General features: G+C 61.8%; 83 protein-coding genes, 3 tRNA genes, 1 pseudogene and 1 riboswitch. Of the genes and pseudogenes, 52 read left to right on the top strand and 35 right to left on the bottom strand.

The window, feature by feature from the left end:
* Positions 1-289: LPXTG cell wall anchor domain-containing protein (locus HMPREF2757_RS04210; RefSeq protein WP_141750173.1), on the top strand; the 289-nt coding region annotated here is incomplete at its 5' end.
* Positions 290-390: 101 nt separating this feature from the next.
* Here HMPREF2757_RS04210 and HMPREF2757_RS04215 read toward each other — a convergent pair.
* A complete protein-coding gene (locus HMPREF2757_RS04215) occupies positions 391-1,122 on the bottom strand; it encodes a hypothetical protein (RefSeq protein ID WP_141750174.1) in 732 nt (243 codons plus the stop codon).
* Between the two features lie 205 nt (positions 1,123-1,327).
* Here HMPREF2757_RS04215 and infA point away from each other — a divergent pair, with 205 nt between their 5' ends.
* From infA to HMPREF2757_RS04255, 8 genes are all read left to right on the top strand, one after another.
* Entirely contained in the window at positions 1,328-1,549 is a 222-nt protein-coding gene (gene infA / locus HMPREF2757_RS04220) for a translation initiation factor IF-1 (RefSeq protein ID WP_019174660.1), read from the top strand.
* A gap of 75 nt (positions 1,550-1,624) precedes the next feature.
* Positions 1,625-1,738: a 50S ribosomal protein L36 gene (gene rpmJ, locus HMPREF2757_RS04225; RefSeq protein WP_019174661.1), complete on the top strand. Its 114-nt coding sequence runs from the start codon at positions 1,625-1,627 to the stop codon at positions 1,736-1,738.
* Positions 1,739-1,935: 197 nt separating this feature from the next.
* A complete protein-coding gene (gene rpsM / locus HMPREF2757_RS04230) occupies positions 1,936-2,304 on the top strand; it encodes a 30S ribosomal protein S13 (RefSeq protein ID WP_070573657.1) in 369 nt (122 codons plus the stop codon).
* A gap of 21 nt (positions 2,305-2,325) precedes the next feature.
* Positions 2,326-2,727, top strand: coding sequence for a 30S ribosomal protein S11 (rpsK, locus tag HMPREF2757_RS04235; protein WP_070424735.1), 402 nt, complete (start codon positions 2,326-2,328; stop codon positions 2,725-2,727).
* A gap of 77 nt (positions 2,728-2,804) precedes the next feature.
* A complete protein-coding gene (locus tag HMPREF2757_RS04240; protein ID WP_070573659.1) occupies positions 2,805-3,797 on the top strand; it encodes a DNA-directed RNA polymerase subunit alpha in 993 nt (330 codons plus the stop codon).
* A 21-nt stretch (positions 3,798-3,818) separates the two neighbouring features.
* Complete coding sequence (rplQ, locus tag HMPREF2757_RS04245) at positions 3,819-4,355, top strand: 50S ribosomal protein L17 (protein WP_070573661.1); 537 nt, start codon at positions 3,819-3,821, stop codon at positions 4,353-4,355.
* 311 nt (positions 4,356-4,666) lie between these two features.
* On the top strand, positions 4,667-5,944 hold the full coding sequence (gene glyA, locus HMPREF2757_RS04250; protein WP_070573663.1) for a serine hydroxymethyltransferase: 1,278 nt from the start codon (positions 4,667-4,669) through the stop codon (positions 5,942-5,944).
* The gene (locus HMPREF2757_RS04255) at positions 5,941-6,828 is read left to right on the top strand and encodes a bifunctional methylenetetrahydrofolate dehydrogenase/methenyltetrahydrofolate cyclohydrolase (RefSeq protein WP_141750175.1); all 888 of its coding nucleotides are present in this window, start codon (positions 5,941-5,943) and stop codon (positions 6,826-6,828) included. Before glyA ends, HMPREF2757_RS04255 begins: the two co-directional genes overlap by 4 nt.
* A gap of 101 nt (positions 6,829-6,929) precedes the next feature.
* Here HMPREF2757_RS04255 and HMPREF2757_RS04260 read toward each other — a convergent pair whose 3' ends face one another.
* Positions 6,930-7,412, bottom strand: a complete 483-nt coding sequence (locus tag HMPREF2757_RS04260) for a GNAT family N-acetyltransferase (RefSeq protein WP_070573668.1) — start codon at positions 7,410-7,412, stop codon at positions 6,930-6,932.
* Between the two features lie 217 nt (positions 7,413-7,629).
* On the opposite strand from HMPREF2757_RS04260, the gene HMPREF2757_RS04265 reads away from it, so the two are divergent.
* Entirely contained in the window at positions 7,630-8,442 is an 813-nt protein-coding gene (locus tag HMPREF2757_RS04265; protein ID WP_141750176.1) for an exodeoxyribonuclease III, read from the top strand.
* Between the two features lie 166 nt (positions 8,443-8,608).
* Here the strand turns inward: HMPREF2757_RS04265 and HMPREF2757_RS04270 are convergent, their stop codons facing one another.
* A complete protein-coding gene (locus HMPREF2757_RS04270) occupies positions 8,609-8,827 on the bottom strand; it encodes a CstA-like transporter-associated (seleno)protein (RefSeq protein ID WP_070573672.1) in 219 nt (72 codons plus the stop codon).
* 1 nt (position 8,828) lies between these two features.
* Positions 8,829-11,081, bottom strand: a complete 2,253-nt coding sequence (locus tag HMPREF2757_RS04275) for a carbon starvation CstA family protein (protein WP_070573674.1) — start codon at positions 11,079-11,081, stop codon at positions 8,829-8,831.
* 282 nt (positions 11,082-11,363) lie between these two features.
* Between HMPREF2757_RS04275 and trpS the strand changes: the two genes are divergently transcribed.
* Positions 11,364-12,371: a tryptophan--tRNA ligase gene (gene trpS / locus HMPREF2757_RS04280; RefSeq protein ID WP_070573676.1), complete on the top strand. Its 1,008-nt coding sequence runs from the start codon at positions 11,364-11,366 to the stop codon at positions 12,369-12,371.
* Entirely contained in the window at positions 12,371-13,531 is a 1,161-nt protein-coding gene (locus HMPREF2757_RS04285; RefSeq protein WP_176745883.1) for an App1 family protein, read from the top strand. Before trpS ends, HMPREF2757_RS04285 begins: the two co-directional genes overlap by 1 nt.
* Before the next feature lie 368 nt (positions 13,532-13,899).
* Here HMPREF2757_RS04285 and HMPREF2757_RS04290 read toward each other — a convergent pair whose 3' ends face one another.
* Genes HMPREF2757_RS04290 through sdhC form a run of 4 tightly spaced genes read right to left on the bottom strand, consistent with a single transcriptional unit; the run spans position 13,900 to position 17,310 of the window.
* Complete coding sequence (locus HMPREF2757_RS04290; RefSeq protein WP_070573678.1) at positions 13,900-14,691, bottom strand: succinate dehydrogenase iron-sulfur subunit; 792 nt, start codon at positions 14,689-14,691, stop codon at positions 13,900-13,902.
* Positions 14,691-16,451: a succinate dehydrogenase flavoprotein subunit gene (gene sdhA / locus HMPREF2757_RS04295; RefSeq protein WP_070573680.1), complete on the bottom strand. Its 1,761-nt coding sequence runs from the start codon at positions 16,449-16,451 to the stop codon at positions 14,691-14,693. Before sdhA ends, HMPREF2757_RS04290 begins: the two co-directional genes overlap by 1 nt.
* Before the next feature lie 26 nt (positions 16,452-16,477).
* On the bottom strand, positions 16,478-16,927 hold the full coding sequence (locus HMPREF2757_RS04300; protein WP_070573682.1) for a succinate dehydrogenase hydrophobic membrane anchor subunit: 450 nt from the start codon (positions 16,925-16,927) through the stop codon (positions 16,478-16,480).
* Between the two features lie 5 nt (positions 16,928-16,932).
* Positions 16,933-17,310 (bottom strand): succinate dehydrogenase, cytochrome b556 subunit, encoded by a 378-nt coding sequence (gene sdhC, locus HMPREF2757_RS04305; protein ID WP_082784656.1) that lies wholly within the window; start codon positions 17,308-17,310, stop codon positions 16,933-16,935.
* Between the two features lie 424 nt (positions 17,311-17,734).
* Here sdhC and HMPREF2757_RS04310 point away from each other — a divergent pair, with 424 nt between their 5' ends.
* The 4 genes from HMPREF2757_RS04310 (at position 17,735) to HMPREF2757_RS04325 (ending at position 21,777) form a co-directional block, all read left to right on the top strand.
* Complete coding sequence (locus HMPREF2757_RS04310; RefSeq protein WP_070573684.1) at positions 17,735-18,844, top strand: mannose-1-phosphate guanylyltransferase; 1,110 nt, start codon at positions 17,735-17,737, stop codon at positions 18,842-18,844.
* 78 nt (positions 18,845-18,922) lie between these two features.
* A complete protein-coding gene (locus tag HMPREF2757_RS04315; protein WP_070573685.1) occupies positions 18,923-20,095 on the top strand; it encodes an amidohydrolase in 1,173 nt (390 codons plus the stop codon).
* A gap of 33 nt (positions 20,096-20,128) precedes the next feature.
* The gene (locus HMPREF2757_RS04320; RefSeq protein WP_070573687.1) at positions 20,129-21,235 is read left to right on the top strand and encodes an adenosine deaminase; all 1,107 of its coding nucleotides are present in this window, start codon (positions 20,129-20,131) and stop codon (positions 21,233-21,235) included.
* A complete protein-coding gene (locus HMPREF2757_RS04325) occupies positions 21,232-21,777 on the top strand; it encodes a hypothetical protein (protein WP_083304093.1) in 546 nt (181 codons plus the stop codon). The genes HMPREF2757_RS04320 and HMPREF2757_RS04325 overlap by 4 nt, the downstream gene beginning before the upstream one ends.
* 99 nt (positions 21,778-21,876) lie before the next feature.
* Here the strand turns inward: HMPREF2757_RS04325 and HMPREF2757_RS04330 are convergent, their stop codons facing one another.
* Positions 21,877-22,587, bottom strand: coding sequence for a hypothetical protein (locus HMPREF2757_RS04330; protein ID WP_070573689.1), 711 nt, complete (start codon positions 22,585-22,587; stop codon positions 21,877-21,879).
* 68 nt (positions 22,588-22,655) lie between these two features.
* Entirely contained in the window at positions 22,656-23,165 is a 510-nt protein-coding gene (locus HMPREF2757_RS04335; protein ID WP_070573691.1) for a MarR family winged helix-turn-helix transcriptional regulator, read from the bottom strand.
* 227 nt (positions 23,166-23,392) lie between these two features.
* Between HMPREF2757_RS04335 and sucC the strand changes: the two genes are divergently transcribed.
* A complete protein-coding gene (gene sucC / locus HMPREF2757_RS04340) occupies positions 23,393-24,562 on the top strand; it encodes an ADP-forming succinate--CoA ligase subunit beta (RefSeq protein WP_070573693.1) in 1,170 nt (389 codons plus the stop codon).
* A gap of 22 nt (positions 24,563-24,584) precedes the next feature.
* Positions 24,585-25,487 carry a succinate--CoA ligase subunit alpha gene (gene sucD, locus HMPREF2757_RS04345; protein WP_070573695.1) on the top strand — a complete coding sequence of 301 codons (903 nt, stop codon included), beginning with the start codon at positions 24,585-24,587 and terminating at the stop codon, positions 25,485-25,487.
* Positions 25,488-25,913: 426 nt separating this feature from the next.
* On the opposite strand, the gene HMPREF2757_RS04350 is transcribed toward sucD, so the two are convergent.
* On the bottom strand, positions 25,914-26,324 hold the full coding sequence (locus HMPREF2757_RS04350) for a universal stress protein (RefSeq protein WP_070573696.1): 411 nt from the start codon (positions 26,322-26,324) through the stop codon (positions 25,914-25,916).
* A gap of 124 nt (positions 26,325-26,448) precedes the next feature.
* On the opposite strand from HMPREF2757_RS04350, the gene HMPREF2757_RS04355 reads away from it, so the two are divergent.
* Complete coding sequence (locus HMPREF2757_RS04355; RefSeq protein WP_070573698.1) at positions 26,449-27,729, top strand: class I SAM-dependent methyltransferase; 1,281 nt, start codon at positions 26,449-26,451, stop codon at positions 27,727-27,729.
* Positions 27,730-27,835: 106 nt separating this feature from the next.
* Here the strand turns inward: HMPREF2757_RS04355 and HMPREF2757_RS04360 are convergent, their stop codons facing one another.
* The 10 genes from HMPREF2757_RS04360 to HMPREF2757_RS04405 all read right to left on the bottom strand — a co-directional run bounded on the left by HMPREF2757_RS04360 (position 27,836) and on the right by HMPREF2757_RS04405 (position 38,178).
* On the bottom strand, positions 27,836-30,307 hold the full coding sequence (locus HMPREF2757_RS04360) for an FtsX-like permease family protein (RefSeq protein ID WP_070573700.1): 2,472 nt from the start codon (positions 30,305-30,307) through the stop codon (positions 27,836-27,838).
* Positions 30,304-31,047, bottom strand: a complete 744-nt coding sequence (locus HMPREF2757_RS04365; protein ID WP_070573702.1) for an ABC transporter ATP-binding protein — start codon at positions 31,045-31,047, stop codon at positions 30,304-30,306. Before HMPREF2757_RS04365 ends, HMPREF2757_RS04360 begins: the two co-directional genes overlap by 4 nt.
* A gap of 85 nt (positions 31,048-31,132) precedes the next feature.
* Positions 31,133-31,798: a response regulator gene (locus HMPREF2757_RS04370; RefSeq protein ID WP_070573703.1), complete on the bottom strand. Its 666-nt coding sequence runs from the start codon at positions 31,796-31,798 to the stop codon at positions 31,133-31,135.
* A complete protein-coding gene (locus HMPREF2757_RS04375; protein WP_070573705.1) occupies positions 31,795-33,009 on the bottom strand; it encodes a sensor histidine kinase in 1,215 nt (404 codons plus the stop codon). Before HMPREF2757_RS04375 ends, HMPREF2757_RS04370 begins: the two co-directional genes overlap by 4 nt.
* 94 nt (positions 33,010-33,103) lie before the next feature.
* The gene (locus tag HMPREF2757_RS04380; RefSeq protein ID WP_070573706.1) at positions 33,104-33,898 is read right to left on the bottom strand and encodes a MerR family transcriptional regulator; all 795 of its coding nucleotides are present in this window, start codon (positions 33,896-33,898) and stop codon (positions 33,104-33,106) included.
* A gap of 53 nt (positions 33,899-33,951) precedes the next feature.
* The gene (locus HMPREF2757_RS04385) at positions 33,952-34,557 is read right to left on the bottom strand and encodes a response regulator transcription factor (protein ID WP_070573708.1); all 606 of its coding nucleotides are present in this window, start codon (positions 34,555-34,557) and stop codon (positions 33,952-33,954) included.
* Positions 34,554-35,684, bottom strand: coding sequence for a sensor histidine kinase (locus HMPREF2757_RS04390; protein ID WP_070573710.1), 1,131 nt, complete (start codon positions 35,682-35,684; stop codon positions 34,554-34,556). The genes HMPREF2757_RS04385 and HMPREF2757_RS04390 overlap by 4 nt, the downstream gene beginning before the upstream one ends.
* On the bottom strand, positions 35,684-36,445 hold the full coding sequence (locus HMPREF2757_RS04395) for an ABC transporter permease (protein ID WP_070573712.1): 762 nt from the start codon (positions 36,443-36,445) through the stop codon (positions 35,684-35,686). The genes HMPREF2757_RS04390 and HMPREF2757_RS04395 overlap by 1 nt, the downstream gene beginning before the upstream one ends.
* A 3-nt stretch (positions 36,446-36,448) precedes the next feature.
* Positions 36,449-37,381, bottom strand: a complete 933-nt coding sequence (locus HMPREF2757_RS04400; RefSeq protein WP_070573714.1) for an ABC transporter ATP-binding protein — start codon at positions 37,379-37,381, stop codon at positions 36,449-36,451.
* Between the two features lie 170 nt (positions 37,382-37,551).
* Entirely contained in the window at positions 37,552-38,178 is a 627-nt protein-coding gene (locus HMPREF2757_RS04405) for a DUF6891 domain-containing protein (RefSeq protein WP_070573715.1), read from the bottom strand.
* A gap of 318 nt (positions 38,179-38,496) precedes the next feature.
* Between HMPREF2757_RS04405 and HMPREF2757_RS04410 the strand changes: the two genes are divergently transcribed.
* Positions 38,497-38,967, top strand: coding sequence for a GNAT family N-acetyltransferase (locus tag HMPREF2757_RS04410; RefSeq protein ID WP_070573717.1), 471 nt, complete (start codon positions 38,497-38,499; stop codon positions 38,965-38,967).
* Positions 38,968-39,217: 250 nt separating this feature from the next.
* Here HMPREF2757_RS04410 and HMPREF2757_RS04415 read toward each other — a convergent pair whose 3' ends face one another.
* The 3 genes from HMPREF2757_RS04415 to HMPREF2757_RS04420 form a co-directional block, all read right to left on the bottom strand.
* Entirely contained in the window at positions 39,218-40,663 is a 1,446-nt protein-coding gene (locus HMPREF2757_RS04415) for an ATP-binding protein (protein WP_070573718.1), read from the bottom strand.
* Between the two features lie 105 nt (positions 40,664-40,768).
* A complete protein-coding gene (locus tag HMPREF2757_RS11875; RefSeq protein WP_176745884.1) occupies positions 40,769-40,927 on the bottom strand; it encodes a hypothetical protein in 159 nt (52 codons plus the stop codon).
* A 16-nt stretch (positions 40,928-40,943) separates the two neighbouring features.
* The gene (locus tag HMPREF2757_RS04420; RefSeq protein ID WP_070573720.1) at positions 40,944-41,903 is read right to left on the bottom strand and encodes a hypothetical protein; all 960 of its coding nucleotides are present in this window, start codon (positions 41,901-41,903) and stop codon (positions 40,944-40,946) included.
* A gap of 89 nt (positions 41,904-41,992) precedes the next feature.
* Here HMPREF2757_RS04420 and HMPREF2757_RS04425 point away from each other — a divergent pair, with 89 nt between their 5' ends.
* Entirely contained in the window at positions 41,993-42,547 is a 555-nt protein-coding gene (locus HMPREF2757_RS04425; RefSeq protein WP_070573722.1) for a TetR/AcrR family transcriptional regulator, read from the top strand.
* A 154-nt stretch (positions 42,548-42,701) separates the two neighbouring features.
* On the opposite strand, the gene HMPREF2757_RS04430 is transcribed toward HMPREF2757_RS04425, so the two are convergent.
* Positions 42,702-42,786, bottom strand: a tRNA-Leu gene (locus tag HMPREF2757_RS04430).
* A gap of 122 nt (positions 42,787-42,908) precedes the next feature.
* Positions 42,909-43,376 carry a thioredoxin-dependent thiol peroxidase gene (gene bcp, locus HMPREF2757_RS04435; RefSeq protein WP_070573724.1) on the bottom strand — a complete coding sequence of 156 codons (468 nt, stop codon included), beginning with the start codon at positions 43,374-43,376 and terminating at the stop codon, positions 42,909-42,911.
* 113 nt (positions 43,377-43,489) lie between these two features.
* Here bcp and HMPREF2757_RS04440 point away from each other — a divergent pair, with 113 nt between their 5' ends.
* The 5 genes from HMPREF2757_RS04440 (at position 43,490) to HMPREF2757_RS04460 (ending at position 45,477) form a co-directional block, all read left to right on the top strand.
* Positions 43,490-43,783 (top strand): DUF3618 domain-containing protein, encoded by a 294-nt coding sequence (locus HMPREF2757_RS04440; protein WP_070573725.1) that lies wholly within the window; start codon positions 43,490-43,492, stop codon positions 43,781-43,783.
* 18 nt (positions 43,784-43,801) lie between these two features.
* The gene (locus HMPREF2757_RS04445; RefSeq protein ID WP_070573727.1) at positions 43,802-44,155 is read left to right on the top strand and encodes a GroES family chaperonin; all 354 of its coding nucleotides are present in this window, start codon (positions 43,802-43,804) and stop codon (positions 44,153-44,155) included.
* A 197-nt stretch (positions 44,156-44,352) separates the two neighbouring features.
* Positions 44,353-44,425, top strand: a tRNA-Lys gene (locus tag HMPREF2757_RS04450).
* A gap of 402 nt (positions 44,426-44,827) precedes the next feature.
* Positions 44,828-45,217, top strand: coding sequence for a nucleotidyltransferase family protein (locus tag HMPREF2757_RS04455; protein WP_176745885.1), 390 nt, complete (start codon positions 44,828-44,830; stop codon positions 45,215-45,217).
* Positions 45,214-45,477 carry a hypothetical protein gene (locus tag HMPREF2757_RS04460; RefSeq protein WP_070573730.1) on the top strand — a complete coding sequence of 88 codons (264 nt, stop codon included), beginning with the start codon at positions 45,214-45,216 and terminating at the stop codon, positions 45,475-45,477. The genes HMPREF2757_RS04455 and HMPREF2757_RS04460 overlap by 4 nt, the downstream gene beginning before the upstream one ends.
* A gap of 214 nt (positions 45,478-45,691) precedes the next feature.
* Here the strand turns inward: HMPREF2757_RS04460 and HMPREF2757_RS04465 are convergent, their stop codons facing one another.
* A complete protein-coding gene (locus tag HMPREF2757_RS04465) occupies positions 45,692-46,213 on the bottom strand; it encodes a hypothetical protein (RefSeq protein WP_226829226.1) in 522 nt (173 codons plus the stop codon).
* Between the two features lie 43 nt (positions 46,214-46,256).
* Positions 46,257-46,369: riboswitch (SAM riboswitch) on the bottom strand.
* A gap of 253 nt (positions 46,370-46,622) precedes the next feature.
* Here HMPREF2757_RS04465 and HMPREF2757_RS04470 point away from each other — a divergent pair.
* Complete coding sequence (locus HMPREF2757_RS04470; RefSeq protein WP_070573734.1) at positions 46,623-47,477, top strand: LppM family (lipo)protein; 855 nt, start codon at positions 46,623-46,625, stop codon at positions 47,475-47,477.
* Positions 47,478-47,690: 213 nt separating this feature from the next.
* Here HMPREF2757_RS04470 and HMPREF2757_RS04475 read toward each other — a convergent pair.
* Positions 47,691-47,766 (bottom strand) — tRNA-His (locus HMPREF2757_RS04475).
* Positions 47,767-48,027: 261 nt separating this feature from the next.
* Here HMPREF2757_RS04475 and HMPREF2757_RS04480 point away from each other — a divergent pair.
* Both HMPREF2757_RS04480 and HMPREF2757_RS04485 read left to right on the top strand, forming a co-directional pair.
* Positions 48,028-49,746 carry a hypothetical protein gene (locus HMPREF2757_RS04480; protein WP_070573735.1) on the top strand — a complete coding sequence of 573 codons (1,719 nt, stop codon included), beginning with the start codon at positions 48,028-48,030 and terminating at the stop codon, positions 49,744-49,746.
* A gap of 771 nt (positions 49,747-50,517) precedes the next feature.
* A complete protein-coding gene (locus tag HMPREF2757_RS04485) occupies positions 50,518-50,775 on the top strand; it encodes a hypothetical protein (protein WP_070573736.1) in 258 nt (85 codons plus the stop codon).
* 54 nt (positions 50,776-50,829) lie between these two features.
* Here HMPREF2757_RS04485 and HMPREF2757_RS04490 read toward each other — a convergent pair whose 3' ends face one another.
* The 3 genes from HMPREF2757_RS04490 to orn are packed head-to-tail and all read right to left on the bottom strand — an operon-like array spanning position 50,830 to position 53,741.
* On the bottom strand, positions 50,830-51,348 hold the full coding sequence (locus HMPREF2757_RS04490; protein ID WP_070573738.1) for a methylated-DNA--[protein]-cysteine S-methyltransferase: 519 nt from the start codon (positions 51,346-51,348) through the stop codon (positions 50,830-50,832).
* A 3-nt stretch (positions 51,349-51,351) separates the two neighbouring features.
* Positions 51,352-53,067, bottom strand: a complete 1,716-nt coding sequence (locus tag HMPREF2757_RS04495; protein WP_070573740.1) for a glycosyltransferase family protein — start codon at positions 53,065-53,067, stop codon at positions 51,352-51,354.
* 2 nt (positions 53,068-53,069) lie between these two features.
* Positions 53,070-53,741: an oligoribonuclease gene (orn, locus tag HMPREF2757_RS04500; RefSeq protein ID WP_256278262.1), complete on the bottom strand. Its 672-nt coding sequence runs from the start codon at positions 53,739-53,741 to the stop codon at positions 53,070-53,072.
* Positions 53,742-53,843: 102 nt separating this feature from the next.
* Here orn and HMPREF2757_RS04505 point away from each other — a divergent pair, with 102 nt between their 5' ends.
* From HMPREF2757_RS04505 to HMPREF2757_RS04520, 4 genes are read left to right on the top strand one after another with little or no spacing between them, the layout of a single operon-like run.
* Positions 53,844-55,505: a DUF8094 domain-containing protein gene (locus tag HMPREF2757_RS04505; protein ID WP_083304095.1), complete on the top strand. Its 1,662-nt coding sequence runs from the start codon at positions 53,844-53,846 to the stop codon at positions 55,503-55,505.
* A 10-nt stretch (positions 55,506-55,515) separates the two neighbouring features.
* The gene (locus HMPREF2757_RS04510) at positions 55,516-56,508 is read left to right on the top strand and encodes a tetratricopeptide repeat protein (protein ID WP_083304096.1); all 993 of its coding nucleotides are present in this window, start codon (positions 55,516-55,518) and stop codon (positions 56,506-56,508) included.
* Positions 56,508-57,161 carry a hypothetical protein gene (locus HMPREF2757_RS04515; protein ID WP_070573743.1) on the top strand — a complete coding sequence of 218 codons (654 nt, stop codon included), beginning with the start codon at positions 56,508-56,510 and terminating at the stop codon, positions 57,159-57,161. The genes HMPREF2757_RS04510 and HMPREF2757_RS04515 overlap by 1 nt, the downstream gene beginning before the upstream one ends.
* Positions 57,158-58,165 (top strand): DUF8094 domain-containing protein, encoded by a 1,008-nt coding sequence (locus HMPREF2757_RS04520; RefSeq protein WP_070573745.1) that lies wholly within the window; start codon positions 57,158-57,160, stop codon positions 58,163-58,165. The genes HMPREF2757_RS04515 and HMPREF2757_RS04520 overlap by 4 nt, the downstream gene beginning before the upstream one ends.
* A 94-nt stretch (positions 58,166-58,259) precedes the next feature.
* On the opposite strand, the gene HMPREF2757_RS04525 is transcribed toward HMPREF2757_RS04520, so the two are convergent.
* Together HMPREF2757_RS04525 and HMPREF2757_RS04530 are read right to left on the bottom strand one after the other, a co-directional pair.
* A complete protein-coding gene (locus tag HMPREF2757_RS04525; RefSeq protein ID WP_070573787.1) occupies positions 58,260-58,658 on the bottom strand; it encodes a hypothetical protein in 399 nt (132 codons plus the stop codon).
* A 32-nt stretch (positions 58,659-58,690) separates the two neighbouring features.
* The gene (locus tag HMPREF2757_RS04530) at positions 58,691-59,038 is read right to left on the bottom strand and encodes a hypothetical protein (RefSeq protein ID WP_070573747.1); all 348 of its coding nucleotides are present in this window, start codon (positions 59,036-59,038) and stop codon (positions 58,691-58,693) included.
* 38 nt (positions 59,039-59,076) lie between these two features.
* Between HMPREF2757_RS04530 and HMPREF2757_RS04535 the strand changes: the two genes are divergently transcribed.
* The 9 genes from HMPREF2757_RS04535 to HMPREF2757_RS04575 all read left to right on the top strand — a co-directional run bounded on the left by HMPREF2757_RS04535 (position 59,077) and on the right by HMPREF2757_RS04575 (position 71,367).
* A complete protein-coding gene (locus HMPREF2757_RS04535) occupies positions 59,077-60,306 on the top strand; it encodes a cysteine desulfurase family protein (RefSeq protein WP_070573749.1) in 1,230 nt (409 codons plus the stop codon).
* Between the two features lie 68 nt (positions 60,307-60,374).
* On the top strand, positions 60,375-61,529 hold the full coding sequence (gene mnmA / locus HMPREF2757_RS04540) for a tRNA 2-thiouridine(34) synthase MnmA (protein WP_070573750.1): 1,155 nt from the start codon (positions 60,375-60,377) through the stop codon (positions 61,527-61,529).
* 1 nt (position 61,530) lies between these two features.
* Complete coding sequence (locus HMPREF2757_RS04545) at positions 61,531-63,648, top strand: S9 family peptidase (protein WP_070573752.1); 2,118 nt, start codon at positions 61,531-61,533, stop codon at positions 63,646-63,648.
* Positions 63,645-64,802, top strand: a complete 1,158-nt coding sequence (locus HMPREF2757_RS04550; protein ID WP_070573754.1) for a hypothetical protein — start codon at positions 63,645-63,647, stop codon at positions 64,800-64,802. The genes HMPREF2757_RS04545 and HMPREF2757_RS04550 overlap by 4 nt, the downstream gene beginning before the upstream one ends.
* Entirely contained in the window at positions 64,799-66,985 is a 2,187-nt protein-coding gene (ligA, locus tag HMPREF2757_RS04555) for an NAD-dependent DNA ligase LigA (protein WP_070573756.1), read from the top strand. Before HMPREF2757_RS04550 ends, ligA begins: the two co-directional genes overlap by 4 nt.
* A 52-nt stretch (positions 66,986-67,037) precedes the next feature.
* The gene (gene gatC, locus HMPREF2757_RS04560; RefSeq protein WP_070573758.1) at positions 67,038-67,343 is read left to right on the top strand and encodes an Asp-tRNA(Asn)/Glu-tRNA(Gln) amidotransferase subunit GatC; all 306 of its coding nucleotides are present in this window, start codon (positions 67,038-67,040) and stop codon (positions 67,341-67,343) included.
* Between the two features lies 1 nt (position 67,344).
* A complete protein-coding gene (gene gatA, locus HMPREF2757_RS04565; protein ID WP_070573760.1) occupies positions 67,345-68,865 on the top strand; it encodes an Asp-tRNA(Asn)/Glu-tRNA(Gln) amidotransferase subunit GatA in 1,521 nt (506 codons plus the stop codon).
* Between the two features lie 11 nt (positions 68,866-68,876).
* Positions 68,877-70,352 (top strand): Asp-tRNA(Asn)/Glu-tRNA(Gln) amidotransferase subunit GatB, encoded by a 1,476-nt coding sequence (gene gatB / locus HMPREF2757_RS04570; RefSeq protein ID WP_070573762.1) that lies wholly within the window; start codon positions 68,877-68,879, stop codon positions 70,350-70,352.
* 1 nt (position 70,353) lies between these two features.
* On the top strand, positions 70,354-71,367 hold the full coding sequence (locus HMPREF2757_RS04575; RefSeq protein ID WP_070573765.1) for a hypothetical protein: 1,014 nt from the start codon (positions 70,354-70,356) through the stop codon (positions 71,365-71,367).
* Between the two features lie 82 nt (positions 71,368-71,449).
* Here the strand turns inward: HMPREF2757_RS04575 and def are convergent, their stop codons facing one another.
* On the bottom strand, positions 71,450-72,049 hold the full coding sequence (def, locus tag HMPREF2757_RS04580; protein WP_070573766.1) for a peptide deformylase: 600 nt from the start codon (positions 72,047-72,049) through the stop codon (positions 71,450-71,452).
* 322 nt (positions 72,050-72,371) lie between these two features.
* Between def and cysK the strand changes: the two genes are divergently transcribed.
* The 9 genes and pseudogenes from cysK (at position 72,372) to HMPREF2757_RS04620 (ending at position 82,301) form a co-directional block, all read left to right on the top strand.
* Entirely contained in the window at positions 72,372-73,298 is a 927-nt protein-coding gene (gene cysK, locus HMPREF2757_RS04585) for a cysteine synthase A (protein WP_070573768.1), read from the top strand.
* The gene (gene epsC / locus HMPREF2757_RS04590) at positions 73,298-73,957 is read left to right on the top strand and encodes a serine O-acetyltransferase EpsC (RefSeq protein ID WP_070573770.1); all 660 of its coding nucleotides are present in this window, start codon (positions 73,298-73,300) and stop codon (positions 73,955-73,957) included. Before cysK ends, epsC begins: the two co-directional genes overlap by 1 nt.
* A 494-nt stretch (positions 73,958-74,451) precedes the next feature.
* Complete coding sequence (locus tag HMPREF2757_RS04595; protein WP_070573771.1) at positions 74,452-75,615, top strand: LLM class flavin-dependent oxidoreductase; 1,164 nt, start codon at positions 74,452-74,454, stop codon at positions 75,613-75,615.
* 2 nt (positions 75,616-75,617) lie between these two features.
* Complete coding sequence (locus HMPREF2757_RS04600; protein ID WP_070573773.1) at positions 75,618-76,343, top strand: NAD(P)H-dependent oxidoreductase; 726 nt, start codon at positions 75,618-75,620, stop codon at positions 76,341-76,343.
* A 145-nt stretch (positions 76,344-76,488) separates the two neighbouring features.
* Entirely contained in the window at positions 76,489-77,421 is a 933-nt protein-coding gene (locus HMPREF2757_RS04605) for a 2-hydroxyacid dehydrogenase (RefSeq protein WP_070573775.1), read from the top strand.
* 78 nt (positions 77,422-77,499) lie between these two features.
* Positions 77,500-79,200, top strand: a complete 1,701-nt coding sequence (gene ilvD, locus HMPREF2757_RS04610; protein ID WP_070573778.1) for a dihydroxy-acid dehydratase — start codon at positions 77,500-77,502, stop codon at positions 79,198-79,200.
* A 156-nt stretch (positions 79,201-79,356) separates the two neighbouring features.
* A pseudogene (locus tag HMPREF2757_RS04615) lies at positions 79,357-80,556 on the top strand (IS110 family transposase).
* A gap of 192 nt (positions 80,557-80,748) precedes the next feature.
* On the top strand, positions 80,749-81,009 hold the full coding sequence (locus HMPREF2757_RS11380) for an MFS transporter (RefSeq protein WP_141750177.1): 261 nt from the start codon (positions 80,749-80,751) through the stop codon (positions 81,007-81,009).
* Positions 80,976-82,301: an MFS transporter gene (locus tag HMPREF2757_RS04620; RefSeq protein WP_176745886.1), complete on the top strand. Its 1,326-nt coding sequence runs from the start codon at positions 80,976-80,978 to the stop codon at positions 82,299-82,301. Before HMPREF2757_RS11380 ends, HMPREF2757_RS04620 begins: the two co-directional genes overlap by 34 nt.
* A 76-nt stretch (positions 82,302-82,377) precedes the next feature.
* On the opposite strand, the gene HMPREF2757_RS11995 is transcribed toward HMPREF2757_RS04620, so the two are convergent.
* The gene (locus HMPREF2757_RS11995; protein WP_162131026.1) at positions 82,378-82,656 is read right to left on the bottom strand and encodes a hypothetical protein; all 279 of its coding nucleotides are present in this window, start codon (positions 82,654-82,656) and stop codon (positions 82,378-82,380) included.
* Here HMPREF2757_RS11995 and HMPREF2757_RS12195 point away from each other — a divergent pair.
* Positions 82,618-82,947 carry a 4'-phosphopantetheinyl transferase family protein gene (locus HMPREF2757_RS12195; RefSeq protein ID WP_370919381.1) on the top strand — a complete coding sequence of 110 codons (330 nt, stop codon included), beginning with the start codon at positions 82,618-82,620 and terminating at the stop codon, positions 82,945-82,947. The genes HMPREF2757_RS11995 and HMPREF2757_RS12195 overlap by 39 nt on opposite strands.
* The last annotated feature ends 122 nt before the right edge of the window (positions 82,948-83,069 follow it).

Raw genomic sequence — 83,069 nt, forward strand, 5'->3', positions numbered from 1 at the left:
GACTGTGAAGAGTGCTGGGCTGAAGATCGTGGCTGAGGGTGCTGCGGACAAGAACCCACCGGCAGCCGGTGGTACAGCTGAACAAACCGCATCTGGTGGTGATTCCACTGGTGCCAGCGCGGACAGTGGCAGCGCGGATGGTTCGGCTTCTTCCGAAGAAGCCAAAGGCAGTGATAGTCCGCTGCCGCGTACGGGAGCGAACATCGCGGGGATTCTTGTGATTGCTGCTGCTCTGCTTGCAACCGGTTCGGCGGCGGCAGTCTACAGCCGTCGCAAAGCTCGAAGCTGAACGACAGTGACTTATCCAAACTGAATTGAGCACAAAGCGCTCGTGGGTCCTGCTGTCAGGGATCTGCGAGCGCTTTGCGCTTCTGATCTACCTGGTGAAGCTCACTGAGGCTCCGCCCGTTGTCCAGTATTCGCACCTTTCCTGGACGGTGCTGGTTTTGGGCCGATGAAGAGCGTCATGGTCGCTTCGGTCAGCTGGTCTGCGCTCAGGTGCAGCGCGTCAACGTCGATGTCGGTGCGACCGGTGAGCACGGGATTGCGCATGAGCAGACCGCCGCTGCAGTCGCTGCCAGGCTTGCTCTGCGTGTGTCCAACGACGGCGTATACGTGATTGGGCGTGATCCGCACTTGCCTGCCGTTGTGCTCATCGGCCAGGGTGAAGCTGCGGCGCCGAGGCAGAGTCGCCGCGACAACGGGCCTTCCGCTGTCAAGAGCGTGTGCAGCGGCGCGAAGCGCTGCGCGGGCTAAGCCGGGCAGCGCAGGGATGGCCGCACCGGGTGAGCCGAAGAGAAACTGAAAGCCCTTGAACGGCAGATGACCTTCGAGCCGCGAGCCGAGTACAGTCTGCGCCGCGGCTTCTATGAGGGTCGCGCTGTTGACCGTGCCATCACGAGACCCGCTGCGGTCATGTGCGTGCGCGGGAATGTTTGTGGTGACGGGAGCTGACCCGACATCAACGACCGCGAGAGTGCCGGTGCTGTGCAGGATCAGGCGGTCGCAGAATCCGGAAACTGTGACCTCGCCGGCGATGAGCGGTGCCATGAGCCAGCACGTGCCCAGGGGACCCTGCCGAACATCTGCGCACTGCGTCACACTGGCTGGAAAGTCAAGCATATTCGCTGTAGGATAGACAACTGGCTTGTGGGCTGTCGGCATTTCGTCTCCCATAACGCGCTTACTGCAGTTCAGAATAACGCCGGACCCAGTCCGGAGTCTGTTCGGCATTGAGCGCGAGAAACCGAAACGTCGCGTCTACGGGCCGTACGGATAAGACACTCAATCCGCGGGATTCCGCGGGGAGCAGGGGTAAACGAACGATATGGCCAAAAAAGAAGGGGTCATTGAGATCGAAGGTACGGTCGTCGAGGCTCTGCCCAACGCGATGTTTCGCGTTGAGCTGACCAACGGCCACCTTGTGCTTGCGCACATCTCCGGAAAGATGCGTCAGCACTACATCCGCATCCTTCCCGAAGACCGTGTTGTAGTGGAGCTGTCTCCCTACGACCTTTCTCGTGGACGGATTGTCTACCGCTACAAGTAAGGATCTTTTGACACTCACCGCAACCACCCCTTGGGCTGGACCCGAGGGGCTTTGTGGTGACAAGAAGGAATAGCGATGAAAGTTAAGCCAAGCGTCAAAAAGATCTGCGACAGCTGCAAGGTCATCCGCCGCAACTCGGTGGTCATGGTGATCTGCTCGAACCCGCGTCACAAGCAGCGCCAGGGCTGATCAGCTAACGCAGATCGATGGGTTCGCTTCCCCTATGGGCAGGCGAGTCCACACCCAAGCAGGCATCGCCCCCTCGCAGCAGGACACCCTGCACAGCGAGGACGACACCCCCGGTTCGAGGGCCGGGGACCGGGTCTGCAGAAGACAACCGGACATGCCTGAGCAAGCACCTTCGAATATCTACATGGAGAAAACACATGGCACGTTTAGCCGGAGTTGACCTCCCGCGCGAAAAGCGCGTGGAAGTCGCCCTGACATACATTTTTGGTGTGGGCCGCACTCGTGCGAGCCAGACCCTCACGGAAACCGGCATCAACCCGGACATCCGCGTCAAAGACCTCACCGATGACCAGCTCGTGCAGCTGCGCGACTACATCGAAGGCACCTTCAAGGTTGAAGGCGATCTGCGCCGCGAGGTTGCAGCCGACATCCGCCGCAAGGTTGAGATCGGAAGCTACCAGGGTGTCCGTCACCGCCGCGGCCTGCCCGTCCGCGGTCAGCGCACCAAGACCAACGCGCGTACGCGCAAGGGTCCCAAGCGCACCGTTGCAGGCAAGAAGAAGTAAGCGTTCGAGTAGGAGATACAGATGCCACCCAAGTCACGAGCTGCTGCTCGCAAGCCCCGTCGCCGCGATAGGAAGAACCTGGTCAACGGCCAGGCTCACATCAAGTCGACGTTCAACAACACCATCGTTTCCATCACGGACCCCACCGGCGCCGTGATCTCCTGGGCTTCTTCTGGTGAAGTCGGATTCAAGGGTTCGCGCAAGTCGACCCCGTACGCAGCTCAGATGGCTGCTGAGTCTGCAGCCCGCCGCGCACAGGAACACGGCCTGAAGAAGGTCGACGTCTTCGTCAAGGGCCCCGGCTCCGGTCGCGAAACCGCTATCCGCTCGCTGCAGGCCACCGGTCTGGAGCTGGGCACCATTCAGGACGTCACCCCGCACCCGCACAACGGCTGCCGTCCGCCCAAACGCCGCCGCGGCTGAGTCTGCACAGCGTAACGAGTCCAGAACTCTTTAAGCGCGAACGTCATATAGCGGATGTTCGCTGAAAGGAAGCCCACGTGCTCATTGCACAGCGTCCCACGCTCACAGAAGAGGTTGTCTCCGATCTGCGCTCCCGGTTCGTCATCGAACCCCTGGAGCCCGGCTTCGGCTACACCCTCGGCAACTCGCTGCGTCGTACCCTTCTGTCCTCCATTCCCGGTGCCGCCGTCACCAGCATCCGCATTGACGGTGTGCTGCACGAGTTCACCACGGTTCCCGGAGTCAAGGAAGACGTCACCGAGTTCATCCTCAACCTGAAGTCGCTTGTCGTCTCCTCGGAATTCGACGAACCCGTCGTCGCATACCTGCGCAAGCAGGGTCCGGGCGATGTCACTGCCGCTGACATCAGCGCACCGGCCGGTGTTGAGATCCACAACCCGGACCTCTTCATCGCCACGCTCAACGACGAAGGCTCGCTGGACATGGAGCTGACGATCGAACGCGGTCGCGGCTACGTTTCGGCAGCTCAGAACAAAAACGCAGATGCTGAAATCGGCCGTATCCCGGTCGACTCCATCTACTCGCCCGTTCTGCGTGTGACCTACAAGGTCGAAGCAACCCGTGTCGAACAGCGCACGGACTTCGACCGCCTGGTGGTCGACGTTGAAACCAAGCCTTCGATTTCGCCGCGCGACGCACTGGCCTCGGCCGGTACGACGCTCGTCGAGCTCTTCGGCCTGGCCCGTGAACTCAACGTGGAATCAGAAGGCATCGAGATCGGTCCTTCGCCGGTTGATGCAGCTATGGCTGCCGACCTCGCGCTGGCCATTGAGAGCCTCGACCTCACGGTTCGCTCCTACAACTGCCTGAAGCGCGAAGGCATCCACACCGTCGGCGAGCTCGTCAGCCGCAGCGAAGCCGACCTGATGGATATCCGCAACTTCGGTTCGAAGTCGATCGAAGAAGTCAAGCAGAAGCTCGACGAGCTCGGCCTGAGCCTCAAGGACAGCGCCGCCTCCCTTTCCGAGCCCGCTGACGATGCTTCGTTCGTCGAGGACGAACAGTTCTAAGAATTTCCAAGGAGAAAACCCATGCCTACGCCTACCAAGGGCAACCGCCTCGGCGGTTCCCCGGCGCACGAGCGGGCAATGCTGAACAACCTTGCAGCCCAGCTCTTCGAAAACAAGTCGGTGAAGACCACCGAAACCAAGGCAAAGCGCCTGCGCCCGCACGCTGAGCGCCTCATCACCTTCGCCAAGAAGGGTGACCTCGCTTCGCGTCGCCGCGTTCTGCGTTCCATCAGCGACAAGGGCATCGTGCACGAGCTGTTCACCTCGATTGCACCTGCCGTTGCCGAACGCCCCGGCGGCTACACCCGCATCACCAAGATCGGTCCCCGCCCCGGCGACAACGCCCCCATGGCAGTCATCGAACTGGTGCTTGAGGCGTACTCGCCCAAGCAGGCCGTTGTGAAGGAAGCAGAAGGCGCAGCTGCCGCATCGGCTGACGACAAGGCCGACGCTCCGGCTGAAGAAGTCGAAGCTGCCCCGGATGTCGAATCCGGTCCGCAGGAAGACGAAGCCCAGGAAGCCGCAGCTGACGCAGCCGCTGAAAAGGACGAAGCCTGATCTGAGCTTTGCTGAAGCCTGAACGAAGGGCGCCGCAGAACCTGGTTCTGCGGCGCCCTTCGCGTTTCTGCATACTTCCGCGCGTTTGCCTTGGCACGTACGCAGTCCCGGCACGCCCGTTAGCCGGAATCCATCCTTTAGCCGCACAGGCACTCCCTTTAGCAGCTGAAGCACGCCTCAGTTGTGTGCTTAAGCGCAGATTCCGGCTAACGGGTGCCTGCGCGTGGGAAGGCGTTGTGTGACACATGAGACAATGAGGCCGTTGTGCCCGCTCAGACCGCACAACTGCCGTCTGAAGGAAAGGAACGTGGATGTCGAACACGCCTCTGTCGCAGAGCATTGCGGAAATCGATCCCGAGATCGCCAAGGTGCTCGACCAGGAGCTCGGCCGCCAGCAGGACTACCTCGAAATGATTGCGTCGGAGAACTTCGTTCCCCGCGCTGTGCTGCAGGCTCAGGGTTCAGTGCTGACAAACAAGTACGCCGAAGGCTACCCCGGCCGCCGCTACTACGGCGGCTGTGAATATGTTGACGTTGCAGAGGAACTTGCCATTGAACGAGCAAAGTCGCTCTTCGGTGCCAAGTACGCAAACGTTCAGCCGCACTCGGGCGCTTCTGCCAATGCCGCCGTTATGCACGCACTGGCGCGTGCCGGTGACGGTCTGCTGGGCCTTGATCTGGCCCACGGCGGACACCTGACACACGGCATGAAGATCAACTTCTCGGGCCGCCTGTACAGCGTGTCGTCCTATGAGGTTGATCCTGAAACCAATCGCGTCGACATGGATCAGGTGCGCCAGCGCGCCCAGGAGCACAAGCCGAAGGTGATCGTCGCCGGATGGTCGGCCTACCCCCGTCAACTGGACTTCAAGGCCTTCCGCGAAATCGCCGACGAAGTCGGCGCGTACCTGTGGGTCGACATGGCGCACTTCGCCGGGCTTGTTGCCGCTGGCCTGCATCCCAACCCGGTTGAGTACGCCGATGTTGTGTCCTCAACGGTCCACAAGACCCTCGGCGGACCCCGTTCGGGATTCATCCTGACGAACTCGGAAGAGCTGAACAAGAAGATCAATTCGGCTGTGTTCCCCGGCCAGCAGGGCGGCCCGCTCATGCACGTGATCGCTGGCAAGGCGGTCGCCTTCAAGATCGCTGCCGCTGATGAATTCAAAGACCGCCAGAAGCGCACCGTCGAAGGTGCACAGATCCTTGCCGAACGCCTGCTCCGCGACGACGTTGCCGAAGCCGGTGTCTCCGTCCTCTCCGGCGGCACCGACGTTCACCTGGTGCTCGTAGACCTGCGCAACAGCGAAATCGACGGCAAACAGGGTGAAGACCTGCTCCACCAGGTGGGCATCACCGTCAACCGCAACGCCGTACCGTTTGACCCGCGTCCGCCCATGGTCACCTCCGGTCTGCGCATCGGCACCCCTGCACTTGCCACCCGGGGTCTAGACGCAGCCGCCTTCACAGAGGTTGCTGACATCATCGCCGAAACCCTCAAGCCCGGTGCTGACCTTGCAGCGCTGCGTGAGCGCGTTGCCAAGGTCGCCAAGGACTTCCCGCTCTACGAAGGACTGGAACAATACTGATGCCACAGAAGCTTGACGGCAAAGCGACAGCCGCCGCCATCAAACAGGAACTCGCCGTTCGGGCACAGGCCCTGAAAGACCGCGGAATCACCCCGGGACTGGGCACGCTGCTCGTGGGTGAAGACCCCGGATCGCAGTGGTACGTCGCCGGGAAGCACCGGGACTGCGCTGAGGTGGGCATCGCGTCGATCCGCGAAGACCTCCCGGCAAGTGCCACCCAGCAGGAAATCGAAGACGCCGTCAACAGGCTCAACAACAACCCCGAATGCACGGGCTTCATTGTTCAGCTGCCGCTGCCGGATGGCATCGACACCAACCGAGTGCTCGAACTTGTCGACCCCGACAAGGACGCTGACGGCCTGCACCCCACCAACCTGGGGCGCCTGGTTCTGCGGGTGCGCGAAGACGTCACCTCACCGCTGCCGTGCACTCCGCGCGGCATCGTCGAGCTTCTGGAACGCCACGGGGTGAACCTCGACGGCAAACACGTGGTTGTGCTTGGTCGCGGTGTGACGGTCGGACGCCCCATTGGGCTTCTGCTGACGCGCCGCGATGTCAACGCCACCGTCACACTCACCCACACCGGCACGAAGAACCTCCCGCAGCTGCTGGAGCAGGCTGATGTCATCGTTGCGGCCGCCGGAGTGAAGGACATTGTTGCCGGTGACTGCGTGAAAGACGGAGCTGTTCTGGTGGACGTCGGGGTGTCCCGCGAAGAAGACCCGGAAACCGGAAAGTCGAAGGTAGTCGGGGATATCTCGCCGCAAGCCCGGGCTAAGTCCTCGTGGTACTCACCGAACCCCGGGGGAGTGGGCCCCATGACCCGCGCCATGCTGCTGGCCAATGTCATCGACATGGCCGAACGGGCCGCGGATCGCAGCTGACCGCGACATCCTGAACCACAAAGTACGAGGCGCCGGTACAGAATTCTGTACCGGCGCCTCGTACTTTATGCGGGGAGCTCAGGTGAGCGCACCCTGGTGGATCAGTGTGCTGCCAGGCGGTAGGTGAAGAGAACGCGAGCGTTCTCCGGGCCACCGTAGTCATCGACGAGTTCGCTTTCGAAGCCGAGCGAGGAGTGGAACGAAATCGCGCCGGTGTTTTCCGGCAGGGCTGTCGCCTGAACGATGTCGGCGCCGCGCTCACGTGCGTGCTTGATGAACGCTTCGTAGAGCATCCGCCCGATGCCGTTGTTGCGGTAGTTGTCGTGGACGGCGACTAAGTGAATGAGCGCCGGACCGTCGACCGGGATGGCACCCAGCAGGTAGCCGACGAACTTGTTCTTATAGCGGGCAACCAGACCCGAAGCTGCAAACTGGCGGAACCAGTGCGGGGCGTGGTCGCGGGTGAGGTTGGTGTCACCCCAGAAATCATCAAGCGAATCTACGAGGAATTCCCGCAGCTCAAGAGCATCGACTTCGTCCAGGGGGCTGATTTCGAGCCGTTCAACGTCAAATTCATCTGACATGGTTCCTCCTCAAACACGTGCGCCTTGTGCTTTCAGTGTACTCACCCCGCACCGTGCCGGGGCGCGAATTTGTCATAGATCTTCTTGGCCGGCTGAAGACGGTCGGCGAACGGCGCGGGGGCGGTTGGCGAACGGCGCGGGGACGGTTGGCGAACGGTGCGGGGACGGGCGAACGGTGCGGGCCAGAATCAGACTGCCGATGTGGGACGATGGGGCAATGCTGAGAATCGTCAATGTGAACGTCAACGGAATCCGCGCGGCCATGCGCAAGAACATGCAGGAGTGGGCCGACTGTCGCGGCTGCGACATCCTCACGCTGCAGGAGGTTCGCGCGCAGAACGACATCGCCTACGAAGTCATGGCCCCACTGGGGGAGCACGCCTACTCTGCCGATGCGGAAGCCAAGGGCCGCGCCGGTGTTGCTGTTGTGAGCGACGTACCGGCTGTTGAAACCAGGATCGGCAACGGTGACGGCTATTTCGACCTGGCGGGCCGCTGGCTGGAAGCTGACTATGAACTAGAGGACGGCAGCCTGCTGACGGTCGTGTCGGCCTATGTGCACTCTGGTGAGGTGGGCACACCTAAACAGGACGACAAATACCGTTTCATGGACCAGATGAAGATCCGCATGGACCAGCTGAAGCAGCACGCTGACTACGCCGTCATCACCGGCGATCTCAATGTGGGCCACACGGAACTCGACATCAAGAACTGGAAGGGCAACGTCAAAAAGGCCGGATTCCTGCCGGAAGAGCGGGCCTACTTCGATGAATTCTTCGGCAGCCTGGGCTGGGTGGACGTGCACCGGCAGCTGTCTGGTGAAATGGACGGCCCCTACACGTGGTGGTCCATGCGCGGCAAAGCATTCGACAATGACACCGGCTGGCGGATTGACTACCAGATGGCCACCCCGGAGCTTGCGAAGAAGGCAGTTAAAGCCCAGGTGGACAAAGCGCCGGCTTATGACCAGCGCTGGTCTGACCACGCCCCGCTCGTCATCGACTACGACCTTCCCGCACTGAAGGCGTGATCTGAGGAGGGCTCGACTTCTTGGACCAGGTGGGGAGACGAACCCCGTCGGTGCGCACAGAGCCGGATGAGCACAGAAAAGCGCCGGTGATGCGAACAATCGCATCACCGGCGCTTTTCGTGTGACTGGCGGCCTGGGGTTCAGGCAGCCAGTCAGCCGGCGTCTGTCAGCAGCAGCGGCTTGTGGGGTTGCGATCCTGTTCGTCGGTCAGGTACCGCCAGAACTCACGTTCGCCCTTCGATCCTTCCAGTGTGCCGTGACGGCGCAGGTAGGACTTCTGGTAGTTGATGAACGCGTTCGCCCCGCTGATTTCGCGCATGTACCAGTAGGCCGCGGTGAACGGTTTCGCGGTCATGCGCAGAATGTCAGAAGCCGTTGTGCTCATATCACTTTCCATCCGCAGCAGCGGCGGGATCCTTGCCGACCCCGTGCTTTTCATCCCAGGCCTTCCAGTCTGCCATGACTTCGCGTTCTGCCTTGGTCGGGATGAAGCCGGCCGGGGCGAACATCTTGGACTCCACGAAGGGGTCTTCTGCCGTGGTGAAGTTCTTCGTCGACAGTGCCTGGAAGGAACGGTAGACGGCCATGATGACCACGAGGATGACGATTGCGGCGAACACAATCGACAGGGTTCCCTGAACGAAGGTGTTGCGGATGACAGCCCGCATTGCCTCTTCGCCCTGTGTGGGGCCCAGCGAGGTTTCGCCGTTGGCCAAGGCGTTTTTGTAGGCCATGTGCTGTGCCCAGTAACCCACGGTGGGGTTGGGGGAGAAGATCTTCAGCGCGGACGCCCACATCGTCACCAGGAGGTCCCAGGCCAGCGGAACAACGGGGATCCACACCCACTTGCCGTGGCCGGACTTCACGACGATTGCTGCGATGACCGTCAGTGCGATGGCGGCCAGCAGCTGGTTCGAAATGCCGAACAGCGGGTACAGGGTGTTGATGCCGCCCAGGGGGTCGGTCACACCCATCAGCAGGATGGAGCCCCAGCCGGCGACCATGACGATGGTGGTCAGCCAGCCGCCCAGGGTCCACGACGGGTCCTTGAAGCGCTTGTAGAAGTTGCCCAGCAGGTCCGACAGCATGAAGCGCGCAACGCGCGTTCCCGCATCGATCGTGGTCAGGATGAACAGAGCTTCGAACATGACCGCGAAGTGGTACCAGAACGGCATGAGCGCCTTGCCGCCGAACACGTCGGACAGAATGTGCGTCATACCCATGGCCAGGGTCGGCGCACCACCGGTGCGGGACACAATCGAAGCTTCGCCGATTTCGCGGGCGGCTTCTGCCAGTTCCGCTTCTGACGTCTGAACACCGGACATGCCGAGGTGGTTGTTGATGAAGTCAGCTGCACCGGCTGGCGTGCCGCCGGTCAGCGGTTCGGCGGCGTTCATCGCGAAGTAGAGGCCCTTGTCCAGTGACACGGCTGCCACCAGCGCCATGATGGCGACGAAGGATTCGATGAGCATCGAACCGTAGCCGATCATGCGGATCTGGCTTTCCTTTTCCACCAGCTTCGGCGTGGTGCCTGACGAGATGAGCGCGTGGAAGCCGGACAGGGCGCCACAGGCAATTGTGATGAACAGGAACGGGAACAGGGAGCCCGCGAAAGCCGGGCCCTTGTCGTTGAAGGCGAATTCGGTGAACGCCGGCATCTGGACGTCCGGGTTGACCAGCAGGATGCCCACGGCGAACAGTGCGATGGTGCCGACCTTCATGAAGGTCGACAGGTAGTCACGCGGTGCAAGCAGCAGCCACACCGGAAGAATTGCGGCGATGAAGCCGTAGATGATCAGACCCCAGGCGAGTTCAACCTTGCTGAGGGTGAACACGGCCGACCAGGTTTCAGACGAGTGGACCCAACCGCCGGCAACGAGCGACAGGATGAGCAGTACCAGCCCGATGATCGAAACCTCCATGACAGCGCCGGGGCGGATGAACCGCATATAGACGCCCATGAGGATGGCGATCGGAATGGTGCACGCAATCGAGAACACACCCCAGGGGGATTCAGCCAGAGCATTGATGATGACGATGCCGAGAACGGCAATGAGGATCGTCATAATCAAGATGATGCCGATGGAGGCGATGATGCCGCCGACCGCACCGAGTTCATCCCGTGCCATCTGGCCGAGCGAACGTCCGCCGCGGCGAGTGGAGAAGTACAGGGTCATGTAGTCCTGTACGGCGCCTGCGAGCACAACACCGAGGATGATCCACAGGGTGCCCGGCAGGTAGCCCATCTGGGCGGCCAGAACGGGTCCGACGAGTGGGCCCGCACCTGAAATTGCAGCGAAGTGGTGACCGAACAGCACGCGACGGTCCGTGGGCTGGAAGTCCACCCCGTTGTCCTTGATTTCAGCTGGAGTGGCACGGCGATGGTCCGGGCGGCAGATCTTCCACTCGATGAACTTCGCGTAGAACCGGAAGCCTATGAGGTAGGTTCCGACCGCTGCGGCGACAAACCAGCTGGCGCTGAGCTCTTCGCCGCGGACAATGGCGATCATGACCCAGCCGATTGCGCCGATGAGCGCTATCGCAGACCAGAGAATAATGCGGCCGGGAGTCCACTTGGGCTTCTCGACGACCGCGACGGGCGGCATGGCCTCGTCGGTTTTCACATATTCAACCGACATGCGCACTCCTTCGATGTTGTGGGTGCTTCTTCACACCACGCAGATGAGCAAATGCTTAAAGAGACTTGAACAGTTTCTGTATCGAACGGATCAAGGGTACGCCCGCAGTGTGCCCTCTGTCACGTAGATCTGAAGATTCTTACTATGTGGGACGCATGTTTGGTAATGATCGCGGCCGGTCGCTCTGCTCACCGGGCGCTCTGATGTGCTGAGCGCGCAGCTGTTGTCCGGTGCTTCACATGCCGCTCCCGAGGCACAAGCCCCAGGTGGCAGAATGCTGTTATGACTTCTTCTGCTCCCTCCCAACCCCAGCGCTCCCTCACCGGGATTCAGGCGACCTCAGATTCGCTCCACCTCGGGAACTACATTGGGGCACTCGCCCCGGTTGTGGCGCTCCAGGAGGAATACGACTCCTTCCTGTTCATAGCCAACCAGCACGCCATCACGGTGGAGCAGAACCCGGATGAGCTGCGCGAACGCACCCTGCGCACCGCCGCACAGTTCATTGCCGCTGGTGTCGACCCGGATCGCACAACTCTGTACGTGCAGTCGCAGATTCCCGCGAACTCGCAGCTGGGCTGGGTGCTCGAATGTCAGACCGGGCTTGGCGAAGCGCAGCGCATGACCCAGTTCAAGGACAAGTCGCAGAAAAACGAACACGTGTCGGTGGGGCTGCTGACGTACCCGTCGCTCATGGCCGCGGACATTCTGCTGTACCAGGCGGATGTCGTGCCGGTCGGTGAAGACCAGCGTCAGCACCTCGAACTGACCCGTAACCTCGCCCAGCGCTTCAACACCCGCTACGGACAGACATTCACAGTGCCCGAAGCTGCGATCATGAAGCAGTCGGCCAAAATCTACGATCTGCAGGACCCGGGTGCGAAGATGTCGAAGTCGGCGAAATCGCCCGCCGGACTTGTGAACCTGCTGGACGAACCGAAGGCGCTGGCCAAGAAGTTCAAATCCGCTGTCACCGACGCCGGAACGGAAATCGCCTACGACCCCGAAAACAAGCCCGGTGTGTCGAACCTGCTGACCATCTACTCTGTACTGTCCGACAAACCGGTCGAGAAGATCGTTGCCGACTACGAAGGCAAAATGTACGGCCACCTCAAAGTGGATCTGGCTGAGCTCGCCGTCGAAGTCTTCACACCCGTGCGCAACCGCACCAATGAACTGCTGGACGACCGTGCCCAACTCATGGAGATTCTTGAGCAGGGACGCCAGAAGGCGGCAGCCGAAGCAGAAAAGACGCTGCGGGCTGTCTACGACCGAATCGGGTTCCTCTGATGCCGCTGCCTGGACCGGAAGCCGGGGGTGTCCGAGGCAGCGCTCGCGGTGTTGGTGGCCGAGGTGTTGGCGGTCATGGCGCTGGCGGGCGCGGGGGTGTTTGGGGACCGTCGCGCTCCAATGCGCGCTCCGGCCCCGTCAATCTGACTCCCGAAGCGCTGCACACCGCGGCGCGCATGGAAGACCGCTACCACGAATGGCGGCGTTCTCGCGCAGAAAAGCGCGGGTGGAAGCCGTCGGTCGTCGCCTATGACTCCTATGGGTCCGAGACTTTCATCCGGGTGCTGGCCCGCATTGTGCTCAGCCCAGAAGACGCTGAATCGCCGAAGAAGGACCGGAACGTGCGCGGCTGGCGCAACTTCGCCGCGGTGCCCTTGTCCAACGAGATCGCGTGGGTGCGCGTTGGGGGACAGGAGCACATGGTCACCGCTGATCGCGGCGGAATCATCGACGCGGTGATTCCCGGCAAGTACAGCCGCGGCAAAGCAAAACTGGAAATGTGGACCAGCGGGTCGGGACTGGATACAGCTACCGCGCACATCATCGATGACGAACAGCGCTTTGGAATCATTTCGGACATTGACGACACCGTGGTGGTCACAGCGCTGCCTCGACCGTTCTTGGCCGCGTGGAATTCCTTTGTTCTCAACGAGCACGCGCGCTCGCCGGTATCCGGTATGGCTGTGCTGTATGACCGGCTGTCGTACCTGCGACCGAACTCTCCGATCCTGTACCTGTCCACCGGTGCCTGGAACACACAGCCTGCGCTGACCAGGTTCCTGCACCGAAACATGTACCCGTCGGGGCCTCTGCTGCTGACCGATTGGGGGCCGACGCCCACGCGAGTCTTCCGCTCGGGCCAAGACCACAAGCGCACGGCTCTGGAGCGCTTGGCTCGGGAGTTTCCCCACATCAAGTGGCTGTTGGTCGGTGATGACGGACAGCACGACGAAGAGATCTACGGCGAGTTCGTAGAGAATCACCCTGAGAACGTCGCGGCTGTTGCGATTCGCCAGCTGACAGCGGGTGAAGCCGTGTGGGCCGGTGGCCGTTCACGGGGGACGGGCCGCGGGAAGAACATTCCCTGGTTCTACGGGGCAAACGGCGCCGAACTGGCTGAACAGCTCGAAGCCAACGGCTTCTCCGCCCTGCCGAACTAGCAGACCTGACCCTGTCCAGGTGCCGTCCGGTGCGGCTGGCGCTGGCCCTCCACCTCGCCCCACCTCCGCACTCCCGTTAGCAACAAAAACTCCCGTTAGCAGTGGTGGTTTTCGGGAGTTTTTGTGGCTGACGGGAGTTTTCTTGTCGCTGAAGCGCAGATTCCGGATCGGGGGTGTTTGCCACCGGGCAGCTGAGCCCGGCGGCTTGGGACGGCACCACCGGTCGGCGAAACAACACAAAGCGAGGGGCGAGCCCTTTCGGACTCGCCCCTCCTCTTTGCCTAAGTCGACGCTTTAACGCAGGGCCTCGTGGGCCTCATTCGAACGCGCGAAACGCCAACCCGAAGCCTCACGCAGCACTCAAGTGATCAGAATGCGCGGGTGAGCAGTGCCTGCTTGACTTCGGCGATTGCCTTGGTCACCTCGATGCCGCGGGGGCATGCTTCGGTGCAGTTGAAGGTGGTGCGGCAGCGCCACACGCCTTCCTTGTCGTTGAGCACTTCGAGGCGCATTTCGGAGCCTTCGTCACGCGAATCGAAGATGAAGCGGTGCGCGTTGACGATTGCCGCCGGGCCGAAGTACTGGCCGTCGGTCCAGAACACCGGGCACGACGTGGTGCACGAAGCACACAGGATGCACTTGGTGGTGTCGTCGAAGCGCGCACGGTCTTCCTGCGACTGCAGGCGTTCGTGCGTCGGTTCGTGGCCCGAGGTCACGAGGAACGGCATGATCTCGCGGTACGACTGGAAGAACGGCTCCATGTCGACGATCAGGTCCTTTTCAAGGGGCAGGCCCTTGATGGCCTCGACCGTGATCGGCTTTTTGGTGTCGAGGTCCTTCAGCAGCGTCTTGCAGGCCAGGCGGTTGCGCCCGTTGATGCGCATGGCGTCCGAACCGCAGACACCGTGTGCACAGGAGCGGCGGAAGGACAGCGAGCCGTCCTGTTCCCACTTGATCTTGTGCAGGGCGTCAAGCACACGGTCGGTGCCGTGCATCGTGACCTGGTAGTCCTCCCAGTGCGGTTCCGAGTCCGTTTCCGGGATGAAGCGGGCGATGCGGAACGTGCACTCGAAAGTGGGGACTTCGCCGCCTTCTCCGGACACGCTCGACGGGAGGTCGATCTTCGATGCCGGTTCCGGGGTTTCGTTGTTCTCTGCCATCAGTACTTACGCTCCATGGGCTCGTAGCGGGTGACGATGACCGGTTTGGTTTCCAGACGCATGCCGGTGATTCCCTCGGCGGTGCTGTTGGGGTCCAGGTAGGTCATCGTGTGGTGCATGAAGTTTGCGTCGTCGCGGTCGGGGAAGTCCTCGCGGAAGTGTCCGCCGCGCGATTCTTTGCGGTGCAGTGCGGCAACGGCAACGGCTTCGGCCAGCTGCAGGAGGAAGCCCAGTTCAATGGCTTCGAGCAGGTCGAGGTTGTAGCGCTTGCCGCGGTCGTGAATGCCGATGTTCTTGTAGCGCTCACGCAGCTTTTCAATGACGTCGATGGCTTCGCGCAGGGTTTCGTCGGTGCGGAACACCTGGACGTTGGCGTCCATGATCTCCTGCAGTTCAGCGCGGATGTCTCCGACGAGCTCGGTGCCCTTGGAGTTGCGCATGGTCTCAACCATGTCAATCACCATGTCGGCTGCATCGTCAGCGACTTCCTGCTGCTGCGCGGTCTTGGCGAATTCGGCGGCGTTGATGCCGGCGCGCTTGCCGAAAACGTTGATGTCCAGCAGCGAGTTGGTGCCCAGACGGTTGGAGCCGTGCACCGACACACACGCGCACTCACCGGCGGCGTAGAGGCCGGGAACGATCGTGTCGTTGTCGGCGAGCACTTCGCCTGCGACGGTGGTCGGGATGCCGCCCATGCCGTAGTGGGCCGTCGGGAAGACGGGGACCGGTTCGGTGTAGGGCTCAACACCCAGGTAGGTGCGGGCGAATTCGGTGATGTCCGGCAGCTTGGCGTCGATGTGCGCGGGTTCGAGGTGGGTGAGGTCCAGCAGGACGTAGTCCTTGTTGGGGCCTGCGCCGCGGCCTTCGCGCACTTCGTTGGCCATGGAGCGGGCCACGATGTCACGAGGAGCGAGGTCCTTGATTGTGGGTGCGTAGCGCTCCATGAAGCGCTCACCGTCGGCGTTGCGGAGGATGCCGCCTTCACCGCGGGCTGCCTCGGACAGGAGGATGCCGAGTCCGGCAAGGCCCGTGGGGTGGAACTGGAAGAACTCCATGTCTTCCAGCGGGATTCCCCGCTTGTAGGTGACAGCCAGGCCGTCACCGGTGAGCGTGTGGGCGTTCGAGGTGGTCTTGAACATCTTGCCGAAACCGCCGGTTGCGAACACAACGGCCTTGGAGCGGAAGACGTGGATTTCGCCGGTTGCCAGTTCATAGGACACGACACCGGCGACGACCTTCTTGCCGTCGACTTCATTGATGATGACGTCGAGGACGTAGAACTCGTTGTAGAACTCAACGCCATGCTTGACGCAGTTCTGGTAGAGGGTCTGAAGGATCATGTGGCCGGTGCGGTCTGCTGCGTAGCATGCGCGGCGGACCGGTGCCTTGCCGTGATCGCGGGTGTGGCCGCCGAAGCGGCGCTGGTCGATTTTGCCTTCCGGCGTGCGGTTGAAAGGAAGGCCCATCTTTTCGAGGTCGAGCACGGCGTCGATGGCTTCTTTTGCCATGACTTCGGCTGCGTCCTGGTCGACGAGGTAGTCCCCGCCCTTAATGGTGTCGAAGGTGTGCCATTCCCAGTTGTCCTCTTCGACGTTGGCCAGTGCGGCGCACATGCCGCCCTGTGCCGCGCCGGTGTGCGAGCGGGTGGGGTAGATCTTCGTGAGCACTGCGGTGCGTGCGCGCTGGCCGGATTCGATGGCCGCGCGCATGCCGGCGCCGCCAGCTCCGACGATCACAACGTCATAGTCATGTACCTGCATAAGGTCTCTATTCTCCTAAGCGGCGGTCAGGCCTGGCAGAAGCTCGGCAGCAGCGACGGGTCTGCGCCGGTCGGGCAGGGGCTGAAGGTGAAGATCACCAGGGTGCCGAGCACAATGATGATTGCGGATGCCACGTAGAGGATGATCTGCAGCGTGACATTGGTGCGCGGCTTTTCGGCGTAGTCGTTGATGATGGTGCGCATGCCGTTGGTGCCGTGGATCATGGCCAGCCACAGCATGGCCAGATCCCAGATCTGCCAGAACGGGTTGGCCCACTTGCCGCCGACGAAGCCGAAGTCGAGGCCCTGAACGCCTTCGCCCATCCACAGGTTCACAATCAGGTGACCGAAGATGAGGATGACGAGGAAGACGCCTGAGATGCGCATGAACAGCCATGCGAACAGCTCGAAGTTCGACTTGGTGGTCTTGTGGCGCTGGTATTCGGCGCGGGGCTTGGGGATAACGGGTGTTGTCATTGTGCTCAGCCTCCGAACGTGTGCATCAGCTGGCGGGGGATGAACGCAATCATCACGATCAGCCAGAGGACCATGACTGCCCAGAACAGTTTGCGCTGGTTCTTGGGCCCGCCCTTCCAGAAGTCAACGAGGACTACGCGCAGGCCGTTGAAAGCGTGGTAGGCGATTCCTGCTACCAGTCCGATTTCGGCAAACGCCATCAGCGGCGTCTTATACGTTCCGATAACTGCGTTGTAGGCCTCGGGCGAGACGCGAACGAGAGCAGTGTCGAGCACGTGCACCAGCAGGAAGAAGAAGATGCCGACTCCGGTGACGCGGTGAGCGACCCAGGACCACATTCCTTCGTGTCCGCGGTACAGAGTGCCCGTTGACGCTTTGGCCACGGGTCATCCTCCATTTTGCGATTACGTGTATAGCGTTTTGAATCTACGCGCGTTTCACAGTATTTTCCAATCTTCCGAAGTTCGGGTGATCGGTTTTCTGTGCTCTGCGAGCAGCTTCTTGTCAGCTGGCCGTTCGGTCGGTCGGCTGAGGACCGCTCTATTGTCTCATGTCGGTTTGCGTCTGCTTCCGGCGGCTCTCGGCAAATTAGGGTACGTTCTCGTGTTCTATCGGGCCTTCCCGGTGCGGTGCCCAGCACGAGGTGGAGCCGCAGTTCCGTGCCGACCTCCGCCTCGTGCGCGGGTGCGGGTGGGAGGCGGTGCCGAAACGGCGCCACTACCAGGGCGGGGTGCTGAGTGGGCCTGCAGAGCACGCCCGAGCGTGTCGGTGCGGCCGGAGCTGGGGCGGCTGGGGGATAATCGGGCGATGCTTTCTCGTTTCCACGCTGTGATCCCGGCCGGCGGTTCCGGCACTCGCCTGTGGCCGCTGTCGCGGCAGGACAGGCCGAAGTTCCTGCTCGACGTTTTGGGCTCTGGCCGTTCGCTGCTGGAAGAGACGTGGGCGCGGATTGAGGACCTCACGGCCGTTGAGAACAGGTGGGTGGTCACGGGTCAGGCCCACGCGAAGGCGGTGCGGGAACAGCTGCCCGCGCTCGATGCGCAGAATGTGATTGCCGAACCGTCGCCGAAAGACTCCGCTGCCGCTATCGGCTTGGCTGCCATGCTCATTCACAGGCGGGACCCGGAGGCGGTCATCGGTTCGTTCTCTGCTGACCACTCAATCACCAATCCGTGCGAGTTCCGCCGGGTTGTCGCGGAAGCTCACAGCGCTGCGGCAGGCGGGGACATTGTGACGATCGGAATCACCCCGACCTTCCCGTCAACCGCCTACGGCTATATCAAGGCTGGCAAGCGCCTGGGGCTGTCAGAAGCGCCCACGGCCATGCGCGCCGAGAAGTTCGTGGAAAAGCCCGCGGCCAACACCGCCCGCAGGTACACGTATTCGGGCAAGTACCGCTGGAACGCGGGGATGTTCATTGCCCGCGCGGACGCTCTGCTGGCCCAGTTCGAAGCCTTTTCGCCGGACCTGTATGCGGGGCTGTCGGCTGTTGCCGACGCGTGGGCAACTTCGGAGCACGATGCTGTGCTTGCCGAAGTGTGGCCGAGCTTGGAGCCCATTGCGATCGACTACGCGGTGGCCGAACCCGCTGCCGAACAGGGGCGGGTTGTTGTGGTTCCCGGCGACTTCGGCTGGGATGACGTGGGTGATTTTGCTTCCGTTGCCCAGCTGCGCCAGCCGATTCCCGGCGAACCGTCCAGTGTTTTCGCCGCCGGTGACGATGTGCGCCTTGTCGATGTTGACTCTTCCGGTCTGGTGTATTCGACCACCCAGCGGGCGATTGCGCTCGTGGGAGTGGAGAACATCGTGGTCGTAGACACTGACGATGCGCTGCTGGTCACCCGGCGTGCGTCGGCGCAGAGAGTGAAAGAAGCCGTGAAGCGGGCTCGCGAACTGGGCTTTGAGGACATTCTGTGACGCCAGAAGTCGCAGCGGAGCCAAGCTGTCCGGGCTGGGGCGTACAATCGCCCGAATGCTGATTTGAACGGAGGCACAGTGATCCAGGCGGAAGTTGCGGCGTTTGCCGACGAGCTGCGGGACTTTCGGCGTGATATCCACGCCCACCCCGAACTGTCGTACCAGGAGTTCCGCACTACCGAGAAGATCGCTGAGCGACTGCGGGCCGCGGGTCTTAGGCCACGGCTTCTGGAGGAGACGGGACTCACGGTCGATGTGGGATCCGGCCCGCTCAAGTGCGGTCTGCGCGCTGACATCGACGCCCTGCCGCTGGATGACCTGACGAACACTCCCTTCGCCTCGACCGTTCCCGGTGTCGCCCACGCCTGCGGGCACGACGTTCACCTGACCTCGCTGCTGGGTGCGGCCCTCGTCCTCAACGAGATCGACCGCCGTCAGGGCCTGGGCGGAACGATCCGCTGCATTTTCCAGCCGGCCGAAGAAGTCACCCCCGGCGGTGCGCTCAAAGTCATCAACCAGGGCGTTTTGGAAGATGTGCCCGTCTGCTATGCGCTGCACTGCGACCCGGCTGTCGACGTCGGCAAGGTCGGTTCGCGCATCGGCGCGATCACCGCCGCCGGCGATACCGTCATCATCCGTCTGCGCGGGCACGGCGGCCACACGTCCCGTCCCCACCTGACGGAAGACCTCGTCTACGCACTGGGCAAGCTGGCCGTCGACCTGCCGGCGACCCTTCACCGACTGATTGACCCTCGCCACGCGATTTCTCTGGTGTGGGGTGGTATCGAAGCCGGGCACGCACCGAATGTGGTGCCAGGCGAAGGGCAGCTGATGGGAACCCTGCGCTGTCTGGACGTCGACGGTTGGAACCAGGTGGCCGAAGTCCTGCCGGAACTCGTTGACCGCATTGCCGGACCATACGGGGTCGAGGTTGAGCTCGAACACCGCCGCGGCGTCCCGCCGGTGGTCAACACCGAAGACGAGGTCTCGTCAGCAGAAGCCGCCATCCGCCGCGAACTGGGCCCCACCTCGGTCCAGCTGACTCCGCAGTCCATGGGCGGAGAGGACTTCGCGTGGTACCTCACCCACGTCCCCGGAGCGCTCATTCGCCTGGGTACGCGCACGCCGGGTGGACGAACCTATGACATTCACCAGGGCGACCTGCTCATCGACGAGGATGCACTGCCGGTTGCCGTCCGCGTTTTCACAGCGCTTGCACTGGAGCGCCTGGGCTTCCACGGCGAGCCCTGACATGCGGTTTGCGGCAGTCGTTAGACTGTCCGCGTGGAAGAGAACCTGTTCCCGGTACCGGCCGGAGTGCACCCGGATGACCCGATTCTGCAGCTGCCCAAAGTCAGTCTGCACGACCACTTGGACGGCGGTCTGAGGCCAGCGACGATCATCGAACTCGCCGCCGGGGCCGATGTCGAACTGCCCGCCGACAATCCTGAAAAGCTGGGGGAGTGGTTCCGCACCCAGGCGGATTCGGGAAGCCTGCCGGAATACCTCAAAACCTTTGGTGTGACCGTGGGAGTCCTGCAGTCTGCCGAAGCCCTCACACGTGCGGCCCGTGAATGGACGCTCGACCAGGTGGCCGATGGCGTGTTCTACGCCGAATGTCGGTGGGCACCCGAACAGCACGTTGCCGGTGACCTCACCATGGACGATGCCGTGCACGCGGTCGAAAAGGGCATGGAAGAGGGCGTGGCGCTGGCAGCGCAGGAGGGCCGCACCATCATCACCGCCCAGATCCTCACCGCCATGCGGCAGAACGACAATTCGCTGGCGGTGGCTGAGCTTGCGCTGCGCAACCGCGACAGCGGGGTTGTCGGCTTCGACCTCGCGGGGCCGGAAGACGGCTTCCCGGCATCAGCGCACAAAGCGGCTCTCGACCTGCTGCGGGGCGAACTGTTTCCCACCACCCTGCATGCCGGAGAAGACGGCGGCCTGCAGAGCATGATGGATGCTGTCGCAGTCTGCGGTGCGGTGCGAATCGGCCACGGGGTCGACATTGTGCAGGACATGCAGATCACAGACGGCGCCGGCGAAATCGGCAGGCTTGCCGCGTGGGTGCTCGACAGGCAGATCCCGCTTGAAGTGTGCCCTTCGTCAAACATTCAGACCGGTGCGGCTCGGTCAATCGAATCCCACCCCATTACGGGTTTGAAGGACTTGGGCTTCAACGTCACCGTCAATCCGGACAACAGGCTCATGTCCCAGACGTCGGTGACGCGCGAAATGCGGCTGCTTGTCGAACACGCGGGCTGGGACATCATCGACCTCGAAATCGCGACCACCGCGGCTCTGCGTGCCGCGTTCATTCCATTGGACGTGCGTGATCGCCTGCTGGAGGAAATCGTGGTGCCCGGCTTTGAGCGGATCGACCTGTGAATCGTTCCAGTGGCTCATCGGCCCGCCCCGGTGACTGGCGTCGTGAAGAACGCCAGCGGCGCAAACGCGGTGAACCTTCGGCGATTCATTCGACACCGCGACCGGAAGTCGATCTTCCGCCGCGTCCGGCGAGCCTGAAAGCGGCGGTGGCTGCCATGGCTCTGCAGGGCGGCGCACTTCTCGTGGCTGCGGCCATCTACGTGTACGCCGGTCTCACCGGAGCCGGCAGCAGCCTGGGTTCGCTTGTTGGGCTGGCGCTCATGTTCCTGCTCATGGCGGCATCTATGTTCGGAGTGTCCCGCGGTCTGTGGAAATACCGCCGCTGGGCTCGCCCGGCTGCTGTCGCGTGGAACGTTCTGCTGCTATTCTTCGCCTGGTCTGTTCGGCCCGGTGTCATCAGCGCAGGCGGGGACTACATGTTCTGGGGGCCGCTGGTGTGCGGCCTGGTGACGCTGGTGCTGGTTTTTCTCCCGCCGACCCTGCGGGCCTATGACGAAGGCCTGCGCAGACAGGATGAAGCCGCACAGCGCGCCGCTGAATGAGCTGTGCGGCTGAGAGCTGGTGGCCCGCGGCGGTTGAGCGTTGGTGGCCCGCGGCTCAGCCTGCGTAGGCTGCCAGCGCAGACCAACAGCGGCGAAGCGTCAGCCGGCTTCGACGTAGTCGCCGCAGGCGGTGGCGAGAGAATCGCCTTCGAAGTCCCCTCCGCTGTCGCGCAGGTTGCGGCTGGCATCTTGGATTGCCCACCAGACTTCCGGTGAGGACAGCCATTCTTTGCGCAGACCTTCCCTCGCTCCGGAGTCCTGCGCCAGTTTGTCGGCCGCGCCGCCGATGGTGTCCTGTGCGTTTTCGGCGGTGCAGCGTTCTTCGCTCGTGGGGCCGTCGGGGATGAGGTCGTCCTTGGCCTCCGAGGACTTCGCGGTCAGGGCGTAATCACCATCGCTTTTCTCTTCGACGGTGAATGTTCCGGTGATCAGCGCAAATGTGCCATTGGCGTCAACGGTCGACTTCGGCGCTGTGACCTTGACGCTGCCCTGTGTGCTGGGGCTCAGAGTTACGGAATCGCCGTCGCCGGGTTCGTCTTCGGTCTGCATCCAGGCCCACAGGTAGATAGGGTCTCCGGAGTCAGCTGATCCCGCAAGGCTCTGCCACAGGGGGTCTTCTTTTTTCGGCCCCCCGGGGCTGACATCGACGAACTGACTGTCACCAGCGTTGTCATCTGCAGTCGCCGACGCGGTTGACTCCGCGGCAGCTGGGCTGTTCGAGGTGCCCTCGGCAGGGCGTTCACTGTCGACGACGGAGCATCCGACAAGGCTGAATGCGGCAACGGAACCAAGTGCGAGCAGGCGCTTCACGATGGCCTCCCAGGAAGACGGCGGTTTCTTTAGATTCTATGCGGGGTACACGAGTGCAGGCTGCCGGTTCAGTCTTCGCAGTCGCGCATGATCTGCAGGTCAAAGGACGCCGACATGGTGCGCAGAAGATCAGCCAGGCGGCGGGTCTGAGTGCCGGACATGCTGCTCATGAGTTCGTGTTCGCGCTCCAAGAAGTCCAACATGGCCCCGTCGACCCTGGCCAGCCCGTCCTCGGTCAGCTGCACTCTGACACCTCGGCGGTCCCCGGGATCGGGGCTGCGCGTGACAAGACCGGCTGACACCAGCCGGTCAATCCGGTTGGTCATAGTGCCGGAGGTGACCATCATCTGCTCTGTCAGCTTTGACGGCGACAGCTGGTAGGGACTGCCGGCGCGGCGCAGGGAGGACAGAACGTCGAACGACCACACGTCGAGACCGTGAGAGGCGAAGATGTCTTTGCGCGCCCGGTCAAGCAGCTTGGCCAGACGGCTGACACGGGACACAACCTCCATGGGGGCCACATCGAGGTCAGGCCGTTCACGCTGCCATTCGCTGACAATCCGGTCGACTTCGTCCATGCCCCCATAGTAGTTCGATCTCGAGATTCTCAACAACGAGCTAAATGGTGTGGGTCCGCTTCTGGCCCCTGCTTCCCTGGGAAAACCCAAAGTTTCGGACGTTGTTCACATCCTGGATGTCCAGAAGCGCATCGGTGTTTTAAGGTGGAGAGCGTTGACAAGCTGCAAGATTGTCTGAAACCCGTGCCGGGTCATGAGGCTCGGCAGAATCAACAGAAGGACTACACGTGGATCTTTTCGAGTATCAGGCCCGTGACCTCTTCGAGGAGTACGGAGTTCCCGTGCTGCGCGCTGAAGTTGCGCAGACTCCAGAAGAAGCTCGAGCCGCAGCCGAAAAACTCGGCGGCGGAACGGTCGTCGTCAAATCACAGGTCAAAGTCGGCGGCCGCGGCAAGGCCGGCGGTGTGAAGCTCGCCAAAAACCCTGACGAAGCCGCTGCCCGCGCCGAAGAAATCCTCGGACTCGACATCAAGGGCCACATCACCAAGCGCGTCATGATCGCCGAAGGCGCAGACATCGCAGAGGAGTACTACTTCTCCATTCTGCTCGACCGCGCCAACCGCACCTACCTTGCAATGTGCAGCAAGGAAGGCGGTATGGACATCGAGCAGCTGGCCGAAGAACGCCCCGAAGCGCTCGCCAAAGTCGAAGTCAGCCCGCTGAAGGGCATTGACGACGCCACTGCGCAGAAGATCGTCGACGAAGCAGGGTTCGACCCCGAAACCGGTGCGAAGATCGTGCCCGTCCTGAAGAGCCTGTGGAAGGTCTACAAGGACGAAGACGCCAGCCTCGTCGAGGTCAACCCGCTGGTCAAGACCGGTGACGGCAAGATCGTCGCCCTCGACGGCAAGATGACGCTCGACGGCAACGCCGAGTTCCGCAACAACAACCTCGCCAAGCTCGAAGACGAAGACGCTGAGGACCCCCTGGAACGCAAGGCCAAGGGCATGGGACTCAACTACGTCAAGCTCGACGGCGAAGTGGGCATCATCGGAAACGGTGCGGGCCTGGTCATGTCGACACTGGACGTTGTCGCCTACGCGGGCGAAAACCACGGCAATGTGAAGCCGGCGAACTTCCTGGACATCGGCGGCGGCGCCTCGGCAGAAGTCATGGCCAACGGCCTTGACGTCATCCTCGGAGACGACCAGGTCAAATCGGTGTTCGTCAATGTCTTCGGCGGCATCACGGCCTGTGACGCAGTGGCAAACGGCATTGTGAAGGCACTCGAGATCCTCGGCGATTCCGCATCCAAGCCGCTGGTGGTCCGCCTGGACGGCAACAACGTCGAAGAGGGCCGCCGGATCCTCGAACAGGCCAACAACCCGCTGGTCACTGTCGTCGACACGATGGACGGCGGCGCTGACAAGGCCGCCGAACTCGCCCACAACGCCTGATCCGCCCGAAAGGACTTTCTCCATGTCGATTTTCCTGAACAAGGACTCCAAGATCATCGTCCAGGGCATCACCGGCGGCGAAGGCACCAAGCACACCGCCCGGATGCTCGCCGCAGGTTCGAACGTGGTCGGCGGTGTCAACGCCCGCAAGGCCGGACAGACCGTCAGCCACAAGGACGCTGACGGCAACGACGTCGAACTGCCCGTCTGGGGCTCCGTGGGCGAAGCCATGGAAGCCTCCGGCGCTGATGTTTCGGTTGCCTTCGTCCCGCCGGCATTCTCCAAGGATGCCGCAATCGAGGCCATTGACGCAGGCATCGGCCTGCTGGTGATCATCACCGAAGGCATTCCCGCACAGGACGCAGCCGAAATCTGGGCCTACGCAACCGAAAAGGGCAACAAGACCCGCATCATCGGCCCCAACTGTCCCGGCATCATCTCGCCCGAACAGGCGCTTGCCGGCATCATTCCGGCAAACATCACCGGCGCAGGCCCCATCGGCCTGGTGTCGAAGTCGGGCACACTGACGTACCAGATGATGTACGAACTGCGTGACTTCGGCTTCACCACCTGCATCGGCATCGGCGGTGACCCGATCATCGGCACCACCCACATCGATGCTCTCGAGGCTTTCGAAAACGACCCCGACACCAAGGCGATCGTCATGATCGGCGAAATCGGCGGGGACGCAGAAGAACGCGCTGCTGAGTACATTAAGGAGCACGTCACCAAGCCGGTTGTCGGCTACATCGCGGGCTTCACCGCGCCAGAAGGCAAGACCATGGGCCACGCCGGCGCCATTGTCTCCGGTTCTTCCGGTACGGCTGCCGCCAAGGCAGAGGCTCTCGAAGCTGCTGGTGTGAAGGTCGGCAAGACCCCGACCCAGACCGCCGAATACATGCAGGAGATCATGAAGTCGCTCTGATGCGGTAGTGACCTGATGGCTGTGGCCGAGTGGTTGACCACTCGGCCACAGTCGTTTTTGTTGGGTTGCGTTGGTGTGGGTGCGTTCTTTACCTGGGGCACACCGGTTAGCAACAGAAACTCCCGTTAGCAGTGGTTGCTAAGGCGAAGATTCCGGCGAAGCGGTGTTTGTGTGCGGCTAAAGCGCAGATTCCGGCTAACGGGTGTTTTTGTGGGGCGAGGTGCTGCGGTGTTGGCCCAAAAATGCTTCGGCAGGCTGAGCAGTGGCGACTGAGTGCTTAACCCATAGCCTGGCAGTCCTGATTCTGCTAATTAGGTGGAATATCGAGGTGATCCGTGCGTTTTTGCCTCTATATTCCACCTAGACAGCAGAGCTGCCTGTTTAGGTCAGGCCGGTCGAGGCGCCGGTCCGGGAGGGGCCTACCGCTCAGAGTTCGTACTCTTCGGCTTCGCGGACCGAGAGCACCGGAACTTTGGCGTTGAGGATGATCTTCTGCGAAACCGAGCCCATGAACAGTTTGCCCACGGGGGAGCGGCGCCGAAGTCCGATGACGAGCATCGTCACATCGCTGCGCGCTTCGGTCAGTGCAAGCAGCTCTTCGGCAGGGTCATTGCCGCGCAGGTACTGCTTGACTTTGCCCGCAACGCCTTCGGCTTTCATATATTCGCGGGCTCGGTTCAGCTGGTCTTCTGTTGCGACTGCGCGTTCGTCTACTGCTTCGCCGACTCCGGCGTTGACAACGTAGAGTTTGTCGCCGGTCTTTTTGGCGAGCTCAACTGCTGCGGTCAGAGCTGCCTGGCCTTTGGTGCTGGGGGTGTAGCCAACAAGAATCGTCATGTCCCCAACTGTATCTGTGCCTAAGCAGAATTAGGGTGGGCAATCGGGCAGGTGCAGCGCATGCGATGCCGCGCAGCCCGCAGGTGCTCGGCCTGCCAGAGCAGATCTGATTAGAGTGAGAACTGTGACAACGGATGTTGAAAGCCCCGCGTGGGCGTCCCACGTGCAGCGTATGCGCGAGCACTTTCCTGCTTGGCCGGATGGTTTTCCGCTTTCAGCTTTTGTCTCGCAGTACCTGCTGGGCCGAATCGAGGGCCAGCTGAACATTTCGGGCCGCCCGGAAGCTCCACCTCGGCATCCGGTGCCGCTTGAAGATGATGCCTCCTTTGCGGTGCTTGATGATGCTGACGGTTCGGTGACTGCTGCGGTTCTGTCGCTGACTAGCGGAGCTGTCACGGTGTACGCGGATTTTCTTCCCCACGCGCAGCGTCTGCGCGCAATGTTCGGGGATTCGCGGGTGAGCGTTCGGCCGCTGCCCGGTTTTCCGCCGCATATCTCGGCCGGTCTCGATGTTCGCGGCGGCAGGCCGGCCAAGGCGCTTCTGGTATCTCCGAAGGCTCAGGCTGCGGTGGCGGACTATGCTGCTGCCCTGCGACCGGTGGTTGATGAGTTCATGGTGGTCGGCCGCGATAAGCACCTGTTCCGCGGCATTAACACGGAACTTGCGCGCACATTCGAGCGGGTAGATGTAACGCCGGGCCGGTATAAGTCGCGAATGATCATCGGCTCGACTCCAGACGCTGGGATGGGGCTCAGCTGTGCCCAGATCGAGCCGAACCGACGCATACTGCATGCGGGCATTCCGCGCGTTCCCGATTTCGAGGTGTCGGCTTACGGGGCGTGTTTCGGCGGGGCCGAGATCGACGGCGGTTCTGGTCTGCTGCTGCGCTCGCTTGCTGAGCGTCACGCTGTCCCTGCTGCTGAGAGTGCTGCCGAAACCGCTGACGAGGCACCTGCGGACCGCCCGCGGATCCTCGACTTGGGGTGCGGCAACGGGTGGCTGCTGACGGCTGCTGCTCATGTTCTGGGTCCGCGGAAGGCCGTGGGCGTCGATGCGTCCGCGGCGGCCCTTGCGTCTGCCCGGCTGACCGCCGAAGCGGGTATGCCCGACGGGGTTGAGTGGAGTATCGAGTATTCGGACGCGGGGGAGGGGCTGCCGCAGCAGGCTTTCGATGTTGTGGTTCTCAATCCGCCGTTCCATTCGGGGCACGAAATCGAAAACGAGACTGCCAGACAAATGATGCGCAGCGCGCTCGCGGTGGTGCGCCCGGGTGGGCGTGCGGTGGTCGTGTTCAATTCAGCGCTGCGGTACAGACCTGTGCTCGAAAGGCTGTTCGGCAAGGACAAAGTTGAGCAGTGGGCCAGGGACTGGCGCTTTACGGTGCTTGCTGCAGTGAAAAGCTGAGCCTGCTGAAACTACAAGCACAGGGCTTAGCACCGCGGCTGAAAAGCCCGGTTCCCAGCTGGTCAGCAGCTGGGAACCGGGCTTCACTTGTGGGATCGCTGAGGCTTTATCGTTGAGCAACCCCCTGTGCTGGCTGGGTGCGCGATGCTGCCAGGGCTGGCAGGAGTGATGCGATAAGCGCAGCAAGCACGGTCACAACCGCTACCAGGCCGAACATCAGCCATGGGATATCCGCTACGACGGTGATGCTATCAGAGGTCAGAAGCGACTTCACTGAGGCCCAGCCGAACAGAATCCCGAGCGCGGTGCCGACGACGATGGACACGATTGCCATGAGCGTTGCTTCGGCGGCAACCATTCCCGCGGCAGCCCATCGCGGCAGGCCCAGAGTGCGCAGAAGAGCAGTTTCCCGTTTGCGTTCGATTGTTGCCAGCGACAGTGTATTGCCCACGCCCACAATCGAAATGATGACCGATGCGCCCAGCAGGCCCAGCACAATGCCCATCATGATGGTGAGCGTCTCTGCAAACTCAGCCCGCTTGACTGCGCCTTCGCCATCGGCGGCGACATCGGCCTTTTCGAGGTCGCTGCGCAGCGTCGAGACCTGCGACACGCTGACGTCGTCGGCCAAGCGCACCCACGTCTGGCCCTCGGATTCCTTCAAGCCCAGGGCGGCGACGTCGTCTGCGTTTGCCAGAGTGGTGCCGGAGGGAACAGCGTTGTGGACTTTCAGCGTCAGCTGCACCTTTTTCTTTCCAGCATGAAGGGTGATTTCCTTGCCCTTGTATTCCTCAACATCGGTGTCAACGCCGATGTACAGCACGCCGGGTGGTGGAAGAAGATCAGTGCTGCGCGGCACACTGTATTTCTTGTTTTCGACACCGATCACCAGGGTCTCTTTGCTGTCCGGGTTGTGGCCCAGCGGCACAGAGGTCTTCGCCCGGGTGCCGGGCAGCGTGTTGACGTCTTTGACGATCTTTGAGTTCTCCAGGGTCTTGACAGTCTTGTCGGAACTCGAATACGCCACAAAGTCGATGGGGGCGAATTCGCTGAGTTCCGCGTCGATGGTCGTGCGCGTGGTCTGTGCTCCCATGAAGATGGTCGCCACCAAGGTTACGCCGATCAGCAGAGCCGCGGTTGTCGAAGCCGTCCGGCGCGGTGCCAGTTTGACGTTGCGGGCAACGAGGCCCAGCGTGGGTGAGCGGAAGACCTTTTCGCCGATGCGGCCTGTCAGCTCAACCAGTGGGGGAACAAAGACACGGCTGAGAACCAGCACACCGCAGAAGGCTGCGAAAGCACCCGGAAGGGTGAACATCATATCTGAGGACGCGGCCCCGACAGCAATGCCCAATAGCCCGAGTGCGGTCAGCAGCGCGCCGATCACCAAACGGACCCACGGGAAGCGCGTTGCCGGTGCTGGAATGTCTGCGGGGGCAAGCGCATCGATGGGGGATACACGCGTGGCTTTGAGGGCGGGTATGAACGATGCTGCCACAGTGACGCAGACTCCCACGGCAACCCCGGTCACGACAGCAAGAATCGGCAGCGGCGCAGTCTGGAAGGTCGACTGCATGAATGCTCTCAGTGCAATTGACAACAGGAGTGAAGCTCCCCAGCCTACGAGCACACCGATGATCGAGCTGATCAGGCCCAGGAGCGCACCTTCGGCAAGAGTGGCGTTGCGCAGCTGTGAGCGTGTGGCTCCCACCGCACGCAGCAGAGCGAGCGACCGGATGCGCGAAGCGACAAGCACCTGGAAGGTGTTGGAGATGACGAGAACTGCAACAAAGAAAGCTACCACGATGAACGCTGTGATGAACGCCACGATGGTCTTCGAATTTCCCGTGAGGTTCTCGATGCCTTCTTGCACCAGCTGATCTTCGGTGGAAACCGTGTAGTCTCCGCCGACTTTCGCGCCGAAGTCGTTCGTTTTCACATCGGCAGAGCCGGCCAGGGTCTTCGCAACGGCGGATTGGACTGTGGATACGTCTGCAGACTTGTCTGTCTGAATGCGAAGGTGGTCGAACTCCGGGGCCAGCTTGGCAGCACTGGCATTGGTCACCTGGAGCGCTGATTCCGGCATATGGCCGATCCCGGTGATGGTGAACGTGACCTTTGATTTCTCTGGGTCTGGAACGAAGGGGAATGTCAGTTCGACCTGGTCACCGATTTTTTTGTTTTCCTCTTTGGCGACTTCTGTGTCAAAGAGGATTTCGTTCGGTTTGGACGGAGCCCTTCCCGAGTCCACTTTGATTTCGCTGTTCTTGGGCCATACATTGACCAGGGCGACACCTCCGGAGGCGAAAGTGGCGAAAGACCGTTCGATCCGCTGTGTTTCTTTGACTCCTGCGGTGTTCTCAATTGCCTTCTGCTTTTTCTTTTCTAAAGGCCCTTCGTTGCTATGCTTCACCACCAGGTCCGCGCCCGCATACTGTGCGGCGAGCTGAGCTCGCATGGTGCTTTGGAAGGACGCCAGAACACCCATGACGGCGACAACGAACGCCACCGAAACGATGATGGTGATAGCGGCGGCGATCAGGCGCGAACCGCCGGAGCGAAGATTCGCCTTGACAATCATTTGGTGACCTCCAGAAGAGCCTGGGAGATCGCCTCGACCGTCGGAGAGTAGAGCTCGCCCACAATGTATCCGTCAGCCAGCATCACAACGCGGTCAGCGTAGGCGGCTGCCGCTGGGTCGTGGGTGACCATGACGACGGTTTGGCCCAGTTCGGAAACGCAGCTGCGCAGAGTCTGCAGAACCTCAGTTCCGGAGCGTGTGTCGAGAGCGCCGGTGGGTTCGTCGGCAAAGATGACATCCGGCTGATTCACCAGAGCGCGAGCAACCGCAACGCGCTGCTGCTGGCCGCCGGAAAGTTCGTGCGGGCGATGGGTCAGACGGTCGCTGAGACCGAGGTTGTCTACGATCGCGTGCTTGAACTGCGGATCGACCTTGGTGCGGGCGAGCTTCGACGGGAGCATGATGTTTTCGTCGGCTGTCATCGCGGGAATCAGGTTGAACGCCTGAAAGACGAACCCCATGTGGTTGCGTCTGATCTTGGTCAGTGCGGCGTCGCTGATGTCCGTGATCGTCCGTCCGGCCAGTGTCACAAAGCCGCTGTCCGGGCTGTCCAGGCCGGCCAGAATGTGCATGAGCGTGGATTTTCCTGAACCCGAAGGACCCATGATCGCGGTGAACTGGCCGTCCGCGATGTCAATGTTGAAGTTGTTGAACACGGTCAGGCGGGCTTCGCCGGTGCCGAAGGATTTGCAGATTCCGCGGGCGCTGATCGCGGTGCTGTATTCAGTGGAAGTTGTCATGTTCCCACTATCGCGGATTCACCTGCTGAGAACATCCGCCCGGAGGATGCTTCTGACCGCAGGTTCTCATCCTTGGGGATGAGGCTCACACAATCCCGGTCTCGTACGCCAGGATGACCGCGTGAATGCGATCGCGCACCTGAAGCTTTGCGAGGATGTTGCGCACGTGCGTTTTCACCGTGGGAGCGGCCATGAACAGCTCGTCTGCAATTTCGGCATTGGTTTTGCCGTGGGCGATCAGCTCGAAGACTTCGCGTTCGCGCGACGTGAGCCGATCCAGTCTGCGCGTCTGTTCAACCGGCGGTGCAGGCTCTGCAATGACGGTCTCCAAAAGCCGACGGGTGGTTGAAGGCGCAATGACAGCGCCGCCGCTGTGTGCCTGGCGGATGGAATCCAGCAGCACCTCGGGGCGAGCATCTTTGAGGAGGAACCCGCTGGCACCCGAACGCAGTGCTGACAGTGCGTATTCATCTGTGTCGAACGTAGTGAGCACGATGATAGTGGGCAGTCGGGGAAGTCGCCCGGCATCGCCCATGGCGAGGATCTCAGCGGTGGCGGATAGGCCGTCGAGAACGGGCATGCGAATGTCCATGAGGACAACATCGACCGGGTGCGCCATGACCACGTCGATCGCTTCGCGGCCGTTTTCTGCCTGCGCAACGACCTGCATATCGTCTTGGGAGTCGATCACCATGGCAAAACCAGCCCGCACAAGAGCTTGGTCGTCAACGAGAAGTACGCGAATAGTCATGAAATATCCTCTGGAATAGTCAGCTGAACAAAGAACCCAGTGTCTGTCGGCTCCGCGGTGAGTGTGCCGTTGTGCACCCGCGCACGCTCCCGCATGCCCTGAATCCCTGATCCTGAACCGGGCACCGCCGATTCTTCGCCGTGTCCGGTGGAGACAATCTGGGCGACAAGCGCTTTGTCGCCAGCCTGCACGGTGACGTCTGCGTGGGAATCCTGGCCGCCGTGTTTCAGGGTGTTGGTGAGAGCTTCCTGTACCACTCGGTACACCGCAAGCTCAGCCGCTGGAGACAGTTTGGGCAGGTCAGGCAAAACATTCAGTGTGACGTCCAGCCCGGCTGAGCGCACGTTGTCAGCGAGGGTGCCGAGGTCGTTGATGGCCGGCATGGGAGCAGTCCTTCTGCCGGACTCGCTTGCGCGCAGGACACCAAGGATGCCGCGCAGATTCCCCAGGGCTTCCCGCCCGGTGTCTGCGATGGTTTCCAATGCAGACACCGCGGCTTCGGGTGAGCGTGCGGCAGCATAGCGGCCGCCGTCTGCCTGGGTGATGATCACCGACATGGAGTGGGCGATGATGTCGTGCATTTCACGGGCAATGCGCATGCGCTCGGCATCAGAGGCAAGCCGGATCTCGTTTTCGCGTTCCCTTTCAAGAAGCGCATTGCGTTCGGCGATCCACCGTATGTCATCGCTTCTGCTGCGACGATACGTTCCTGTCATCCACGCAAAGGCGACTGTCATGAAAGGAAACACGGAGAAGACGGCAACAAACAGCAGGAGCTCGCCCGGCGAGATGTGTTTCGGGTAAATGTCCTGCCGATAGAATTCCGCCGCTACACGCAGCGTCAGCAGCAGGGAGGCAACAGCCCCCAGTGCTAAGAAGATCTTGCCCCACCGCTTGGGCGCATAGGCGGTGACAGAGTGCACGGTAAGCGGAACTGCGATGAGCGAAGGGTGAGGGACCTCTATCCCCACAAGGTATAGAAGCCCTGTTGCTGCCACAGTCCAGCCGGTGAACAGAGGAAAAGTCCGCCGAAAAACAAGTGAGGCGCACATAAGAACAAGCGGCACAGATCTAAGAGTGCTGAGCGGGTCGGGGGCGGCTGGATCGACCAGCGCCAAAAGCGTCAGCGGAGCAGCGAAGACAAGGGAGTCATAAACCCACTTGCGGGCCGAAATGAACCGCAGTGCTCTCAGATGCCATGGACTTTCCATAACCACAAGTCTAAGAAGCCCGGAACGGGCTTTCATCGTCCTGCGGTATGAGTTATTCAGCTGCGGGCTGAGGAGATTGTTTGCCTGATGGAGACTACTCCCACTGTGGGCTGTCGAGGTTCACACCGTGTGTTTTTGCAGCGGCTTCAATCGCATCGGCAAGCCAGCGTGCAAGGCCAGGCTGTCGGTCCTCGTAGTGCTTGGCGAAATCTTCATCAGCGATGTAGCTGCGCGAGATCAGGTAGTGCTTGGCTGGGGTGACGGGAAAGAATTCGCTGAGCACTTTGCGGTGCTGTGCTGCGAGGTCGGCTGCCTCCGCGCTGCAGACCGACACGTTTCTGCGAACCGCTTCGGCCAGCTTCGCTTCGACCGCGTCGAACCTGCTTTTGTTTGTGGCCCAATCGTCGTGGCTCCAGGCTGCTGTGCGCTGTTGGCTGATGCTCCAGTCGTCGGTGTCGCCGTATGTCTCTTCGGCCTGAGCGTGGTGTTCGGCAAAGCGCGCTTCTCCGAGGATTTCGCCTATTTCGTTCAAGCTTGGCTTCATTGAGCTTTCCTCCTTTGCTATCAGTCTGTCGATTGCCCTGAGCATTTCTTCGGTCCGCTGCATTTGGGACGTCAGTATTTCGCGCTGTCTGCGCAGGTGGGCAATGTGGTCTGTGTCTGAGTTCAAGACGTCCTTGACTGCTGTAAGCCTCATGCCGGTGGCTCTGTAGATCATGATCTGCTGGATCGTCTCAAGATCAGCACGCGTGTAGATTCTGTAGTTCGACCGGCTGCGCGCCGAAGGGCTGACAAGGCCGAGCTCTTCCCAATGGTGCAGAGTGCGCACCGTTATCCCGAACTGACGGGCAACCTCCCCGACTGAGAAGTGTTCTTCTTCGCTGTTCATGCACACAATTCTGCTGTCTGACGCCGCGTGAGGGTCAAACAGATCTGCGCGAACTAAATCCAGCCGTGAGCCTTTGCCAGATGGGCAGCCTCGAAGCGGTTGTCCGCGCCGGTCTTCGACATGATGCTGGAGATGTGGTTGCGCACCGTGCCCGGTGTTAGGTGCAGCGCTTTGGCGATGGCGGGGGAGCTCTTGCCCTGAAACAGGTGCCGGCACACTTCCGCTTCCCGTTGGCTGAGGGGATTGTCGGGTGCCAGCAAGCTGTCCCGGGCAAGTGTTGGGTCGATCACGCGCAGCCCGGCGTGGACCCTGCGAATTGCTTCGGCTAGCTGTTCGGGCGGTGTGTCCTTTACGAGGAACCCGTCCACACCTGCCTCCATCGCGTCCTTGACGTAGCCGGCTTTGCCGAAGGTCGTCACAATCAGGCAGCGGCACGGGTGTTCGGCCAGTTCTTTGGCCACGTTGAGGCCGTTGAGTCCAGGCATTTCGATGTCCAACAGTGCCACGTCGATGGGCTGTTCCTGCACCAGGCGCAGGGCTTCGGTCCCGGTGGCGCAATCGGCAGCGACCTCGATGTCCGGCTCTGAGTTCAGCAGTGCGATCAGAGCTCCGCGCACCAGCGACTGATCCTCAGCGACGAGCACTCGAATCGTGTTCACTGAACGGCCTCCTCGGCGGCGGTGTCATCGTCAATCAGCACGCTGTCGCCGGTCATTGTGATCAGAACTGTGCTCAAGCCCTTCTCGCGGCGCATGATGAGCTGCCCGCCGGCGGCCTCAACCCGATCGCGCAGACCAGCCAGTCCACCCACCTCGTGTTCTGCAGAATCACCATTGAACCCGCAGCCGTCGTCGGTGACCTGCAGCTTGTCCGCGGTTACGCGCACCCAGCAGTTGTCCGCCCCGGAGTGCCGGATTACATTCGTCGTCAGCTCACGCAGACCCCAGGAGAACACGGTGTCGTGATTGCCCTGCGCGGTGAGAGGTTCGGGAAGATGAGCGGTGATCCCCCTAGTCTCCAACGCTCGGCGTGCCCCCTGCAGCTCTCCGGCGAAAGTGGGCGTGCGCATGCGGGTGACTGTCGAACGGACCTCTGCCAGGGCCAGGCGGGACAGATCGCTGATCTCCTTGAGCTCCTGCTTGGCCTGCTCCGGGTGGTTCTCTGCAGCACGGCGTGCAACTTCGGACTTCAGGTTGATCACCGTGAGCGAATGGCCCAGGAGGTCGTGAACATCTGCGGCGATGTCTTCTCGCTGCTGCGCGAGTTCCAGTTCGTGCAGCAGCTGGTGGCGGGATTCGTCGTACTGGCTGAAAACGCCCACCCCAACCAGCAGCAGGGGAATGAAAAACAGGACGAAGGCTGCCCAGCCGAGGTCTTCGGGAGTGCTGAGCCATACCGCGACGGCTCCGGCAGCCCCCGTAGCCAACACGATGGGCAGGGCTTTCTTCAAGGTCACCGTGAAGCCCAGCATCGCGGCCAGATAGGGGGCGAAGACCACCGCACCCGTGTTGATCACCGGCACGCTGGCCAGCGCAATCGCCAGCAGAACGGCCCACCTGAGCAGCACCCGCGGAAAAAGCGCCCAGCGGTGCGGGCAGGTGTTCAATGAACCGAACGCCCAGAAGTAGAACAGGCCGAAGGCGAACACGCACACAGTTATCCACGCTTTGGCTCCGGCGCCCAACACGTCGCCGGTGTAGACCTGCACCAGCATCGGCCCCAGGAGCACCAGCCATATCGAGGCGAAGACCGCGTTGCGCAGCTGGAAGCTGTCGAAGAGGCGCATCAGCTTCGGTTCTTGTCGCGCTTGCCCATGAACAGGCAGAAGCCCACGAAGATCGCCGTCCATACCGCGATGCTAACCCAGGCGTGCCACATCGGCTCGTACACCAATTCGGTGCCGGCTATGTGTCCGCCTTCGGCCAACGGCCAACGCACCAGCGTCATAGCGCCGAACATCGGGGTGAGGCGCCCCACATCCAGCAGTGTTCCGCTCAGCGGCATAAATACATTGCCCGCAAAGGCTAGGATCACGATCGACGCGGTGGCCACGGATACTGTGTTCTCCTTGGGGACCAACAGCGCCCAGGCCAGACCGTAGAAGCCGAAGGGGATCGAGCACAGTACGCATACCAGCAAGCTCAAAGCCCACTGGTCCGGCTGCATCTTGGCTCTGGTGAGGGCTCCGACGATGAACACAGCCACGATCGGCAGCACGGCGCGCACGGCAATGCTGACGCTGTTCGCAAAAGCCAGCTGCCACGGGTGCAGGGGAGTCAGCGCCAATTGGCGGCCCCAACCGCTTCGGCTGTTGGTGACGTGGGATCCAGCTGCGCCGACTGCGCCAACGACACCGGCGTAGAAGGCCATGCCCAGCATGACGAACGCCGCGTAGTTGCCGCCGTTGACTTCGTATTCACCGTAATCCTGGAGTGAACCGAAGAGCAGGTAGAAGAAGATCGGCAGTCCGACGCTGAAGAACAGGGTGGGCATGTCCCGGCGCAGGCGAAGGAGCTCGTGACCGGCGAATTTCAGGGTGGTGCTCATTGCTCAGGCCTCCTGGTTGCTCTGTGTCAGCGTGAGGAAGGTGTCTTCCAGGCTGTGGCTGGTGATGGTCAGGTTGCGGGCGTCCGTTTCGGTCAGCAGGTACCGGGCGAGTGCGTCGGAGTCCTCGGTGGTGATGTGCAGGCGACTGCCGGTGGCTTCGGTGCTTTTCACCTCGGGCAGTTCTGTCAGATTCGGGAATTCGTTCGGGAACTCGGAGCTGACCACGCAGCTTGCGTTCATGTTGCGCAGTTCCTCGGTGGTTCCGTCTGCGACGACCTCGCCCCTGTTCATCAGGACGATGCGCCGGGCGAACTGATCTGCTTCCTCCAAGTAATGGGTGGCGAAAATGATCGTGCGCCCCTGCTGGGCCTGGTGCTCCATGGACTTCCAGAAGCGGCGGCGTGCACCGGCGTCCATTCCGGCGGTTGGTTCGTCGAGGATGAGGATGTCCGGATTGCCCAGTATTGCCAGGGCAAAGCGGATGCGCTGCTGTTCGCCGCCGGAGCATTTGCCCACGCGGCGCTTGTAGACGGTGTCCAGGTCGGCTTGAGCGATGACGTCCTTGAGCGGCAAGCGCTTTGGGAAGGTCGCGGCGATCATTTCCACCGTGTCCTTGACCGTGAGTTCATTGAGCAGGCCACCGGTCTGCATGAGCGCGCTGATGTTTTGGCCGTACACGGCCTGCTTGGGGGCCTGGCCCATAACGCTGACGCTGCCGGAGCTTGGTGTGGTCAGCCCCAGGATCAGGTCGATCAGCGTGGTCTTGCCCGCCCCGTTGGTGCCGAGAAGAGCGATGATTTCTCCCGGATGCACGGTGAGGCTGGTGTCTTTCACCGCGTGCACGGGATTGGTGGAGCGTGCGTTGAAGGTTTTGCCTATTCCGGTGAGCTCTATGGCCGGAGCTGGTTGTGCCGTAGGTATGTGCGCCGTATTCATGCCCTTCAGGCTAGAAAGGCAGCGTGCAAGGCGGGCATATCTTCTGTCACCACATGCCCATGACATTTGTCATGGGCATGTGGGGTGAGTTGGTTGATCTGTTCAGCAGCCCGCGCTCGGTGGTCCGCACCCTTGTGGAGATGTCGGAACCGGACGGGAGAACCTCCCGTTTACGGGAAGTCTGGTGCGAGTTTTACTTCGTAGAGCAGGTTGCTGCATTTGATGCGGGCGGATGCGTCTCCGTCCCATTCGGGGTTGAGGCCACGTTCAGTGAGCTCGTTGTATACCCACCGCCCAGTTTTCTCGTGTTCTTCCTTGCTTGCGATCATGGATGAGAAACCCACGTAGAGCACACCGGTGCTGATCAGGCGGTCCACGTCTTGTATGGTGCAGCAAGCGTAGTCATTGGAGTCGTAGGCGCGGGCTTTCCGTTGTGCATAGTAGGCGGCTTCGCTCTGGTCGAAGCCCTCATCGAAGGACCACGCGATACCGGCCTCCTCGAGAAACCAGCCAACGTCATAGATCGATTTTGCATGCGCAGAGGTTTTTGGGACCAGGCGCCGGTATTCGTCGCTGACCAGCTTGATGTAGTCCTCGATCCTCTCCGGGCGAGGGTTGAGCCTGGATTTCTGTTCCTGCCACGGCTCAAGGTCGATGAGCTCGTTATAGCGTCCGAGGATCTGCTCGTAGGTTTGGCCGTGGCATAGCTTCATCGAGATATCGCTCTCGATCGTCTCTTGAATAGACATCGAATCCGATGGGGGATAGGCAGAATCAAACATTGCGTGGCGAGTCATGATGCCACCCTACAGAGGTGTGCTTCTATTGGGATAGAGGGCGGGGGCAGGTTCCGACCATAGGTGTCTGGCGGTTATTCGCATGGCTGTGAATGAAGATCGCAGAACCGCGCTCCACTTTTTGGCCGAGTTGTGGTCCACGACGGTTGCGGACTGCTTGTGGTGCCCGAAGAGGCGGGGTGGTGCGTCATCGCGCCTGTGGATTCGTTGAGGGGCACAACCTGCCTGCCTTATGCCATGATTGCGAAAACGTAACTGGTCACGGTGGACGCCGGCGTCTGCCCAGTGGCCTAGAAGGCTTGACAGCTGGGGATCGGTATGGAGTTTCTTGTCAAAGAAATAAAGGACAAAGAACAGAAGGCTGAAATTGCCAGGGAAGTGCTGAACGACCTTCCTGAGTGGTTCGGTATGCCTGAAAGCACTGAGGAATACATAACTGATTCGCAGGATAAGCCGCTCTTGGCGTCCTTCCATCAGGACGAAGTGGCTGGGTTCCTGGTTCTCAATGCAACCAGTCCGGACTGCGCAGACATATTTGTGATGGGAGTTAAGAAGAAGTTCCATCGCAGTGGTGTGGCCACACAGCTGAACGACGAGTACGAAAAGCTGGCGAAAGGTTTGGGCTACTCATACTCGCAGGTCAAGACTGTTCAGTCGGGCCACTATGACGAGTATGACGTGACGAACAAGTTCTATAAATCGGTGGGCTATAAAGAACTCGAAGTGTTCCCCACTCTGTGGGATGAATGGAACCCCTGTCAGGTGTTCATCAAATATTTAGGCGACTGACAGCACAGGTATCGGAAGTCTGAGGCCCTGCGCCGTTCTTGGTTGCTTGGAGCTTCTGCCGGCCGTCGGGCAGTACGTGTTCCCTCATCAGGCTTTCCACCCAAGGCGCAGGTCTGAAGCCTGCCTTGAAGCGTCCCCAGCAGCTTCCCACTTAACTTCCCGCTCAACATAACACTGTGGGAAGCCGAGTGGGAAGTTAAGTGGGAAGCTTGTGGTGGTCCGGTAGGCCAGGGCTTCTTCCGCAGAGCGGCTATGTCTTGATGCGGTAGCGCTGCCGAGGGCTTCTCAGTGGTTCAGTGCGCTCGGCGACGCCTTCGGCGATGAGTTCGTTTACTGCTTTTTGCACTGCTGTACGGCTTAGTCGTGTTTCTTGCACAAGTTCTGATGTGGAAGCAGAGGCCTGGCCTTTCAGCGCGGTGAGTACTTGGTCAAAGGCGCTTGCGTAACGTTCTTTTTCTGCCACCCTTCGCCGGTGAAAGACAATGGTGAAGCTGTCCAGCCGGTTGATGTATTCAGGTGGTGGCATGAGGGCGTCGGCGAGCGAGCGTTGGATGACAGCGATGCCTGTGCCCCTGTTTTCAGCGACGACGCCTGCTCCGCCTCCATCATCGTGAAACTTCACGTCCTCAAGAAACGAAGAGAGGCGTTGGTTTCGGGTTGAGCTCACGCCTGGCTTCCCGAGGTTCCGTACGGTGACACCTCCATACAGTCCTCCCGGGCTCGTGATTTCAAGACGATCAGCGAACATGTTGATCTGCACCTGGCTGCCTTGCGCGTGCGGTGAGTAATCGCGGTGCATGAGGGCATTCACAAGCGCTTCGCGTACTGCGATAGGGGGATAGTCCGGCAGGTCTGAGCGGTACTTTTCGCCGATAAGCGCGGCAGTGCGCATGTTGTTCTTGACGGTTTCGATTCCTTCGTCAACGAGCTCCGGGATGGTTCCGGTGAGGGTTTTACTGTCTAGGAGTCGAACCCCTTCGGTAACGGAACCCTTGGTTGTCCCCGGGAAGTTGGCAAATGTCACTGTGAGGCGCGGATAGAATTCCTGCGGATACTCACCCATGACAAGCAGCGACGCTAGGGTCGGGTGTCCGTCCTTAAGGATGCGCAGACGTTTCATCGCGGTTTCGGTGCCGTCGTTAAAGGTTTTGGGGCGGCGTTCGTGCTGAACGGTCATGTAGGCATTCACGGTGTCTGAGTGCAGATCTTCAAGCCGTGCTTCTGTCACTGACTGTTCGTCCCATTTGGGTTGGGTCCGCTCCTCGATGAGGCGGTCGACTTCGTATTGCGTAAGTCGGACGTCACCGTCGCCAACTCGAATATAGCTGCCGCCATATTTCCCCTGGTCAGTCACGTAGCAGGGTTTGTCTTCGGACGTCATTTCATTGACTTCCGCTACAACAACTAAGGAGTCCTCAAAGGGGACTATGTTGATGAGTGGCCGTACTGGGGGTGTGGTTTGGGCACATCGAGTTTCCAGTGCGTCCTGAGCTTTCGCTGCATCGAAGCCCTCCAGGGGCAAGAAGCCGTTTGACTCATCGAGCCCCAAGATGATGAGGCCGCCGTTGGCATTCGCGAACGCGCTGAGAGTTTCGCGAATCGACTTGCCTGCATTGCTCTTGACTTCGGTGGGCTGGTTGTCCGTTCCTACCAGCCGCAGTGCGTGGACGATTGACTCTAAGCGTTCGGTGTCCATCGAGTGCTCGCTAACTTCCCACTTAACTTCCCACTCAGCATAACACCGTGGGAAGTTAAGTGGGAAGATTGCGGGAAGTTGGGTAGGAAGTGCGGCAGTACGAGGTCAGCCGAGGTATTTGTTCAAGATGGTGTTGCCTTTGACGTCATCAGCCGACGTCGCCGAGGCGCTCGACCGGCCCGTTTCCTCGATTGCGACCACGTCGGTCATCACGGTCAACCGCAGCGACATCAACCGATACCTCGTATCGACCTTCGTGGCCACGGCGGGGGGAGTCTGCTTAGGCCTTCTGGCGGCGTGCGCCAATTGCAGTCAGGGCAAGCCCTGCGACAATCCACGCCATGAGCACCCACGGGGACATTCCCAGGCCGCTGCCGTCGAAATACGCGGCTGAGCGGAGGAATGTGCCTGCAGCCCCCACAGGCATGAGCTGTCCGAAAGTGCCCCAGCCGGCCGGCAACCACTGCGGCCCGGCAGCGAAACCGGACAGCGGGTTCGACACGAACAGCATGAGTACAGCACCGATTCCCAGTCCCGCAAAGCCCAGGACAGAGAACAGGCCGAGCACAGTGCTGGATATCGCGAGGATGCCGAGCGTCAGGCCCGACCACAGCAGCCAGAAGCTGCCGTCGACCGCGTGGAACCACGGCTGCAGAATCGCGGCGGCAACAAGCCCGCCGAGGACAGCCACGCCGACTGCACCCAAGGTGCGCTTACCGGCCGACTTCAGCTGAGTGGCCAACAGAACTGCCGAAGCCATACCGCCGAAGATGAGCGGAAGCAGTGCTGAAGACAGTCCCACGCCCTGCGGGTCCTCCGATGTCATGGGCGCAACATCGTTAACGGTGACCTCTTGGCCTTCTGCCTTCAGCTGGGTAGCCATGCCATTCAGTGCTGCGGCATAGGGAGCTCCAGCACCGCTGGCAATCGTGATGGTCGTGCCGGTTGGGCTGGCGGCGACTGCGCCGACGGTCTCACGGTTCTTCACTCTGTCTTCGGCATCTTCTGGGCTCGAAGCGTCGACAACTGTGAACGCGCCGGACTTCTCGATCTTCTGCGTCATGGCGGCCTTGACGGGTTCTGGCGCAGACACGGCTAGGGGAATGTCGTGGGCGCCCGAATTGATGGCCGGGGTGAGGAGCGCCAACAGCATGAGTGCGATGACGGTGCTCACCAGTCCGGTGATGGCGGTGGGGCCGAGCTTACGACGGCCCTCCTTGTTCTGTGCGGTGTCTGGCATGACTTCTCCTAACTAAGCGGAGCGGAGCGATCCGTATATAATCGGATCATACTGCTCCGGTTATAATGATTGCAAACTTAGGAGGTCAGATGAGGTCAGATGCTCAGCAGAATCGCGAAGTGATTCTGGGTGTTGCGCGCACACTTTTCGCAGAACAGGGTGCAAACGTGTCCTTGCGCCTCATCGCGGCCCAGGCGGGCGTTGGGATCGCAACCCTGTACCGGCACTTTCCTGCGCGAGGTGACCTCCTCCTCGCCCTTGGTCTGGAGATGAGCGCCGAAGCGCTCGCCGCGATGGACCGTGCGCTGGAGCGTTGGGATGCTGACCCGGAAGCGGCCTGGCGCGGCTTCATTACCGACGTGGCTCGCACCCAGGTGAGCGCCCAGCTGGTGTCCGTAGCCGAAGCTGATCAGGAGTTCGCCGAATCGGAGCGGGTAGCGGCGGTTCGCGCTGAACGACTGGCGCAATTTGACCCGATTCTCGTGCGGGCCCGAGAAGCGGGCTTGATCGGCGATATCGATGCAATGCGTCTTGTTGCTGGAATCGCTACGGCTACCCGCCCCCTTCCGTCGTTCGTTGAGGAGCAGATCCCGGATCTGCACGAGTGGCTGGTTGAAGCCTTCATTCGCGGAATCCGACCGTAGGGTCTGGGCCGGTGGAGGTGCCGATCTGGCTCGGGCAGTGCGCACGAGGTGAGCCGTGCGAACTGAGCGGCACTAGGAGGCGGGCGGCGTCTAGTCAACCAACTAAACCCCAACAAAAAGTCCCGGGACATCGAGTGAACGATGTCCCGGGACTTGGTGCGCGAGAGGGGACTTGAACCCCTACGTCCGAAGACACTGGAACCTAAATCCAGCGCGTCTGCCAATTCCGCCACTCGCGCGGGCGAGCCCAGCATACAAGACCGCGATCCAGCATCGACGGGCTCGAGGTGTGTTCGCCGTGACGAGCTGGCGTCTTAGGCGAGCCACTGAGGTGGGGAAGCGGCTCGGGTGTTGCCGCCGGTCAGTCGATGCCGAGCTCGCGGCGCAGACGTTCCACGTGTCCCTTGGCGCGCACGTTGTACTGCGCGACTTTCACGGTGCCTTCTTCATCCAGCACGATCGTGGAGCGGATAACACCCTGGACGATCTTGCCGTAGTTCTTCTTTTCGCCGAACGCACCCCATTCGGTCATGACCTGCTTGTCCGGGTCGGACAGCAGCTGGAAGTTCAGGCCTTCCTTTTCCACGAACTGGGCGAGTTTTTCCGGTTTGTCCGGCGAAACCCCAAGCACTGTGTAGCCGGCTGATTTCAGTGATGACAGGCTGTCGCGGAAGTCACACGCCTGCGTGGTGCAGCCGGGAGTCATCGCTCGCGGGTAGAAGTAGACGATGACGGGCGTGCCGCGCAGATCCGAGAGGGTTACGTCCTTACCCGTGTGGTCGGTCAGGGTGAAATCCGGTGCGGTGTCGCCGATCTCCAGTCGGGTCATGGCCTTCCCTTCGTTACGGGGCGTAAGTTCTGCGTCTCATTCTGCCACCTGCCGCTCAGTGTCAGTCGGTCACGGTAAGCTCGGGTGGGTAAGCAGACTTCCGAAGAAAAGGAATGCGCGTGAGCAACGTCTACACCTCGGACATCACTGTCGACAACGCTTCGAAGGCACAGCTCGAAGAATCCATCCGGCTGCGCGAACAGCGCTTGGCCGCCAATATCGACACCCTGGTGGGCGAAGTCCACCCCAAAGCCATTGCGGCTCGTGCCAGCAACCGAGTCAAGGGCGCTGCCGTCAACTCGGATGGTTCGGTCCGCGCTGACACCGCGGCACTTGTCGGCGGGTTGGTGTTGAGTGCTGCGTCGATCATTGCTCTGGGCATCGTCCGCAGCCAGCGCAAGTACTGATCGGCAAGCACAAACTGTATGTCTGATACGTCGCAAGCTCGGCCGGCGGCAGAAACCGCTGGCGAGCTTCCCATCCGCATGCTCCACGACCGCCTGCTGGTGGAACCTGACAAAGAGGCGGGGGAGCGCAAATCCTCCGCCGGTATTGTCATTCCCGCCACAGCGGCGATGGGCAAGCGGTTGGCGTGGGGAACGGTTGTGGCTACGGGCCCGAATGTGCGGCAAGTCAGCCTGCACGACACAATTCTGTTCGATCCAGAAGATCGTGCTGAGGTCGAACTCGACGGTTTGCTGTACACACTTCTGCGCGAACGCGATATTCACGCGATCTCGCAGACCGTGGGTGAGGACAGCACCGGCCTGTACCTGTGACCGCGGGCTTGGCTGGCCAACTGCCCAAGTTGCCAGCCGGTCAAGCGGTAGCTTGGGGCAGCTGCCTGCTTGCCTCCCACGCACAGCGCACGATGCGCCCGTCGGCCAAGTTCTGTGCGGTTAGTCACAAAGCCCGTATGCGGGCGAATCTCAATTTCCCACCGCCAGAAGATGTGTGTATAGTTAACTCTCGTTGCGCACCTCTAGCTCAATTGGTAGAGCAACTGACTCTTAATCAGTGGGTTCCGGGTTCGAGTCCCGGGGGGTGTACGAAAACACGGCCCTGACCAGTAGAAATGCAGGTCAGGGCCTTTTGATGCTCGGTTGCCGGGTCGCTTGTCCCGCGTTTACCTAATCTTTTGAATCACTGGTCGCGTCTTCCCGAGAGCTCTCGGGTGCGCAGACATGGCGGGCGTCTCGTGGAGCTTTTGCACGTAAAACGCTCCTGTTACGGCAGTGCTTGAAAGCTCGAGCAGAGCGAAGGCTGTCGAATAAGCTGGCAACGTGGCATCGCATGAAAGACCGTCTAAGACCAGCGTCCGGAAAGCAGGGTCGAAGATCCGGAAGTTCCGCAGCGGTGAGGCTAGTCAAGCGGAATTTGAGGAAGCTCTCGAAACTGTGCGAGTCTTTCGCTCTCAGTTTGCCGGCCCGCTTCTGAGGGTCACCAACAGTGTGAGTGGCATTGCATCGGGATCTGGAATTGATGCCCAGGTGACGCAGCGGCTTAAGCGGGAGCAGACGATCGTAGAAAAGCTAGGCGATCGTGAGAAGGGGCTGGACCTGTCCCGCATGCAGGACATCGGAGGATGCAGAATCCTGGTCAGCGACATCGCGGAGGTGCGGACTGTAGAAGCCGCGATCCTCGACGCCTGGGGAGTCCAGGTCGCGGACACCGGTGACCACCCTGTTCAGATTCTGGCGCGAAACTTGGCCGAAATATACCGCCTCGAAGAAGAGCAGAAGCACGTTCCGCTAGACTTGATCACCATCGCAAACGACCAGATCGCTGAAGTGAACAAGCTGCTCACCGCGAGCATTGAAAAGCAGGAGGGCGCGTCATGAACAACATCAATCATTTCCTGCTTGTGTTTGACCATGCCCAGGACAAGCTCATCATGCAGGAGTCGTTCGGAACCGATGCGGAGCGGGCAATGGAGGAATACGCAAAGCTCGAGACGGAATACCGCAACTCGGTGTCTACTGACATTGTTTTGGTCGGGTCAGATTCCCTTGAAACAGTGAAGGCAACGCACAGCACCTACTTCACCGGTTTTGCAGCAGCAAGCGGAGCAGATGGCCTGCTCGAGACGCTGAGACGGTAATGAGTGGCAGCTGAGCCGAAACTGTTCGGTAGGGGAAGAGCGCCCGATGTCAGAATTCGAGGACGTCAATAGGTGCTTCGAGCCAATGTATCGCGTCTTCTATTCGTTGCTGCCGAAGCGAGTGGACGTGAGTCTGTTGTGGACGAGGCTGGGCTGGCCCTAGAAGCTGACGATGCGGAGCGTCCCGTCTTTCCTGACGGGACGCTCCATTTGCTCAGTCGGAAACGACCCGCGTTTGCCCTCCATTCCTGAACCTCACCGTGCCCAAGGGCGGCAGGTTCCACCCATGAAGGATGTGGCTGAGTGCTCGACTGGGCGACTGCGCATTCTGCAGACGCTGAAGCCAGGGCCGCCAGGCATCAGCGTTGAGCCGAAAATCCGGGTAAGGATAGCCGAACCACTGTTTAAAAAGATGGCCGTGTACGGCTTCCTGCAATTCGCCCTGTTTTCGCGCGCCTGACAGCAGCTCAGCAAGTAGGAAGTACTGGAGCGGGCTGAAACCGGCATTGTGCAGTTCGGCGGCTGTGTCCTTCCAAGATTGAGGGACGCGCGTACCGCCCTTGACGACGCTGCCTGCAATGAAATTCATGATGGTCGCCCCTGGGAATGCAGGGCAGTGGTCGAGCATATAGCGAGACCACAGGGGGCGATCAGCTTCAGGGACTTCGCCCCAACCATCCGCAGGGTCGACGTCGTGAGGATTTCCTGTACCGCTGTTGCCATGGTGAGTAGACATGGGAATGTTCCTTACCGGATCCCGGTGCGTCTGCGCGCAGAGATCCATCGACTTGCATGAACGTTTGCTCATGCCGGTTCTTCCCCTGGGGCACCCCACTCGATGGAGAGGGTTGCCGTGCAGCCAGCCAGGTACTGAAAGCTGCAGCTCTTGAACCAGCGAACAACATACTGGAGCTGCAGAAATTTCGGCCGGAATCGGTAACAAATCGTCACAGACATTTTCGTGGTCGGCGGACTGTCCTTCTGAGCGCACCGTTCTGTGGTCAGTACAGCTAGACTTCCTCTGAACGTTCAAACCAGGAAACAGGTGAAAGGCGCGGCCCGCATTGCATAACAGTCGACATTCACAAGGTGCCCCAACAGCAACCATCGACAACAGGCTCGGGCGAGCCCTGACGGTAGGCGCGATGCTGATGGTCACACTGGTGCTGGCCGGATGTGCGGGCCTCAACGCCGTTGTCAAAATGGATCTCACCATTGACAAAGACCTGCGCGTCAGCGGTGGCCTCGTCGCAACTGTCGAACGACAGAAAGTCAACGAAAAGGTGTCCGAGCTCGGCGGTCTTGCCCAAGAAAGTGACATCGAGAAGCAGCTTGACCAGTCTGTCGAAGACGTAAAAGACACCATCCCAGAAGGGGCCCAGGCTGAAAAGATCTCGACTGACAGTGAACTCGGGTACAGGGTCACGTTCGACAAAGTCGCAGCAGAGGACTTCACCAGCACCACCGGGAGTGGACCCGGACGCATCGTCCTGAAAAAAGACGGCGACAACATCGTCATGGAACTGCCGAACATCGCAAAAGACACGGATTCTCCGGCTTTCAACACAGGAGGCGAGGCCCCGTCGACGTCAGAGATCTTCAAAGAAGCCGAGGTTAAGCTGACCTTCCCGGGTAAGGTCGTCGAGGCTGAAGGCGGCCAGATCTCCGGCAAGACAGTCACCTACGACCTGCGCTCATACGACAAGGACGTCATCAGCGTGACTGCGAAAGCCTCGGGCTTCCCATGGTTGATCGTCTTCATCGTGATCGGACTTTTTGTCTTCCTGGCGATCGTTGCGGCAGTCGTCATCGTCGTTGTGGTCGTGGCGAAGAAGAAGCAGAAGAACCAGCCTCCCGCGCCTTTCGGACAGGGCGGCCCCAACTACCCTGTCCAGCAGCCGGGGGCAGCTCCGTACAACAATCCCGGCCCGCAGGCGCCGCAGGCACCGCCGGAGCGGCCGGGTGGTCCGCCGATGCCGCCTCGTCCTCCTCAGAGCTGACGAAGACAGCACCCCACAAGAACTGACATAGGGCTCCGGCAGAGCTTCACCAAACTCTGCCGGAGCCCTATGTGAAAGCACACGAGGTGAGGCTGGCCATCGCGGCCACCACTGCGGCTGCCCCGCAGCGCGGGAACCATGACCCGGCACACCACCAGCCCCAAAACACAAAAATCCCGGAACATCGAATGAATGATGTTCCGGGATTTGGCCTGGGGTGGCTAACGGGACTTGAACCCGCGACCCCCGCGACCACAACGCGGTGCTCTACCAGCTGAGCTATAGCCACCATCACTGCCTCACAGACAGCATTGACCATGCTAAGCCACACATTGCCCCAAGGCCAAATCCGCTCAGCTGGCACACAGCTGACACCGAGGTGAGAACAAGAAGGCAGACCCAAAATCGGTCTCAGGTTAACGAGCCATAACGTTTTGTGGGCCGGGTGGGAACTCCAATATGGGCCGCGTAAAATCACTCAGGTGAAAACAGCGGGACACCCGCTGACAGGTGGAAAACAGACCCCCATCCCCAGTAGAAAGCCCCGAGGATGAAGCACGCCGACGTCAGCTTTGCTGAGGACAGAACTGTCCTTCTGACGATCGACGGCGCCTCGGAACAGTGCCATGACCTGGGCGCAGCGCTCGCCAAAGTCCGCGACATGGCGGCATCCGATGAGCACCCTATTTTCGTGCAGATCGCCGACGGCGAATCTTCCCACTCCGTAGTCATCGGGACAGACGGTTCGGTTGCAACGAGCGAACTGCCCATTATCCAGCCGCATAACGCGGTCACAAACAGCACAGACCGTCCTGCCGAAGAAACAGCAGAGGCGGACGCCTCTGGGTCCGAGGAAGCGCCAGACAGCCAGGCAGGCACCTCGGCTGGTGCAGAGTCCACTGCCGCAGCCGAGACTGGCCCAGAAGCCGATCCTGCGAACGGACCCGCGCAGGTGGACGACCAGGCAGAAGAAGACAACGGCGACGAAGGACAAAACACCACAGCGCAGCCCGTGGGGAAAGGCCCAGCCAAGCCGGGCAGCGGATCACTTCTCACCCGACTTCTCTCAGACGATCCAGCACGCAGCCCCTCCGACCGCGGTGAGCGCAGAAAACGCAAGCCGTCGATGATCGTGCCGTCAATCATTCTGGCTGTCATGCTCATTGTGGTCATCGTCCTGTGGGTCATACCCGCATTCGTCGGAGCGCCGAATGGAGGCCTGCAGGAATCGACGGCCGATTCTTCCGGCGCGACTGAGCAGCCCAAGCTGAGCCTGAAGAAGTCAGAGAGCATCGTCCCGGGCTTCAAAAACGAACCCGCGTGGGAACTTCCCGTCGATCCCGCCGCGTCAGTCAGTGCCTCCGAAAGGGGGATCGTTGCAGTCAAAGACCGCAGTGTTGACGTATTCGATCCCACGACCGGAAAAAAGCGCACCAGCATCACCATGGACGGCAGCGTTCAAATCGCAGCCGACACCAGAATCAACAACAAGCCCGCTCTGCTGCTGCGCTCAGGCGACAAAGCGGAAGTCCTCTACGACGGTGAAACCACCACACAGAAGTACACGCTTCCCGCCGACGCCGAAATCTCCCTGGCTGGGACAACCCCCATGGTCGTCGCGGGCGATAAGCTCTACCACTTCCACGACGACAAGGTTCACGCCGTTGTGGGTGTCGAAACCGGCTTCACACCCATGGGGCTCGACGGGCGAAAAGTAATCACAGCAGACTTCTCCGGCGAGGTTGCGGTCTCTGACACCGAAACGGGGCTGGCCGAAAAGTTTGCACTCGAAAAGCCCGGCCAGGACCTCGTGATCCTCAAATGGGTGACAGCCGGGCACGGGAAGATCGTCACCGTGTGGGGTGAAAGCGATACAGGCCTCGATTCCGCCGAGCCCGTGCAGATTGTGGTCAGCGACACCGAGCAGGGAAAAATCGTGTCAACGGTTGAAACTCAGGCTGATGCAATCGCCGATGCCAAGTGGGAACGCGGGCAGGGGTTCAGCCTGGCTGTTTTCGGCCCCTACCTGTTCGACATGAAGAGCGGTCTGCTGGTGCGCGACGCTTCGGAAGATGATGTGCGCTTCGGTGAACCTCGCGGGTCGTACACACCGGCCGTAGTTGACGGATCCCCTTCGATCATCGCCGGCGATGCGGCCTACGAAACCAAGAACAACCTCATGGCAGTTGACGCTGACGGCGACTATGCGATTGTCCGCAGCGAATCCGATATAATCAGAGGCTACGCGAAAGCACACAAAGGACGATAACGGGCGTTTTATCCGTAAAATCACCGAAGAGTCCGCACCGCTGAGCACACACCGGAAGGCAGCATGAGGCACGCATTCAGGCGCCAAGCCACCGCCGCAGCGCTGTGCTGTTTTGCCGTGTTCGGTTTGATCCTCACGCTTTCCACCCCGGCGGCAGCACAGCCTGACAACGGGTCACACGTTGGCCCGCCGCCATCGACACCGAAGTCCAAAGATTCAGAGCCATACGTACCCACTCAGCCCGACGGCAAAGGCAACCCGGCTTCGCCGTCGAATCCGCCTACCGGAGGCTCTGGTGAAAAACCGTCGCAAGAGCCCGCTGAGAACACTGAAGGGTCAGCGGGCAATCCGGCCGATCCGCCAACGGACAATCGGACAACACAGTCATCGCCGAAGCCGTCGGACAGGCCAACTGACAAACCGAATCCAAAACCGTCCCGGAAACCTGCTGACAGGCCAACCGGCACGCTGACGCCCAAACCCTCACAGCGGCCACCCGGTGGACTGCCGCCGAAATCATCCACGCAGAAGCCGACGGACAAGTCTGAAGCTGACAGACGGGAAGGCTCGAAGAACTCTCCATACGACACCCGCCGACAGCCGCGTACCAGTCCGCACAGAGACACTCCCCGGCCACCGGACGGCCGCTTCAGCAGCCAGAGCTCAGGAGGGAAGCCGCCTCAGCCGGACACCGGCAACGGCGGAGCCAACTGGGTTCCGCAGAGTCCCAGTGGCGGTGCTGGATCTGCTGCCGAGCAGAATCAAGGAGCGGTGACCGACCCGGTCCCCACCCCCGAACAGGCCGAATTGGAGAAGCAGGGCAAGCAAAGCTTTGCGTTGAAGGGCAGCCAGGCCGGTGCCTCTGACAATCCCGAGGCCCGCAGCGCCAGCCTGCTGTGGGGCGGGCTCACAATCGTGCTGGGCTTGGCGGTCATCGTGTCAGCGTGGCTGTTCCTGCGCCGCTCACCGAAGCCCGCTAAAGACACAGCGGGCTCAACAGAAGACAACCCGGCCGGCTCAGCAGAGTAAGGGCGGTGAAGCACCGCCCTTCACAGCGCCGCCGGTAAGAAAAGTCGGGACTGGTTAGAACAGGGGCCGGTCAGGCGTGTGGCCCTCGAGCTCCAAGAGCATTCGCTTGCGCTCGATACCGCCGGCGTAGCCGACCATGTTGCCGTCGGCGCCCATCACTCTGTGGCACGGCACAATGATGCTGATGGGATTGTGTCCCACAGCCCCGCCGACTGCCTGCGCCATACCGGGCTTGCCCAGCTGCTTTGCAATCTGGCCATATGTGGTCAGCTCGCCGTAGGGAATCGCCAGCAGCAGGTTCCAGATGCGCTTCTGACCCGCCGTGCCATGCAGGGCAAACGGAACGTCGAATGTCTGCCGGTGTCCGGCAAAGTATTCACTCAGCTGTGCAAGTGCTGGCCCCATGACCGGATCGTCTTCTGCCGAGGCGGAGCTGAGCTTCTGCCCGAAGAACTCCTGTTCGGGACTGTGCTTGATGGGCACGTGGTGCACGCCGACCAGCTGCCCGCCGTGTGCAATGAAGACAGTGGGTCCGGTCGGCAGGGTCACATAGGCGTGACGGGCTGAATCCACAGATCAGAGCCGATCGTTTTCGATGTCCATGCGCTGCAGGCCGATCTGCCGTGCTGAGGGCTCGACGTTCGACTTCACGACCGTCTTCTGCGTGACTTCGAAGTTTTCGCGGTACTTGCCGAACAGCAGGCGGCCCTGTGAAACGAGCGCGGTCGAGGAATTGAAGATCATGAGCGTAAAGGGGAACAGCAGCCATTGGGCGAGCATCGACACTGAGCGCAGCCGTGAGTAGCGCACGGGCCGCGGCGGCAGCAGATTCACGAACACCAGCAGCGATGTGAGCAGCATGATCATGGCAACCTGCTGGATGCCGCCGACCAAGAACGGCATATTGCTGGTGAATTCGGGCGCGCTTTCTCCTGTAGCGCGCAGCACGAGGAAGGGCACCCAACCGCCTACGGCAATGATGAGGGAAACGCTGGCGAGCGTGACGTGGCTTTCCAACAGCAGGATGAAGCGACACAGCGTGCCGAAGAACCTGGGCTTCGAATTGGCCCAGCCCTTGATGGCGTATGGGACATCCGAAGCGCCGTAGGACCACCGCGCGAGCTGTTTGAACTGCGCTTTGATCGACTGGCCCAGGTTTCCTGCCAAAACGGCGTCCTGGTAGATGGGCACGTGGACGGGGATCACACGGTAGTCGCCGCGGAAGTGAAAGTACGACCGCCAGTACTGGTGGCCGTCTTCGACGATTGTACGCGTGGACCAGAAATCCATTTCGATAAGCGCATCCAGCGGTTGTGAGTGGGACGCGAAGTTGCGAAGCGAAAAGGGTCGGACCGTCTGTGTGAGGTTGAAGAAGCAGTTGGCCGAGGCAATCACGCGGGTCACCGCGGGGGCGTCCCAGATATTCGACAGGTACAGCGCGATGGGCTGGTAGGAAGCGCGCTGGCGGTCTTCAGCCCGGATGTACTCGTACGCGACGTAGTCGAAATAGCTTTCATACGGTTTGTTGTCGCAGTCGAGCGTGGTGACCATGACTTCGGCAGGGTCGAAGCCTCTTTCTTCTGCCCACACGGCCGCACGTCGGCCCGCGAAGGTGATGTTGCCGCCCTTGCCGGTGATTTCGCCGGGGATGTCACGCGGGTGTTCAACAAGCTCATAGGTGCCGAACTTCGCGCCGTACTTTTCTTTCAGCCGCTGGGCTGTCAGCTGCATGTCCGGGCCGCCGCGTTCTTCGTAGGCGAAGAAGATGTGCAGGTGGTCCGATGGGGTTGTTGTGTACAGCAGCCCGCGGATGGTGGGTTCGATGACTTCGTACGGTTCGTTGTACGCCGCGATGATGACAGCGTGCTGGACCCGGGCAGGGTGAGGGTAGTTCTGGGGGTTTTTCCTCACTTGGCGCAGAAGCTGCCGATGCTGGTCTGCGCGAAACGATCCCGGTGGGGTCGGCGGCACCCGCTTGCCGTCCATGACCAGCGCAAGGTCAAGAAGACGCGCATTCCAGTCGACTCGAGCGGCGAGGCGAAAGCGGCGCAGTCCGCGCACAAGATCGACTGCACCGCGCACACCCCGAATGAACATGTAGGCGACGATTACAAGCACCCACAGCGCACCCCACGTGGGGTGGATGAGCGAAAGAACGACGACGGCCGCGAGATTCCCGTAGCTGAAGACAGCCGGGATCATTTCGAAGAAGCGATATCTGGGGTCGCGTTTGCCCAGCGGGACTTCATTGCCTTCGTCAGCGGCAGCGAGGGGAGCGGTGGCAGTAGTCATAGTCAGCTGTCTGTCGAGGCGCCGGGGGACTGGGGAAGGTCACTTTCGGCAGAGTCGGTGGAAGGTTCTGCTGAAAAGTACTCAGCGGTGATGGCGGAGGCAATCTGCGCCGACGCGGTCGAATCAGGGGCCTCCGAGGTGAATACAGCGCGACGGTAGTACGCCAGTTCGGCTATGGAATCGAGAATATCGCCCAAGGCCCGGTGGTTGCCTGTTTTGGCCGGTGCGGAGTAGTACGACGATGGGAACCAGCGCTTGGCGAGTTCTTTGATCGAACTGACGTCGATGATGCGGTAGTGCAGATAGTCGACGAGTTCGGGCATCTGCTGCTGGAGGAACATTTTGTCAGTGCCGACGGAATTGCCGCCCAGCGGAGCTTTGCCGGAAACGGGAACGTGTGAGCGGATGTAGTCGAGCACCTGTTTCTGCGCGTGCGCGGCAGTGGTTCCCCGATCGAGTTCGTTGATCAGCCCGGATTCGCGGTGCATGTTGGTCACGAAATCGTTCATGTTGTTCCGCGCGGATTCGGACGGCTTGATGACGATGTCGAGGCCGTCATCAAGCGGTTTGAGGTCGAAGTCAGTGACAATCGCCGCGACTTCGATCAGTTCGTCCGTGCCGACCTCAAGGCCGGTCATCTCACAGTCAATCCATACAATTCTGTCTACAGCCACGAGCCCAATACTAGCGTTGTGGTCTGACACAGCCCGTGCACGTGCCAGCACCGCTGGGAGTCCGCCCAGAACTCGATATTTCGGGGTACGTAGAATGGGCAGTTGAACCACAAGCTGATCGAAGGGGAGCGCGTGCGCTCAATAGCTGCAGTCGTGATGATCGTCCTGGGCGCTGTTCTCGGCGTCGTCGGAGTTCTTCAGAAGACCGTGTGGGCACCGCCGGACAATATTACCGCGTCCACACAGACAGATGAAGGCTCTGCTGCGGCCGTCATCGAGCCCGGAGTCCTCAACCTGTACCCCGGCGAAGCCCACGTCACCGTCAAGGGGGCAGGCGACATCACCGTCGCCCACGCATCGAAGCCCAATGTCGAGGCATGGCTCGGCGAAGCTTCGTATCTCGACATCACCGGGCTGAAATCGCAGGACGAGCTGCGCACAGAAAAAGTCGAGGGCAAAGAAGACAGCGTGCCCAACCCGGCGGGAGCAGATCTGTGGGAAAACTCGACAACCGAACCCGAACAGGTGACATTCAAATGGAGCGAACCATCCGACGACTCCGCGTTCTTGATCGGCAGCAGTGAAAAGTCGAACCTGCAGATCTCCGTGGAGTGGAAGAACGACGCCACCAACCCGTGGTCGACGCCGCTGATCGTGGTGGGACTCATTCTGATCATTCTGGGCATCCTGCTGTTCATCTCCGGCACACGGGCGAAGAAACGCGAAAAAGACCGTGAGGAAGCCCGCCTTGAACGTCGGCGCAGACTGGCGCAGATGGGCTCCGCCTTCGTGATTGTTCCCGGCCTGGCACTCGCCGGCTGCGGGGCACCTGAACTTCCCGAACCCCAGCCGCTGCAAACGCCCACCGCACCGGCAGCCTCCGTCACTGACGAACAGCTTGAACGGGTCCTGAAGGAAATCCACACCACCGTTAAGGAAGCCGACGACAAGCTCGACGCGAAGAAGCTCGGCGATCGTGCCGACGGCACCTTCCACCAGCAGCGCGAAGGTGCCTACAAGATCAAGAAAAAAGACAAAAAGGCCAAGCTGCCCGCCGCCCCGGCATTTGACGATGTCAAGGTGAACTTCACTTCGGCAACGGACACGTGGCCGCGGGTCACATCCGCTGTCGTCAGCGGAAACGACCAGACCCAGCTGGTCATGCTCAGTCAGCAGGATCCCCGCAGCCCCTACCGCCTGTGGTCGCTCACCGTGCTCCTGCCCGGTGCCGAGTTCCCCGAAGTCGAAGACGCCCGCGTCGGCTCCGGCCTTCTGCCTGCCGACCAGGACGGACTGGTCATGACGCCGAAGGACGCCGTCAAAAACTACGCCGAAAAGCTCCAGAAGCCCGACAGCGCCAAGCGCAAGGGCGACTTCCAAGACGACGCTTTCGCCAAACAGGAACGCGAATCCTTCAAGAAGGTCAAAAAGGAAATCGAAAAGGGCAACGGCTCAGCCAAAGTCGAATACAGCCCCGGCCAGCAGGTCGCAGCCCAGTCGGCCAAGGACGGATCGGCTATCGTGATCGGTTCGGCATCGCACACACTGTCTCTGTCACCCGAATCGCGCGGAGGCCAAACGGGTGAACTCACAGTCCCCAACCCCCAGGCTAAAGTCGTCGGCGAAACCAAAACCAAGCGGACGCTGAAGACCGAATACCTGCAGGTCTACGCTTTTGTGGTGCCCAAGAAAGGCGAAGGCAAGGTGCGGCTGATCGGCGTGTCAACCGCAATGGTCAACGCCGAACTGGCCGGCAACAACTGACGAGGAGAACATGACTATTCCCCAGCAGCCTGATCACACCGGAGGCGGCCCGCAGGCGTCGGCTCAGCACGAGCAAGGCCAGCAGCCCGCCCAACAGGAGGGCCTGGACCTGTCGGCAGTCCGCGGTCACGGCACCTCGGCGGGTTCGACACCCAGCAGCGCGGAACAGTCCAGCGAAACTCCCGGCCCCAACCAGGTCGAAGTGCCCGCTCTTGCCTTCGAGGTCAACGAGCAGACATTCGAATCGGCGGCACGGCTGTCGATGGAACTGCCGGTGGTTCTTGTGCTGTACTCCGGGCAACAGCCGGACAGCCAGCAGATTCTGCCGGTCCTCCAGAAGATTGTCGAAGACCAGGCCGGCCGCGCAGTGCTGGGACTGGTGGATGTTGCCACCAGCCCGGCCATCCAACAGGCATTTCAGGTGCAGGCCCTGCCGACGGTGGTCGCCGTCATCAAAGGCCAGCCCGTCCCGCTGTTCCAGGGCGTGCAGCCTGAAGCGCAGATCCGCCAGCTGTTCGACCAGATCGCCCAGGCCGCCGCGCAGGCGGGCCTGCACAAGACCGCCTGGGTCAAAGGCACCCAGGCGCAGGAAGGCCCCCGCCACCCCGAAGCCCTCGAGGCATTGGAAGCGGGCGACCTCGACCGCGCCGAACAGGTGTACAAGGACGCACTTGCAGAATCGCCGGCAGATGCCGAGGCAAAAGCCGGAATCGCCCGCGTCGGCCTTCTGCGCCGCACCCGCGACATAGACCTCGCCGCTGTGCGCCAGGCCGCAGCTGACAACCCCACATCGGTCGATGCGGCAATCGACTGCGCCGACCTCGATGTTGCCGGCGGTCACGTTGAAGACGCGTTCACACGCCTGATCACGCTGATCGGAACCACCGTCGGCGACGACCGCGAAAAGCTTCGCCTGCACCTTCTCGACCTGTTCGACGCAGTCGGCGCTGAAGACGCGCGCGTAGTCAAAGCCCGCGGACGTCTGATGCGCGCGCTGTTCTGATGCTGCGGCTTCTTGGCTCCGGACTGCTGGGGCTGGTGGGAATACTGGGCTTGGTGCTGGTGATTTCGGCCCTGTCCGTCGTCGGCTTCGACGGGCAGGCGCGCACCGAGACGATGACCCCTGACGAACGCAGTCAGGCTGTCATGCTCGACCAACAGCTCATTCCTGTCACCAACGCGGTTGCAGAAGTCACCGTCGAATCCGACACTCCCGTGTTCGTCGGCACCGCCAACGGGGTGGACGTGCGCAGCTACCTTTCGGGGACAGCGCATGACGAAGCCACCGAAATCGAACTTCCCGGCGAAATCAGCCACAGGTTTGTGGCCGGGGACGAGCAGCTTGCCTCCGACCCCGAAAGCCGCGATTGGTGGATTACACAGGAAACGGGAACCTCGCAGACGGTCCGGCTGGGCCTTGACAGCGACCCGCAGGTGGTCGTGATCGCAGCGCAAGAAGGATCTTTGGCCAACACCAAAATCACCATCACGGTCGACGCCCCCGGAGTTGTGCCGATGGCGCTTATCGGTCTGGCTTTGACGGTGATGATCTTTGCGCTTGCTGTCTGGCTGTTCCTCTCGTGGCGACAGGATCAGCCGAAAGTCGCCGTCGGCGGTTCGCGAAGCAGAGCACGGACAGCGGAGGAATCCCGATGAAGCGCGCACTCAGCACAATGACCGCAGCTCTGGCGGGACTGGGGCTGCTGAGCGGGTGTTCGGGCGCCCCGCCGATCGCCAGGCCCGCTGTTCCGCAGTCGAGTGAGTATACAAAAGAGCCGCTGCGCGCAGGCGATGGTTCAGCGTTCATCACCGACTACACGAAGAAGCTGCAGAAGTCGCTGGCCGATGACGGCAAGGGACTGGACCAGATTCAGGCCGGTCCGATGCTCGACCGGACAAAAGCCGAAGTGCTCGTGGCAAAAGCCGAAAAGAAGAAGCTGGGCACGGTCGGCTTCGACAAGGTGCTCGCCGGAGGTCCGGCGCAGTCGGACTATCCGCTGTGGTTCTTTGCCTTCGCCAGCAGCGACGATGCCGATGCGGGCACTCAGGCGCTTTTGGTGATGCGTGCCAGCGCCAACGACGACTGGAGTGTGCAGCAGGGGCTGTTCATAGACGGCAAGCGCGTGCCGAAGCTGGCCCTGGAAGACGGTCAGGTGGCACCGGCGGATAAGCAGTACGCCGTGGATTTCGGCGAATCAGTTACTGCGGTCAAGGACTTCCTCAGCGGAGCTAAGGGTGATGGCGGCGGAGCGCTGAAGGACTATGACCTCAGCGGTGATGGCTTCAAGAGCTACCGCGCCTACGTCGACGAGTATGCAAAAGACTCCAAGTCGTTCAAGCGCGTCGAATCGCAGTGCCAGCCGTACACGGAAATCGACTTCGAGAACTACGCCGCTGAGACCGAAAGCGGCGGGGCGACCTCAATGGCCGAAATGCGCTGCACCATCACGATCGAGGTGCCGAAGGACTTCAACTTCTCGCTTCCCAAACAGGTCTCGGCGATCACCACCGGGAAGAAGAGCGGCAATCGAGTAGAGATCGAAGCCTCGATTCCGTTCATGATTGAAACCGGTGACGGCAAGACAAAACTCACCAGCTCTGACTGGTTCCCGCTGTCGGGCGAGCAGACCTCGACAAAGGGCAAGGACTCCGACGACTGAGTTCTGCACGGGCTGGGCGAGCTGCTGCTTGCTCAGTGCGAGCCGCTGCTGGCCGGGACGGGGACGGGACTGCGCTGGTCGAGGTGCCCGCGGCTCAGGCGCTGTACTGTTGGGCGATGCGGTCGACCCGGACCAGCCACAGCAGGCCGAGTATCGGCAACACCAGCGGCACAAAGCCGTAGCCGATTCCGAAGCCGGACCACACGGTGGCTTCGGGGAAGAGCTCAGGGCGAACCAGGCTGAAGATGCCGACGGCGATGACACCGACCAGCTCGATGAGCACCGATACCACGGCAATACGGTGCGCTGAGCGGTTGGCAATTGCCAAGCAGACAGTCGCAACAATGTAGACAACAGCCGAAAACGCCGACAGTCCGTAGGCCAGAGGCGCCCGGTCGAAATGCGAAACAAGCTGGTAGCCCGCCCTGGCCGATGCTGACAGCGCAAAGATTCCGTACACCGCGGTCAGGGCTCGCCCCGGCCCGGAGTGCATTGCAGAGTAAGCCTTGGTGTTCACAGCGGTGTTCACAGCCAGATCTGGTCCATTCGAAGAATCATGACGATAACGGTGGCGCCGGCAGCCGCCAGCACCCACGGCCCCCACTTGCTGGGCTCAATGTAACCCCACACCGCGGCAATCGGCACGAGGATGATTGCGGTGAGCACGTACCCGAAGAACAGCAGCGGGTCGGCGTTCGTCTGCCCGAAAAGCACAATGCCGGTGATCAGCTGAACTATCAGCAGCGCAAGCACCGCACCTGCCCACACGATCATTGAGATCGGCGCCGGACGGTTTCGCAGAGCCTGGACGGTGCCCCATATGGCAAGCACCGCAGCTGCCGCATACTGGGCGTAGGTGAGGAACGCAATCACGCCTAAGAGTGTAGCGCCGGGGTCGTTAGACTCGGTGTGTGCGTTCCTATTTCGACTATGCAGCGACATCCCCCATACGGCCGACCGCGCTTGCGGCGTATACGGACGAGCTGCAGAGAATCGGCAACCCGTCGGCCCTGCATTCGCTGGGCCAGCAGTCGCGCCTGCGTTTGGAAGATTCGCGCGAAGCACTGGCTGAGGCAGTCGGCGCTTCAACCCCGGCCGAGGTGGTGCTCACCTCCGGCGGCACAGAAGCCGACAACCTGGCTATCAAGGGCCTGTTCTGGCACCGCAACGGCGTGCCCGCGGAAGGGACGGGCACACCGGAAAGCATCTCTCAGCTGTCCCATCCGGTGATCATCACCACCCCGATTGAGCACAACGCCGTGTTGGACACCGCCGGTTGGTTGGAAACGCAGGGCGCGCAGGTGCTTCTGGTCGATGTTGACGCAGATGGCCGCATCCGCCTCGAACACCTCGAAGAGCTTCTGGACGAACACGGTGAGCGCACCGCACTCGTGTCGATCATGTTCGCCAATAATGAGATTGGAACGGTTCAGCCGGTCCAACAGGCAGCGGCGCTCGCAAAGGCCGCGGGAGTTCCCATCCACACTGACGCGGTGCAGGCATTCGGCCAGCTGCCCCTGAACTTTGCCGATCTGGGCGTGGATGCGATGACGGTCACGGCCCACAAGATCGGCGGCCCGGTTGGCATCGGCGCGCTCATTCTGGCCCGCGATGTCAAAGCCGTTCCCGTGCTGCACGGCGGCGGCCAGGAGCGCTCACTGCGTTCGGGCACTCTCGATGTTGCCGGAGCGGCCGCTTTTGCCGCCGCCGCCCAGGAGGCAGCAGGCGGCATAGAGCACGAGGCGCCGCGCCTGTCCGGTCTTCGTGACCGGCTGATCGCCGGTATCGAGGCGAATGTCCCGGATGCTCACCTGTCAGGCCACCGCGAGGACCGACTGCCGGGGAACGTCCACTTCACCTTCCCCGGGGCGGAAGCCGATTCCCTTCTGTTCCTGCTGGACGCGGCCGGTTTTGCCACCTCGGCCGGTTCGGCCTGCAGTGCCGGGGTCAACCGGCCCAGCCACGTGCTCCTGGCCTGCGGGTGCCGCGAAGACCAGGCGCGCTCATCCCAGCGCTTCACACTGGGCCACGGAACCACGCAAGAGGAAGTCGACAAGCTCATTGAGGCGCTGCCCGGTGTTGTTGAGCAGGCGCGCAAAGCCGGTATGAACTCCGCCTATGACTGGAGCCAGGCGGACTGACCCGCAGTTCGGAATAGAATCAATGGCCCGAGCGCTTAACAGCCAGGCGCTGAACTGAAGGAGGGACCGTGAAGGTACTGGCAGCCATGTCCGGCGGTGTGGACTCCGCCGTTGCCGCCGCACGAGCCAAGGACGCCGGACACGAAGTCGTCGGCGTGCACTTGGCGCTGTCGCGTATGCCCGGCACCCTGCGCACGGGTTCGCGCGGCTGCTGCACCATCGAAGACTCACGGGATGCCGCGCGCGTGGCGGGCATGCTCGACATTCCGTTCTACGTGTGGGATTTCTCCGAGCGCTTCAAAGAGGACATCGTCGATGACTTCATTGCCGAATACTCGCAGGGCCGCACCCCGAACCCGTGTATGCGCTGCAATGAGCGCATCAAGTTCGCCGCTCTGCTCGACCGTGCGCTCGCCTTGGGCTTTGACGCGATTGCCACCGGCCACTACGCGGAAATTCAGTGGGTTGACGATCACCCACAGCTGCACCGCGGCCAGGACATGAACAAAGACCAGTCCTATGTGCTGGGTGTGCTGACAGAACAGCAGCTGCGCCACTGCTATTTCCCCATCGGCGCCAGCGCTGCAAAAGCCGATGTTCGGGCCGAAGCCGCCGAGCGCGGCTTCCCCGTGGCAAACAAGCCGGACTCCTATGACATCTGCTTCATTCCCGACGGCAATACAAAAGCGTGGCTGGCAGACAAGATCCCCATGCGTCCCGGTCTCATCAAAGACAAAGAGGGCGAAATCCTGGGCGAACACGACGGCGCACAGTCCTACACCATCGGCCAGCGCAAGGGCCTGGGCATTGACAAGCCGACCGCCGACGGCAAACCCCGCTATGTGGTCGACGTTGACACTCGAACGAACACCGTCACGGTGGGCCAGCGACCGGATCTTTCTATTACCCGACTGACGGGCATCCGCACCACGTGGTGCGGCCAGCCGCCAGAAGCGGCCGGAAGCTCCGAAGAACACGCCATGGACTGTGAAGTGCAGATCCGCGCGCACGCTGAGCCCGTTCCAGCACGGATGTGGATGGGCGACTACCTGCCTGATCCTCCGGAAACCGAATTCAACGTCCCACAGGCTCGCCCTGCCGGGCAGCTCATGCACATCAGCGTTGACGAACCCTTAAGCGGTGTTGCACCCGGCCAGACAATGGTCGTCTACGACGGCACCAGGGTGCTCGGACAAGCCACCATCGACCGTACGGCGGCCTGACATGCCCGGCCAGTCCGCAGCACCCGGTTCGTCGTTCGGGCCGACAGGCGGCTCACCGCTCACTTCGCCCATCACGGCCGCACTCGCAGCGGCAGGAACCAGGCCCATTGACCGGGCCCGCTTCACCCCAGGCGGTGTTCTCTTCTCCCAGCGCCGGGCCGGCCAGCCGGGTGTGGGCATTTTCTTCCGCGACGGCGACGGCGAGTCCCGCGACATTCTGCCGGAGAACCTCAGCGCCGGTTCGCGCGTTCACGAGTACGGCGGCGGCGCGTGGGACTGTGTGGATAACGGCACGGTCGTATTCGTTGACAAGGCTTCCCAGCGGCTCTACACAGTCAGCCCGACCACCGATCCGCAGGCGCTGACGGACGATTCCGGCGGGCGGGTGTGCTTCGGTGACATCACCGCCGCGGGGGCCGTTTTCACCGCGGTGCGGGAACTCCGAGGGGCGCACCCGCATGAGATTGTGCGGGACCTTGTGCTCATCGACCCGCACGCCGAGGAGCCCGTGCGCTCCCTTTTCCCCGCGGACTGGACGGGAGAGGACCGCCCGCACTTCATCGCCTATCCGCGGCTGTCACCCGACAGGAAACACGTCGCGTTCATCGGCTGGGATCATCCGGACATGCCGTGGGACGCCACCTGCCTGTGGCTTGCAGACCTCGACCCGCAGACCCTCAAACCGCAGGGCCCGCCCGTGGCGATCATGGGCACACAGCAGCGCCAGTCCATCCTCCAGCCCGAATGGTGCAGCCGCTCCACCCTCACGGTGAGCACGGACATCTCCGGCAAATGGAGCCTGGTGAACCTCGATGTGCCGGTTTTCCGGGCTCGCGCACTCGGCACACCAGGAACTCGCGAGGCGGAGTTAGTCCCAGTTTTTGAAGATCACGGTGAGATCGGCGGTCCGCTGTGGACACTGGGCACACGCTGGTACCTGCCGGTTCTGGGCGGACAGAGGATTGTGGCGGCAGCCGCACGCGATGGCATCACAACTGAGCGCACGAGCGCGCTTCTGTGGGCTGACAGCAAGCCCGACGAACAGGACGGCGGCCCGCTGGACTTCGGCGCCGATATCGACTGGGCCGAAATCGAGGACTTCAACGACACTGTCGCCCTTATTCGGGCAGGTGGGCGCAACCGGGTTGACGGCCTGTACACCTTTGACATTGCATCGGGTGAACTCGACCCGCTTGCTCTTTCGATCGTGCTGCCGGAGGACTGGTCGGCTATTGCCGAATACCTGCCGCGAGCCGAAGTGCGCGAATACTCCGGCATCCAAGCCGTCTGGTACCCGCCGCGCAGGCCGGGCACCGCCTCGGGTCCCGCCAGCGAGACCAACCCGGACAGCGCAGCGGACCCGGACCTCCGCCTCGACAGCAGCACTGATCAGGTCCCTCCGTGCGTGGCGTTTGTGCACGGCGGACCGACCTCCCGCGCCGTGCCGCGTGTGAGCCTGCGCCACGCGTACTTCACGTCCCGCGGGATAGCGGTCGTCGACGTCAACTACCGCGGCTCCACCGGAATGGGCAGGCAGTACCGGGAAGCGCTCAACGGCCAGTGGGGCGTTCTTGACGTTGCCGACACCGCGACCGTCGTCAGGGGCTTGGCCGATGACGGCGACATCGATCCGAACCGGGTGTCCATCAGCGGCGGTTCCGCCGGTGGGCTCACTGTTCTGCAGGCGCTGACCACCACGGATGTCTTTGCGTGCGGAAGCTCCTACTTCGGGGTTGTCGACCTTCGTTCACTCGCCGAAGACACCCACGACTTCGAATCCCGCTACCTGGAAGGCCTCGTGGGCGGTGGATCAGGGGATTCCGAAGCTCTTAGGAAGGCATCACCGCTGACGAACCTCAAAGACATCAGCGCGCCCGTGGCCGTCTTCCAGGGCGAAAAAGACACCGTCGTGCCGCCGAACCAAGCACGTGCGCTCATCGAGGCGCTCGAAAAGGCCAACCTGCCCTACGCCGCACGATTCTTCCCCGACGAAGGGCACGGCTTCACCGATCCCGAAGCCATTCGCACCTCACTGGAAGAGGAGCTAAGCTTCTACGGCCGCATCATGGGCTTCGCCGTTGACGTTCCGCCCGTGCAGCTGCGAGGCCGCGGACGGTGAACCACGACCGCTTGACACAGGCGGCAGCCGAACACGACGGTTCCAATCGACAGACCGCCCTGCCGCACGCCGCGTCGCTGGAGACACCCACCGCATCCTCAACGGCAACAACCGGGGTGTGGGCGGGAACTGAACCGCGCGAAGCTTTCAGCGCCGCCGTCACCGCACTCGGTGAAGGGCTTCCTGCGATTCCCCAGATTGCCCAGCCGGCCGAAGGCGGAACCCGCTGGGCACTGGACTTCCTCGCACCCGCGACGGGAATGCTCGACCTGCCCGTCGACCTCACCGCCGCAGGATGGCGACTGGCCAGGGGAGAAGGACGCGAACAGCGGCTCAGCCGCTCCCACACCGCCCAGATTCTCGACGCTGTTGAGGAATACCACGACGAACGCCCCACACTCCTCACCCTGCCCGGCCCGTGGCACCTGATTCGCCACATGTCACTGCCGTCGGGCGCACCCGTTCTGTCAGACTTCGGGGCTGTCCGCGATGTCCTGCAGGCCTACGCCTTCGCCGCCCAGGCACACCTGGCCGAAGTGGAGCGCAGGACCGGACGGGCGCCTCGGGCACGGATTGTGGAGAGGCACCTGGACCCGATCCTCACCGGGTCAGTGCCCACAGATTCCGGCTTTCGGACCCTGCCCAGCTTGCCAGAGCAGGCCGTTTTCACGGGACTGCAGTCATTTCTGGCCCGGTGTGGCAGTGCTCCGCTGCTGCACGTGCCGAAACTCGCCACGGTGCGCATCGGCGGGAAGGACATTCGGCACGCTGACCAGCTGCTCGACATCGGTGTTGGCTCGATTGTGGTCGACCTGCCGACTGGGTCTGGGTCAATCGGCTCTCCTGGTGAAGCGCCCGCCGTTCTTGCCCAGTGGGAGCGGCTGGCCGAATGGGCCGATGCCGGGCACGAGGTGTGGCTTAACTTCCCGCACAGCATCCAGCGGGCGCGGCTGCGTCAGACCCTGGAGTTAGTGTGGGAACCGTGGAACAGAATCGGCATGAGCCGCGCCTCGGCAGCCCAGTTCGGGGTTCTCACCGGCTTTGCCGAACCAGTTTCGGCCGGTCTGCTGCCAGCAGAAGCTGACACGGGCACATCCCGCAGTCTCATGGCGGCCGCTGCGGATATTCACAACGCGCTGAAAGAAGAAGAATGAGCACCTATTCACCGGAACAGGCAGCCGAACGCGCTGCCCGGCTGCGCGCTGAAATCGAAGAACACCGCGAGGCCTATTACGTGCGGGACGCCCCCACGATTCCTGACGCCGACTTCGACGCTCTCATGGGAGAACTCGAACAGCTCGAAGCTGAGTTTCCGGAACTGGCCACGGCGGATTCACCCACTCAGAAAGTCGGCGGCGGCGTTGACACAGAAGCCTTCGCACCGGTCGATCACGTGGCCCGCATGTACTCTCTGGAGGACGTCTTCTCGGTAGAAGAACTCGATGCCTGGTTTGCCCGGGTCAAGCGCAGTGTTCCCGCCGGCACGCAGTTTTTGTCGGAAGTCAAAATCGACGGTCTGGCGTGCAATCTGCTCTACCGCGACGGCACACTGGTGCGTGCTGCCACCCGCGGTGATGGCTACACCGGCGAAGACATCACGGGGAACATCCGCACGCTGAAAGACATCCCACTGAAACTGGACACCGACACCCCACCGGCACAGGTCGAAATCCGCGGTGAAGTCTTCTTCCCGCTGAAAGACTTCGCAGATCTCAACGCGGGCCTCATTGACGCCGGCAAGGACCCCTTCGCCAATCCGCGCAACGCCGCGGCCGGCTCGCTGCGCCAAAAAGACCCCAAGGTCACAGCCCAGAGGCCGCTGCGCATGCTCGTCCACGGTGTTGCCGCCTGGGTGACCGGTGGCGGCCAAGAACTGCCCAAGCGCCAGTCTGAGGTCTACGACATTCTGGGTAAGTGGGGTCTGCCCATTTCGCAGTACTACAAGCACTGCGAAACCGAAGACGACGTCCACGCCTACATCGAGCACTACGCCGAACACCGGCACGACCTCCTGCACGACATCGACGGCATCGTCATCAAAATCGACGATTTCGCGGTGCAGGAACAGCTGGGCTATACATCGCGAGCACCCCGCTGGGCGTGCGCGTACAAGTACCCGCCAGAAGAAGTCACCACAGAACTGCTGGACATCCGCGTGCAGGTTGGCCGCACCGGCCGGGTCACACCTTTCGCCATTATGGAACCCGTCCTGGTCGACGGGTCCACGGTCGAAAAGGCCACCCTGCACAACGGCTACGAGGTCAAACGCAAGGGCGTGCTCATCGGCGACACCGTCATTCTGCGCAAAGCCGGCGACATCATCCCCGAAATCCTCGGACCGGTGGTTGAAAACCGCGACGGCACAGAAACCGAATGGCACATGCCCACCCACTGCCCGGACTGCGGCACGGAACTGGTCGAACAGAAAGAGGGCGACCGCGACCTGCGCTGCCCGAACTCGCAAACGTGTCCCTCGCAAGTGGCCAACCGCCTGTTCTACCTGGCCTCCCGCGCGGCACTGGACATCGAAGCCCTCGGCGAAGAAGCTGCGCTCGCCCTGACCAACCCCCTGAGCCCAGACGAACCGCCGCTGCGCTCAGAGGCCGGCCTGTTCGACCTCAAAGCCGAAGACCTCGCAGACGTGTGGGTCGAACGCGAAGAAAAGAAGAACGGGGTGCCCACCGGCAACATTAAGCGCGTCCGCTACTTCTACAACCAGCCCGAGTACTACACATCGGGCCCGGACAGGGGCCAGATCAAAACCCCGGCCCAGCCGTCTGCGGGAACTCTGCGCATGCTCCAGGAAATCGAAGGTGCAAAAGACAGACCGCTGTGGCGCGTGCTCGTTGCGCTGTCCATCCGCCACGTGGGCCCCACTGCGGCACGGGCGCTCGCGGCTCACTTCGGTTCAATGGAGGCGCTGCGGGCAGCAGACCTCGACGCGCTGACCGAAGTCGAAGGCGTGGGCACGACAATCGCCCAGTCGCTCATCGACTGGTTCGACGTTGACTGGCACGCACAAATCGTCGACCGCTGGAGCGCAGCCGGGGTGTCCATGGCAGACGAAGCCGCCGAAAGCCCCGAAGAAGCTGGCCCTAAACCGCTTGAGGGCAAAACAGTCGTGGCCACCGGTTCCCTCGAAGGCTACACGCGAGACTCCGTGAAAGAGGCCATCATCGCCGCCGGGGGCAAAGCGGCCAGTTCCGTATCGAAGAAAACCGACTACCTTCTGGCAGGCGAAAAGGCCGGTTCGAAACTCGCAAAAGCAGAAGAACTCGGCATCCCGGTCCTGACAGAAGAGCAGTTCAACGCACTGCTGGCCGGAAAAGACGACTGAACCGGCGGAAGTACAATCAGACCAGCAGTTAGATCAATCAGAAAGGGTGACGATGTCGGAGGAATCCGCAATCACATCCGAACAGATTGCGCACTTGGCGCAGCTGTCGCGCATCGCAATGAGCGATGAAGAACTCACAGGACTCGCTGACGACCTCGGCACCATCATCAGTGCTGTCGCCCAGGTCAAAGAAGCCGTCGGGGACGACATTCCGGCAACCAGCCACCCCATCGCCCTGACCAACGTCTTGCGGCCCGATGCTGTGGGTCCCGTTCTCACCCCGGAACAGGCTCTCTCCGGCGCTCCGGCGCAGGAAGACGACAAGTTCCTCGTCCCGCAGATTCTCGGGGAGGACTGACATGGTCGATCTGACTCAGCTCTCCGCGTTTGAACTCGCCGCCGGACTCAAAGCCGGTGAGTACAGCTCAACCGAAGTGACCCAGGCGCACCTCGACCGCATCGAAGCCGTCGAACCGCAGGTCAAATCCTTCGTCACCGTCACCGCCGATACCGCTCTGGCAGCTGCCGCCGACGTCGACCGTCGCCGTACCGCAGGGGAGGACCTCCCGCTGCTGGCCGGTGTGCCCGTCACCCACAAAGACCTCGTGGCTACGGAAGGCATCCGCACCACGGCATCCTCAAAGATACTCGAAGACTGGGTGCCGCCGTACTCCGCTACCGTCTACGAAAAGACAAAGGCCGCCGGCATGCCCATGCTCGGCAAAACCAACCTCGACGAATTCGCTATGGGCCAGTCCACCGAACACTCGGCGTTCGGTCCCACCCGCAACCCGTGGAACCTCGACCGGATCCCCGGAGGTTCGTCAGGTGGTGCGCTCGCTTCGCTCGCAGCATTCCAGACGCCCCTGGCGCTGGGCACCGATACCGGCGGTTCCATCCGCCAGCCTGCTGCTTTCACCGGCACCGTCGGCATGAAGCCCACCTACGGTTCGGTTTCCCGCTACGGGGTGATCGCCATGGCAAGCTCCCTGGACACCGTCAGCCCGTCGGCACGCACGGTTGCCGACACCGCGGCCTTCCACCAGGTTCTGGCCGGTCACGACCCACTGGACTCGACATCCTTGCCGGATGAAGTTCCGGACTTCCTCGAAGCCGCCAAGCGCGGGGCCGAAGAGGGACTGGAGGGCAAACGCCTGGGCGTTATTCGTCAGCTGTTCAGCGACGCAACATCGGACGCTGTGCGCGCTCAGTTCCAGGCCGCCGTCGACGAAGCCCAGAAGCAGGGCGCAGAAATCGTCGAAATCGACGTGCCCAGCCTCGGCTACGCAGTGCAGGCCTACTACATCCTCATGTCCTCCGAAGTCTCATCGAACTTGGCCCGCTACGACGGCATGCGCTTCGGCCTGCGGGTAGAACCTGAAAACGGTCCCGTCACCGCCGAAACCGTCATGGCCGCCACCCGCGCCGCCGGTTTTGGAAGCGAAGTCAAGCGCCGCATCATCATGGGCACCTACGCCCTGTCGGCAGGGTTCTTCGATGCCTTCTACGGTTCAGCCCAGAAGGTGCGCACCCTCATCCAGCGCGACTTCGCCCAAGCCTTCGAACAGGTGGATGCGCTCATCGCACCCACCACGCCGAACACCGCGTGGGAATTCGGTGCGGAAGACCGCCTGAGCCCCATGGAGATCTACCTGTCAGACGTCACCACGATCCCCGCAAACCTCGCGGGCATCCCCGCCATGAGCCTCCCGGCGGGCCTGGCAGACGACGGTCTGCCCGTCGGCCTGCAGCTGCTGGCACCGGCACGGGCCGATGAGCGTCTGTACCAGATCGGTTCGGGCTTCGAAGCCGCGCTGAACGCAGCACGCGGACACAGTGTGCTCGATGAAATCCCCGCACTCGCAGCGGACAAGAACTGAGGAGCGGAAACATGAACTACGAAGAAGCCGTATCCAAATACGATCCGATCCTCGGCATCGAAGTCCACGTTGAACTCGGCACCGAGACCAAAATGTTCGACGCCGCCCCCAACACCTTCGGCGGAACCGCAAACGCCAACGTGACCCCCACCTCGTTGGGTCTGCCCGGCTCGCTTCCGGTGGTCAACGAAAAGGGCGTCGAATCGGCCATCAAGATCGGCCTGGCACTGGGCTGCGAAATCGCCGAATCGTGCCGTTTCGCGCGTAAGAACTACTTCTACCCGGACCTGGCGAAGAACTTCCAGACCTCTCAGTCGGACGAACCGATCGCCTATGACGGTTCGGTTGAAGTCGAGCTCGAAGACGGCGAAATCGTCACGGTTCCGGTTGAACGCGCCCACATGGAAGAAGACGCCGGCAAGAACACCCACGTGGGCGGTTCCGGCCGCATCCAGGGTGCCGAATACTCATTGGTCGACTACAACCGCGCGGGGGTTCCGCTGGTCGAAATCGTCACCCGTCCCATCGAGGGCACAGGCGCACGCGCACCGGAAGTCGCAGCCGCCTATGTGCGCACGCTGCGCGATATCTTCCGCGCCCTCGGGGTATCCGAGGCGCGCATGGAGCAGGGCAACGTCCGCGCCGACATCAACGTGTCGCTGCGCAAGTCCCCAGATGCTCCCCTGGGCACACGCACCGAAACCAAGAATGTGAACTCGTTCCGCTCGATTGAGCGTGCGGTGCGCTACGAGATCGTCCGCCAGGCCGAACTGCTTGATGCCGGCGAATCGATCCTGCAGGAAACCCGCCACTTCCACGACGAAACCGGCGAAACTTCGCCCGGGCGCGAAAAATCGGATTCCGATGACTACCGCTACTTCCCGGAACCGGACCTCGTGCCGGTTGTGCCGTCGCGCGAATGGGTTGAACAGCTGCGCGCTGAACAGCCCGAACTGCCCACGGCCAAGCGCCGCAGGCTCATTGGGGAGTGGGGCTTCTCTGACCTCGAAATGCGCGATGTCATCAACGCCGGCCTGCTCGAAACAATCGAGGCGACCGTTGCCGCCGGTGCCAAGCCGCAGGGCGCGCGCAAATGGTGGACCGGTGAAATCGCACGCCAAGCCAAACAGCAGGACGTCGAACCCGAAACCCTCGTTGCTCCGGCTCAGGTCGCCGAACTCGAAAAGCTCATCGCCGACGGCAAGCTGAACGACAAACTGGCCCGCAAGGTCCTCGACGGCGTCATGGCCGGTGAGGGTGACCCACAGGCGGTCATGGAGGCCAAGGGCCTGGAAATCGTCAAGGACGATGGCGCGCTCGAAGCCGCGGTGGACGCCGCAATCACTGAGAACCCGGATGTTGTCGAGCGCATCAAGGGCGGCCACATGCAGGCCATCGGCGCCCTCATGGGCCCCATCATGAAGGCCACCCGCGGGCAGGCTGACCCCAAGCAGGCCCGTGAACTCATCATGAAGAAGATTGGCTGATATGACTGCACGCTGGCGGAAGCTGTGGGAACGCGAACTGGGTTCAACCGTGCCCAGCTACCGCTTCTTGATCTCGGATTCTGTCAGTGACGCGGTGACCCGCGCGTGGAAAGCCCGCGGGTACGAACTGGCAAGCACGTCCGGGGGCACAAAAGCGCTCGGACCGCTGATGCACCGGAATGTGCTTGCCAGTCGCGCCGTCTTCATCGGCACGACAACCGTCGGCGGGATGGTCACCGGAGGGCTGGCGTTCATTACGGCAATTGCCTCGCTGGTAGCCGGGGACCTGGTTGATCCCGGAGTGATACTCACGGGCCTGTCAGCCGCCGGCACACTGGGCACGTCCGGGTACACGGGTGTGCGCTACCTTCGGGACCCCAAACGGCTGAATAAGAAAGCACTGGAGGAATCTCAGAGCGCCCTGTGGCTTACTCCGCAGGCACTCGGATACTCCTTTGGACGGCAGGACACTGACGAACAGCGGCTGTTCCACCTGACAGTGCACATTGCACAGCAGATCAGCCGCACTCCCGCCTGGAACAACCCGGTGTTGGAAGACCACGTGTCCCACATCGACCTGGACCACGCCGTATCAACCATCGGCGTGCGGCTCCAGGAGATCTACCTGCTGCGCAGCGAACTCGAATCCCTGCGGGACCGAAGAACCGCACCGCAGATCGATGCCTACCAGGAACAGCTGGCGGCGGCGTTCCGTTCGATTGCCGACCGAGTCACTGCAATGCACGATTACCTGGGCGGACTGGGCCGCCTGTCAGTCAAACTGAGCGAGCTGCAGCGCAGCGAGCAGTCTCGCGAAATCGGGGAGAGGGTGCTTGACGTTGTTGCCCGCACAGCTGCCGACGACGCCGCCCTGACCAACCTTGAACATCTGGGGCTCGCGGCGGAATCGCACGTCGAATCTATTCAACAGCTGTTGGGCGAACTGGAAAGCTCAGCCGCAGAGTTCAGCGGAGAGACCGAAGCCGTCAAACTGGACCGCGAACTGGACAGCTGACCGGCCCCGGCCAGCGAGAACCGCCGAGCAGACATCCGCAGCGGCGACTGGCGCATCGTGAGCCGACCGGCACCTCTTAAGATCAGCTGAGGTCTTCGTCTACGGCGTCGTGCCCAAAGGGGTCGGGGTCGGTGCCCGGCAACCAGGACAGCCCCGGTTCGCCGTAGCCGTATTCAGCTTTGGCTCGTGTCCACTTCTTAGCCCACCGCCTATCCAGGCGGTCCACGTAGAGTGTGCCCTGCAGGTGATCGAATTCGTGTTGCATGATGCGGGCAAACCAGCCCTCAGCGCTCAATGAAATGCGCTCACCGTTTTCATCAAAGCCGTTGACTGTGACCTTGCCCGCGCGCTTGAGCGGAAAATCGAGGCTCGGCACGGACAGGCAGCCTTCGGATTCGGTGTCCGGGTTCGGCCGAGTATCGGGAATGCGCGAAGCCGTGAGAATAGGGTTGATGAACACTCCGCGGCGACGGCGGGCCTCAGCTTCGTCATCCGCGTCATAGACAAAAATCTGTTTGCCCACGCCGACCTGCGGGGCGGCCAGCCCCACGCCGTTGGACACTCGCAGCGTTTCGAACATGTCTGCGACAAGAGAGCGCAGATCGTCATCGAAATCGACGACGGGGTCAGCTTTGCGGTGCAGAACAGGTTCGCCGTATACGACGATCGGATGAATTGTCATGCGCACATCCTAACCAGCAGTTCTGACACGGGCAGGGCCCACAGGCGGGCATGGCCGACAGTCCCCAGGGTGCGCCCTACAGTAGTGCTCCGGACAGTCCCCGCGCAGAAAGCGACCATCGGATGTGATGTTGTGCGCACTGGCCGACCCCGGCTGTACCCGGGCAGAGCCAACAGGCCATAATCGGGAATATACGCCCGGCTGGTGCTGTTGGTCGGGCAGAAGATCAGCAGCTGAAGCCATTGGCTGGTGTGTCACGTGTAGATGCGGGACTGCCGGCCGCAGTTCCGTGGACCTTTTCGAATCAACTCAAAGGAAAGCTGTGACTGTTTACAACAGTGTTTCGGAACTCGTCGGCAAAACACCCCTCCTGCGCCTCAAGCACGCCAGTGAGCGCACCGGTGCTGAAATCCTCGCCAAGCTCGAATACTTCAACCCGGCAAACTCGGTGAAAGACCGCATTGGCGTGGCCATGATCGACGCTGCTGAGGAAAGCGGCCAGCTCAAGCCCGGCGGCACGATCGTCGAAGCAACCTCCGGCAACACCGGCATTGCCCTGGCCATGATCGGAAGGTCGCGCGGCTACCGCGTTGTGCTCACCATGCCGGAATCCATGTCGATGGAACGTCGCGCCCTGCTGCGCGCCTTTGGTGCTGAGCTCGTGCTGACACCCAAGGCCGACGGCATGAACGGTGCGGTGAACAAGGCCAAGGAAATCGCCGACGAAACCGGCGGTCTGCTGGCCTCACAGTTTGCCAACAAGGCCAACCCTGAAAAGCACTACGCCACCACCGGCAATGAAATCCTCGAAGACGCTGGCACGGTCGACATCTTCGTTGCCGGCATCGGCACCGGCGGCACCATCACGGGTGCCGGACGCGCACTGCGCGAAGCCAATCCGAACGTCAAGATCGTTGCGGTCGAACCGGAAGCTTCGCCTCTTCTGTCGGAAGGCCAGGCAGGCCCGCACGCCATTCAGGGCATCGGAGCCAACTTCGTTCCCGAAGTCCTCGACACTGAGCTCTACGACGAAGTCCAGGCCATCGGCAACGAAGAAGCTCTCGAAGCTGCACGCCGCGTGGCACGTGAGGACGGCACGCTCGTGGGCATCAGCGCAGGTGCTGCTCTCGCCGCAGCCGAAAAGGTTGCATCGCGTCCTGAAAACGCCGGAAAGAACGTCGTCGTCATCTTCCCGGACCTCGGTGAGCGCTACCTGTCGACGCCGCTGTTCCAGGAATACATGCACTGATGAGCCGACTCCTCAAAGGTGCGCTGCTCGCCGTCAGTGCGGCACTCAGCACGGCCGCCGTGGTCGGTTTGTCTAAGCCGAACGTGCGGGCGGCTGTGCGCGAAGACCTCGACAATGCCCGCCGCCGCGACCCTGCGGCGACGAACGATGTTGTCACGGCGCTGAGCTACCCGGGCCTGCACGCCATTTGGGCGCACCGGGGGATTCACCGACTGTGGAACAAGCCCGGCGGTAAGGCTCCCGCGCGTCTGCTGTCGCAGGCTGTGCGGGCGCTGACCGGAATTGAGATCCACCCGGGCGCTACCATCGGCCGGCGGTTCTTCATCGACCACGGCAGCGGCGTTGTCATCGGTGAGACAGCTGAAATCGGCGACGACGTCATGCTGTACCACCAGGTGACTCTGGGCGGGACGTCGACCGAGGCCGTCAAGCGCCACCCCACCATCGGCAACGATGTGCTGATCGGTGCCGGAGCTGTTGTTCTGGGGCCGGTTGAGGTTGGCGATGGCTCTTCGGTCGGCGCGAACGCGGTTGTCGTGGGCGATGTCCCTGACGGCACGATCGCCGTTGGCATTCCCGCCAAGATCAAACGCCCCAAGGAACGCCACGTCCCCACCCACGGCGAGGTGGAACTCGTCGATCCGGCTATCTGGATCTGATCTGGACGAGGTTTTGTGAGTAGGTCACGCGGTGAGGTGACTCGTTTCAGCAGTTCTGCGGCCCCTGTCTTATGGCAGGGGGCCGCAGTCGTTTGTGGAGCTGGGGTCTGTACCCCGGCATCAAGGTGTGAGTCGTCGGGAGAGTGGTGCGGCACCTCGTCATTTGGCCCCGCCCCACGCTTTAGCAACAAAAACTCCCGTTAGCAGTGGTTGCTAAGGCGCAGATCTGTGGCTAGTGGGAGTTCCTGTGCGGGTAACGGGTGTTTTTCGGTTAAGGCGCGTTTTTGGGGAAGTTAGGTCGAAGCCGCGCGCCGCGCTGCGATTCGGGTGGAATCTGCTAATTAGGCAACAGAACGAGGCAAAAACTGCGGTTTTGCCTCTGTTTACTGCCTAATTAGCAGAGTTGCCAATCTGTGCCCGGGAAGTTTCCCCGGCACCCCTCCGTTAGAATGGTTGATTGTTCAATCAACGCCCTCTGAGCTTAGGAGCGCACTGTGGAATTCGGAATCTTCACCATCGGTGATGTCACCCGCGACCCCGTGAACGGCACCATCCCGACCGAGCACGAACGGCTGATGAGCACGGTGAAGATCGCCGAGCATGCAGAAGCCGCCGGCCTCGACGTCTTCGCAACCGGTGAGCACCACAACCCGCCGTTCGTCGCACCGGCCAACCCCGCCGTCCTCTTGGCGCACCTGGCAGCGCGGACCGAGAAGATCCACCTGAGCACCTCGACGACCCTCATCACAACCAACGATCCCGTCCGGCTGGCCGAAGACTACGCCTACCTGCAGCATCTGGCCGGCGGGCGCATCAGCCTCATGATGGGACGCGGCAACACCGGCCCCGTCTACCCGTGGTTCGGTCAGGACATCCGCGAAGGCATCCCGCTGGCAGTCGAAAACTATGCACTGCTGCACCGCCTGTGGCGCGAAGAGAACGTCAACTGGGAAGGCCGTTTTCGCACGTCGCTGCAGGGCTTCACGGCAACTCCGCGCCCGCTGGACGACGTCCCGCCGTTCGTGTGGCACGGCTCCATCCGCTCACCCCAAATAGCCGAACAGGCCGCCTACTACGGTGATGGCTTCTTCCACAACAACATCTTCTGGCCCACGTCCCACACCGCTCGCATGGTCAACCTCTACCGCCAGCGCTACGAATACTACGGCCACGGCAAGGCCGAACATGCAATCGTCGGATTGGGCGGGCACGTGTTCATGCGCAAAAACTCCCAAGACGCGGTCAATGAGTTCCGCCCCTACTTTGACAACGCTCCCGTATACGGCCACGGGCCGAGCCTTGAAGAGTTCTCGACTCAGACGCCGCTGACAGTCGGCAGCCCGCAGCAGGTCATCGATCGCACCCTCAGCTTCCGCGACTGGGCCGGTGACTACCAGCGCCAGCTGTTCCTCATCGACCATGCGGGCCTGCCGGAGAAGACCGTGCTCGAACAGATCGACATCCTCGGTGAAGAAGTCGTCCCGGTCCTGCGCCGCGAATTCGCATCCCTGTGCGAGCCTGGCGTGCCGGAAGCGCCAACGCACGAATCACTCAAGGCTCGCCGCGCTGCCGGAGAAGACCCCATCCCCGGAGGCGGACCGAACTCCAAGGCTGCCCAGGAACGTTCACAAGCCGCCGAAGAACACCAGGAGGGCTGACCGTGAAGATCACAGCACTGACAGCCTCGCTGTCCGAATCGAGCACCAGCAATCGGCTGGCGCAGAGGATTCTCGACACCGCGACTGAACTGGCGGCAGAAACTGCGAAAGAAGCCGCGGCAGAGCTAGCAACAGAAACCGCGCCAGCAGACCCACAAGCGACAGCCCCACTCGAAACCGAGGTCATCAATCTGCGCAGACTGTCCCACCAGCTGGTCGATTCGATGCTCACCGGAGTGCCATCAGACGCACTCGACGAGGTCTACGCCAAACTGCGCACCTCTGACGCCGTGGTGCTCGCAGCTCCTGTCTACAACGCCGCACCCATCGGTCTGCTGACCATGTTCCTCCAGCTGTTCCCCGAGGCCGGTCTGCGCGGCATTCCCGTCCTGCTGGCGTCAACCGGCGGTACGGCCCGCCACTCTCTGGCCATGGATCACCACATTCGGCCCATCATCGCCTACCTCAAGGGGCTCGCCCTGCCGACGACGGTCTTCGCGGCCACTGACGACTGGGGTCTGCCGGAAGAGCAGACCGGTATGTGCAAGCGGATCGAGGCAGCGGTTGAGGAGCTGCTGGAGCTCGGCTCGGGACGAGGTGCGGGAGGTACTGGAAACTCACGAGGTGCCAGCACCTCGGGCGCCCACGGCACCTCGCGCGGTGTGGAACCGGTCGATGAGTTCGACCCGAACACCATCACCCCGTTCGATCAGCTGCTCGGCGGCTGAACCGGGGCAGGGGAGCCGTACTCAGCCGCAGACAGGCGAGAAGCTGAGCTCCGCCTCGTGAGCCCTGACCCGTCAACCCAGCCAGCTCTGTCCGCCTTGTGAACTGCGCCAGGAAGAAGCGCAGTCAGGCTGACACAATGAGGCCATGAGCACGATTACAAAAATCGCCTTTCCGGACCCTGGCCTTCTTGACGATGTGCGCTCGCGCCTGAGCGACAGCGCACGCAGCGCCCTCGACCTGCGCGTGTGGTCGGCCGAACACCCAGATTCCGACCCCAAGGATCTCGACGCTGTGATCCTGCCCTATCTGGGCGCGGAGTCGACTGTTGCGAAACTCGATGAGATCAACGACCTCAAGCTCGTCCAGGCCCAGACGACCGGCTACGACGTGGTCAACCACCTGGTAGGCAAAGTCACGGTCACCACCGGCGCGGGAGCGCACGCGGCAGCGACCGCGGAACTGGCCGTCGGCCTCGTACTAGCGCGGCTGCGGGGACTCGACGAGGCCGCTCGCAACCAGCTGACCGGAACGTGGGACCATCAGCGTCGCCTGTCCCTGGCCGACCGGAAAGTCACCCTGCTGGGCGTCGGTGGGATTGGCGAGGAAATCCGCCGCCGCCTGGAACCGTTCGAAGTGGAGATCACCCGCGTGGGCAGCCGCGCCCGGGAAGACGAACACGGCAAGGTCCACGGCAATGACGACCTCGCTGAGATCCTGCCGAATACGGAAGTGCTCGTTATCGTCACCCCGCTGAACGAGCACACCGAAGGCATGGTGAACGCGGAATTCCTCGCCCAGCTGCCCGACGGTGCGCTCGTGTGCAATGTGGGCCGCGGCAAAATCGTCGACACCGACGCGCTGCTGGCTGAGCTCGAATCGGGCCGACTGCACGCCGCGCTCGACGTTGTCGACCCCGAACCGCTGCCAGAAGACCACCCGCTGTGGAAGGCCCCGAACACGCTCATCGCCCCGCACGTCGGCGGCAACACGAGCGCCTTCTTCCCACGGATCCTCAAAATCCTCACGGAGCAGCTCGAACGGATTGCCGCGGACGAGGAGCCGCTCAACAAGGTCTGAATCTGCTGGTGCGCACCGACCTGTCCGAATAGTGCACACGTTCTCCAGCATGTGGACAAGAGGATCTAGACTGCGCTTATGAGCGAAACACCAGATATCAAGCCGCGTTCGCGCGACGTAACGGACGGACTCGAACGCGCCGCTGCCCGCGGCATGCTGCGGGCAGTTGGAATGGGCGACGACGACTGGGAAAAGCCGCAGATCGGCGTCGCCAGTTCGTGGAACGAAATCACCCCCTGCAACCTCACGCTGGAAAAGCTTGCCGGGTTCGCCAAAGAAGGCGTCCACGCTGCCGGCGGCTACCCGCTGGAGTTCGGCACGATTTCCGTGTCCGACGGCATTTCCATGGGCCACGAGGGCATGCACTATTCGCTGGTGAGCCGCGAAATCATCACCGACTCGGTCGAAACCGTCTTCGGTGCTGAGCGCCTGGACGGCTCCGTTCTGCTGGCCGGCTGTGACAAGTCGATTCCCGGCATGCTCATGGCGGCAGCCCGCCTGGGCCTGTCGAGCGTGTTCCTCTACAACGGCTCGATTATGCCGGGCACCGCAAAGCTGTCGGACGGCACCGAAAAGGAAGTCACCCTCATCGACGCCTTCGAGGCGGTCGGCGCCTGCCGTGCCGGGAAGATGACCGAAGCTGACGTCGACGCCATTGAACGCGCTGTCTGCCCTGGTGAAGGCGCGTGTGGCGGTATGTACACCGCCAACACGATGGCCTCGGCGGCCGAAGCCATGGGCATGTCGCTGCCGGGCTCGGCAGCGCCGCCGGCTATCCACACCAACCGCACGCTGTTTGCCCGCGCATCGGGTGAGGCTGTTGTCGAGTTGCTGCGCCGCGGCATCACCACGAAGGACATCATCACCTACGAATCGATCTGCAATGCGATTGCCGTGACGATGGCCTTCGGCGGTTCGACCAACGCGGTGCTGCACCTGCTGGCAATTGCTCACGAAGCCGGTGTTGACCTTTCGCTTGATGACTTCAACCGCATCGGCGACAAGGTTCCGCACCTGGGCAACGTCAAGCCCTTCGGCGATTACGTCATGAACGACGTCTTCAAGATGGGCGGCGTTCCCGTGGTCATGAAGGCTCTGCTTGATGCCGGTCTGCTCGAAGGCGACTGTATGACGGTCACCGGCAAGACGGTTGCGGAGAACCTCAAGGACATCAACCCGCCGGATCCGGACGGCAAGATTGTTCGCGCTATGAGCAACCCCATCCACAAGACGGGTGGTCTGACGGTGCTCACCGGATCGCTGGCACCGGAAGGTGCGGTCGTGAAGTCGGCGGGCTTCGACGCCGATGTCTTCGAAGGCACCGCACGTGTGTTCGACCGCGAACAGGCCGCAATGGACGCTGTTCTAGAAGGCAAGCTCAAGGCCGGCGACGTCATCATCATCCGCTACGAAGGCCCCAAAGGCGGCCCGGGTATGCGCGAAATGCTCGCCATCACCGGTGCCATCAAGGGGGCGGGCATCGGCAAGGACGTTCTGCTCATCACCGACGGTCGCTTCTCGGGCGGTTCGACGGGGCTGTGCATTGGCCACGTCGCTCCGGAGGCCGTCGACGGCGGACCGATTGCCTTTGTCGAAGACGGCGACAAGATCACCGTCGACATCGCCGCTCGTTCGATCGACCTGCACGTTGATCAGGCCGAACTCGACCGTCGTCGCGAAAACTGGACGCTGCCGGAAAACCCGCGTCTGCACGGCACGCTCGGCAAGTACGCCAAGCTTGTCCGCTCGGCCGCACTCGGAGCCGTCACGACCGACTGAGTCACGTCAGGGGGTGTTGTCACCGGAACCGGTCTGGTTCGTTCGGATCACTAATAGAAGCACGCTCTGATCACTGTGGGGCTGCGTAACGTGGATGTGAGCGCGCGAACCATCGGTGAGCTCGTCTTGTACTGGACCAACCAACGAAGGTACCCGATGGAGCCTCAAATATTTCTTGGCATCGATGTCGGCAAGACAGACCATCATGCCACCGCTGTGAGGCGTGATGGCCAGATCATGTATGACAAGCCGTTGCCGCAATCTGAGCCAAAGATTCAACAACTGTTGAAAGATCTTGTCGCCACATACGGTGAGCTATTGGTTGTGGTGGATCAACCCAAAACCATTGGCGCATTGGTCATCGCTGTGGCCCAACAGTTGGGGATTCAAGTCGCTTACCTACCGGGGCTGACCATGCGCCGGGTAGCCGATCTTCATCCGGGTCAGGCCAAAACCGATGCCCGGGATGCTTTCATTATTGCGGAAACAGCACGCACCATACCGCACATGTTGCGCGGGATCACTGTTGCTGAAGAACACATCGCGGAATTGTCGATGCTGTGTGGATTTGATGATGATCTCGCCGCCCAGCTGGCCCAGGTCCGTAACCGGTTGCGTGGCTTGCTGACCCAGATTCATCCATCGCTGGAACGGGTGTTGGGACCACGATTAACCCAACCGGCAGTGATCGATGTGCTCGGTAGGTATCCCACCCCAGCGGCCCTGCAACGGGCTGGGCGTGGTCATGTCAAGGCCCGCTTGAAAAAACTCGCGCCGCGGATGGCAAAGCGGCTCACCAACGAGATCTTCGCCGCCCTAGCCGAGCAAACCACCATGGTGACCGGCACGAAAGCCGCTGAACATATCGTGGCTCGACTGGCCGCCCAACTGCAGCAACTGAGTCAACAGCGCACCGATATCGAAGCTGAAATTCTGATGGTGGTTGATGCCCACCCTCGAACCTGCGTCCTGACTTCGATGCCTGGCATTGGGGCCAGGACGGCTACACGCATCCTCACTGAAGTCGTCGGCAAAGACTTCAAATCCGCAACACACCTAGCCTCGTACGCTGGCATCGCGCCCGTGACCCGCTAACCCGGGACCTCCATCCAAGGAGAAGCCCCGTCCAGACGTGGCAACAAAGTCCTCAAACGTGTGTTGTTCTTATCAGCTATCGCTTCGATCAAAGGCGACTCCGCTTCGCGGGCTTACTACGACAAGAAACGCGCCGAAGGTAAACGCCACAACCAAGCCGTCATCGCCCTCGCCAGACGGAGATCAGACGTGCTCTTCGCGATGCTTCGAGACGGCACGTTCTACGAATCACGACCGAAACAACTTACTCCAGCAACTTAACGAAAACCATAGAAGCACCCCCAGCTTTGGACGTTGCCGTCCTGGCGGGTGACACGGCGGTGAACAACCGTCGCCTTTGGTGTGAATTCTAGATAGAGCTAACTATAAACCATTGCCTGGTATCCACTGGCGCGCCTACTTTGGCCTGGTAGATACAAATGCAAAGAAATGGTCTTCGAGGGGAGTGTCCCTGTGATCGTGCCAGCACAGGAGAAGTCGTCCAGCCGCCTCAAGCTCGTTACGGCCAGTGCCTGCCTCGCGCAGATCATGGTGGTCCTTGACACAACGATCATTGCCGTCGCCATGCCCAGCGCACAGGCCGATCTCGGCTTCGATGACTCGGCGCGCCAGTGGATGGTCACTGCCTACACGCTAGTCTTTGGTAGCCTCCTACTGCTTGGGGCCGGATCTCCCAGCGGGTGGGCATTCGCACCGCCTTCCTCGTCGGCCTGACCGGTTTCGCGGCGGCCAGCGTCCTGGGCGGATTCGCTACCTCGACTGCCTGGCTCCTCGCCGCGCGTGCTTTGCAGGGTGCGTTCGCTGCCCTCCTTGCGCCGACAAATCTCAGCTTGATGAACGTCGCTTTCCCCGAAGAAGCGGACCGGGCTAAGGCTTTCGCCATCTTCGGCGCGGTCGCCGGTGCGGGCGCGGCAGCCGGGCTTCTCCTGGGCGGCGTGCTCACTGAGTCCCTGTCATGGAGATGGTGTCTCTTCATCAGCATGCCTATCGCACTGGTGGCGGCCGCCGTCGCGGCGCCCTCGCTTAGCGTCCTTCCCGGGCCGCAGTCGCGGGACGGTGCGCGGGACCTCTTCGGGCTCATGCTCGGCACAGCCTCGGTCTTCAGTTTCGTCTTCGGCCTGTCGCGTGCCGACGGCGACAGCTGGGACGACCCAGCCGTCATCACGCTGCTGGCCACCGGCGTCATCCTGCTGTTCCTCTTTCTCATCCGCGAGAAGCGGGCCCCCAACCCCCTGTTGCCTCTGATGATCCCCGGCGACCCGGTCCGAGGTGCCTCATACCTCTCTATCGCTGGCGTGGGCTTGGCGCAAATGGGGGCGTCGATCTATCTGACCTACTACTTCCAGGAGCAACTCGGCTACTCACCGACGAAGACCGGGCTAATGTTCCTCCCGCTCATTCTCGGCCTCATGGGCGCCGCCGTGCTGAGTATGCGCTTCCTGGTGCCACGGTGGGGTCCGGCCCTGGTTTATCCCCTCGGGGCACTCTGCCAGGCGGCCGGGTTCTGGATGCTCGGTACCCTGGGACCGGACTCCTGGTTTGGCGAGGGTATGGTGCTGCCGCTTGTGGTCGCTGGAATCGGGATTGGTCTGGTGATGGCTCCTGCAATGTCCTTGGCGACAGCTGGCACGACCGTGGCTTACAGCGGAGTCGCGTCAGCTACAGCCAACACCAGCCAGCAGCTCGGGGCGTCACTGGGCGTCGCCTTCCTGTCCACGTGGGCGTCGCGGCACGTCGCTGACGGAATGGAGGCTCGCGCAGCCGAGATCACCGCCGAAATCGGGGACCGGCTCCGGCGGGCTAACGCCACGCCCACCAGCCCGGAGGGCCAGGCGATCGCCGAGCAGCTGAAGCAGGCAGCCTTCAGTGACGAGGTGATCGAGTCCTACCGGTCCGGTTTCGTCGTCATGGGGTTCCTGGCATTCGCGGTCAGTGTGCTGACCCTGCTCGTCATGTGGAGAGCCCAATCCGGCAAGGAAGCGGACCGGCATGCTCTGGACGTGTAGTCAGGTCCCGCGGGCGCGGTTCGACCATGCGCTGTTGCCGCAGGTAGTCGGGGAAGGCCGACGTCGACGCGTGGAGTCACTCCGCCGAGGCGAGCAGCAGTGGCAGTGTCTGACGGCTGACCGCCTGGTACGTGCGCTGGCCCACCACGTGGGACTGGGAGAACACGCGTACCTGCCCTCCGGACAGCCCGTCATAGACGGTGCCCACGTGAGTGTCTCGCACGACTCGACAGTGGTCGTGGCGACGATCAGTGGCACCCCGGTCGGAGTAGACGTCGTGGACGTGCAGCGCTGTGAGCGGCTGGACGCCCGGCACGTGTTCTCCCCGGCCGAGATGGAGGGACTCAGTGTCCATGGTGAGCGGCTCCAGGCGACGCCCCTGCAGAAGGCGCGGTCTTGGGCGGCGAAAGAGGCCGCGCTCAAAAGGGTCGGCCGCGGACTCGACCTGGATCCCCGTCGACTGTCTCTGCATCGCACACCCAGCGGATGGACGGTAGAGGGTGTGGCGCCGCACGCCTCGCCTGTCCAGCTGGCCGCCCTCGGATCGGTCCACCTCCTCGCGTTCGTGAACGGCCCGGAACCTGTCCTCTCGTCGTACATCCCCGTGCACCGCATAGTCCTGCAGTCCCACCCATTCGACCATTAAGGAGCATGTCTGATGACTGACCAGTCCTACAAGGCAACCGCCTCGCAACAGATCCTGTTTACGGAGTACGAACTTCACCCCCACAATGATGAAGTGCCCCGGGTTTTGTTCCTAGGCGTTTG

Origin of the sequence: Brevibacterium sp. HMSC063G07, from assembly GCF_001810665.1 — a bacterium.
Taxonomy (GTDB): domain Bacteria; phylum Actinomycetota; class Actinomycetes; order Actinomycetales; family Brevibacteriaceae; genus Brevibacterium.

Coding starts and splice junctions, on each gene's coding strand:
- HMPREF2757_RS04510 (WP_083304096.1), top strand. CDS start 55,516: ATGACTATTCCCCAGCAGCCTGATCACACCGGAGGCGGCCCGCAGGCG.
- HMPREF2757_RS04380 (WP_070573706.1), bottom strand. CDS start 33,898: ATGAACAGCGAAGAAGAACACTTCTCAGTCGGGGAGGTTGCCCGTCAG.
- HMPREF2757_RS04545 (WP_070573752.1), top strand. CDS start 61,531: ATGCCCGGCCAGTCCGCAGCACCCGGTTCGTCGTTCGGGCCGACAGGC.
- HMPREF2757_RS04400 (WP_070573714.1), bottom strand. CDS start 37,381: ATGAATACGGCGCACATACCTACGGCACAACCAGCTCCGGCCATAGAG.
- HMPREF2757_RS04515 (WP_070573743.1), top strand. CDS start 56,508: ATGCTGCGGCTTCTTGGCTCCGGACTGCTGGGGCTGGTGGGAATACTG.
- HMPREF2757_RS04370 (WP_070573703.1), bottom strand. CDS start 31,798: ATGACTATTCGCGTACTTCTCGTTGACGACCAAGCTCTTGTGCGGGCT.
- trpS (WP_070573676.1), top strand. CDS start 11,364: ATGACTTCTTCTGCTCCCTCCCAACCCCAGCGCTCCCTCACCGGGATT.
- def (WP_070573766.1), bottom strand. CDS start 72,049: ATGACAATTCATCCGATCGTCGTATACGGCGAACCTGTTCTGCACCGC.
- HMPREF2757_RS04290 (WP_070573678.1), bottom strand. CDS start 14,691: ATGGCAGAGAACAACGAAACCCCGGAACCGGCATCGAAGATCGACCTC.
- HMPREF2757_RS04275 (WP_070573674.1), bottom strand. CDS start 11,081: ATGTCGGTTGAATATGTGAAAACCGACGAGGCCATGCCGCCCGTCGCG.
- HMPREF2757_RS04575 (WP_070573765.1), top strand. CDS start 70,354: ATGACTGCACGCTGGCGGAAGCTGTGGGAACGCGAACTGGGTTCAACC.
- HMPREF2757_RS04395 (WP_070573712.1), bottom strand. CDS start 36,445: ATGAGCACCACCCTGAAATTCGCCGGTCACGAGCTCCTTCGCCTGCGC.
- rpsM (WP_070573657.1), top strand. CDS start 1,936: ATGGCACGTTTAGCCGGAGTTGACCTCCCGCGCGAAAAGCGCGTGGAA.
- glyA (WP_070573663.1), top strand. CDS start 4,667: ATGTCGAACACGCCTCTGTCGCAGAGCATTGCGGAAATCGATCCCGAG.
- HMPREF2757_RS04285 (WP_176745883.1), top strand. CDS start 12,371: ATGCCGCTGCCTGGACCGGAAGCCGGGGGTGTCCGAGGCAGCGCTCGC.
- HMPREF2757_RS04300 (WP_070573682.1), bottom strand. CDS start 16,927: ATGACAACACCCGTTATCCCCAAGCCCCGCGCCGAATACCAGCGCCAC.
- rpsK (WP_070424735.1), top strand. CDS start 2,326: ATGCCACCCAAGTCACGAGCTGCTGCTCGCAAGCCCCGTCGCCGCGAT.
- HMPREF2757_RS04520 (WP_070573745.1), top strand. CDS start 57,158: ATGAAGCGCGCACTCAGCACAATGACCGCAGCTCTGGCGGGACTGGGG.
- infA (WP_019174660.1), top strand. CDS start 1,328: ATGGCCAAAAAAGAAGGGGTCATTGAGATCGAAGGTACGGTCGTCGAG.
- HMPREF2757_RS04350 (WP_070573696.1), bottom strand. CDS start 26,324: ATGACGATTCTTGTTGGCTACACCCCCAGCACCAAAGGCCAGGCAGCT.
- HMPREF2757_RS04270 (WP_070573672.1), bottom strand. CDS start 8,827: ATGAGCACAACGGCTTCTGACATTCTGCGCATGACCGCGAAACCGTTC.
- HMPREF2757_RS04405 (WP_070573715.1), bottom strand. CDS start 38,178: ATGACTCGCCACGCAATGTTTGATTCTGCCTATCCCCCATCGGATTCG.
- HMPREF2757_RS04465 (WP_226829226.1), bottom strand. CDS start 46,213: ATGTCTACTCACCATGGCAACAGCGGTACAGGAAATCCTCACGACGTC.
- epsC (WP_070573770.1), top strand. CDS start 73,298: ATGAGCCGACTCCTCAAAGGTGCGCTGCTCGCCGTCAGTGCGGCACTC.
- rplQ (WP_070573661.1), top strand. CDS start 3,819: ATGCCTACGCCTACCAAGGGCAACCGCCTCGGCGGTTCCCCGGCGCAC.
- bcp (WP_070573724.1), bottom strand. CDS start 43,376: ATGACCCGACTGGAGATCGGCGACACCGCACCGGATTTCACCCTGACC.
- HMPREF2757_RS04425 (WP_070573722.1), top strand. CDS start 41,993: ATGAGGTCAGATGCTCAGCAGAATCGCGAAGTGATTCTGGGTGTTGCG.
- HMPREF2757_RS04365 (WP_070573702.1), bottom strand. CDS start 31,047: ATGACAACTTCCACTGAATACAGCACCGCGATCAGCGCCCGCGGAATC.
- HMPREF2757_RS04445 (WP_070573727.1), top strand. CDS start 43,802: ATGTCTGATACGTCGCAAGCTCGGCCGGCGGCAGAAACCGCTGGCGAG.
- HMPREF2757_RS04440 (WP_070573725.1), top strand. CDS start 43,490: ATGCGCGTGAGCAACGTCTACACCTCGGACATCACTGTCGACAACGCT.
- HMPREF2757_RS04420 (WP_070573720.1), bottom strand. CDS start 41,903: ATGCCAGACACCGCACAGAACAAGGAGGGCCGTCGTAAGCTCGGCCCC.
- HMPREF2757_RS04260 (WP_070573668.1), bottom strand. CDS start 7,412: ATGTCAGATGAATTTGACGTTGAACGGCTCGAAATCAGCCCCCTGGAC.
- HMPREF2757_RS04605 (WP_070573775.1), top strand. CDS start 76,489: ATGAGCACGATTACAAAAATCGCCTTTCCGGACCCTGGCCTTCTTGAC.
- HMPREF2757_RS04360 (WP_070573700.1), bottom strand. CDS start 30,307: ATGATTGTCAAGGCGAATCTTCGCTCCGGCGGTTCGCGCCTGATCGCC.
- ligA (WP_070573756.1), top strand. CDS start 64,799: ATGAGCACCTATTCACCGGAACAGGCAGCCGAACGCGCTGCCCGGCTG.
- gatB (WP_070573762.1), top strand. CDS start 68,877: ATGAACTACGAAGAAGCCGTATCCAAATACGATCCGATCCTCGGCATC.
- sdhA (WP_070573680.1), bottom strand. CDS start 16,451: ATGCAGGTACATGACTATGACGTTGTGATCGTCGGAGCTGGCGGCGCC.
- gatA (WP_070573760.1), top strand. CDS start 67,345: ATGGTCGATCTGACTCAGCTCTCCGCGTTTGAACTCGCCGCCGGACTC.
- HMPREF2757_RS04415 (WP_070573718.1), bottom strand. CDS start 40,663: ATGGACACCGAACGCTTAGAGTCAATCGTCCACGCACTGCGGCTGGTA.
- HMPREF2757_RS04310 (WP_070573684.1), top strand. CDS start 17,735: ATGCTTTCTCGTTTCCACGCTGTGATCCCGGCCGGCGGTTCCGGCACT.
- HMPREF2757_RS04460 (WP_070573730.1), top strand. CDS start 45,214: ATGAACAACATCAATCATTTCCTGCTTGTGTTTGACCATGCCCAGGAC.
- HMPREF2757_RS04525 (WP_070573787.1), bottom strand. CDS start 58,658: ATGCACTCCGGGCCGGGGCGAGCCCTGACCGCGGTGTACGGAATCTTT.
- sucD (WP_070573695.1), top strand. CDS start 24,585: ATGTCGATTTTCCTGAACAAGGACTCCAAGATCATCGTCCAGGGCATC.
- HMPREF2757_RS04480 (WP_070573735.1), top strand. CDS start 48,028: ATGAAGCACGCCGACGTCAGCTTTGCTGAGGACAGAACTGTCCTTCTG.
- ilvD (WP_070573778.1), top strand. CDS start 77,500: ATGAGCGAAACACCAGATATCAAGCCGCGTTCGCGCGACGTAACGGAC.
- HMPREF2757_RS04265 (WP_141750176.1), top strand. CDS start 7,630: ATGCTGAGAATCGTCAATGTGAACGTCAACGGAATCCGCGCGGCCATG.
- HMPREF2757_RS04375 (WP_070573705.1), bottom strand. CDS start 33,009: ATGGAAAGTCCATGGCATCTGAGAGCACTGCGGTTCATTTCGGCCCGC.
- HMPREF2757_RS11995 (WP_162131026.1), bottom strand. CDS start 82,656: ATGGACACTGAGTCCCTCCATCTCGGCCGGGGAGAACACGTGCCGGGC.
- gatC (WP_070573758.1), top strand. CDS start 67,038: ATGTCGGAGGAATCCGCAATCACATCCGAACAGATTGCGCACTTGGCG.
- HMPREF2757_RS04215 (WP_141750174.1), bottom strand. CDS start 1,122: ATGCTTGACTTTCCAGCCAGTGTGACGCAGTGCGCAGATGTTCGGCAG.
- HMPREF2757_RS04390 (WP_070573710.1), bottom strand. CDS start 35,684: ATGCGCCTCTTCGACAGCTTCCAGCTGCGCAACGCGGTCTTCGCCTCG.
- HMPREF2757_RS04470 (WP_070573734.1), top strand. CDS start 46,623: ATGCTGATGGTCACACTGGTGCTGGCCGGATGTGCGGGCCTCAACGCC.
- HMPREF2757_RS04495 (WP_070573740.1), bottom strand. CDS start 53,067: ATGACTACTGCCACCGCTCCCCTCGCTGCCGCTGACGAAGGCAATGAA.
- HMPREF2757_RS04410 (WP_070573717.1), top strand. CDS start 38,497: ATGGAGTTTCTTGTCAAAGAAATAAAGGACAAAGAACAGAAGGCTGAA.
- HMPREF2757_RS04335 (WP_070573691.1), bottom strand. CDS start 23,165: ATGGACGAAGTCGACCGGATTGTCAGCGAATGGCAGCGTGAACGGCCT.
- rpmJ (WP_019174661.1), top strand. CDS start 1,625: ATGAAAGTTAAGCCAAGCGTCAAAAAGATCTGCGACAGCTGCAAGGTC.